Source organism: Rhizobium sp. BK212 (assembly GCF_014197475.1).
Lineage (GTDB): Bacteria > Pseudomonadota > Alphaproteobacteria > Rhizobiales > Rhizobiaceae > Rhizobium > Rhizobium anhuiense.
On record NZ_JACIFS010000012.1, the window covers coordinates 1 to 110,085 of the forward strand.

The window sequence follows — 110,085 nt, forward strand, 5'->3', positions numbered from 1 at the left end:
CTGCGATAAGGCGGCAAGAGCCGTCGCGGCACTTCAGTCAGACCGCTGAACCTACACACCATCAGCGCCAGGTGCGGCAATCACCGGATGCTTACCTTTTAACTGCGGGCCGAAGCCGAGGATGGCGACCGAAGGGTTGGCCGATATTTCCTGCCATTTCGGGCTTCTGACATCGGTATGGATTTCCAGGATGCGCCGCGCCGCATCCGCGCGCCGCAGCACGACCATGCGGGCCTGCGGCCGGCCGCCGGCATCGACCGAACACAGGTTCAGGTAGCGGAAGGCCGACTGCGGATCGGTAGTCGCGCCTTCGAGTTCGGCCCAGGCCGATGCATCTACCTCGGCGAGGGTCACCGTGCCGCCTCCACCTTGGCATTCCTTGTCTCGCCGTCTTTGACGATCCAGCAGCACATCGCTGTTCTCCCCCAGCGTTGAAAGCGATCCCGATCAGACAGACCGGGTCAGGCCGCCGTCAATCTTGAGGCTCTGGCCGGTGATATAACCCGCCCCTTCGGAAACGAGGAAGGAAATCGTCGCGGCCACTTCGGCGCTGGTGCCGTAGCGCTTCATCGGCACGCTGTCGCGGCGCTCCTCCGTCGCCGGCAAGCTGTCGATCCAGCCCGGCAACACGTTGTTGATACGAATGCCGTCGCCCGCAAAGGTATCGGCGTAAATCTTGGTGTAGGCGGCAAGCCCGGCGCGGAAGACGGCCGAGGTCGGGAACATTGCCGACGGTTCGGCCACCCAGGCGGTGGAGATGTTGACGATCGCGCCCGACTTCTGCGCCTGCATGATCGGCGTGACCAGGCGAACCGAACGGATGACATTCATCAGATAGATGTCGAGGCCGGTATGCCACTGTTCGTCGGTGATCTCGGTGATCGGTGCACGGGGCCCGTGACCGGCGCTGTTGACGAGGGCGTCGATCCGGCCCCACTTTTCCATGCAGGCGTCGACCAACCGCTTCAGGTCGTCGTTGGACTGGTTCGAGCCGGTCACGCCGATGCCGCCAAGTTCGTTGGCCAGCGCCTCGCCCTTGCCGGACGAGGACAGGATGGCGACCTTGAAGCCGTCGGCCGCCAGCCGCCTTGCCGCCTCCGCACCCATGCCGCTGCCGCCAGCCGTAATGATCGCTACCTTTTCTACTGCCATCGTCGCCATCCCTGCTCGATTTTACGCCCATTGCCGGGCCTTGATCCTTCGAATACCATGCGCCTTCAATGAGAGCGAACCAGTTTTCCTGAAATATCCCTGTAGAAAAACTATCGAATGTCCATCGGCAATCTCCCATCCCTCAACGCTCTCAGGGCCTTCGATGTGGCGGCGCGGCATCTGAACTTCCGGCTCGCCGCCGAAGAACTCGGCGTGACGCAGGGCGCGGTCGCCCAGCATGTGCGCGGGCTGGAGGCGGAACTCGGGGTGACCTTGTTCGAGCGCCTGCCGAAATCCTTGGCGCTGACGGGCGAGGGGCGCAGCTATGTCGCCGACGTCAGGCGCGCCTTCGAACTGCTTGCCAATGCCACCGCCAACCTGAAGCCGCAGCCGGTGAAACTGACCGTCAGCACGACGCCGACCTTCGCCTCGAAATGGCTGATACCGCGCCTGCCGGACTTTACCGCCAAACATCCCGGCCACGACCTGCACATCCTCGCCACCGATCGAATCTCCAGCTTCCAGACGGATGGCGTCGATCTCGCTGTCCGCTACGGCACGCCGCCCTTCGGTCCCGGCCTTGCCGCCGAGCTGCTGTTCGAGCAGGACATCATTGCGGTCTGCAATCCGGGCCTCGTCCCGGCAGGCCGCGAGCCGCACAATGCCGGTGAACTCACGCGCCACACCCTGCTGCACGACGTGCACAATTTCTGGCCGGAATATATCGACCGCTTCCTCGGCGGCGGCGATCCCACGCTGTTTCGCGGCATCAGCTTCTCGCAGACATCGCACGCGATCGAAGCCGCGATCGCCGGACAAGGCATCGCCATGGCGACCCGGGCTTTCGTCTCGACCGATATCGAGGCAGGCAGGCTGCGGCAGGTCTTCGATGGCGTGCTCAGAGCGCGGGCGGGCTTCTATCTGGTGAAGCCGCGCTACCGGAAGTCGGAAGCGGTGGACAAGCTTCAGGATTGGCTATGGTCGGAGGTGCAGGGCTGACTGTCTGCTCATCTTCCGTCAGTCGCCACATGTTCGGGAAGCGGCCGTATGGGGAAGGCAACACACCAGGCGACAGGCACCAACCCCGTCATTTCTTTTCCTCCCAGTATCTTTGCCAGAGGTCGAGCCTGGGTTTCAGCGTATCGGCTCCGAACGTCGCGCCGCGATTGGTGAAGTCGAAGACCCTGCCGACGGATGGGTCGTGGTGAGGCCATCTTGGCCATGAGCCGCCATTGGGGTCACCGCTCGTTGCAAATTGAACCCAGTAGGCACTCGCCAATGTGGCCATGGCCCAGTCGGCCGGTGTAACCTTGTCTTTCACCAGGGCGTTTGGGATGTTGAGCGTATAGGGAATTTCGAAGCCGTGCAGAGTGCCTTTCCATGTCGGATCGTTGCGGAGAGCCTCGGCGACATAGGAGAAACGATACCACCACGTCAGTTGACCCGCGCGGATCATCTCGTCAGCGAGATGGCGAGACGGTTCGACAAGCGTTTTGTCGGCCAGAACCTGCTGCGTCAACTCATCGAGGGCCTCTTGGCCTGTGGGATCATAGAGCGTCCGGGCTTCGGCCGCATGGTTGCCGAACAGGGCGAAGAGATCGTCTTTCGTCGCGGCCTCACCGATACCGAGATCACGACTATTTGCCCCGACGATGACCGGAACCGGCGCTTGACGGCCTGCCGCAAAAGCCGCTTCCGGCGTTTCGAGCAAAAACCGTCCGTCAAGAATCGAGCCGGAGATGCCGATGACCGGCTTGCCTGTCGACATTCCCGCCATCACCTCTGGTGCCGATGCGCCTTCGGTCAGTTTTTCCGCAGGCAGCGCCCGAAGGGCCTTGAGAGCGTCGGCATCGCGACCATTGATGCCAAGAGAACCCGCATAGTCCAAGGCGGTTTTCTCTGCTTCTTTCAACGGTGACAAGGGAGTGCTCTGCGCACGCGCGGTCGGGAGACCCGGTGACTGGAGAATGGCGCCGCGGAAAAGCCCCCGTGATAACGGCGATATCATGTGCGCCATCACCGAGCCGCCACCGGCCGACTCGCCGAAGATCGTCACTTTCTTCGGATCGCCGCCGAAGGCTTCGATATTTTGCTGGACCCATTTCAAGGCTGCAAGCTGATCCATGTAGCCATAGTTGCCGACGGGCTCGTCGGGGGATTCCTTTATCAGCGCCGGATGGGCAAAATAGCCGAGCCGCCCCATGCGGTAGTTCATGCTGACGAACACGACTCTGCGGGCGGCCAGCTGACCACCGGGATATTGAGGGGTGTTTCCATGAACAAGAGCGCCGCCGTAAATCCAGACCATCACCGGGAGCGGTGTTTTGGAGCGCTTGGCGGGTGTCCAGACATTGAGCGTCAAACAATCCTCCGACTTCGGCAGGTCGTCGGTCTGCATGCAGGACGGACCGAAATCGCGGGCATCCCTGGTCCCGCTCCAGGGCTTCATCGGTCGGGGATTTCGCCATCTCAGATCACCGACCGGTGGCGCCGCATAAGGAATGCCTTTGAAGCTGACGACTGAGCCCGACCTCTCACCCTTCAGAGTTCCGCTGTCGATTGTAACGGTGTCGTCCGCCGCACCCAAGCGTGGCGCGAAAGTCATCTGACAGGATGCGACCGCGAAAAAGAGCAGAAACTTGTGACTGCGTTTCACAAACACTGCACCCTCCAACCGCCAGGTTCAGGGTAAAATACTCCGATAGAGCGGCATCGAACAGCGTCCATCCGACGTCGACCAAAGTCCGGAAGCGGCAGGCATCGTCGGTATCGCCTTCAGCCCTGAAGGCTCGCGCCACGCTTCATTCGCCGATATTCCCGACCAGTTCCCATATATCGACCTTCTCGGCCCGTCCCTTGATCTGCGCGAGGCCGAGCGGACGAAGCTCGAAGCGGTCGGCCACAGTGTCGTGTATGGCCGCACTGACCAGGATCGAGGTGTTGAAGTCCTTGTTCAATCCTTCCAGGCGTGAGGCGACATTGATCGTATCGCCCATGGCCGTGTACTGCTGACGCGAGATCGCGCCGAAGCTGCCGACGACCGCCGGGCCGGTGTGCAAGCCAAAGCGGGTGAAGAGTTCGGGGCGGCCGTTCAAGCGATTGGCTTCGTTCAGGCCGTCCACCGCCGCTTTCATGGCAAGCGCGCATCGGCAGCCGTTTTCGGCATGCATGGTATCCGGAACGGGGGCGTTCCACATGACGAAAATGGAATCGCCGAGATATTGCACGACGGTGCCGCCATGGCGCTCGGCGATGGTGTTCAGGAGTTCGAAATAGGCCGACAGCGTATCGACCACATCCTCGGGTGAGTTGAGCTCGGAGATGGTGGTGAAGTCTCTGATGTCGGTGAACAGCACCGTCACATCCTGCCGCTTCGCCTTGACGAGCGTTCTTGCCTCGGGATCGATGATCCGCCGGACGACTTCACGCGGGACATAGAGGGCAAACTGGCTGATGGCATGACGGCTGGCCGCCAGCGCGCTCGCCAGCGTGTTGATCTCCGATATCCAGGAATGCGACATGGGCTTTTCGCCGATGTCGAGATCGCCGATCCTGCGCGCCTCGTCGGCGAGACGATAGAGGGAGCGGCTGACCATGCGCGACAGCAGCACCGATGCGGCGACACCTGCTATCACGAAGGCGCTGGCGATGAGGAGATTGTGCAGGAGCAGCCGATTGGCCTCGGCCACCAGGTCCTCCAGCGGCACGACGATTGCGGCCACGCTTCCCTGGAACAGGCCGGAGACGCTGACGGGGGCGAGCTGCACCAGATGGCTTTCGCCATCGAAATCGACCCGCGCCAGGCCGCCGGCGGCAAAGGCCGGATCCTGCCGCAACCTCGCCACGGTTTTAAGGCTCGCGTCGAAGCTGTTTGCACTCGCGGCAAAGCCCCCCGATGTCCTCGACCACAATCCGATGATCCTGTTCATGATATCGGGGTCGGAATGGGCGACGAGATCACCGCTGCCATCGATGATGTAAGCACGGGCATGCGGCGAAATCTCGCGCGTGTCCAGCAGGCGGCTGATGGTCTGCAGGTGAATGTTGATGCCGACGACCACCTGACCATCATTCCACATCGGCGCGGCGATCGTCAGCGTCGGAACATTGAGCGTGCCGGTGATATAGGGGCCGACGGAGACAGGCAAACCGTCCTGGACGACGGATTGATACCACGGGCGTTGCCGCGGATCGAAGGATGCGACTTCGACGTCGCGCTCGGCGATCTCTCTTGCCTGGCTGTCGAGAAAGCGAAGCGTCGAGATGACGTCGGCGCTCTGTCGCCCGGCGATCGTGCGGATCGCGAAGGCCGTGCCATCCGGGGTTGCGAGGGTCCGGCGGACATCCTGCCTTTCGGTGTTGATGGCCTGCAGGTATGAGCCGTCGGCATAGCCGGTGTAGATGCTCGTCGCGTTGGGGACGTTTCGCAGGACCTCCAGAAAGAATTGCTGTTTCGCGTCGATATCCCGAGGCGGCGGGGAGGCGAGCTGCGGCAGGGTCGATGCGAGTGCGACCGCCTCGATGCCTCCCTGCAGCGTATTGCGATATCCCTCGATCAGCCGCAGGCTCATCTCGCGCATCTGCTTCGCGCCCGCGCTGACCGCGGCATCGCTTCCGTGGCTGAATGCCATCCAGATGATCGGCGCCGACGTGCACAGCAGCGATGCGACGACCAGGACGCCGAGATGCAGTCTTAAGGGTTTGGACCAGCCCACGGGATTTCCCTCGAATGCTCTCCTGCCTTGCCGGGCAGGAACGAGCACTCCCAACGATTTCAAGCTAACCGCTTTTTGAAAGCTTGCACAAGGCGGCGAAGTCAGTGCCGAAAACGATTGGGATCAGCGGGGTTGCGCGGGCGGTGTCAGCGCTTGTATTCGGGCTCGCTGCGATCGAGCGCGCGCTTCACCGACTCCAGATGCAGCCGGGCCGATTCCGGGTCGCCTTCGCGCATCTGCCGATACGCCGCTTGCGCGATCTCCGGTGCGACGGCAAGGACTTCGCGTCCGGTCGACAAAGCGAGCGTCTGCACTTCGCAGGCGCGCTCGAGATAATAGAGATCGTCCCAGGCCTCGGCGATATTGGGTGCGCAGACCATCACCCCGTGATGCTTCATGAAGACGATGTCGGCATCGCCGATCGCAGCCGCGATCCGGTCGCCCTCGCGCGCGTCGAGCGCCAGGCCGTTATAGTTGCGGTCGACGGCCGTGCGCCCGTAGAATTTCAAGGCGGTCTGCCCGGCAAAGATCAGCGGATCGCCCTCCGTCATCGAAAGGGCGGTGGCATAAGGCATATGGGTGTGGAACGCCGCCCTGGCACGGGGAACGTTCTTGTGAATCCGGGCGTGGATGTAAAAGGCGGTCGCCTCGGGCTGGCCGCTGCCCGACACGACGTTGCCGTGAAAATCGCAGATCAGCAGCATCGAGGCCGTCAGCTCGGCAAACGCGTAGCCGTAAGGGTTGACGATGAACAGGTCGTCGTAACCGGGAACGACGGCCGAGAAGTGGTTGCAGATCCCTTCCTCCATGCCGAGCCGCGCCGCCATCCGGAAACAGGCGGCAAGATCGACGCGAGCCTGCCAGATGTCATCCGTATCGAGTTTCGGCTGGTTGGGGCCGCCGGCGGGCGATGGGGCTGTGTTGAGGGAGTGCGCCATGGGGTCGTCTCGGATTGGTGTCGGAAGGAGAGGGGCTGTGTTCTGGATTACGCCCGGATTGGTCTGGCATCAAGCCGGCTGGGCGCAAAGATGGTTCGCTTCATATCCTGTGCAGGGCGGGCATATTTTCATTCAGCCAATTCGCGCATGACCTTGATCAGCTCCGACTTGCCTTCGAAGCCGATGCCCGGCAGCTCGGGCATCAGGATATGGCCATCGACCACCTTGACGCCATCGGGGAAGCCGCCATAGGGCTGGAACAGATCGGGATAGCTTTCGTTGCCGCCGAGGCCGAGCCCGGCCGCGATGTTGAGCGACATCTGGTGGCCGCCATGCGGGATGCAGCGCGACGGCGACCAGCCGAACTGACGCAGCACGTCGAGTGTGCGCAAATATTCGACCAGGCCGTAGGAAAGGGCGCAGTCGAACTGCAGGTAATCGCGGTCCGGCCGCATGCCGCCGTAACGCAGCAGGTTGCGGGCATCCTGATGGGAGAACAGGTTCTCGCCGGTCGCCATCGGTGCGTCGTAAAATTCGGAGATGGCGGCCTGCAGAGCGTAGTCCAGCGGATCGCCGATCTCCTCGTACCAGAACAGCGGATAGTCGCGCAGCATCTTCGCATAGGCGATGCCGGTCTCCAGATCGAAGCGCCCGTTGGCGTCGACCGCAAGCTGCGCCTGCGAACCGATCTCCTCCAGCACGGCTTCGATGCGGCCCCGGTCCTCGTCGATCGACGCGCCGCCGATCTTCATCTTGACGACGGTATAGCCGCGGTCGAGATAGCTCCGCATCTCCGCCCGCAGAGCGCTGTTGTCCTTGCCGGGGTAGTAGTATCCGCCAGCGGCATAGACGAAGACCTTCGGGTTGGCCTCCCGGTCTTTCATCTCGGCGAGAAGACGAAACAGCGGCTTGCCCTCGATCTTGGCCACCGCGTCCCAGACCGCCATGTCGATGGTGCCGACGGCGACCGAGCGCTCGCCATGGCCGCCGGGCTTCTCGTTGGTCATCATCCTCGCCCAGACCCTGTGCGGATCGAGATTGCTGCCGGCCTCGTTCATCAGGCTTTCGGGTGCTGCTTCGAGGATGCGGTCCCTGAAGCGCTCGCGGATCAAGCCGCCCTGGCCGTAACGGCCATTGGAGTTGAAGCCATAACCGACGACGCGACGCCCATCCCTGACGACATCGGTGACGACGGCAACCAGGCTGGCGGTCATCTTGCTGAAATCGATATAGGCGTTGCGGATCGGTGAAGCGATCGGCTTCGTGACCTCGCAGATGTCGATGATGCGCATGACGGGCTCCATTCCCTTCGCCGAAGGCGGCTGATGACGATGGTTTCATTTTGATGCGCGGCGGTCGGCGCGTCCAATGCCGATGCGGGTTCTATCAGTGCCGTTTCGGCATCATCACTTTGCGCAAACAGGCAGAGAACCGCAAAGAAACATTGATTTGTCAGGCGCTATACCGTCTTTTTAGTGTTGACATGGCACTGCAACCGTCAAAGGAACCTTCCGTGGAGACCGCATGGCTCGCCGACCTCCAGGCTCTTGCCGAAACGCTGAACTTCTCGAGAGCGGCGGAACGGCGCAACATCACCCAGCCCGCCTTCGGACGTCGCATCAAGGCGCTGGAAGAATGGTGCGGGTGGGAATTGGTCGATCGCTCGACACACCGGCTGAAGCTGACGCCGGCGGGAGAGCTGATGCTGGAGGCGGCGAGCGATATTGCCGCAAGGCTTGAACGCGCCGCCCGCGATCTCGCGCAGATCAAGGCGGCGACATCGACCGTCACCTTCGCGGCCACCCACGCGCTCTCCTTCATCTTTTTCCCCTCCTGGATTCAAGGGTTGGGGCACAGCGCCGCCGCCATGCCCATCCGGCTGCTCTCGGACAATATGAACGAATGCGAGAAGATCATGCTGGAAGGGCGGGCCCAGTTCCTGCTGTGTCATTACCAGGAACACAGCGGCATCCGGCTGGACATGCAAAATTATCGCCATGTCGTGCTCGATGCCGACCGGCTCGTCCCGGTCTGCGCCCGAAAGAAGGACGGAGAGCCGCTTTACAGCCTCTCCGGGACGACGGGCGTTCCGCTTCTCGCCTTCGAAGAAAAGTCCGGCATGGGGCGCATCCTGGCTGCAAACCTTTCCCAGCGCATGCAGTCGCTGCGTCTCGACACGGTGTTCACCTCACACCTCGCCATGGCCCTGAAGGCGCTGGCGATCGAGGCAAAGGGCGTTGCCTGGATTCCGCTGAGCCTTGCAAGCGACGAGACTGGCCCCGGCGGCCGGCTCGCCTTCGCCGGGTCTGGGGAGTGGGCCGTCGACGTGCAGATCGTCCTGATGAGGCCGCGGGCGCGCATGACCGAAATCGCCGAGAGCTTCTGGACCCTGGTGTGCAGCAGGGATTGACCTGACGGCGCATGGTGCAATGATCCGTGTGGATCAGCAACGAGAGGTTGGCATGTCGATCGCTAGCTTGCCTGCGCCACCCTATTACGTCGTCTGCTTCTCATCGCAACGAACCGAGGTCGAAGACGGCTATGGCGACGTCGGCGCTGCGATGGTGGAGCTGGCGAAGCAGCAACCCGGCTTCCTGGGTTTCGAAAGCGCCCGCCGTGCCGACGGTTTCGGCATCATCAACTCTTATTGGCGGGACGAGGAAAGCATCCGGGCCTGGAAAGCGGTTATCGATCACGTCGAGGCGCAACGCCGGGGCCGGACTGACTGGTATAGGCGCTATGAAATCCGCGTCGCCCTCGTTCAAAGAGCTTATGGATTCGAAGCGGATATCGCCAAACCGCGATGATCCTTGCCCCGCCATCGGCCGCAGGTATGGATCCCAGGCTCGGGCCTGGGATGACGGAGGGTGGGGGTGCGAAGGGGCTTGTTGACTGTGTTGCCAACACAGGGTTGTATCGAGTGTCGACGCAGGAGGTACGGGCGCGGATGAACTTCGTGAGATTTATTGGTTTATTGGCGTCGCTGGCATGGATTGTTTACGGGCCGTCGGCCAATGCCGGCTCCTTGGATGATGCGGCTTTTAAGAACATCCCAATTGGCCAAGCCGCGAAGTTTTCGACTCTATCGTCTTGATGCCCAGGCGGTTTGCCTGCTCCAGCCCTACCAAGACCGATTACATTCCAACGATGCGTTCGCCGCCAGAGTGAACATGTATCTCGCCGCGAACAACTACGTTGCGGATGAGGGCCATTTTGCATTCGTGCTCGTTGGGAAGGAAACAATCGAGCTCGCCCCGTTCAAACGGTCCCAAAAGCTTGACGTCTTGGCAAAGCACGAGATTTCCTCATCGGCCGAGGAGATGTTGCCGAAGGGTTTTGCCCCACACGATTGCGCCAGCGGTCAATCTGCAGGCTTTGTGAAGATCGGACTGCGCGCAAGAACCTACGTCGTGCTTGGTGAACTGCCCTAGGCACGCAACCGCTGACACGATCCGGTATTTTGATTCGATGGGATGTGACTGAGATAGCCGGCGAGGATCTCCCGCCGGAGGCAGGTTTGGGGATGAAGGTCTCGACCTCACCCTCCGTCTTCCTCGGGCTTGAGCCGAGGATCCAAGCTGGCCTCCACCAGCCACGGGCATTGCACCGGAAGGTAGTTCATAGGAACGAGGCGGCTATGCAGATCGGGGCCATCTGGTTGCCCAGGATCATAGAAGATGCCGTTATCGGCGTCATAGAGGATGAAGTGGTCTCCTTCGACATGGACTACCGCTACCCCGCAAACATCGTCCCAGCTCTCGGCTTTGCGTAATCCGCCAGTCTGCCAGCCCAACGCGCTCAGGACGCCGCGCAGTTCTTTCCAGGTTGTGTAATGATTGGTCTGAACGCCCCAATCGATCATGCTGGCAATTTGGTCGTAGGGTTTGCCCGTCAACATCTGCAAGACGAAAACGCCGCAGCCATCATCCCTTGGACATTGCGTAACAAATTCGAAGCGGACCTTATCGGCTGCGGGTTGTGTCAATGTTCAGTTCCTGCGGTTAGGTGTCGGACGGCGCCTTGAGTATCGACGCCCATGACACCCACGTAGCTGGTTGCTTCGAATTGCCTTCCGTGGACATTCAACTAAACGTTTGACGGGGCGGTCTCGATGCTGTTGGCAAGTGACTTTAGAGCGTGCTGCCAAATTGCGGCTGCACTCTCTGGCGGCGGCGTGGATGTGACGTCCAAGACCAGGGTGTTGGGATGCTTCGGATCAAAAACCTTGTCCCGCCGGCTTCTCTCCCTGGAGGCTTGCGCATCGGTCGCTTTCAGATCGTTGCGGCGCGCGGGCATGGAGATACGGCGTGCCAGCTCATCTTCGTCGCAGAGAAGTCTCACGGGCACCAGGACAGCCCCGCATTGCCGAGCGGCATCGGCGAACTGCTGGTAGGTGCGAAGACTGCGCTGATCACCATCCCGGCCGGCATGCGTGAAGATGAAGTTGGCGGAAGGGGTGGTGTATTCGGCAATTGCATCCAACACGGTTTGCCGAATTCGTCCCGTATAATCCCATATTCCTTCAGGAAGGTGGCCCGTTCCATCATCGTCCAGGAGACGCAGAACCGGGTTGTTGAACCAGTGATTGTCGATGACTTTCGCCGAGGACAGGCTTTGCAACTCCCTTGCGATCGTCAGTTTTCCAACGCCCGGAAAACCGATCAGCAAAATAAAGATACGCATCATCCTATGCCTTCAGGTGCCGAGGGATCATGTGAGGCGCAGAATAGGCGATATACCGAATGCCGCAATGAGTGCTCATCGGATGCCACAGCAGACAGACTTCGGGCTTTAGTTCGACAGGTAGGTTTGAAGGAATGTGCGAACGCTGCGGATGGACTTTCCTGCGGCGTCCGGATTGTATTTTTCGATGTGACCCAGCACCCGCCTTCCCACCTTAAACTCCGGGGCGTCGAAATCGTGATAGGTACCCTTGTAGATATTGAGCTCGATGGGTGGGCTGGCGTCACTCAGCTTGGCAAGCCTCTTCCGGCATCGGTCGGCCGGGCTCCAATTGTCTCGGTCGCCGGTTAAAATCAGGATCGGCACCGTCGCATCGCCCTGCGTTGCCGCGCAGAGGGGATAGTAGGCAACCGCTGCGGTGAACTTGCGGTCCATCAGCTGTTCGTTGCCTTCGATTTTTGTTCCCTCCAGCGTCGCGGTGCCGCCCGTTGAAAAGCCCATCAGGGCAACGCGCCTGATATCGACAAAGCTTTGTTTCGATAAGAAATTCAAAGCGCCATAGGCGTCGAAGACGCGATCGGGGAGATGGCTTTGACACGGGTCCTTGATGTGGCGGGTGGTGAAGCTATCGACGACCAGCACGACATAGCCCCATGCGACCAGCCGTTTCGGCCAAAGGTCCTTGACGCTCAACCGCATGCCCTCGCATCCATGCAGGAAGACGACCGCCGGGAAGGGGCCATCACCCCCGGGGCGGGATAGATATCCCAGCAATGGCGTACCCTGCGGTTGAGAAAGAATTTCTCCCTGTTCCCTCGCCTTGCTTATTCGAAACGGGCTTAGCTTGACGGGCGCGCTTTCGAAGTGAACCAGTTCGTCGGCATCAGCCGGGTTTGCGGCGAACGTGACGCCGAGAAAAGCGGCAAGGCAAAGAAAAAGTCTCGTGGTTTTCACTGAACTTCTCCACCGTTGGATCAACAGCCTGCAGATTATACGCCGGGCCCGAGAGGCGCGCAAAGCGGGAGGCGTTCGGCTGCCGATCGGGTTGGATTGGGTGGATTAAATTACCGCGCGTGGCGGCCAAAAGCGCTTGATCACCCCCTGGCAGGTCGTTTATGACTACCGTAAATCCGGGCTGCGAGATTTGAACCCAGGGGGATGTCCACCAAATCGGCAACGCTCTCCTGTCGTATGCGCCTGGCTAAGGCTTGCGGACCGGTCATTTTTGAAGTCCGGACAGCTTCCTCAGATCATCGTTGATCCTGCTCTGCCATCCTCTTCCGCCTGACCGGTAGTGTGCGATCACATCAGGATCGAGCCGGATGGTGATGGTCTGCTTCGTCTGTTCGAGCGTCGGTCGGCCTCTGCCTCTGCGTATCTCGTCGACATGGTCGAAAAACGCATCCGGAAGGATCTCTACCGCCGGCCGGGTCGATGCAAGCTCCTCATCGGTGAGTTCGGGACCATCGACTGCATCCCAATCCTCTTTCGAGTAGCCATGGCCGGGCTGAAATTCCTTCTTGACGGGATATTTAGCGGTCACGAAAGCACCTTCCTTTCAGTGTTGCTGGCTGGGCGAAAGCTGATGAGCGAAACGGCCTCGCTGCCAAGCAGCGCATAGACGACGACGGCGGTTCCGTCCTCATAATAGCCGATGGCCTTGAAGCGGCCGCCGTGGCTGGCGGTAATCACTGCATCTTCCAGTCGAAGAAATACACGTCTCCGAAATCGAGGCCATGCTTCTGAAGATTGGCGATCCTCTTTGCTTCGTCCCAGGTGATTTTCACCACTTGTATGTACATTAATTCGCGACGTCATGCAAATATGCGTACATACAAAAATAAATTCAGTTGGACGCTGTCCAACCCAAATTTGCCCCCAAGCGACGGAGCGATCCTGCGCGAAAGCGCGGGATGGCACCACTTCACGCCGCCTCAAGATAAAGCTCCCCTCTTCAAGGAGAACAGCAATGTTCGCCTCGATTGCTCCGGCCTCGCGGGCCGCCGTGGTGACGCCGAACGATACCGCCATCGTCGGTGCGCGTGCGCTTGATATCGGCACGGCGGGCGACGTTGCCATTGCGTCGTGGCGCTGACCGGGACCACGGCATCCAATATCGTCGCGCTTTTTTAGAGAATTCGGCGGCAGCGCCTCATGGGAAGACCGATCAAGTTCAGCCAGGCGATCGCCGAGAAGATCTGCGAGCGCATCGCCGACAGGGAAAGCCTGCGGTCGATCTGCCGTGACGAGGACATGCCGGCGAAATCGACCGTGCCGTCCTGGCTGGCGGACGAGGAGAAGGCGGCGTTTCGGGCACGCTACGCCCTGGCGCGCGAGCTCCTGGCCGACGATTTCGTCGACGAGATGGTCGAGATCGCCGACGATCGCAGCAATGACTGGATCGAGAAGAAGAATGCCGCCGGCGAGACCACCGGCTGGCAGGAGAATGGCGAGGCGATACGGCGGTCGCAGCTGCGCATCGCCACCCGCCAATGGGTCGCCGAGACGCTGAAGCCGAAGAAATATGGGGCCAAGGTCGAGCTCGATCATGGCGTGACCGGAACATGTCGAAGGGATATCGATGGCGATGGCTGTCTTGCGCGGCACGGCCGCGCCTTGACGGGCTAGAACGTGGTTTCTTGTACTAGCCACCAGACGGGAAAAAATGCCAGTGAGATAGCAGCCAGCCAGACCGAGGCGAACTTGATCAGATACAGTCGTCTCGCTTTGGCTTCGTTCCACTCGTAGTACATCGCCAACTCCAAACTTTAGGCGTCGCTACTGAAACACCGCTCCAGCGATGAGTCGAGTGCGGAACTGCAACACTTGGCAACGGCTCGCTTCGGCGCGCGTTTTTCTCTTCCATCACGATCTGGAGCTTCCCATGCAACTCGTCTCCGACTGGAAGCGGGTGCTTCGCCATGCCCGCTCCGTCCAGCTATGGGCGGCGGCATTCCGGCGTCAAGATCGTTGCCTTCCGCTGCTCGGCCGCACTGTCTCCACCCGCACAGTCCCGCTGACATCAGTCGGCACCGTTGGCCTCCGCAACGATCGCCTCCGGCATCAATGGGTTGGCGACGGGGCAGACGGTTTCGATCTCCGGCGCCACGCAGACAGAATGTAACGGCAATGTGATCATCACGGTCACCGGGCCGAACAGTTTCACTTACAATTTCGCGGGATCTGCCACCATGCCGGCAACAGGCACGGTCAGCGCCAACGACCTCTATCTCCGGGCGGAGTATCAAAACTTTTCGGCCAACAACACGTGGCCGGCAGATGGCACGGATGCTTCCGGCAAATGGCGCCTTCGTAACGACATTCTTGCGAAAACGAATGCTTGCTGCGACGAGTCGATCGCCGGAGCAGAGATCAACACCTATGCCGGGGCCGGATGGCATTGACCGCCTGTCGACCACGTCGATCGGCAGCATCTCCGGTAACACCATCACAATCCCGATCCCGCGCGCCACGGTGCTGCCAGTCGGCTCCATCGTGCGCCCCAGCGTCACGCCGGATGGCGTTCATCCCTACGGCACTGTGATCGACCGTGTCGCCAATGGCATTCCCCAGTCCGAAAAGCTGAAATTTTATCCCTAGGTGAGCACCGAGAGCGATGACATCCAATGACGATATCCTCCGCGCGCTCGGGCGTGTCGAGGGCAGGCTGACAGGCATCGAGGACAATGTCGCGCTTCTGCGCAGGGAGGTCAGCGACGAAAAGACCAACGCGCACGACAGCCGCGCCGTGATCCACGCGCGGCTCGATGAGCAAGCCAGACAGATCGCCCATCTCGATACCAGCGTGGCGATCAGCGGCGGCGCGGATGCGCAGATCCGCCAGGAGATCAAGAGCCTTAAAGAGACCGTCGAGAAGAACCAGGAGACGGTCGCGCCGGCGCTTGAAGAGTGGAAACGGATGAAATCGATCGGTTACGGCTTATCCGGGCTGATCGCCTTTGCCGGGCTGACGATCGGCGGCATTATTGCCTATGCGAGCGATGGCGCGGTGGCGGCGTTGCGACATTGGTTGAAGATCAGTTGAGTTGAGGGCGCCGATTGTCCGCGGCTTCGCACTCCATCGCACTCGCAGCACGCCTCAAGCAGCCGTTTTTTGGTCGGCGGAGCTACGTTGCCAAATCCAACCAACCAAACCCTAAATTTTAGGCATCGCTAACGAACAAATCGGCGGCCTGTTGGTTTTCCTCTCAGGAGGAAACGGCCATGAAAACCATGAGCAATCGCCAAGTTCGCATTCCCGGCCCGCGAGAGTACGATGTTGCCGAGCATTGCCGCAAGTTTGGGATCGGCCCGGCGGAGGAGAAGAAGCTGAAGAAACTTCTCGGGTCTCGGGCGCCGCTCCATGAAATCCAGGCCAATGCTCCGCCGCGGCAGCCAAGGTGGCGTTAGAGAATTTCGGGAAACTGCGAAGCGGTTTCCGTCGGGACGTGCGTAACAAAGGTTGGAGCGGTTCAGTTTTCATCAAGGCTAAGCCGCTTTAACGCGAGGGGACGGCGCATCTGATTGTTTCACGCGGCATTACAGCAATGATTCAAAGATTGAGCGGAACAGAGCAGTGCCGCAAACGCTCGCGAAAGAGGTATTGTTGCCGGGTTTTGAAATGATCGATCTTGCTTGCACATGAGCCGATTGTTCGGCTCTTTCCGCTTCGCTGCGCTGAAAGCCCCGCTCCGGCGGGGTTTTTGTTGGCGCGGGATGTGGCCGTCGATTTTCGTTTGGCCGGAGCCTGTCTGTATGACGGCTGCCGTCGTGCCCGGACAGGTTGTCTATTATCCCCCTGTCGGTTTTCCCGAGGGGTGTGGTGTGGGATCTCTGCCGGGAACTTCCGCCAATATCGGGGGTTTTGCCCGCGGATCGCGCGGCAGGTTTCGTCTCCTGTACCCACTGCTACCCCTGCAGTTGCTGCGCGGTCCACTGATTTCAAACGGGATGACGGATGCGGCTTTGCATCTCGGCGATCGCCAGCGGGCGAAGCCGTCTGTCGTTCGTCATCGGCGTCTGGAGGTTCAGCCCTTCGAAGACGCAGGTGTGTGTTTATGTGTCGACGTCCGCATGTGAAATGGCTCACGACGGCACAGCTGCGCGCCGGGCAGCCTATCAGTGCCGCAGTTGGCGCGACAGCATCAGGATGTAATCGTCGGCGATGTCGGCAACCACCATGGCGGCTTCCGCGGCCGTGTATCCCCTGCTGACGGCGTCGCTGACGATCTTCATGACGGCGGGTTCAAGTGCTTCCCGGCAGTCCGAAAGGCTGTCGGCATGCGGGCATTTGGCACGAAATTCCAATACGTTGTTCATGGCATACCCTCCATTTGATGTTGCTGCGCCCTATGCGTCAGTTGCTCAATCCCCGGAAGAACCAAGCCTTGGTCTCGGTGGAGCGTCGCTCGCGGGAACCAGAATGACTATCGTAAGAATACGATGGCATAGGCCGCGACGTATTCAAGCGCGCGCTGATATTAAGGTAAGCCAGTAGGGTTAATTCGTCCGCTGATGTTGCATCGTGGCATCGGAGGCTGCCGCAGTCCGGATTGCGATAAGAGGTGGCGCCTCCGAGGCTGTCTTCGGTCAGACGCTGATGCGGCGGCCGGCCTTGTCTGCTTCTTTGCGATTGGCGCCGTGCTTTTCGATGATGGTCCTGGCATCCTCGTTGGAAATGCGGTGTTTTTTCGCGAAGTAGATGACATCGTAGGGGCCGTCAGTCGCAGCCGCTTTGGCGGGCTGGACCTTATTCGCTTTGTCATTGGTCATGATTTTTCCTTCCGTGGAAATGTTGGGCTGGCCATCAGTCCATGTCGGCGCATACCAGCACCTATCGTCTCCGGATCGGGGATCGGAGAACCGGCAATCTCAACTCGGTGTCCGTCGAAGACTTGGCTTCTTCCGCCCTATCGATGCGCCCGGGCCGTCATATGTTTTTCCCAGATCTGCGTGGCCTGCGCTGCCGTGCCGGTCTTGTGGAAGCGCAGCAGGTGCAGTCCTTCCGCCCGTCGTTTCTCGTTGAAGGCGCTGTTTTCGTAGTCGGTGCCTTCGACAATGCTCTCGCTTTGAAGAACGGCCTTCAATTCCTGCACATAGTGCCCGGTGATGTTGAAAAGCGCTTCATTCTCGGGTGCGTCTGTCATCGTTTTCCCTATGGGTGGTCGCGTGGCATTCAACGCGGTGCCGGTTCAGCAGGCCACGTCGGTAAGATGCATCAAGCAATCCGCGCCCCTATGGGAAAGGCTGGTATCGGACAGCGTTTAGCTGGGGTGTCTGTCTGGAGTTCCATATATCATGCAGCAGCGCCGCCTTGCGAATCAAGGATCAAGGCGCGGCAGGTCTGAACGGCCGCATGTTAAACCAATTGCCGCCCCGATACCATCTCAATCGAACTGCCGAAGGATATCGGGGAGAGGGCCGTCTTCAGGCAATAACGGCGTCTCTGTCCGTCATTGGGCGTTCCGATGCCTACCAGAAGACGTCCTTGAAAACGATATAAACGATAAAGGCGAGGCTGATTGCCGGCGTCAATTTCACCAGAAAGTCGATATATCTGAACTTGCCGATATGCCGGGCCAGGCTTTTCCAGGAATGAATGTTTACCGTGGAAGGCATCATGCCCTCCCTTGGTTGGGGCTGGGGAACTCTGACGACCCCTGGTGGCAGCGCCCGTTCACAAACTGCCGCCATAGCAGATATGGGCTCCAATCGTCGGCGCTACAAGTCGTGGCGAAGTGGCGGTCCGGCTGAGATCGCAAAGAGGCGCACGATCGCACAGCGCGGCGCGGGCATGTCCGGGCGGCTGGGTGCCTCCGGACAGGATTGCGCTTTTACCTCAACCATCGCTTCGATCAGTTTCAGCCGATCGAGTTTCCGCCGTTGATCGTCATAGAGCCTGCCCAACAGCGCGTAGGCCAGTCCCGCGGGGCTGCCCTTGAGCGACAGTCTCCTGACCACCGTTTCCTGATCGGCAACGCGGCGCGCGGCCTTCACCACATGGCGACGTGCCAGCTTCAGGTCTTTCGGGCGGTATCGGGTCGAGACCATGAGTTTTGCTCCCCCAGTCGTCCGGCAACACCAGGACGATGGCCGTTTCAGCTTGCCGGCGCGATGCTTTCCAGCGATTAGCGAAAATCTTCGGCCCTAAGGGTGAAGTTGTTGCCACGCCGATGCTGATAGACTCTCGATGCGGCTTCCTGAATCGAGGAGCGCGCGGCATCGAAGGCATTGAGGTAGGCGGCCTCGGAAGAGTCTCGCGTGATCGCGCTGCCGAGGGCCGCGTCTTCGACCAGAAACCTGACCTCGAACATGCCGTCATAGCCGGTGAAGCGGACACCTTTTCTGGCTTCGTCGAAGCTGCGGCTTCTGTTGGGAAAAATAAGTGCCATTGCGGTTGTCCTTGGAAGTGGGCACGAGTCGATGTGAGGACCTCGGGCCTGGCGATGATAATGGATGCACGATGGCGATCAGCCTGCCGGCCTGTCCGGCCGTCTGCAGGTCTTAATGGATGGTTTGCACGATGACCCGGCTTTCAAGCAAGGCTTCCGATGTCTTGATCAAGCGCATCGTGCCCGTGATGACCTCATCCGAATAGAGAGAATCGGCACGGGAGATTTCGTCCGTCATGTCGTGGAGAACTTTGTTGATCTCCAGCAGCGGCGGCACGAATTCGACCAAACCTGCTGCTGCCAGCCCGTGCGTCAGGCGGGCGATCGCTTCTCTCAGGTGGTTGACGAGCGCACGTCTTTCCACCGCCAGTGCTGACGGCTTTGTGAGGGTCGCTTCATCGTTGAACTGCATGATGCGTATCCTCCTCTATCTAAAATGGGTTCCGCCACGGCTTTATCAATGGCTGCTGCCGAATGAGGTTGCGGTCAGGTGGCAAAGAGCGCAAGCTGATCCATCGGCGGGCACGAAGCGGGCACCGCTGCTTGGGGCGCGCCAGTGAATACTAGCGCCAGTAAACCCTAGCCCCAACGAAGGAGGACGCATGTCTTCCACATCTGACCAATTCTTCGATATCGACAATTTGAGGATGCTCGATCGCATCCTGCGAAAGGCCGGCTTTCGTGGCGGCGAAACTTACGCGACCGATGATGGCGAGATCCGCGCGACGAGTTTTCTCATTCATTGTTTCCAGACGGGCATCGTCGATGAGGCTGCGCTGAAATCGGCTCTGAAAATGTATCTGGCAACGCAGCTGAGTTCCGGTCCGCTTCCTCAGGCGATGGAGGATGGCTCTTTTGCAAGATGGCAGGATGACGGCGGCGCCCCGACGAAAGCCTATCGGATCGCGCGCTATACGGCGCCTGGGCCCACGACCGCATCGCTACGGCCGTTGGGCTACCGTTTTCCGAAGACCAGACTGCCTGAACGCGTGTTCGAGATCCCCTGAACGGATCTTGCAGCGACGTCGCCCGGCTAGCCCCGGTCGATCGTCGCGATGACATGACGAACAAGGAAGAAGACATGCCTCGCAATCACGCCGATCAAAGGGACGGGATCGGGAAACGCAAGATCACCGCCGTGCGCAACAGCGCAACGGTCAGCCCGACTGCCGACGATCTGATAAGCCAGGCCCGTCACGCCCGGTCACCGTCGACGGAGCAGGGGATTGATAGCCCTGATGACCAGGCCTATGGCGTGGCCCGCACGCATAAAGGTCCCTTCGACAACGCGACGGCATTCAGCGCTCCCACTTACGAGCATGATCTGCCGACGCGGCAGCAATTGGAGGCCGCGCAACGCAGCCAATCCGATGCGATCAAGCAGCAAGAGGCAAACCGCCAAAAAGGCAAATCCCGCATTCGCGCCAAGGCGACGAAGCTGAAATCTCCCTGAGCGGAAATGGAACGGACTGCCGGTCCGTCGAAAAGCCCGCTCCAGGCAGGCTTCCCATTTCATGGCACAGCTCAGGCGACCTCACGCAGCCCCAACGGCACGGCGACGAAGGTCTTGTTGCCGTCGCGGCCATCTTAGGCCGCGGTAAAGGGCACGGCGACAAAGGTTTTGTTGCCGTCGCGTTCGACGAGCAGCAGCACCGATTTGCGGCCTGATTTGCCGGCCTCCGCAATCGCGGTCTTGACGTCGCGGGCATTGTGGACCGGCCTGTCGTTCACCGAGACGATGACATCGCCGGACTGAATGCCGGCGGCGGCGGCCGATTTGTCCGGGTTGACGTCGGCGACCACCGCGCCGCTGATCGAGCGCGGCAGCTTGAGCTGCTGGCGCACGTCGGGCGTCAGATCGGCAAGACCGATGCCGAGGCTCGGCTGGCCGCTGCTCTGGCCTTGAGTGTCGGGGCTTTCGGCTGCCGCCTGCTTCTGGCCGGCCTCATTGGTGCCGACGGTGACGTTGAGATTGATCGTCTTGCCGTCGCGCCAGACGCTGAGAGCTTCCTTGGCGCCCGGCGACAGGTCGGCCACCAGCCGCGACAGGTCCTTCGGCGTCTTGACGGTCTGGCCGCCGACCGCAGTGACGATATCGCCGGGCTTCACGCCCGCACGCGCGGCCGGCGTATCGGCGGCAACGGCGGCAACCAGCGCGCCGTCTGCCTTATCGAGGCCGACGGCATCGGCGACATCCTTGGTGACCGGCTGGATCTGCACGCCGAGATAGCCGTGATCGATCGAACCGTCCTTCTGCAGCTTGGCGACGATTGCCTTGGCCTCGTCGGAAGGAATGGCGAAGCCGACACCGACGCTGCCGCCGTTCGGCGAATAGATGGCGGTGTTGATGCCGACGACATTGCCGCTGCGGTCGACCAGCGGCCCGCCTGAGTTGCCATGGTTGATCGGCGCGTCGATCTGGATGAAATCGTCATAGGGCCCGCTGTGCAGGTCACGGCCGCGCGCCGAGACGATGCCTGCCGTCACCGTGGTGCCGATGCCGAAGGGGTTGCCGATCGCCAGGATCTGGTCGCCGAGCTTCAGCCTATCGGAATCGCCCCAGGCGATGGTCTGCAACGGTTTGCCCGCCTCTATCTTCAACACGGCGACATCGGATTTCGGGTCGGTGCCGATCAGCTTGGCCGGCAGTTCCGTGCCGTCATCGAGCGTCACCTTGATGTCGACGGCATTATCGATGACATGGTTGTTGGTGACGATCACGCCGTCGGGGCTGATGATGAAGCCTGAGCCGAGCGCCATGGCCTGCTGCGAAGGCCGGTTTTTCGGTGCCTGGTGCGGCAGCGGGATGCCCTGATCCTCGAAGAACTGGCGGAACTGCTCGTCCATCGGCGACTCCTGCTGATCGGCGCTGACATCGGTCGCCTTCATGGTCGTCGTGATGGTGACGACGGCAGGTTTGTCGGCGTCGACGATGGAGGCGAAGGAGCCGCTCGGCGCGAGAACGCCGCCGGCATCCGAAGGCGCGGCAAAGGCGCTGGACGAATTGATCGTAAAGGGCAGGCATGCGGCGCCGGCGATGATGGCGGCCCCGACAAGAGCTGCGGTGCGATGTTTGTGGAGGATAGGTGACATGGCGGTGATCCCTTGGACGGTGGTCCCTGGCGAGAGCGTTGGTTTTGGATGGCGTCGTGGTTCCATGTCCTGGGACCTGGCGTCGGATGGCGTTTGGCGCCAACTGCTTTCATCGCAGCGCAGTCGTCGGGGGGACGGCGACCGGGCGAATGGAAGAATTCGCGCTCGGGATTCATATGATCGCGGCCAGCGGATTTACAAATTAAATATTGATCATGTTTATATTGCCGATTTGTAAGATATGACGGGGATTTAATCTTCGTCCCCAATGCTTTCGGGCTGGCTGACGCTTCCGGAAATTCCGGCCGGTTTTGCCGCGCCCGAGTATCCTCCGCGACATTTTCATTTGAAAATAAATGGACTTATTCCAGGCTGCGGTGATCCGATCGCCGCATGGACCCGTAATTTGCCGACGGACAATCCTGCTGCTGTTTCTGGACGTTGTTTCCCCGGAACCTGTTGCTCATACAAAATGTTAGTAGACTCTAAATTATTTCTTCTTCAGAAAGTGAAAATCGCGAATCGAAGGCAGGTGAGTCTCGCGTGCAGCATATGAGGGATGATGGGCAAGTCAGTGGGGCCGGGGCGGAAGGCCAGGCGCGGCGCGCATGTAAAGTTGAGCGATGTGGCGAAAAAGGTGGGGGTCAGCCCCATCACCATTTCGCGCGCGCTTCGCAATCCTGAAATCGTCTCGGAGGATCTGCGCGAGACCATCCTGCGTACGGTGAGCGAGATGGGTTATATCCCCAATCTCGCCGCTCGCGCGCTCGCCGGCCGCCACAACGGCGTCGTCGGTGTGATCACGCCCGCTTTGCACCAATACGGCTTCGCCGACCTGATGATCGGTATCGAGACTCGCTTCCGCGACGCCGAGTTCACCGTTCAATATTCCAGTACGCTGCACCATGCCAAGGGCGAGGCCGGCCTGCTGAAATCCTTCCTGACACAGAAGCCGGCCGGGGTGATCATTGCCGGCGCCGAATCCTATAGTGATCTTCTGCCGCTGATCGGCAATGCTGCCTGTCCGATCGCCCATATCACCGATCTCAGCCAGGAGCCGGAAAAGCTGGTCGTCGGCCTCGATCATCATGCCGCCGGCGCCGAACCCACCCGCTTCCTGTTGTCGAGGGGCTATGAAAGGATCGGCTTCATCGGCCGCGGCGGGGATGTCCGCTCGCGCCGCCGCATACAGGGTTATGAGGCTGCGATGCGGGAAGCCGGGCGTTTCAACCCGGATCTCGTCATCGGCGGGGATGCGGCAAGCCGCATCGGCCTCGGCAGGGAGTTGTTTTCCCGGCTGTTGCAGCGCGTGCCCGATATTGATGCCGCCTTTGCCCAGAGCGACGAACTGGCGCTTGGCGTCCTCATCGAATGCAAAGCGCGCGGTATCCGCGTGCCGGAGGATGTCGGCATCTGCGGTTTCAACGATTTGGAATTCTCTTCCTTCACCGAGCCGACGCTGACGACGGTGCACTTACCGCGTTACGATATCGGCTATCGCGTCGCCGACATGCTGCTGCGCGCCATCCGCGACGAACCGCCAGGCGAAGACAAGGTCAACTGCGGCTTCTCGATCATCCCGCGCGGCTCGACGCGCTAAGCCGGTCCGATCTGCCGAATGAAATGCGACGAACCTGTCGTAGGCTCGAACTAGGCACAGATCGGATTAGTCCCTATACGGAGGGAATGATGATCACTGTGCTGAAAAATGGATAACACAGGACTGTCTCTCGACAGAATGCGCACATTTGTTCGCGTCGCCGAACGCGGCAACCTGTCGATGGTCGCAAGAGAGCTAGGTATCGGTCAATCCACCGTGACGCGACACCTCAATGAACTTGAGGAGGCTGTTGGCGTCCCGCTTCTCAGCCGAACCACGCGTCGCGTGACCCTTACGGACGAAGGTAGTCGCTATTATGCGAACTGCCTTCAGATACTGCGCCTGGTCGAACAGGCCGCTGAAGAAGCGAGAGATGCCCGTCAGGCGCCTGCCGGTGCTGTTCGACTTTCTTGTACGGCTGCGCTCGGTGTGATGCACGTCACGCGCCTCATCTTTGAATTCCAGGACAAGCATCCGGACATCAGAGTCGACCTCAACCTGACGGACGAGCGCATCGACCTGGTTCGCGAAGGTGTTGACGTGGCACTTCGTCTTGGACCTCTCGCGGACAGCGCGATGAAACTTCATGCGCTCGGAGAAAGCCATCGGCTGCTGGTGGGCGCTCCGACTTATTTGTCCGTTCACGGACGGCCGCAGCACCCTGCCGATCTGTCACGCTACGAAACCGTCGTGATGTCCAATGTGGCGGGGAGCGATCGGGTCGTTCTTTCCTCTCCCGATGGCACGAGCCTGATAATCCCGGTCAGTGGGAAGCTGCGCGTCGATCACGGGCTTGCGGCGCGCGAAGCCCTTGCCGCTGGACGCGGCATCGGTCCTACACATCTCTGGCTGGTCCACGATCTTCTGGATGACGGCAGGCTCGAGGTCGTGCTTGGCGACTATCGTCCTTCGCCGATTCCTCTTAGCTTGCTGATCGTTCCGGAGCGTGCGGCCATTGCCCGTGTCCGGCTTCTCGTCGACTTTCTTGTCGCCGAGGTTTCCAAATTGCCGGGAATCAGGCCATCGTAAGTCTTTGTTTTTAAAGATGTCGTTATCGCAAAACCGCTGCACAGCTTTGCGCGACATGCCTCAAAGTCCGAAGGATCGCTTATCGCCACGCCACCCCGTCGTCCTGAGATATTGTTCCCAGTTGAGCGTTTCGGGGTTCAGGCGACGGTTCCAATCGAGGTCGTGCGCCTTGCCGAAATAGCCATATTCGACAGCATATTCGACCATTCCCAGAAGCTCTCGAACGAGAAGTTCGTTGGCCGCAAACTCTGGAAAATAGTGCAGCAGGCCATCCCGGGTGAAAGCGTTTCGATATTCGGCCTTGAGGCCGGTCACGCGCTGAAAGGTTTCGACCATCTCGCGCGGAGAAATGATGTCGCCAACGATCGGCAGCGTTTTGCAGTTATAGCGCTCGGGGTTTGAGAAAATTTCGAGGACGACCGGCCCGGTCGCCGTCAGCGGATCGACAAAGGGCGCTCGGAAATCTTCAGGCAGATAAACCGGCAGGAGCAGCGTATCACCCTCCAGGCGAGGCACGTAATATTCGAGAAGATTCGTGTAGAAGAATGCCAGCATGACGAAGGAATGAGAGATCTGCAGGCCGCGAATATAATCTGCGACGCGCGCTTTGTCGGTAAAATGCGGCGCATACTTCGTCCCACCGGTAATCTTGTCGACATCCTCAAGCGTGCTGAAAACAATATGCCCGACGCCGGCCTCGACGGCGGCATCCGCCAGTTGCCGGCCGAGAGCGGCCTCGATGGTTGCTGGCGGGGCGATCGGCGGCGTCATCAGAAATGCGCCATCGGCGCCTTCGAAGGCAGCGACGAGGTCCTTTTGACGGCCAAGTTCGAGAGGGACGGCTACGATTTCGGCGCCGCCTTCCTCCAGACGTAACGCTTCGGGCGAATCCTTTTTCCGGGTCAAAGCACGCACCCGGAAACGTTGGCTCTGAAGGAGTGTCGCGGCGACGCTGCGCCCCTGTTTGCTCGTTGCGCCGGCAATCGCGATAAGTGGCTTTTCATGTGCGGACATAGAGCTTCAAACCTTTCCCTGTCATTTGACGCCGACTGCGGTGCAAGGCGTCATTTTGCGGGAGGGCGGTCGGCCTGTGCCGAGAGCCCACCTCAATGGCGGGCACCCTATCTCAACAGGTTCTATGGCTGTAGATATCTGAAATACATAACATAATGCCATTTTATGGATAAATGGTGCCGTCCAAGCGTCGTCGAAACCCGCCCCGAGGACGGAAGCGCCGACAGCGATCCATAGACTCTGCCGGCGCTCTTTCTCTGAGCAATCAAGGTATCAGCAGAATACTGCCCGCCGAGCGTCCCGATTCCATCTCTTCGTGCGCCTTGGCAACATCGGCCAAACGATACTCAGCACCGATCTGCGAAACGATCCCTGTTTCCATCGCCCCGACGGCAGCCAGAGCAGCCTCGCGATATTGTCCGACGTCGGTGCACCAGGCCATGATGCTCGGATGGCAGAGCGCCTTGCCCGGGCGAAGTTCCTCGACAGGCACCGGTGGAATAGCACCGGCGGCCTGACCGATGGTGACGGCCATGCCGAATGGCCGGACAGAGCGTATGCTTTTGAGAAGTGTGTCGCCGCCGATCCCGTCATAGGCGACGTCGACGCCAAGTCCGTTCGTGAGCCGCTTCACCTCGGCGACGATATCGGCGCCTCGTCCAACAATAAGGTGATCGGCCCCATAAGATGCGGCGAGTGCGGCCTTTTCCAAAGAGCTGACCGTCCCGATCACGGTGGCATCGAGCGATCTCGCCCAGCGAACGAGGATGCTCCCAAGCCCACCCGCAGCCGCATGGATCAGAACCTGAGTGCCTGCGCGCACATTGTAGGTCTTTTTCAACAGCATGTAGGCGGTCATGCCTTTGAGCAGCGAACTCGCTGCCGTTTTCGCTGAAACGGCATCAGGAAGTTTTATCGCCCTTTCAGCAGCAATATTCCTGGTAGAGCGATAGGCGCCAACCGGAGGCCCTGCATAGGCAACGCGGTCACCTTTTTGGAAGATGGAGACGCCAGGACCGACATCGTCGACGATGCCTGCCGCCTCGGCACCGATCACCGCGGGGTAGGAGGGCATGGGGTAGATGCCCTTGCGGTGATAGACGTCGAGAAAGTTGGTTCCGATCGCCTGATGACGGATTTTTATCTCGCCATCACCGGGAGGCTGACAACGGTGATGCTCAACGCGGAACTGGGTGACGTCACCGGGGGCGTCCAGCCATATGATTTGGTCAGTCATCTCGTCCTCCTTCATGGGCACAAATTAACCGGTGGCCTGATGTGTGAAAATTCCCTATTGTTTCACAATGATTGGGAGAGAATTCACAAAGATCGATTGGGACGACCTTCGGCATTTCCTGGCGCTCGCGCAGTCGGGAACGTTGCTTGGCGCCGCAAAGCAGCTCGGCGTCGAGCATGCCACGATCAGTCGGCGGGTTTCGTCGCTGGAAGCCAGCCTGGGGCGCAAGCTCGTAGACCGCCGCGGACGGCGCATCATTTTGACCTCGGACGGAGAGCAGGTCGCCAGGCACGCAGCTCTTGTCGCGGTACAGACTGCGACAATCGAGCAGCTTGGTCGCAGCAGCGCCACGGAATTGCATGGCCATGTGAGGATCAGCGCGCCTCCCGCTCTCTCAAGCGTACTCCTGGCAAAGCCGATCGCGGCCGTCAGGCGAGACCATCCGGGTGTTCAGATCACGCTCGTCGGAGAAAAGCGCATGGCGTCCCTGAACAGACGAGAGGCGGATATCGCCGTGCGCATGTCGCGCCCCGAGGACGGCGATTACGCCATCGTCAAGCTCGGCGAGACAAGTTTCCATCTCTACGCATCACAGACCTATCTCGAAACGGTTCCACCGTCGGACTGGACCTTCATCGGTTACGACGAAACCATGAACGCCTCGCCGCAACAATTGCGGCTGATCGAACTGGCCGCCGGCCGGCCGATCGCCGTCAGGTCGTCCGTTCTGGAGTTTCAGGCCGCAACCGCAAGACTGGGCGCCGGTGTCGTCATGCTCCCCGATTTCGCCGTCCCGGAGTTCAGCGGTCTCCAGCGCATTGAGAACGAACAGGCTTTGACACGAGAGGTCTGGCTGGTTGTCCATTCTGACATCAAAGATGTCCCCTCCGTCCGCGTCGTCGTCGATGCGCTGAAAACCGCTCTCGGGAAATAGTCAGGTCAGTTGGCTGGGTCGCAAAGCGCCAGAAGCGATGGCTGCCCTCCTACGGTCTCACGGCACCACGATCAGCCCTCATCCCGAGGTGCGGGGGCCAAGGGGCGAAGCCTCGAAGGACGGGGGCGGGTGCTGAGCAGCTACCGTGATACTGCCGGAGCACATACGCCGTTTTATCAATAGGTTACGGTGTGCCTGGACACCAGATGATAACGCAAAATCATTAGGTTTTCTTGAAAAGTGTCCAGACCTATTTAACTCGCTCGGACAGCCCGGCCTAACCCCTTTTGGCAATATTGACTCCGATCTGCATCCTGCCAATCTGCATCCATACGTTGGAACCAATGGGAGGTTCTTGTCTTGGATGCAGTATACCCTGGGCATGAAGCAAGCGCTCATGATATTCTGGAACTGGCATCGTATTACCGAACGGCCGCGACTTTGCTTGGGGAATGCTCCCCTCGGGGCAAATCGCTGTCGCACGCTCCGCGCCGGTTTCTGGCCCTCCACTCGATCGAGCTCTACCTGAATGCGTTTCTGCTCGCCAAAGGGCGTGACCCTAAGGTGATCCGCGGCCTTCACCACGACATTGGCGAGCGATCGCGATGGGCGAAGGAAGCGGGTTTAATCTTCCGAAAGCGAACGGAGGAACACTTGGCGACGCTGTCCTCCAACAGGGAATATCTGGTCACAAGATACGATCCGGCCGCCGCGCTGTCGCAGGTCAACCGAGTGATGGCGACGCTCGAAGAGTTATCGCAGAAGGTGAGGAAGGTCATCGACGTGGATAAGTCGAACAACGGCAAAACTGCCGGTCCAAACCTGGGAGCATCGGCGATTCGTGCCATGACGCGTTGATGGAACCGGGCGTTTCCAACGCTTGAAGCGAACGGCGCAGGGCACCACCCATTACCCCGGAAGAGATGCCGGCGACCGTGTTGTTGGTCCGGGTCGATCAGGATGAAGGAGCTGGAATTGCGGTTCTGCTCATAGGGGTCGATGATCGCCGCTTCGTCGAAGACGAGCCGGACTTTGCCGATGGCGTTCATGTAGAGCCGCTGGGCGGCGTTCCAGCTGCCGGTCTTCAGCTCCAGATCGTTGTCAATGCACGACTTGGGAAGCTGCCGACATCAATTCCTGGGAATTCAGTGCCTTGAATGTCTGGAGCCCAGCCTCCAGGACTTCAGTGAAGCTCCAGCGTACGATGCCCTCCCGGTCGATGAGGAACTGACCGACAAGCTGCCCGTGGTCGGCAGTCATCATCTGCTGATCGGCTTCCGTAATTTGATATCCTTCCTTCTCGTTGATGAATTCGTCCATTGCCATCACGCTCATAGGTTCGGGCAACTCGCCCGGCAGGTCGATCCGTATTGCCATGACCGTGTCGATCCCGACCTCGCGTAGGCCGAAGGCTTGGTGCGAAGCCCTTATCGGGTCGGAAGCGGCAAGAAGATCGGGTATCGGATGGTAGCGGAAATAGAGCCGCGCGCGTTCGACCGGGGTGTTTACCACCGCCAGGGATTGGACGCCTTTTTCACGCAGCATCGGGTTGAGATATGCCATGGCCGCGACATGGCGCCGGCAGAACGGGCAATGCAGGCCCCGAAACAAACCGATCAGCAATGGGCTGCGGCCACGAAAATCATCAAGTGCGATCTTCCCCTCGCTCGAGATCGCATCAAACACAACGTTCGGGACCCGGTCGCCCGGTTGTAGCGGATGGTCGACATGGCTCGTGGACATTGGACAACCTCCTCGCTCGGGGATCAGTCGAGAAAAGGCGCCGAGTTAGTGCATCGAGGTCGAGATTGAGCGCTGCAAGGCCTGACCTCTCGTCTTACCGCACCGCCTGGATCCGATCTAAGAATGGCCCCACATTGGCCCGCGGGCAAGCGGAAAACAGCGAATCGTGAATTGGAAAAGTCCGTTTTCTGCAAACTCTGATTTTTTTAGCGGCCGTAGAGGCCGACACAGAAAATTGAGCTGGGGAAGCCCCTATCGCAAAGTCTCAGGTTCTGATCGGTTGTTGGCCGTTCGGCAGGGAGTCCGCCAGCCGCAGCCAGAGGATTCGGCCTCGGTAAGGGGCCAGTCTTGCTGGCCCCTATCCCTCATCAGATATCGCTTGCGGCGCTCGACCAGAGATCGGCCGCTTCGGCGGCCGTCATGCGCCGTACCTCGGCCTCATGGCTGCGGCTGGCGAAGAGTTCGCTTGCCATGATCTGCTCGGCAAGATCGGCCGGAAGCGAGAGGATGACGCGGGCTTCGCCATTGTGGAGGCCGCCGAGTTCGGTGCGCTTGCCGGTCACCATGCCGCCGGCGACCGTATTGTTGGTCTCCGGATCGATCAGGATGAAGGAACCGGAAAGCCGGTTCTGCTCATAAGGATCGAAGATCGCCGCTTCGTCGAAGACGAGCCGGACCTTGCCGATGGCGTTCATGTAGAGCCGCTGGGCGGCGTTCCAGCTGCCGGTCTTCAGCTCCAGCTGGCTGAGCGGCTGCACCTGCACACGCTGGCGGCGGCTGCCGCTCTTCAGCCAGTAGCGCTTGCCGGGCTCGATGCCCTCGGGCTGGAGTGCGACGATCTGCGCGTCGAAGGCAAGGCCGACCTGCGGCTGGGCGTCGATCGAGACGATCATGTCGCCGCGCGCCACATCCACCTGGCGGTCGAGCACCAGCGTGATCGCGTCGCCGGCAACGGCGGCATTGCGCACGAGATCGAAGGTGACGATCTTGGAGACGTTGGCGACCATGCCCGACGGCAGGATCATGACGCTGTCGCCTGGTTTGACCGAGCCGCCGGCAACCGTGCCCTGATAGCCGCGGAAGCTTTCGCCGGGACGCGAGACGCGCTGCACGGAAAGACGGAAGCCGACCGTCTGCGACGAGCGCACGGTCGCAAGCTCCAGGGTCTCCACCAGCGTCGGGCCGGTATACCAGGGCATGGCGGCCTGGCCGGGATAGACGACGTTTTCGCCCTTCAGCGCAGACATCGGAATGGCGGTGATCTGCTTGACGCCGAGCGACAGGGCAAATTCCCGGAATTCGTGGCTGATCTTGTCGAAGCCGGCGCGGTCGTAGCCCGTCAGGTCGATCTTGTTGACGGCGAGCACGAACTGCTTGATCCCGAGCAGCGAGGCGATCGTCGCGTGGCGGCGCGTCTGCTCGAGAATGCCGAAACGCGCGTCGACCAGCAGGATGGCGAGATCGGCGGTCGAGGCGCCGGTCGCCATGTTGCGGGTATACTGCTCGTGGCCGGGCGTATCGGCGACGATGAAGGAGCGCTTGTCGGTCGAGAAATAGCGATAGGCGACATCGATGGTAATGCCCTGTTCGCGTTCGGCCTGCAGGCCGTCGAGCAGCAGCGCGAAATCGGGCAGGCCGAGATCGTTCTGCTTGCCGGTGGAATCGCGCTGCAGGGTGGCGGCCTGGTCTTCCTTGACCGCCTTGGTGTCCCAGAGCAGGCGGCCGATCAGGGTCGACTTGCCGTCATCGACGCTGCCGCAGGTGATCAGGCGCAGCGGGCGCGAGTCGCGCAGAGCTTTCTGCTGCTCGGCGGCGGGCAGGTTGACGACGGTGGCGGCCGAGACGGCGGTTTGGGCTGCGGTCATCTCAGAAATATCCTTCACGCTTCTTCTTTTCCATGGAGCCGGACTGGTCGCGATCGATGGCGCGGCCCTGGCGTTCGGACACAGTTGCAATTTCGAGTTCGGCGATCACCTCTTCGAGGGTGGTGGCCTGGGAGCGGATGGCGCCGGTCAGCGGGAAGTCGCCGAGGGTGCGGAAACGAATCATGCCTTCCTGGCGGACCTCGCCGGGCAGCAGCTCCAGGCGCGGGTCTTCGGCGAGGATCATCATGCCGTCGCGCTCCACGAACGGACGCTTCTTGGCGTAGTAGAGCGGCACCAGCGGAATGTCCTCGGCCTGGATGTAGCGCCAGATATCGACTTCGGTCCAGTTCGACAGCGGGAAGGCGCGCACGCTCTCGCCCTTGCGGATCATGCCGTTATAGATGTTCCAGAGTTCCGGCCGCTGGTTGCGCGGATCCCAGCGATGGTCGGGCGTGCGGAAGGAATAGATGCGCTCCTTGGCGCGGCTGGCTTCCTCGTCGCGCCGCGCGCCGCCGAAAGCGGCGTCGAACTGGCCGGCATCGAGCGCCTGGCGCAGGCCTTCGGTCTTCATGATGTCGGTGAAGGCCGCCGATCCATGGGTAAAGGGCGTGATGTTTTCGGCAGCACCGCGCGGATTGATGTGCTCGATCAGATCGAGATCGTATTTCTTCGCGGTCTCGTCGCGGAAGGCGATCATCTCCCTGAACTTCCAGCCGGTGTTCACATGCAGCAGCGGGAAAGGCACGCGGCCGGGATAGAAGGCCTTGCGCGCCAGATGCAGCAGCACCGAGGAATCCTTGCCGATCGAATAGAGCATGACGGGACGCTCGAATTCGGCTGCAACCTCGCGGAAGATATGGATGGATTCGTTTTCCAGCGCCTTCAGATGCGGGTCGAGCGGCGCCTTGGCGCTCTGGGGATTGCTGAGTTCCGTATCGAGACGGCTATCGGGCATGTCTTACTCCAGACTGTCGGTCGGTCGTTTGCGGCTCACCGCAAACAATTCCTTGATGTGGCTTCCCCAAGAATGTTGCTTTCCCTGGGAATGTTGGCTTTCCCAAGGCTGCGGCGGTCGCCGCGCCTTGATTTTTGGGAAAGCCGTGGGGTGATTTACTGTGCGGCGATCGCCGCGGCCTCTTCGGCGACATGCAGGCCGCATTCGCGCGTTTCGTCCTGCTCCCACCACCACCGGCCGGCACGTTCCGGCTCGCCGGGCTTGATCGCCCGCGTGCAGGGCTCGCAGCCGATCGAGGGATAGCCGCGCTGATGCAGCGGATTGACCGGCACGCCGTTTGCGGAAACGAAGGCCTTGATCGCCTCCAGGTCCCAATCGGCGAGCGGATTGACCTTCAACAGGTGGCGTTCGGCATCATACTCGGCAAAGGGCGTTTCCGCGCGGTTGGCCGATTGGCCGCGGCGCAGGCCGGTGATCCAGATCGCAGCACCCTCCAGCGCGCGGGCAAGCGGCTTCAGCTTGCGCACGCCGCAACAGGCATGCCGGGCTTCGACGCTCTCGTAGAAACCGTTGAGGCCGTATTGCGCCGCATAGGCGTCAATATCGGCCTTCTCCGGCTCGAAGCGGTGGATGCGGATGTCGTACTGGTTTTCGGTCTCGTCGATCAGCGCCAGCGTTTCGGGAAACAGCCGGCCGGTCTGCAGCGTCGCGACATCGATCGGCAGGCGGTGCGTGCCGATCTCGGCGGTGATCACCTGGTCCTCGATGCCGAGTGACGTCGTGAACACCACGCGGCCGCCGAGGCCGGAGACCAGCGACAGACGTCCGGCAAGGTCGAGGCCCGCCAGCCTGTCATTCAGCGCCTTGGCTTCCGCAATCGGCCCTTCTTCCAAAATTGGATTGATAGCAGTCATGAGAATCCTGTCCTTCGTTGACGGGAGTATCGCAGTTCATACGGGGATCGGACAGAAAAAGGGATTTCGAAAGCTGCGGCCGGAGGAGCAAATATCTCTCCGAAGCTGCCGCGATGCAGAAAAGCAGCCGCATGCGGATGAAAATCCACATCGGCAGCTTGAATGTCTATAGAAATAGTAGAGTTACACGCAGCCTGTCAATCCGAAATCTGAAGTGATGCCGAAAATGGTGCGGAAGGCGCGGTTTTGGCATAGATTAAGAGAGCTTGGCCGAGAGCAAAAAACAAGGCCAAAACGCTTGTCTCTCAAGGCTTTCTCCAGCGCGTTCAAATTCGGTTCATGCTGGTTGTGCCATAGAGGTGAAAGTACTTCCGTAGCAGTGCGGAAATTCGCGCTGCCTGTGTGTGTCGATGGTCAAAAATGATTACGCAAAAGGCGAAATATGCGCTGCGGGCGCTCACGGTCTTGGCTGACGCCGATGTCGGAGAACCGGTGATGATTTCCGATATCGCGGCGCAGCAGAAGATCCCGAAGAAGTTTCTCGAACAGATCCTGCTCGACCTGAAACATCACGGCGTCGTCGCCAGCCGCCGCGGCAAGCAGGGCGGCTATCTCCTCCTCAAGCCCGCCCACACGATCACTTTCGGTGAGATCCTGCGCATCATCGACGGCCCGATCGCCCCGCTTCCCTGTCTCTCGATCACCGCCTATCGCCAGTGCGACGATTGCGACGGCGAACAGAACTGCCAGATCCGCCACGTCTTCGCCAAGGTCGCCGACGCCACCCGCAAGGTGCTGTTCTCGACGACCATCGCCGATGCCGTCGCTCCAAAACACAGCGCCGAAGTCACTCGGCTGCTGGCCTGAAGATCGCGCATCTTTCTTCAAGATTTGGTGAAATCCCTTTTCTTCCAGCCGGCATGCTCCACCTGCCTCCCATAGGGTAGGGAGGACATCATGTTCAGAATCTCAGCACAGCGCATCATCGCTGCGGCCATGCTGTCGACGGCTTTCGCCACCGGCGCCATTGCCCATCATGGCTGGTCCTGGGCCGAGGCGGATCAGATCGAGCTTGCCGGCACCATCGAGAAGATCTCCATGGGCGGGCCGCATCCGACCCTTGACGTCGCCACCGCCAATGACGGCGTCTGGCTGGTCGAGCTCGGCAATCCGCGCCAGACGGAACGCTCCGGCTTCGTCGAAGGTGTCGCCAAGCCCGGCGATAAGGTCGTGGCGCTTGGAAACCGTTCGCAGGATCCAAAGGAGAAGCGGCTGAAGGCGGTGCGCCTCACCATCGGCGAGAAGCGCTACGATATCTATCCCGACCGCATCAAGACGAACTGACCCGGGCCAACCGAGCTGTGATCGACATTCTCGAATGGCTGTCAGCCACGGCACCTGCGGTCGCGCTCCGGCGCTCCGGAACGCTCTACATGTTCGTCAACGCCGCCCATATCCTGGCGATTGGCCTTCTCGTCGGCGCCATCCTGCCGCTTGATCTCAGGCTCGCCGGCTTCTTCCGCAGGGTGCCGGTCGAGATCGTTGCGCTGTTTCTCTCCCGCTGCGCCGGCATCGGCCTTGCCGCGGCTCTTGTCACCGGCTTCTGCCTGTTCAGCGTCCGGGCGGTCGAATATGCCGGCAATCCCGCCTTCCTCGCCAAGCTCGGGCTGATTGCCTTCGGATTACTCAACGTGCTCGTGGTGCATACTGGGCAGGGTTGGCGAACGGCAATCACGGCCGGCATTCTGCGCCCTGCCATAAAGGTTTCGGCGGCTCTGTCGGCGGTGACATGGATCGCCGCACTTGTGGCGGGACGCTGGATCGGATTTCTCTGATGCGATTCGGCGACAAGGGCGGGGGTCAGCCTCTCAGCACGCGCCGCGCCTCGTAAGCTTCCAGGAACTCCGGAGAAGCGACATCATCGGCCAGCGCGCGAAGCGCAGAAGCGGAACGACCCAGGACCACCTCAACGCGTTGGTTAGCGTCAGCCCACAAGACCAAGGCCTCGTGCAGACGATGCTCACCAGACGTCGTCAGCGTCGCATGCTTCGTGCGGCCATCGTGTTCGTCCGGCATGAGCCCGACCAGTCCGTCCCGGACCAGCGGGCGAAGTGCGTGGGTCAACGCGGAGATGCTGACGGCGAGGCGCTCGGCCAGGGATTGCAGGGTAGGCCATTGATGGCCGCCTTCGCGCAACGCAGCTATCTGGGTCAGAAGCCCGACCTGGGTGGCCTTCAGGCCGGTTGGCGCTACCGCATCGTCATAGAGCTGGCCTAGTCGCCGTGACGCGCGTCGAAGAGCGGTGTTTGTGCACACAAGTTCGGACAGGAGTTCGGGCGGGCTCAGCCTGCCCCCACGCAGTTCCTCTCCAAGATTGCCAATCGAAAGTTTCTTACCCATCTCGCCAAAATAGTTGAGCACTCAGCCATTGACAAGGGTCAGATCTAGCCATACTTAAACTTGAGCACTCAACCAAATAGGAATTTGACATGTCTGTATCGCTTAAGCCTGTTGCCGTCGTCACCGGCGCCTCTGCCGGCATCGGCGCTGTGTACGCCCAACGCCTTGCCGAACGGGGCTATGACCTCATCCTCGTAGCCCGGCGCGCCGATCGTCTGAAGGCGCTCTCGGCCAAACTGGACGCTGCCCACGGCACGACAGTCGAGGTCGTGGAAGCAGACCTCACGAAAGATGCCGACGTGACCCGTGTCGAAAATATGCTGAAGGCGAATTCGGCGATCACGCTCCTCGTCAATAACGCCGGCAACTCAACGCTGGCTCCGGTGGCCCAGACCTCGGAGGAAGACGCGGCAGCGATGATCGCACTCAACGTCACCGCGCTCTCGCGCCTGACGCGTGCCATTCTGCCCGCATTCCTCGACCGCAACGACGGCGCGATCATCAATGTCGCTTCCGTCCTGTCCTTCCACGCCCTGCCCATCAGCGCGATCTACAGCGGCACCAAGGGCTATGTGATGAATTTCAGCCGGGGCCTGCAGCAGGAACTGGCTGAGACCAATGTCCGTCTGCAACTCGTCATGCCGGCAGCCACGGCGACCGAACTCTGGGATTTGTCAGGCGTGCCGCTGGCATCGCTCAACCAGGCGACGGTTATGACATCCGAAAACCTGGTCGATGCGGCCCTGGCCGGTTTCGACAAGGGCGAAGACATTACGCTGCCATCCGTTGCCGACGCCACTCTATGGGATAAGTTCGACGAAGCCCGATCCGCGCTCTTCGCCGCGACGCAGACCGGTGAACCTGCGCCCCGTTACCGCGCCGTCTAAGTATCTGAGGGATCGACCGCACGGAGTAACGCCTGCGCCGGCCGGCGTCGGAGGAGCCGTGCGGGAGATCGATATTCATCTTAAGGAGATCCCCTTGCCCAGCTTATTCGACCAATACACGCTGAAAGGCGTGACGCTCCGAAACCGGATCGCAATTTCCCCCATGTGCCAATATTCCGCGATCGATGGCCTTCCCAACGACTGGCACAGCGTCCATCTCACAAGCTTGGCGCGCGGCGGCGCCGGCCTCGTCAACGTCGAAGCCACCGCCGTCTCCCCGGAGGGCCGGATCACGCCGGGCTGCACCGGTCTTTGGAATGATGACCAGGCAGAGGCATTTGCGCCGATCGTCGCCGGTATCGAAAAGGCCGGCGCGGTCGCGGGGATCCAGATCGGCCATGCCGGCCGCAAGGGCAGTGCAAACCGTCCTTGGGAAGGTGACGATCATATCGCCGACGGCGATCCCCGCGGCTGGGACACCATCGCACCATCCGCCATCGCATTCGGCGGCGGCTTAAAGAAGGTGCCGCGCGCCATGACGAAGGCCGACATCGATCGCGTCCGTGGCGACTTTGTCGCTGCGGCGATCCGCGCGCGTGACATCGGATTCCGCTGGCTCGTGCTGCATTTTGCGCATGGCTACCTCGGCCAAAGCTTCTTCTCGTCGCATTCAAACCAGCGTGACGACGAATATGGCGGCAGCGCCGATAACCGCGGACGCTTCCTCTTGGAGACGCTGGCGGCCGTTCGTGAGGTCTGGCCCGAGGATCGTCCGCTGACGGCTCGCTTCGGCGTCATCGAGTTTGATGGCCGTGACGAGGAAACCCTGCAGGACGCGATAGAACTCGTCGGAAAATTCAAAGTGGCCGGCCTCGACTTCATTGACGTCAGCCTCGGTTTCTCGACCCCCGCCGCCAATATTCCCTGGGGCCCGGGGTTCATCGCGCCTTACGCCGATCGGGTCCGGAAGGCGGCAGCCCTGCCCGGTGCGGCGAGTTGGAACATCACTCAGCCGGAGCAAGCGGACGAGCTCATCCGAAGCGGACAGCTCGACCTGGTGATGGTCGGCAAGGCGATGCTCGCCGATCCGCATTGGCCCTACGCGGCCGCGCGCAAGCTCGGTGTCGAGCGTCCGTCCTGGACATTGCCTGCCCCCTACGCACATTGGCTCGCCGCCTACCGCACTGCCTGAGTGATCGGGGCTCTCGGACTCGTTGAGGGCCCCTCGTTCTCTTCGCTTTGAAAAAACGCGAAGCACGGCCGCTGATTCACGGTTGCGATGTCATAGACACATCGCGCCTCACGTCAGACGGGTGAGCCGTGGCCGGAGCAGGATTTCCTTGATACGACATCTCAGGCACGTTCACCGCGACAGCGACGGTTCGGGCGAACGTGTCGGGACCGACGATCTTGCTTACGAATTCCGTCGTGCCGGCCTGAATGTCCTTCACTGATGTTGGTTTCTCATCGGTCGCTGACGGCCGCGCGCGGATTGATCCACGGTTCCTGGTTCGAGCGTGCCAGCGGCTGTTTGCCGAGGATATGGTCGGCCGCCTTTTCTCCGGTCATGATCGACGGCCCGTTCAGGTTGCCATAGGTGACGTGCGGGAAGATCGAGCTGTCGGCGACACGCAGGCCGTCGACGCCGATCACCCGCGTTTGCGGGTCGACCACCGCCATCGGATCGTCCTTGGCGCCCATGCGGCAGGTGCCGCAAGGGTGATAGGCGCTTTCCAGATGTTCGCGCAGGAAGGCGTCGATTTGTTCATCGCTCTGCACGCCTTCGCCCGGCTGGATCTCCGGGCCGCGATAGTCGTTGAAGGCGCTCTGGCCGAAGATCTCGCGCGTGAGGCGCACGCAGTGGCGGAATTTTTCCCAATCCTCGGCATGGCTCATATAGTTGAAGCGCAGCACCGGATCGGCCTTGGGGTCTGCGGAGCGCAAGCTCACGCTGCCGCGCGATTTCGACAGGTTGTAGCCGACATGGACCTGGAAGCCGTGGCTTTTCGCCGCCGCCTTGCCGTCATAGCTGATCGCCACCGGCAGGAAATGATACTGGATATCGGGCTGCTTCAGCCCCGGTGCCGAGCGCAGGAAGGCGCAGGCTTCGAACTGGTTGGAGGCGCCGAGACCGCCACGCGAGAGCAGCCATTGCGCGCCGGCCACGCCCTGCCAGAACCATGGTAGCCACGAATAGAGCGACACCGGCTTGGTGCTCACCTGCTGGAAGTAGAATTCCATATGGTCCTGCAGGTTGGCGCCGACGCCCGGCCGGTCGGCTTTGACTTCAATGCCCATGTCCTGCAGATGGCCGCCGGGACCGATGCCCGACAGCATCAGGAGCTTCGGCGAATTGAAGGAGGAGGCCGAGACGATCACCTCGCGGTTCGCCTTCACCACCTCGATCTTGCCCTTGCGTTCGATCTCGACGCCGGTGGCGCGTCCGTCCTCGATCACGATCTTCCGCGCCAGGCCGTAGACGATCCCGACATTATCGCGCTTCAGCGCCGGTTTCAGATAGGCATTGGCGGCAGACCAGCGGCGACCGCCGAAGATGGTCTGCTCCATCAGCCCGAAACCTTCCTGCTTGCTGCCGTTGTAATCCTCTGTCGTCTCGAAGCCTGCCTGTTTGCCGGCCTCGATGAAGGCGCGGAACAGCGGATTGGTGAAGCCGCCGCGCTGCACGTGTAGCGGCCCGTCCGTGCCGCGCCAGCCCTCTTCGCCGCCATGCGAATGCTCCATCCGCTTGAAATAGGGAAGCACGTCGGCATAGGCCCAGCCGCTGGCGCCGAGTTCCTCCCAGCGATTGAAGTCTTCGGCATGGCCGCGCACATAGACCATGCCGTTGATCGAGGAGGAGCCGCCGATCACCTTGCCGCGCGGCGCGGTGATGCGCCTATTGTTGAGGTTTGCCTCCGGCTCGGAGAGATAACCCCAGTTATACCGCTTCATGCTCATCGGCCAGGCAAGGGCTGCCGGCATCTGGATGAACGGCCCGAAATCGCTGCCGCCCGCCTCGATGACAAGGACGCTGTTCTTGCCGTCTTCCGACAGGCGATAGGCGAGGGCGGAACCGGCCGAGCCCGAGCCGATGATGACGAAATCTGCTTGTTGCATGACGTTCCCTTAGATTCTTTGCAACGGTTCCGAAGACCCCGGGCATTAAGACCCCGCCCCAAACCCTTCCCCACAAGGGGGAGGGGCTTAACTTGCGGCACTGCCTCACTTCAAAATCAGCGCCGTAGGCGATGCGATGGAAGGAGGGCAGAACCGGTGCCCCGGATTGGCCCCTCCCTCTTGTGGGGAGGGGTCTTCACTCCTTCAATAAGGCGCCGCCACCGGCCCCATGCCGACATAGACCGTCTTCAGCTCGGAATAATGCTCCAGCGCGGCCAGCGAATTCTCGCGGCCGAAGCCGGATTGTTTCGAGCCGCCGAAGGGGATTTCGACCGGGCAGAGATTATAGGTGTTGATCCAGAGCGTGCCGGCTTCCAGCCGGTCTACGACGCGGTGGGCGCGGGTGAGGTCGGCGGTGAAGACGCCGCCGGAAAGGCCGAATTCGCTGGCATTGGCGCGCGCGATCACCTCGTCCTCGGCGTCGAAATCGAGCACTGACATGACCGGTCCGAAGATCTCTTCGCGGGCGATGCTCATGTCGTCGGTGACATCGGCAAAAACCGTCGGCTGCACGTAATAGCCTTCGCCGGAGACATTGTTGGGAATGCCGCCGCCGGCAATCAGCGTTGCGCCCTCGGCCTTGCCCTTCTCGATGTAGGAGATCACCTTCTCGCGCTGTGCCCAGGAGACCATCGGGCCGATCTGCGTCGCCTCGTCCATCGGATCGCCGATCAGCATCGCTTCGGTGCGCGCCTTGAGCCGCTTGAGGAACTCATCCTTGATCGTCTTCTGCACGAAGACGCGCGTGCCGTTCGAGCAGACCTGGCCGGTCGAATAGAAATTGCCGAGCATCGCGCCCCCGACTGCCGAATCGAGATCGGCATCGTCGAAGACGATCAGCGGCGACTTGCCGCCGAGTTCCATCGTCACATGCTTGAGGTTGCCGGCCGCCGCCGCCGCGACCCTGCGGCCCGTCGGCACCGATCCGGTCAGCGATACCTTGGCGACGTCGGGATGGTTGACGAGCAGCGGCCCGGTGTCGCGGTCGCCCTGGATCACATTGAAGAGCCCCTTCGGCAGTCCTGCCTCATAAAGGATCTCGGCGATCTTCAATGCGCCGAGCGGCGTGTTCTCGGAGGGTTTGAACACCATGGCATTGCCGCAGACAAGCGCCGGCGCAGCCTTCCAGCAGGCGATCTGCTGCGGATAGTTCCAGGCGCCGATGCCGACGCAGACGCCGAGCGGCACCCGCTTGGTATAGGCAAAGTCCTGGCCGAGCGGGATCTGCGAACCGTTGAGACCGGCCGGCGCAATACCGCCGAAGAATTCGAAGGCATCGGCACCCGAGGTCGGGTCGGCGACGATTGTCTCCTGGATCGGCTTGCCGGTATCGAGCGTTTCCAGTTCGGAGAGCGCCTGGTTTCTCTCGCGCATGATGTCGGCCGCCCGCTTCAGGATGCGCCCGCGCGCCATCGGGCTCATCGCCGCCCATTCCGGCTGGGCGCGTTTGGCCGCCGCGATCGCCCGCTCGACGATCGCAGGCGTTGCGGCATGCAGCCGGGCGATCACTTCGCCGGTCGCGGGATAGAGGCTCTCGATGACGGTGCCGTCGGCATCCTCGACATATTCGCCGTCGATGAAGTGCGAGGCTTTCGGCTGGGCTTTCATGTCATTTGTCCTTGGGTGGTTCGATGGGGTCGTCCCTTCTCCCCTCGGGAGGAAGGGGAGGCGGTGGCCAGGAGCGCATTCAGGTAATCCTCGGTCAGCGCGATCGAGGCTTCGATGCCGATCGGCGCGGATTTCAGACTTTGCCTGATATAGAGCCCGTCTATCATCGCCGCAGCGCCTTCGGCGATGCGTTCTGCGGCGTCAGCCGGCAGGAGTGCTTTCAGATCGGCCAAGAGATTGGAACGCAGCCGCCGGGCATAGATCACCAGGAAACGGCGGGTCTCTTCCGAGCGCTGCGCTTCGGCGTAGAAGGCGAGCCAGGCGGCAATCGTCTCCGGCGCGAACTGGTCGGCGTGGAAGCTGACGCGGATGACGGCCGAAAGCCGCGCCCGCGGCGTTCTGGCCGCCTTGAGTGCTGCCACCGTATCACTGCGCAGCTGTCGGAGAAGCGAGCGGATCGTCTCGATCAGCAATTGCTCCTTGCTGCCGAAATAATGATGGGCAAGGGCTGGCGACACGCCGGCCTGCCGGGCAATGTCGGACATGGTGACGGCAAGCGAGCCGTGATCGCCGATCACCCGCAGCGCCGCATCGACAAGCGCCTTGCGGCGCACCGGCTCCATTCCGACCTTTGGCAAGCTGCCAGCTCCTGTAAAAATTTGAAGCAGGTTATTTTTGATTGACTGATCAATCAATAAAAATCTTTCTCGATTTGATCTGGCGCAGATCTTTCCGTGAAAAATTGCTGCAACATATTCCAAATCTCAGGAGGTGCATCATGGCCGATGTCTTTGAGGGAACACCGACATCTTCACTGCAGTCGAAATGGATCTGGTTCGTCGGCCTCGGCGTGCTGTTGCTCGTCTGCGGTCTGATCGCGTTCGGCAATCTGATGCTCGCCACCGTCGTCTCGGTCTACTATGTCGGCATGCTCATGCTGTTCGGCGGCGTGATCTATCTCGTCCATGCCTTCCAGGTGCGCGGCTGGGATCACGCGCTGTTCTGGGTGCTGAGCGGCCTGCTCTACCTGCTTGCCGGCATCTGCGCCTTCATCAATCCGATCCTCACCTCGGTGGCGCTGACGCTGTTTCTCTCTTTAACCCTCGTCATCGCCGGCGTCTTCCGCACCTGGGTCGGCATGCGCATGAAGCCCACCAAGGGCTGGCGCTGGATCGTCGCAAGCGGCGTCATCACCGCCCTTGCCGGTTTCGTCATTGCGCTTGGCTGGCCGGTGAACAGTCTCTGGATCCTCGGCCTGTTCCTAGCCGCCGACCTCATTATCCAGGGTTGGACGATGATTGCCTTCGGCATCGGCATCCGCAGTGGGGCTGTGGAAAGTGATGCTCCGGCGTCGCTTTCCGACCGTTCTTTTTGACAAGGGGATGACAGGGGATTAGACTTTAAGGGTTAATGCCGGTCCAAAGACAGAGGATCGGCTACGTGCGAATGCACCAAGGCACCGGCTGGTATCGCCGAGAATGCTGAAAATGGTCATGCGTCCCCCAGAGGCAGGGTTCTGCCTGATCAGAAAAGGGAGGAAGTTCATGCCGATGGTCACCGTATCCATCTCTCCGCAACAGGCAGCGGGTATCCGCGCCGCCGTCGACAATGGCGGCTATGCCTCGAGCAGCGAGGTCGTCCGCGAAGCGCTGCGCCTGTGGGATACCGCCCGCAAGCTCAACGAATTCCGGGACGATGTCCTCGACGATGAGGGCGCTCCATCCGGCGGCAGATGCGTCGCCGACATGTTCGCCGATCACGAGGCGGAGCGCCGTCGTTCCGCCTGAGCAAGCATTTGATTGCATTTGAAAATTGAATAAACGCGGAACGCGCGGCGAGTCTCTGCGCGTTTCATAAAACCTTCACACTGGCGAAAGAGTTCGTTGATCCTTCTGCGGCATGTTCCGGACGAAAAGAACAAGTCACAGTGGAGATGCGCCACAATGAAGACCGGCCACGTGAAGACCGACATGTCTTTGGTTGCTACCGTCGAGCCGGGTGTTCTGCGCCGCTACGCCAGCGATCAAATCATCACGCTTGCCAAGCTCGTGGTCGAGAACGCCTTCCAGCCGATCGTCGAGGCCGGCACCGGCACGGTCTTCGGTTATGAATCCCTGATGCGCGGCCAGGAACGCATCGGCTACGACACGCCGGTCGAACTCCTCGACGAGGCCCATCAGCTCGGCCAGCTGCTGCAGCTCGAACAGATGCTCGCCAGCCGGGCGCTCGCCAAATTCGCCACGCTGTCGAATTTTGCGACCTCCACGCTGTTCCTTAATCTCGACGTCCGGCTGATCCCGCATGGCGAACGCCTGGTCGAGAACCTGCTGCAGCATCTGCGCAAGGCCAATATTCCGCCATCCTCAGTCTGCTTCGAATTCTCCGAGCGTTTCGACAATACCAGCGTGCCGGAATTTTCCGCCCTGGTGTCCAGGCTGCGCAAGGCCGGTTTCAAGCTGGCGATCGACGATTTCGGCGTCGGTCACGGCGAGATGAAGCTGCTCTGCGATTATGCCGTCGATTACCTGAAGATCGATCGACATTTCGTCGCCGAGATCGACCGCAGCCCGCGCAAGCGCCATCTGTTGAAGAGCATCGTCAACATCGCCCATGTGCTCGGCACCCGTGTCATCGCCGAAGGCATCGAGACCGAGGCCGAATTCATCGCCTGCCGCGAATACGGCGTCGACCTCGTCCAGGGCTGGTTCATCTCCCGCCCGACGACGCATATATCGGAGCTGACGCCGTCATTCCCGCATCTGCAGGAGCTCGGCAAGAGCAAGCGGGGCAGCCAATCGCTCGACGAAATCCTCATCCGCAAGCAGATCGAACTGTTGCCGACGGTTTATGAGAATGACAGCATTGACAGCGTCTTTGAACTCTTCCGCCGCAATCCGCGCCAGGCCTTCTTTCCGGTTCTGAATGCCAATGACGAGCCGCGCGGCATCATCCACGAGCATCACCTCAAGGAATATATTTACCAGCCCTTCGGCCGCGATCTCCTGAAGAACAAGATGTATGAGCGCTCCATCTCGCATTTCGTCGAGATGGCGCCGATCGTCGGCCTCGACAGCGATGCCGAGCGGCTGATGGCGATCTTCGCCAATATGGAAGGCAGCAACTGCCTGATCCTGACCGACAATATGCGTTATGCCGGCGTCGTCTCCGCCGCCTCGCTGATCAAGGTCATCAACGAGAAGCAGTTGAAGACCGCCCAGGACCAGAACCCGCTGACCGGCCTGCCGGGCAATCGCGCCATCCGCGATTTCATGCGCCAGTCCGGCCGCGACGGCGATGAGGTCCGCCACTTCTGCTATTGCGACTTCGACAATTTCAAGCCGTTCAACGATGCCTACGGCTTCCATCTCGGCGACCACGCGATCTCGCTGTTTGCCGCGCTGATGCGCCGCTATTTCTTCGCCGAGCGCCATTTCCTCGGCCATGTCGGCGGCGACGATTTCTTCATCGGCGTCGTCGGCTGGACCGAGGAGGAGTTGAAGGAGATCCTCGACCGGCTGATCAGCGATTTCCACGACGATGTGCGCGATCTCTATTCCGACGAGGACCGGGCCGCCGGCCGCATCCTCGGTCACGACCGCACCGGCGCCGAAGCCCTGTTTCCGCTGATGCGCTGCTCGATCGGCGTTATCGAACTGCCGGAAGGCCTCGTCATCGACGATATCAACCGCGTCAGCGCCGAGATCGCCATCATCAAGTCGGCCGCCAAGGAAAGCGAGGAAGGGCTCGTCTTCCACCTCCTACAGCGCCGCGCGTCTTTCTAGACGCGCAAAGGACGCTGTAGCACTGATGCAGTGGCCGAGGCGAATTGACGCCCTTGCCACTTCCAGCCTTCCCAAGCCTCCGGGGCTGATCTATTCCGAACATTCGGGATCAGGAGGGCCGCGACATGTCACTGCCTCAGGAAATGCACTTCGTCGATCTGCCGTCTTTCGGCGGGCCGGAGGTGATGGTGATCGGCAAACGCCCGCTGCCGGTGCCTGGTGAAGGTGAGATTCTCGTGCGCGCCGAGGCGATCGGCGTAAACCGTCCGGATATCGCCCAGCGCCAGGGCAGCTATCCCCCGCCCAAGGGTGCGAGCCCGATCCTCGGCCTGGAACTTGCCGGCGAAATCGTCGCGATCGGCCCAGGCGTCACCGGCTACGCCGTGGGCGACAAGGTCTGCGGCCTTGCCAATGGCGGCGCCTACGCCGAATATTGCCTGCTGCCGGCAGGCCAGATCCTGCCCTTTCCCAAAGGCTATGACGCGGTCAAGGCGGCGGCTCTTCCCGAGACCTTCTTCACCGTCTGGGCCAATCTCTTCCAGATGGCCGGACTGACGGAAGGCGAGAGCGTGCTGATCCATGGCGGCACGAGCGGCATTGGCACCACGGCGATCCAGCTTGCCCGCGCCTTCGGCGCCGAAGTCTACGCGACGGCAGGTTCGAAGGAGAAATGCGAGGCCTGCGAAAGGCTGGGCGCCAAGCGCGCGATCAACTACCGGAGCGAGGATTTCGCCGCGGTCATTAAGGCCGAGACCGGTGAGGGCGTCGACATCATCCTCGACATGATCGGTGCAGCCTATTTCGAGCGCAACCTCGCCTCGCTCGCCAGGGACGGCTGCCTGTCGATCATCGCCTTCCTCGGCGGCGCGATCGCCGAAAAGGTCAATCTCTCGCCGATCATGGTCAAGCGACTGACGGTCACCGGCTCCACCATGCGCCCGCGCACGGCCGAGGAAAAACGCGCCATCCGCGACGACCTGCTGTCGGAGGTCTGGCCGCTGCTCGAAGCCGGCACCGTCGCCCCGGTCATCCACAAGGTCTTCGCCTTCGAAGAGGTCGTCGAGGCGCATCGCCTGATGGAGGACGGCAACCATATCGGCAAGATCGTGCTCACCGTCCGAGGTTAGTGGACAAGGCGCAGCGTTCAATTGTGAAAAGGCGCCCCAAACCCGAGGCGCCTCTCTCAATTCCGGCGGTCTCTCAGCGTCATCGCCGCCGCAATCGCGACGATGCCGGGCAGCGCCATCAGCAGATAGAGCCAGTGGGCCGCCGAGATGCTGCCGGCAATACCGCCCGGATCGACGAGGCCGGCGCCATTGGCAATGACCCCTGAGAAGGCCGCGCCGAAAGCCCCGCCGAGCGAACTCATCGTCGGGATCGCCGAAGAGGCCTTGTCCTGCTCATTGTCGGCAACGAGCCTCAGGACCATGGCGACGAGATGCGCCCAGCCGAGACCGATGCCGAAGCCCATCATGAACATGCCGATTGCCGCCGGCACGATGAGGAGCAGGTGCCCTTCCGGATTGTCGCTGCCGAGGAAGACGGCGAGCAACGCGGTCGCCGCCGCCTCGAGGAGAGCGCCGATGACGATCGCCGCATGGGCTCGGCCGCCGGTTAGCGAGCCGCTGAGGAAGGCCGCGAATGTCCAGCCGAGGGCGACCAGCGCCACCAGATAACCCGATAGGAGTGGCGTCACCCCATGCAGCGTCTGCAGGAAATAGGGAATGAAGACGTCGCTGACCAGCACGACGGTCAGGGCGAACATCGTCAGATAGACCCGTGCAATCGGCCGGGACAGGCTGACAGCGCCGGAGGGCAGCAGCCGGTTCGCGCTTCGCCTCTCGATGAGAAACATGCCGGCGACGGCGACGACTGCGGCGGCAATCAGCGCTCCTCTCGCGCCCGTCGTCTCGATCGCGCCGGCGGCGCTGACCATCAGCACGGCCGCCAGCAGCAGCCCGATCTGCGCAACCGGGGTTTTCGCCTGCTCGCGATCGTCCTCGACTTCGGGCAACAGCCGCGGCGCCAGCGCCGCCATCAGCAGGCCGAGCGGCACGAGGACGATGAAGGCGTAGCGCCAGCTGCTGCCGGACGAAAAGAAACCACCGAGCGTCGGCCCGATGACGGTCGCCACACCCCAGATCGCCGCATAGAGCGTCGAGGCCTTCGGCCAGAGCGGCTCGGGATAGACGAAGCGGATGAAGGCATAGCCGAGCGCGGCCAGTGCCCCGGTTCCCAGACCCTGGACGGCGCGTCCGATCAGCACCACCGGCATCGAGGGGGCGGCTGCGGCAATCAGGCTGCCGACGCCGAATACCAGTGCTGCGATCACATAGACGGTGCGAAGCCCGATCCCTCGCGGCCGCATGGCGACGAAGATCGAGCCAAGCACGGCAGCCGCCACGAACAGGCTGGTGACCCAGGAAAACAGCGCGAGCCCGCCGATATCGCGCACGATCGAAGGCGCGATCGTCGCCATGATGTAACTCTCGACGGCATAAAGCATCACGCCGCCGGCCAGCATCAGCGTTGCCGGCAGGTGCTCGGGCAGGAACAGGCGAAAGACGGAGCCGGGATTCGGGAGGGCTGCGGTCTGGTCGATATTCGACATGGGAGAATCCCCGAGATTTTGACTGGCGAAGGATTATTTTCCAAGTTATAAATTGGAAAATTGCATGCTGTCTCGAATTAAACAAGACTTGACTTGGAAAAATATGCGCCAGTCCCCTGCCAACCGCATTCTGATCCTGATCAAAACCGACGGCCCGCAGCTCGCCGCCGCGATCGGCGATGCGCTCGGCATCTCAGGCGAGGCCGCCCGCCAGCAGCTTTCGAAGATGGCGGAGGAGGGGCTGGTGGAACCGGTCACAACAGCCGCCACCGGCAGGGGCCGGCCGCGCCAGCTCTGGCAGCTCACAGCCGCCGGCAACCGCCAGTTTCCCGATGGCCACGCCGAATTGACGGCAAACCTGCTCGGCACGCTGGTCGAACAGCTCGGACCCGCAGCCCTCGATACCGTCATCTCCGCCCGCGAGGCCGAGACGCTGCAGCGCTATCGGAAAGAGCTGGAGACTGCCGGCGACCTTGCTGCCCGCGTCGAAGGGCTCGCCGGCATCCGCACCCGCGAAGGCTATATGGCCGATCATTGGCAGGAGGCGGACGGCGCCTACATGCTGGTCGAAAACCATTGCCCGATCTGCGCCGCCGCCACCGCCTGCGCCGGCTTCTGCCGCTCCGAACTCGAAACCTTCCGCACCGTCCTTGGCGCCGATGTCGAGCGCAGCGAACACATCCTCCTCGGCGCCCGCCGCTGCGCCTATCGCATCACGCCGCGTTGAGGCGGATTGTTCGGAACGTCGCACTTCATGCCGGCTGCCGCGCCTGACGCTTGCTGCTTTCGAGATAGAGCAGGGCGCCGATCGACGCCAGACCCGCGACCGCACCGACGAAAGCGGTGCCGGAATAATCGGTGATCGCGGTGCCGAAGGCGAAGAGGCCGGCGCTGATGCCAACCCCGATGAAGGTGTTCAGCGAGTTCAGCGAGCTTCCGAGCCCCGGCCGATCGGCGATCAGGTCCTGCAGATAGGTGATCGGCACGCTGAGGATCGCTGCCACCCCGCAGGCATTGACCAGCAGCAGCGCATAGATGTGCCAGCGCGCGGACGCAAAGCCGAGCAGCGAGAGATAGACGCAGTAGATCAGCGCGCCGAAGGCGAGCACGTGCACGGTCCGGAAGCGGCGCTGCGTCAAACCCCACATCACCATGAACGGCATTTCGAGAAAGGCCGTCAGCCCGGCCATGAAGCCGACATCGACCACGGTGCCGCCGGCCGCATGGGTGATGATCAGCGGCGAGAGCATGCCGTTCAGCCGCTGCAGCCCGAACAGCATCGACATGACGATGACCCGCGACAGCACATAAGGCTCAAAGATCCGCTTCAGCGACGCAAGGAAGCCGACATGATCGGGGGCAGGGCCGGCGGCACCATTTCCGGGCGCGAAGAAGAAATACAGGCAGAAGCAGGTGCAGCTTGCCAGCGCCGCGATCCCATAGGCCGGCGTCATCGACGGCGAACTGACGAGAGCAAGGCCGATCATCCCCGGCGCCAGCGCCCATGAGCCGGAATAGAGTGCCCGCACCGTCGCGGTGATCGCCGCACCCTGGCCGCGCTCCATCTGGTTGGTTCTGGCGCGCAGGCTGGCAAACAGCAGCGAATAGGTGGAGTTGCTCATCGGCACCAGCAACAGCGTGGAGAAGATGAAGACTGCGGGACTGTGGATGATCGCGATCGACCCGAAGCCGAGCATGCCGGCGACGGAAAGCCCCAGCACCAGCGGCCGCCGCTCTTTCAGCCTGTCCGACCAGATGCCGAGCGTCAGGCTCGTCGTGACGTTGACGATCGCCGAGAAGAACACCAGCGCCGAATAGGCGCCGTTGCTCAAGCCCAGTTCATTGATCCCGATGATCGACTGGTAGGGCACGGTCGAGGCATAGGTGAAGGCGAGCGCGACGAGCGTTACCGCCGGGATGCGGATCCTGTTGTCACGAAGGATCAAGGAAAAAGTAGAGGGCATGGCGCGGTTCCTGATGCACAGCTCTTAGCTGCACCGGACCTATCAGAGAAACGATAGTTTTAGATCGCTTCGGTCAATTCATGTGATGAATGTTTGGGGGATGTGATCGCCGTCCAAGCCCGCAACAGGGCTGAACGCCTATTTTAGAATTTCGCGAGCAGATTGGAGAGCCAGAAGTCGATTTGCCCGAATGGAAGAACATTTCCCAAAAATCCGACCAGAGTTGATGTGATGATTATCAATGCCAGCCCTAGAAGGACTCCAAGGGTGATTCCAACGCTCGTCTTTGCGGGCCGGCGCGCCAGCCAACACGCCAAGCTCAGAGAGACAATCGTGAAAAGTGCCAGCAATGTGGACTCGGTGATAGATATGCCCGATTGCAAAAACAATTCCTCGGATTGTGAAAGCTGGATTGCAAGGCATATCGTCTCGAGGCGTCTAAACTCAAGGGATAATGGAGGTTGGGGAGCGCGGCCAACGGGAAGGCGCACTTCCGCTGCAGCGGTGACGTCCAGCCACATATAGGGCCGGCACTATCAGCAGGCACCCGCCTAGCCACCTAAACCCGGGCAAAACGTCAACCCCGTTGGCTTTCGCCGCGTGACGCGTTATGGACTGCGCAACCCCGCCAGCATCCGGATGAGAGCCTTTGTCCAATCCCGTCACCGTCGAAGTCACCCGCGGCCTGCTCGTTGAAAGCCGCCATCGCGGCGCGGTGGCGGTCGTTGATGGTGACGGCAAGCTTGTCCTTTCGCTGGGCGACATCGAGGCCGCCATCTTCCCGCGCTCGTCCTGCAAGGCGATGCAGGCGCTGCCGCTGGTCGAGAGTGGTGCTGCCGATGCCTATGGCTTCGGCGACAAGGAATTGGCGCTGGCCTGCGCCTCGCATAATGGCGAGGACGCGCATGTGGCGCTGGCCGCTTCGATGCTGTCGCGGGCCGGTCGCGATGCCGAGGCGCTGGAATGCGGCGCCCATTGGTCGATGAGTCAGAAGGTCCTGATCCATCAGGCCCGCACGCTCGATGCGCCGACCGCGCTGCACAACAATTGCTCGGGAAAACATGCGGGCTTTATCTGCGCCTGCTGCCATCAGGATATCGATCCGAAGGGCTATGTCGGCTACCAGCACCCGCTGCAGGTCGAAATCCGCGCGGCGATGGAAAGCCTGACCGGCGCCGTGCTCGGAGCGGAAAGCTGCGGCACCGATGGCTGCTCCATTCCAACCTATGCCGTGCCGCTGCGCAGTCTCGCCCACGGTTTTGCCAAAATGGTGACCGGCACCGGCCTGGAACCTCTACGCGCCAAGGCGTCCCGCCGGCTGATCGAAGCCTGCATGGCCGAGCCCTTCTATGTCGCCGGTTCCGGCCGCGCCTGCACGGAGTTGATGCAGATCGCCCCCGGCCGCATCTTCGTCAAAACCGGCGCCGAGGGTGTCTTCTGTGCGGCGATCCCGGAAAAGGGCATCGCCGTCGCGCTCAAATGCGAGGACGGCACGACCCGTGCTGCCGAAGCCATGGTGGCGGCGACGCTCGCCCGTTTCTTCGAGACGGAGAGCGAGGTGCATGCGGGCCTGATGGCCCATGCCGCATTGCCGATGCGCAATTGGAACGGCATCCATGTCGGCGATGTCAGGGTCACCTCCGCCTTGGCCGGATGAGCGTGGCTCTGCATATATAAGTTATTAGAAAAATAAGAATTACCTAATATAAAAGGGTACGTCCCGCGATCGCGGATGCACCCCTTCGCGGCGGCGTGAGCACAGTCCTGGAAGCCATGAGGGCAGGGCATGTTTGCAGGCCGCTATCTCTGGTGGATGCTGATGGGGATCGGCATCTTCCTATTCGCCGCGCTGAGCCTCGATTATATCACTTGGCTCACCATCCAGCTGTCCGGCTGCGGAGAAATGGCCGGCGCCTGCCAGCCGACCCTCCGGCTGATATCGGGCTTGCTCAAACCCGCCTGCATCTGGACCGCGATCGGCATTCTCTTTGTCGCCACGCTGCTGCGTCTTCACAGGCTCTCGCTCATCTGGTTCTGGGGGCCTGTTGTCACCGTCTGGTTCGTCGCCTCCACGCCGATCCTTCTCTTCCTGGCCGCGGATGCGGCGGCTCTGACGCAACCCGCCACCCTCGCCGCACTGCCCGTCGCCTTCCTGTTTCTGGCGGCTTTCGTCGCCTATCTCACGCTTGTGCTCGAGGATGGCGACACGCTGCCGCTTGCCGCCTCGGTGCCGTTGCGCCGCACAATCCGCCTGACGGCGGTCTACGGCGCGCTTGCTGGCGCAGCCTTCATGTCGGAGCTGTCGCGGATTGCCGGGACACTGCTCGACATGCCGGCGCTTGCCGTCGTCATCGCGCTGGCACAGCCATATCTGCAGACGGTGCTCACCCTTGGAACCGGCAGCATGGCGCCGGCCTATGCCGTGCTGGCGGCCTTCATCGCGGCTCTTGCCGCCAGCCTGCTGCCGCACACCACGGCGCGGCAACAACCCTCGCGCAGGGCCATCATGCTGCGGCGATCGCGCCGTTGAGATCGCGATAGGGTTTCAGCCGCTCGGCCGTCATCTCCATCGGCACGATCAGCCCCGCCACCTCGGAAATGCCGAGCACCGGGCAGGGCGAGACGAGGTCGAACTTCTCCTCGGTCAGCAGCACATGGGTTTCGGCCGCGCAGTGGGCGATATGCCGCTTGATCGCCGCTTCCTCGAAATCGCCGGTGGAAAGCCCGTGCACGGGGTGAGCGGCGGTGACGCCGAGGAAGAAAAGATCGGGGCGGAGCTGCGAGATTGCCGCCATCGCCGCCGCGCCGGTCGCCACCATCGAATGTTTGTAGAGCCGTCCGCCGGTGAGGATCACCTCGGCTGTGGGGTGGTGCTCCAGTTCGGCGGCGATGGTCGGGCTGTGGGTCGCCACCGTCAGCGGCATGTCGCGCGGCAAGTGCCTGGCGATCTCCGCCGTCGTCGTGCCGCCGTCGAGGAAGATCATCTGTCCCGGCCTGACCATCGCTGCCGCCGCGGCCCCCAGCCGCGCCTTGATCTGCGACGAGACGCTGCGCCGGGCGGTGAAATCAGGCAGGTCGGGCGCCAGCGGCATCGCCCCGCCGTGCACCCGTTTCAACAGCCCCTCCGCCGCCATTTCCCGGAGATCGCGGCGAATCGTGTCCTCCGAAAGCGCGAAATCCTCGGCGACACGCTTGGCGATCACCTGTCCGTCACGGCGCAGGATATCGAGAATGAGGGTCTTGCGTTGCGTCGTCAGCATCGGCTCTCTGCACGAAGTTAAACATAATCACCCGATATTACACGAAGTGACTCGACATTCAAGAAATATCGTGCATTTTCACGACATCCCGTGCATGAGGCCGGGAGTGCTCCTGCATAGGCGGGGCGAATGGAGTGGATCATGTTGATTTTGATTGCCGGGCCTTACCGGTCCGGAACGGGCGACGACCCGGAGAAGATGGCCGCCAACCTGAAGCGGCTGGAAGAACCCTCGCACGCGCTGTTTGCAGCCGGCCACGTGCCGATGATCGGCGAATGGGTGGCCCTGCCGATCTGGCACGCTGCCGGCGGCCGCTCGGTCGGCGACGCGCTCTACGAAGAAATCTTCCACCCGGTCGCCGGCCGGCTGCTGCAGCTCTGCGAGGGCGTGCTGCGCCTGCCGGGCGATTCCAAGGGGGCTGATAACGACGTGCGCATCGCCAGGGAGCGCGGCATCCCCGTCTGGCACCGGCTGGAGGATGTGCCGGGCTGCGGGTGAGGGTGGGCCTGGTTGCGTTAGCTGACAAGGCGATTTGACGTGCAGGATCTGCCCCTCACCCTAACCTTACCGGGGTCGAGCCACTCGTCTCGCCCCATCCTTCGGACCCCCGTAAAAACGGGGCGAGGGGACGTGCCCTGCGAGAGGTGAGCGAGGAACCGAGAGGTTGCGGCTATCCCCCTTCGCCCCGCCCGCGGGGAGAAGGGGGCGGCAGCCGGATGAGGGGCGCGGCACGGCACATCGATCATGCCCTCACACTCGCACCCACCCTTGTCCCGATGGAGGATCAAAACCCAATCCCCCCAGTTCCGGCGCACCCACCGCTACGCTATAACCCTCGCCGAAAGGGAGTCGAACATGCTGACACTGTATTACGCGCCGGGAACCTGTGCGCTCGCAAGCCTTATTGCCCTGGAAGAATCCGGCCTGGCCTTCGGCGTAAAGAAGATCAGCCTGCGCGATGGCGAGCAGCGTTCGCCGGACTATTTGAAGATCAACCCGAAGGGCCGTGTGCCGGCACTTGTCACCGATCGCGGCGTGCTGACGGAAACGCCGGCGATCCTGGCTTATATCGCCCAGAGCGCCCCGGCCGCCAAGCTGGCGCCGCTTGACGATGTCTTCGAATTGGCCAGGCTCCAGTCCTTCAACAGCTATATCTGCTCGACCGTGCATGTGAACCATGCCCATCGCCCGCGCGGCTCCCGCTGGGCCGACGAGCCGGCCGCCATCGAAGCGATGAAGGCGAAAGTGCCGCAAAACATGGCCGATTGCTTCATGCTGATCGACCAGACGATGTTTAAAGGCCCATGGGTGATGGGCGAGGCCTATTCGATCGCCGATCCCTATCTTTTCGTCATGACCGACTGGCTGCCGTCCGACGGCGTCGATCCCACCCGCTTCGAAAAGGCGAGCGACCATCACGCCCGCATGCTGCAGCGCCCCGCCGTCCAGCGGGCGCTGGCCTACGATCGGGCCTGATAGCGGGCAGCAAGCTTCTTCGGCGCCCGGAACAGCCAGGCGCCGATCAGCCGCAACCGCAATTCCGCGTCGCCGATCATGGCGGCGCGCACCGGCAGATGCGGCCAGCCGACATAATGATCGGTTTGGAAATAGACGTCGGGCGCCATCTCCAGCAGGTGGTCCTTGTCGTCGAGCGAAATCGAGATGACGATCGTCTCGGCGTTCTTCACCGCCACAAAACTCTTGCCGCCGACCTTCAGCGCCGGATTGCCATAGGAGGTGCTCTCCTCGACATCGGGCAGCCCGGCTTCCGCCGTCAGCCGCTTCAGCCGTTCGAAGATCGCATCGACATCACCGGCCATGGTTCCGCCCTTTCTGCCGGGGCGAACCTACCACGTTTTCATGCGCATTTCGCCAGCGGCGGCTTGGCCTCTTTGGGAAAGCCCGCCTGTATCCCGAGCGGCAGATCGGCAATTTCGCGCATCGACATGCGTTCGACCTCGGGATGCCGCAACGGATCGTCCTTCCAGGCCGGGACAATGTCTGCACTTGCCGCGGCAAGGGCAGGTCTCAAGAAAAACTTCAGCAATGACATGGCAGGCCTCGCTTTCTTCGGTGGCGTAGAAGGATGATCGCAAAGTGGCTTCCGCCTGCTGAACTATCTTGTCCGCCTCACGCACTGAGTTCGAATGGATTGCCTATGCTTGCAATGTCGGCCTCTCCAGGCAGAATTTCAATTGAGATTAAAGCGGAGCCGTTATAGAAAAACTATATGAAGAACCTGAATACCGTCCATCTCAACGGACTGCGGGCGCTGGAAACCGTCGGCCGTCTCGGCTCGCTCCAGGCTGCCGCCGAGGAACTCGGCGTCTCGGTCGGCGCCGTCAGCCAGCAGGTCATCAAGGCCGAAGCCCAACTCGGCCAGGTGATCTTCGAGCGCACCGCCCGGGGAATGATCGTCACCGAAGCCGGCCGGCCGGTTCTCCTGGCGCTGGACGAGGGTTTCGCCCGGCTTTCGGCGGCGGTGTCGATCGCCAACCGCAAGGACGATACCATCCTGACCATATCGGTGGCGCCGGTTTTCGCCGCCCGCTGGCTGGTCTGCCGGCTCGATCGCTTCGCCGAGCGCCACCCAGACATCAAGCTGCGGCTGGATGCGACCACCAACCTCGTCAGCCCGGCGCTCTGCGACGTCGATATCGGCATCCGCGTCGGCAACGGCAAATGGCCTGACGTGAAGGCCGAACTGCTCCTTGAGCAGCAGGTCTTTCCCGTCTGTTCGCCCGAGATGGCGGCGAAATTGAAAGAGCCCGCCGATATCCTCGAACTGCCCGCCATCATCGATGGCCATGCCATGTTCACCTGGGAGGTCTGGATGCGCGAGGCCGGGCTATCGGGTGCGACGCTTTCGACCCGCCACGTCTTCAACGATGCCTCGCTCTGCCTTGATGCGGCGATCGCCGGCCAGGGCGTCATGCTCGCCTGGCAGACCCTGGCCGCCTTCGCGCTTGCCGAAGGCCGGCTCGCCGCCCCCTTCGGCATTCGCGCGCCGACCGGCTTCGGCCACTATTTCGTCACCGCCGAAGGCGTGCGCGAGCCGAAGAAGGTCAAGGATTTCAAGGCCTGGATCCGCGAGGAAATGGCCGGCACACTGGCTCTCTTCCGGTAGTCCTCACACCTCGATCGGCTCTTTGCCGCGGGTCGCCTGCATCGCCTTGTAGGCCGGGCGGGATTGGCAGCGCTCGATCCAGGCTTTGATATTCGGATGTGCCTGGAACAGCGCCTCCTCGCTCTGGGCGTAGCGCAGCACTTCGGCGAGGTTGAGGTCAGCGACGGTGAAGCGGTCGCCGACGATCCATGGCCGGCCGGCAAGATGGCCTTCGAGAACTTTTAGCGGCCTGCGCAGCGAGCGGCAGGCGACGGCGATCGTCTCTTTGCCGCCTTCGCTGTTTTCAAGCCCATTATCATAGGTGAGCACGATCCGCACCGTATGCGGCTCGACCTCTGCCGCCGCCCAGACCGTCCACATCGTCAACAATCCGTCTTCTTCGACGGTTTGACCGGAAAGCGGCCCGCCGTTTTTGCGGCCGAGGTAGAGATTGATCGCCAGCGACTCGTGCATGACGAGATCGCCGTCCCGAATGCTGGGGATCTGCCCCATCGGATTGACGGCGATGAATTCAGGCGAACGCGTGTTGAGCGGCGCATCCTCCGCCAGCGGATCTGCAAGCCGCCTTGCCTGCAGCACCGGCACCGAGCGGAATTCGAGCCCAAGCTCCTCCGCCATCCAATAGACGCGGGAAGCGCGCGACCGATAGACCCCGTAGATTGTCAGCATGAACGTATCCCCTCGATATTGTTCGCGGGAGCGTAAATGCCGGATCGGCGTGGGAAAAGTCCCTGTGGCTGATGGGATGATGAAAGCTTTTGATGGCCTCGGCAACGCCAGCAAAGTGTATCGCGGTTTTGCCAGGCAAGGCGCGAAGCGCTTTTGCCGGGAATTGTCTAAACGGTCACGAGACCCGGTTGCGCTCGACGGTCAGTTGCGCATAAGGCGAGCCGCCGCCAGCCATCTCGGCGGAGACTTTCTTCTCCCACTGGAAGCCTAAAACTGCGCCTTCTGTGGTCTCCTGGAAGATGTTGTCGGTGATGACGGCGGTGCCGGCGCCGTCGGCCACCGAGACGGCGCATCCCACGGGCGCCTTGCGCACCACATTGCCTGTGACAACGACGTTGCGCAGATACGGACCCCAGCCGATCTGCAGACCCCAGCGCGGCGCGCCCTCGATCACATTGCCGGAAATCAGCGTATCGGCCTCCGCCGCGATGCCGATGCCGAAACCGACCTCGTGGGTGTAGGGGCCTTTCAGCGTGAGGTTGCGCACGACGTTGCCGGTGACGCTCGCCAGCCGGCCGCCTTCGTCGAAATTGGCGATCGAAATGCCGTTTGCCGCACCGTCGATCATATTGGCGGAAACCACGGCGCCCTCGAAGGCGAATTCGACATAGATCGCCGTCTCGCCGGAGCGCCGGCACTGGTTGCTGTTGATCTGGATGTTCGAGGCGGAATTGGCGCGGATCGCCGTGAAGGCACAGTCGGAGATATGGTTATTCGTCACCATCACGCCATCGGCGCGGAAGATATTGATGCCGTTGCCGTTTTCGCCGGTGCCGCCGTCATTGGCGCGGATGTTGGAGATGCGGTTGCCGGAAACGACGGTGCCGTCCTCCGCCTTCTTCCAGCGATGCACCAGGATGCCGCCATTGCCGCAATCCGAGACCGTGTTGCCGGTGACCGAAAGATTTGCCGATTCCACCGCGTAAAGCCCGGATTGGGCCGCACCCGAAATGCGGCTGCGCTCGATCCGTCCGCCGCAGCGCTCCAGTTGCAGGCCGTGTTTGCGGCTGCCGCCGATCTCGCAATTGTCGATCAGCACCTCGTCGACGCCGGTAAATTGCAGCAGCGCGCCGGCGTAATCGCCAAGCCAGCGATTGCCGCCGTCGATGACGAGATTGGAAAGCTCGATGCGGCGCACGTTTTCGGCCGAAAACAGGTGGCCTTCGCCGGTGTAGACGATCCGCGAGGCGCCGGGCACGCCAGTGATGCGGGTATTGTCGGGCAGGGTGAGATTGGAGATCCGGTAGGTGCCGGGCGGCAGGAAGACCGGCACGTTCTCGCGCGCCGCCCGTTCGATCATCTGCTCAAGGTTGCGGGTCTTGCGGTCGCCGCTTTCGGGAACGGCGCGATATTCCACCGCGTCGATCGCACCGCGCAGATCGGGCTGGGCGGCGGCCGTCAGCGGCGAGGCAAGGGCGCGCGATGCCCCTCCCGCCACCGCCGAGGCAGCGAGAAAGAGAAGCATATCGCGGCGTGAAGGCATTCGGCGCACTCCTGTCATAACGCGCCCGTAGCAGGAAACGTGCCAGGTGGGCATGTATTCTTTTGGTACAAGCTTGGCAGAGGCGAGCGAAATTGCAGATGTAGTCGCCGCCGACGGCAGGATATCGCCGCTTATATTGTCGTCTTGTTCACCCTTTCATTTAAGCAAGCCGAAGGAAATGAGGACTACTTTGAAGGGAAATTCTACGATGACAAGGGCGGGATACGGCCTTCGGCCGCGGGGGAGAATGGCGTTATGCACGAACCGAGTGCCAGGCGATGGGAATCGACCGATGCCCTGACAGCCGAAACGCGGCGCATCGTCGCCGCGACGGAGGCGATGATGGCATCGACCGCCCATCATCTTTCCGAGGGCATCGAGAACCTGCGCCTCAAGGAAATCGTCCACGAGCTTCCGGATTTCCTCTACGTCAAGGATCGTGACAGCCGCTTTGTCTTCGCCAATGCCGTCACCGCCAGCAGCCTCGGCGTGCAGAGCGCGGCGCAGATCACCGGCAAGCGCGATTTCGACCTGTTCGATTTCGAAACGGCGCGCCACCATTTCGATATCGAGCAGCAGATCATGGCGACGGGCGAAGCCCGCATCGACATGGAGGAATCCTACATCCTTCCCGGCGGCAAAAGACCGATATGCCGGCTGACCTCGAAGATACCGCTGCGCAACGATCGCGGCGAGGTCGTCGGTCTGATCGGCGTGTCCCGCGATATCACCGAGCGCAAGCTTCAGGAGGATCTCCATCGCGGCCAGGCGAAACTGCTCGAAATGATCGCCCGCAACGAGCCGTTGCCGATGATCCTCGAGGCGCTGGTGCTGATGATCGAATCGCAGCTGACGGGGATCGACGGATCGGTGCTGCTGCTCGACAGCGAGGGCACCAGGCTCTATCACGGCGCCGCTCCCAATCTGCCCGGCGGTTATAGCCGCCTGATCGACGGCGTCACCATCGGTCCCAAGGTCGGCTCCTGCGGCACCGCCGCATGGCGCGGTCAGACCGTCATCGTCGAGGACGTGATGGTCGATCCGCTGTGGGAGGATTTTCGCGCGCTGATTGCGCCGTTCGGCTTCCGCTCCTGCTGGTCGACGCCAATCGCCACCTCGCAGAACAACGTGCTCGGCACCTTTGCGCTCTATTCCAGGGAAGTCCGCCGTCCCACCGAGCATGAGATGACGCTGGTGGCGCTCGCCACCCACATCGCCGGCATCGCCATCGAGCGCAAGCGCGTCGATGACCGCATCCATTTCATGGCCCATCATGACGATCTCACCGGCCTGCCGAACCGCGCCTTCCTGAAAGAACGGCTGGCCAATATCCTCGACCAGGCCCGGCGCAACAACCGCAAGGTGACCGTCGCCTATATCGATCTCGACAATTTCAAGGATATCAATGACGGCCGCGGCCATGCCGCCGGCGACGAGGTGCTGAAGGAGGTTGCCGCCCGCATGGCCAACAGCGTGCGGGCCTCCGATATGGTCGTGCGTCTCGGCGGCGACGAATTCCTCGTGGTGCTCGTCCACCAGTCGAGCCATGATGCCGGCATCACGCGCCGCCTTCGCGAGCTGCAGAAGGCGATCAACCGGCCGATCCGCGGTGAGGATGGCGAGCTCACCGTCACCGCCAGCATCGGCGTTGCTGCCTTCCCGTTCGATGGCGCCACCTCGCAAGAGCTTCTCGCCAATGCCGACCGCGCCATGTACCGCGCCAAGGAACTCGGCCGCAACACATTGCAGCATCATGAGGGCGGCAGCACGCCCGTCGGAATGCCGCTTGGCGAACAGGAGGAACTGCACCAGGCAATCACCGGCGACCAGCTCTTCCTGCAATACCAGCCGCAGGTCGATGTCGCCACCGGCCGCATCACCGGGCTCGAGGCGCTGGTGCGTTGGAACCATCCGGCCAAGGGCAGGGTGCCGCCGGTCAATTTCATTCCGCTCGCCGAAGAGACCGGCCTGATCGTCCCCCTTGGCCTCTGGGTGCTGAACGAGGCCTGCCGCCAGGCGCGCCAGTGGCAGGATATGGGCCTGACGCCGCTGACGATCGCCGTCAACGTCTCGGCCAAGCAGTTCGCCGATCCGGATTTCGCCACCCATGTCGCCGAGGCGCTCGATCGCCACCGGCTGCAGTCGCGCTGGCTGGAGCTTGAGGTCACCGAAAGCGTGGTGATGCAGGATGCCGAGCGCGCGCTTGCCATGATGGAATCGCTGCGGGCGCTGGGTGTGCGCCTGTCGATCGACGATTTCGGCTCCGGCTATTCCAGCCTTGCGGCACTGAAGACCTTCCCCTTCGACCGGTTGAAGATGGACCGTTCGCTGGTCGAGGCCCTGCCGGGCGACAAGACCGCCGTCGCCATCGCCTCGGCCGTCATTTCACTGGCGCAGACGCTGAAGCTTTCGGTGCTGGCCGAAGGCGTCGAAACCGATGCCCAGATGGATTTCCTGCGCCACGCGCATTGCGAGGAGGCGCAAGGCTACCGCTTCTCCAAGCCCGTCTCTCCGGAGGAGATCCCGGCATTGCTGAAGGCGCGCAGCCTCTAATCAGCCGCCTTGATTTCTAAACGCGAATGACATTGAGCCGCAGAGCGCTGACGACGGCCTGCGTTCGCGTGGTGCATCCCAGTTTCTTGATCGCGCTGCCGATGTGATTGTTCACGGCATTTTCGGAGAGATCGAGAAGTTTGGCAATTTCATTGCCCTTCCTGCCGCCGGCGGTCAGCCTCAGGCAGTCCAGTTCGCTCGCCGTAAACTCGATGGGCTTGTGTTTCTCGTTCAATGTCAGCTGCGAGAGCCGGTCGTAGATCAGCGTGGCGATGAACAGCAGCTTCGCCATCTCGATCATGCTGAAATTCCGCGACCCCGAAATCGACATGGCGCCGCGTCCGCCCGCGGCATCGTGGACGGGAAAATAGGCGCCTTTTTCCATGCCGTATCGGTTGAACAGCTCGATGACCGTCGACTTCTTGCCTTCGCCGCGATTGGTATTGATCGCTTCGACGTCATAGTTGAACGGGCTGGTCGATCTCAGCATCCGGCGGATGACCGGGCTGTCGATCATCAGATTATGGGCGTCATAGAAATCCACCATCTCCGCCGGCCAATTGGTGATGATCTTCGTCGCGCCGATTTCGAGGATGTCGACGGTCGGCAGCGTCATGAACAGGAAGGCATTCATTCCAAGGTCTTGCGTGAGACCCTTCATATATTTGAACACTTCGTAATGCGTGTTGAAGCCTGCGGCGACTTCCTCGATTCGACTGAATTCGGCCTCGAGCTTCATGTCTTCTCCATCAGCCGCCGCATCCGGGCGCTTGGCCACGGCCGCCTCATTCCTCAAATCGCAATCGATACAGAGAATGATGCAGCAATTCAAAGTGTTACAGCGTCCTTTGCGCGTCCGAAAGACGTGCAAAGGACGCTGTAATGTGCCGGGCGAATCCGCTCGGATCGGATGTGGATTCTACACGGTTGGAGGACGCTGCAACATGTGGCAGCGGAAGAAAAAGACAAGGCCTTAACTGCCGGGAAAAGTACGCTTACGAGACAACCAGCCCTTAACAAATCGTAAAGGCGCTTTCTGGCTTCCGGGCACAAAAGCGGTGAAAGATCGCCAATGTCGGCATGGAAAATCCACCGCGGCAAATCTTGTATCGAACCGATACGTTCGAAACGAATGCTTATATCAGATTGATTTTATTGACACATTTCTCCTCTGCCTGATTGGCTCGAAGAGCCTGTATGGGTGAATGACCGGGTTAATGGATACTTAAAGAATTTGCCGGATTTTATCTTCAGATTGCTCGTCCAGCGCAAGCTCGCAGTGGGAGCGCTGCTGGCACTCTTTGAGGGGACCGCACACCGACCGCCAATCGACGATGTCTTCCGCCAATTCGTTTTGATCGATGAAATTGTACTAAGTAACTGTAAATATTAGAGGAATATGTCGTGCCCTGGCAAGTCTTGATCGGAAATGTGGCTGCGGTTGCGCTCGTCATTTCGGTGTGGATGCACCTGCATTACAAGTTCTACCGCCTGTCGAAGGTCCAGGCAGAACTTGGTTTCGGCTTGATGATGGGCCTTGGGGCAGTCTTGTCGATGCTGCTGTCCGTCGAGGTCGACAGCGGCTATTATCTCGATCTCCGTTCGACCTTGCTGGCGGTCTCGGCAGTCTACGGCGGTCCGCTGGCGGTTCTGATGACAGCCGCCCTCACATCCGTGCAGAGGATCTCCATGGGTGGCGCCGGTGTCGAGCCGGCACTGATCTCGATCATGCTGGTATCCGTGTTTGGACTGGCGGTTCACTTGCTGTTTGGCAGGGGCTCGGCGGATGTCAAAAAGGCTCTGGCTTGTGCCGTTACGGTGGCCGCGGTCACATTGGTGATGAGCATTTTCCATCGAGGTGGCTGGTCGCATATCACGACTGTCAGCCTTGCCGTCATAGGCGTGAAATTCGCCGCGACCTTGGCCGCGGCATCCGTCATTACCTATTTCCATGCCTTTACCCTCGAGCGGGATATCTTGAAGGCCGCGCTGACCCAGGCGCCGGATTTCCACTATGTCAAAGACCGGAATAGCCGCTTCGTCGTCACCAACCTCAACGTCGCGCGAAACCACGACCGCACCAAATCTTCGGAGATGGTCGGCCTGACGGATTTCGATCTCTATCCCAGCGAAATGGCGCAAGCGTTCTTCGATCACGAACAGGAGATCATGGCCACCGGCGAACCCATCGTCGACTTCGAGGAACCGCTCGTCCAAGAGAATGGCCGGGAACGCTGGTTCATGACGTCGAAGGTCCCGTTGCGGAACCGCCACGGCGATCTGATCGGACTTTCCGGCGTGACCCGCGATATCACCGAGAAAAAGCGCCTCATTCAGGAAGCGCTCGACAGCAAGAACGTGCTGTCCCAGGCGATGACGGAAATGTCCGATGGGCTTGCCATGTTCAATTCCGCGGGCCGGCTGGTGTTTTGCAACGATCAGTATCGCGCCGCCTTTCCCCGTTCAGCCGATGCCAGACGGCCCGGCGCTGCTATAACCGACATTCTGCAGGCCGTTATGCGCAACGGTGAGCGGATCGACGTCGGCCCGGATGCCGGCGAGGATTGGATAGAGACGGAAGCAGCCCAGCTTTTCCTGACCCATGATAGTGACATACCGATGTTCGATGGACGCTGGCTCAGGCAGCGCACCCGTTTGGCGGCCGACGGCTCCGCCCTGGTGGTGGTTTCCGACATCACCTCGATGAAGCACTCCGAGGAACGGCTGACGCAGCTCGCCATGAAGATGAAAGGGCTGGCCGACACCGACGCATTGACCGGTATTGCCAATCGCAGAGTGTTCAACGAGGCGATCTCGGAAGAGTTTGCCCGCGCCCGCCGGGCCGAATCCGCTCTCAGCCTGCTGCTGATCGATGTCGATCACTTCAAGGCCTACAACGATACCTATGGTCATCTCGAAGGAGACAATTGCCTGAGGATGATCGGCGAGGTCCTCAGGTCGATTGCCAAGCGCCCCTGCGACCTCGCGGCGCGATTTGGCGGGGAGGAGTTCGCCATCCTGCTGCCCGGCACGGACAGGGACGGCGCGGTGCGGCTTGCCAAGATGCTGCGCTCGGCATTGCATCGGCGCGCAATCCCGCACAGTGAGAGCAGCAAAATGATCGTGACGGTCAGTATCGGTGTGGCGAACATCTTGGATCGATTTGCGACGCCGGCAGAATTGGTAGCGGCCGCAGACCGGGCGCTTTACGCGGCGAAAAAGCACGGTCGCGACCGTGTTGAAGCCGCTGCAGTTCAAGCAAGAGCGGCGTGAGCTCCGACACTTCGGACACGTCTCGCCCCTATTTCTCAGCGAGCCTCACTTTGCAAGCTTGCCGATCGCCTCGATCTCGTTCGTCCATATGCCCGCCGCATAGTCCTGTGGCAGCCGTGCCAGTTGCGTGGGGTCGTCGATGCCGCTGGAAAAATCGCTGCCGCGATAGGGGCCGAGCACGAAGACCTCTGTCCCGGCATCCTGCATCCGGTTGAGAAAACGGTCCGGCCAGCCCCAGAGCCACGGCGCGATATTGATCGGCACCAGCATCATCCGATGTTTGCAGGCGTCCGGCAGCACGCCGCTCCAGCCATAGCCGATATAGCCGAACAGGCAGCCCTTCAGGCTCTTTCGCGAGGCGGTCCTGATATCGGGCGAAAGCCGGCGCACGGCGTCGATCGGCTCGTCGCCGCCATAGACTGTGATATTGGCCCGTCGCGCGGCGGGAAGCCCGTTGAGCACGGCGGCGAGCTTTTCGCCCTCGGAAGGGTCGCGGCTCTTGACGTTGATGAGGAAGCGCCGATCCGGAAAGGTCGTCAGCACCTCGGCAAGCGTCGGCATCATGCCGATGCCCTGGCCGCGAAAGGGAAAGGTCTTGCCGCCATCGGCCGTATAGCCATAGCCGAGGTCGAGCTTCTTCATGTCGGCCATCGAATGCTCGCGCGTGACGCCGTGCCCGTCGGTGCGGCAGTCGAGCGTCCAGTCGTGAAAGACGGCGAATTGCCCATCCGTCGTCGGATGCACGTCGATCTCGACCATATCGGCGCCGGCTGCAAAGCCTGCCTGCATCGAGCGGATGGTATTTTCGAGATAATCGTGTTTCGGCGGCAGCATGCGGGCGGCCGTGCAGGTATCGTTCTTCAGATCGGTTTCGTCGAACCGCTGGGCGATGCCGCGATGGGCGAGCAGCACCGGTTTTCCCGGCCGATGCTCTGCGAGCAGGTTGGTATTGTTGAGGTAGATGCCGGCGGCTGCAGCGGCGATTGCCGCCGCGCAATAGAGAAGCTTCCTGCCCAAGATTTATCCCCCTCCGGTTGCATCGAACGCACAAGGGCTAGAAAGCGATTCCGGTTGTTCTTGGGCCCTTTTCCGGCTTTTCTATGCCATCGCCTATTTGCCGGACGGGAGCCTGATCGCTATGGAACCACAAGACGACGAGCTCATCCATTTCCAAGCGCATGGCGCCGCCCCGTTGCCGCCGGCAGCAGTCGAAGGCCATGTCGAGCACGACGGCGCCCGCATCTGGTATGCGAGCTACGGCGCCGGCCCTCCCGTCATTCTGTTGCATGGCGGCCTCGGCCATAGCGGCAACTGGGGCTATCAGATCCCGGCACTGTTGCTGAGCCGCCGCCGCGTCGTGCTGATCGACAGCCGCGGCCACGGAAGAAGCAGCCGCGATATCAGGCCCTATGCCTATGAGTTGATGGCTGCCGACGTGCTTGCCGTCATGGACGAACTCCATATCGATAAGGCGGCGATCGTCGGCTGGAGCGACGGCGCTTGCATCGCTCTGATCCTGGCCATGACGGCGCCGTCGCGGGTTGAGGGCGTCTTTTTCTTCGCCTGCAACATGGATCCGAGCGGCACGCTGGAATTTCATCCGACCCCGGTCATCGACCGATGCTTCAGCCGGCACGCCAGCGATTATGCCGCCTTGTCCGCCACGCCGGACGATTTCCATCCTTTTGTCGAGGCGGTCAGCCTGATGATGCGGACGGAGCCGAATTATGACGCGGCCGACCTCGGCCGGATCCGCGTGCCGGTCGCCATCGTGCTCGGCGAACATGATGAATTCATCAAGCCCGACCATGCCGAATATCTGGCCCGCAGCATTCCGGACGCTGCGATGATCTATCTCCCGGGCGTCAGCCATTTCGCGCCGCTGCAGCGGCCGGCCGAGTTCAACGCCGCGGTGGTCACCTTCCTCGATGGGATAGGATCACCGGCGTGAGCGGCGCATTCGATCGTGAGCTTTTCCAGCCCCTCTGGCCTCGCGCCCATTTCCCGCTATCTCTCGCTTCATGAGACCTGATGCGCTGCTCTATCCCGCCCCCGAAGGGCTCTATTGCCCCGAAGGCGGCTTCTATGTCGATCCGGTGCGGCCAGTCGAGCAGGCGCTCGTCACCCACGGTCATTCCGATCACGCCCGGCCGGGCCATGTGAACGTGCTTGCCACCCGCCAGACGCTCGACATCATGCGTCTGCGTTACGGCGAGGGTTTTTGCGCCAGCGAGCAGGCCGCCGCCTTCGGCGAGGCGCTGCTGGTCAACGGAGTCAAGGTGAGCTTTCATCCGGCTGGCCATGTGCTCGGCTCGGCCCAGATCGCCATCGAGAAGAACGGCACCCGCATCGTCGTCTCCGGCGATTACAAGCGCCGCCCCGACCCGACCTGCGAGGCCTATGTGCCGGTTCCCTGCGATGTCTTCATCACCGAGGCGACCTTCGGCCTGCCGGTCTTCCATCATCCCGATCCGATGGACGAGATCGGCAAGCTGCTGGCGTCGCTGCGGCAATTTCCAGAGCGCACCCATCTCGTCGGCGCCTATGCGCTGGGCAAGGCCCAGCGTGTCATCCGGCTGCTGCGCGATGCCGGTTATGCCGAACCGATCTATATCCATGGCGCCATGGAAAGGCTCTGCGACTATTATATCGGAGAGGGCATCGATCTCGGCGAGCTGCTGCCGGCCACCATCGAAAGCCGCGACAAATCAGCCTTCAGGGGCGCCGTCGTCATCGGTCCGTCATCGGCCTTCGCCGACCGCTGGGCTCGCCGTTTCAACGAACCGTTGCCGGCCTTCGCCTCCGGCTGGATGATGGTGCGCCAGCGCGCCAAACAGCTCGGCGTCGAACTGCCGCTCGTCATCTCCGATCATTGCGACTGGCCGGAACTGACGGAAACGATCCGGGAACTGCACCCGGCCGAGGTCTGGGTGACGCATGGCCGCGAGGAGGCCCTGGTGCGCTGGTGCCAATTGCAAGGCATCAAGGCGAAACCGCTGCATCTGGTGGGGTATGAGGACGAGGGGGATTGAGGATGGAGTTCGTTGCTGAAAATCCGTCCCCAAACCCTCCCCACAAGGGGGAGGGGATGCCGCGCCTCACCCGTCGCATTTTACCTCTGACGGCCTTGCATGCAGCGACGTTGCCTTGGGGCGAGGCGTTGCCGCAGGTTAGTTCCTCCCCCTTGTGGGGAGGGCTTGGGGAGGGGGCTTTTCCATGCTCCATTGGGGAGGGGGCTTCCTCGAGAGCCGGGAGGCGCCCATGAAAGCCTTCGCCGACCTCCTCGACCGCCTTGTGCTCACCCCCAGCCGCAACGGCAAGCTGAAGCTGCTCACCGATTATTTCCTCGACACGCCGGACCCCGACCGCGGCTATGGCCTTGCCGCCATCGCCGGCACGCTGGAGGTGCGCAACGTCAAGCCTGCCATGCTGCGCGAGCTGGTGCTGGAGCGCATGGACGAGGTGCTGTTCCGTTATTCTTATGACTATGTCGGCGATCTTGCCGAAACCATCTCGCTCGTCTGGGACAATGAGAGGGATATCGACCGTTCGGCACTCGCTCAGCCGCGTCTCGGCGAAGTCGTCATCGGCATGAACGCGCTCGGCCGCACCGAAGTGCGGAGCTTCGTCCGCGACCTGCTCGACCGGCTGGATTCGTCCGGCCGTTTCGCCTTCATCAAGCTGGCGACCGGCGCCATGCGCATCGGCGTTTCCGCCCGCCTTGCCAAGCAGGCGCTCGCCGATCTCGGCGGCAAGGACGTGACCGAGATCGAAACCCTCTGGCATGGCCTGCAGCCACCTTACGAGACCTTGTTCACATGGCTGGCAGGCGGCGGCGAAAAGCCGGTGCTGGCCACACCGGCGATTTTCCATTCCGTCATGCTCGCCAATGCGGTGGAGGAGGGCGATCTGGCCGGCCTCGATCCGGCCGGCTACGCCGCCGAGTGGAAATGGGACGGCATCCGCGTCCAGCTCTCCCGCTCGGGCGACAGGCGCAAGATCTATTCCCGTTCCGGCGACGACATTTCGGGCGCCTTTCCCGATATTCTCGACGCGATCAATTTTTCCGGCGTCGTCGACGGCGAGCTGCTGGTCGGCGGCACCGCCCGCTCCAACAGCCCGACCCGAACTTTCTCCGACCTGCAGCAGCGCCTGAACCGCAAGACGGTGACGGCGAAGATGCTTGGCGACTATCCCGCCTTCATCCGTACCTATGACCTGCTCTTCGACGGCGAGGAGGATGTCCGCGGCCGCTCCTATATCGATCGCCGCGACCGGCTGACCGAGATTATCGACCGCGCCCCCCATGACCGTTTCGACCTCTCGCCGCTCGTGCCGTTCTCCTCATGGGAGGAACTCGACGCCCTGCGCGCCGCCCCGCCCGATCCCGTCATCGAAGGCGTGATGATCAAGCGCCGCGACAGCATCTACCAGGCCGGCCGCATGAAGGGCCCCTGGTTCAAGTGGAAGCGCAATCCTTACAATGTCGATGCGGTGCTGATGTATGCCCAGCGCGGCCATGGCAAGCGCTCCAGTTATTATTCCGATTTCACCTTCGGCGTCTGGGCCGACGACGAGGACGGCGAGCAACTGGTGCCGGTGGGCAAGGCCTATTTCGGCTTTACCGATGCCGAACTCGAGGTGCTCGACAAATTCGTGCGCAACAATACCACCGAGCGTTTCGGCCCGGTGCGGGCCGTGCGCGCCGACAGGGATTTCGGCTTCGTCGTCGAGGTGGCTTTCGAGGGCATCAACCGCTCGACCCGGCACAAATCCGGTGTCGCCATGCGTTTTCCCCGCATCGCCCGCCTGCGCCCCGACAAACCCTCCTACGAGGCAGACCGGTTGCGCACGCTGATCGCCATGATCGACGCCAAACCGGCGTGACCGGATGGATATTGCCGAAGCGCGTTGCATGAATGACGCAGACTGGGGCAGAAGCCGTCAAGCGATCCGCCTACGGGTCCCAAGCGATGATTTCAAGATCCGGCCACAGCGTGCCCCACCGCGCGATCTTCTTCTCGTAGATTTCCCGGGTAATCTGCTTCTTGTTGGCTCGCACCACCGGGGCCAGGAGGTCCTTCAGGCCGTAGGGTGCAAACAGATCCAGCCCCTTGTCCACGGGGCGAATGCCGACGGCAGCGGCCGTGGTCGGAAAGGTCGTGATCGCCTCATCTGTGGATGTATACGGCGTTATTGAATGCCCGAACTTTTCCTTGTACCAAATATGAACTCTGGCCTGGTTCTTCACGTCTATCCAGACAGGTAGATTGGATAATAGCCCCCGAATACGGGCAGAGTGATCTGCTTCGGCGCTTTCGGACAGATCATTGCCATCGAAATAAACAATATCGATGTCATTGATGCCGTGATCGTGGGCAAAGCCAAAGGCGTGGTTCCATACTGTCTGGGCGATCGCCCCGGCCACCAATCGCGCATCAGGCAACCCGATACGGTCCCAGTGATCGAGCACTGTCGAGAGAAGCGGACTGTCCGAAATGATCGCCTGGAGTTTCATGTGCGGATTCAGCGTCAATTCCCCCTTTTCGCTTATCCAACGCGATTCCCGATATAAGATTGTTGCGATAAGGTTTGCGTGGCAACCTGCGCAACAATGACGCAGGGCAATATTTTCAACACCATGTGTATTGGCGGCAACGATCTTCCGGTGCAGATTTTGCATGCCGGGGAGATGATTTGGGTGCTGCGTTATGAGCTCGCGTGAACAAAATTCCTTTTTCCTCCAACGCCGTGCCGTGCTGGCGGGGCTTGCCGGTGCATTCGTCCTGCCGCGGATGGCGGCCGCCTTCGATGTCCCGGACGAGCCGCGCCTCGCCAAAGGCGACTATGCCAAAGTCCGCCACCATTTCCGCACCAAGCTGTTGCAGAAGGGTCCGGCGCCCGACAAATACGAACCGCTGAATGCGCCTGCCGATGCCGACAAGATCTTCTACCGCTCCGGCTACGGCGAGTTGGAACTGGCGGCCTGGGTTTCGAAATACAAGCGCGAGCGCGCCGCCAAACCGGCCGTGCTCTTCCTGCACGGCGGCAATGCCATGGGCATCGGCCACTGGCAGTTGATGAAGCCCTATATGGATGCCGGTTATGTCGTGATGATGCCGTCGCTGCGCGGCGAAAACGGCCAGATGGGCAATTTCTCCGGTTTCTATGACGAGGTCGACGATGTGCTCGCCGCCGCCGAGCGCCTGGCGCATCTGCCGGGTGTCGATCCCGAACGCCTGTTCATCGCCGGCCACAGCATCGGCGGCACGCTGACCATGCTGGCGGCGATGAGCACCGATAAGTTCCGTGCCGCGGCGCCGATTTCGGGCAATCCCAATGCTTTCCGCTTCTTCAGCCGCTATCCCCAGGATATCCGCTTCGACGACAGCAATGCGCATGAGTTCGAGGTGCGGTCGGCGCTGTGTTACGCCCACAGCTTCAAATGCCCGGTCCGTGTCGTCCACGGCACCGAAGAGGCCCATTTCAACGACCGCGCCGATCTGCTTGCCCGCCGCGCCCGCGCCGCCGGCATCCATATCGAAACCGATACCGTCGCCGGCAACCACACCTCGGCGCTGCCGGCCGAGATCGAACAGAGCATCCGCTTCTTCCACGGGGTGGCGGCCTGAGTTTTGCCGATACCGGCAGCAGCGATGAAGTGTGACGGATGATTGATTGCGATCCCGCCGCCGCCCACGGTGGCGGGCTCATCGTTTGCTGATCTTGCTTTTCCCACCCCAACACCAGCCTCGCGCCAGCCGCAGATGCCATCGTCCCGGCAGATGTCGTTGTCTGCCGATCGTTGATAAGGGTGGTTCCATGAATTTTCTGCGCCGGGTCTTCCCGATTGCCGGGCTTGTGATTGCCGTTGCGTCGCTGAGCGGCTGCAACATTCTCATTCCCGATGTCGCCGCCGATTCGCCCGCCCGCTTCGTCCAGGAAACCTCGCCGGTGTTTTATCAGCCGCCAGGCGTCGATCCGCGCCGGGTGCGGCCCATTCCCGATCAGCCGGTGCCGCAGACGCGCGAACTCTACAAGACCCAGTTCCATCAGACCTACGGCCTGCCGATCACCAATCCCGTGCACATGGCGATGTATGGCCAGCTTCGCGACGAGGATTTCACCCTGCCGGCGATCCCGATCAGCCGCGTGCAGCCGCAGTTCCTGCGCCAGGAGGTCGATTATCAGACGACAGAGCGGCCCGGCACCGTGATCGTCGATACCAAGACGCGCTTTCTTTATTTCGTCGAGGGCAACGGCAAGGCGATGCGCTACGGCGTCGGCCTCGGCCGCGACGGTTACGCCTGGTCGGGCCGCGGCACCATCCAGTGGAAGCAGAAATGGCCGCGCTGGACGCCGTCAGTCGAAATGGTCTCGCGCCAGCCTGAGGTTCGCCCCTTCGGCGCGGAGAATGGCGGCATGAATCCGGGACTGATGAACCCGCTCGGCGCCCGCGCCATGTATATCTTCAAGGGCGGGCAGGACACGCTCTACCGCATCCATGGCACGCCCGACTGGCAGTCGATCGGCAAGGCCACTTCATCTGGCTGCGTGCGCATGCTGAACCAGGACGTCATCGATCTCTACGACCGCGTTCCGGCCAAGGCTGAGATCGTTGTGATGTAGCGCTGCAACAGCGCGACCCATATCGTCTGCCCCAGGCCGGACACGTCTGCGTGAAGCTATGGTTTATTTGGCGCAAGCCGATAGATTCACTGATGTCGTTATCCCAGGATTCCCGCATCAAAGGAAATCAGTCCCGCGTCATGAGCTTCGATAGACATCTTTCCCGCCGCAGCTTTCTTTCCTTTTCGGCATTGACCGCAGCCTCCGCACTCACCGGCTGCGCCTCCAGCGCCAACACGGTGACATCAGGCGATACAACGATCATTTACCGTTCGCCCATGCGCCTGTTCCAGTCCCCGGGGGCGTCGAGCGTGCCGAGCGGAGCCGAGCTTGCCGTCATGTATGGCCCCATCGAGGACGGCGGCTTTCTCATTCCCGCCGTTCCCTACGAACAGATCGATCCGCGCTATTATCGCCAGCGCGTCGTCGATCCCACCGGCCAGCCGCCGGGCACCATCGTCGTCGATACGCCATCGCGTTTCCTCTATCTCGTCCAGAGCGATGGCATGGCGATGCGTTACGGCGTCGGCATCGGCCGCGAGGGTTTTGCCTGGCAGGGCTCGGGCGTCATCCAGTGGCGGCAGAAATGGCCGCGCTGGAAGCCGCCGAACGAGATGGTCGCCCGCCAGCCGGAACTCGTCAAATATTCGATCGACAACGGCGGCATGGAGCCGGGCCTGAAGAACCCGCTCGGCGCCCGCGCGCTCTATATCTTCTCGAATGGCGAGGACACGCTCTACCGCCTGCACGGCAATCCCGACTGGCGCTCGATCGGCAAGGCCGTCTCATCGGGCTGCGTGCGGCTGATGAACCAGGATATCATCGATCTCTACGACCGCGTGCCGACAAAGGCGCCGATCGTCGTCTGGCAGTAATGATCACCAGGGCGGCCCACAATCCGGCCGCCCCGGATCGATCTTTTTCCCCGAGGAAGTCATTGCTTCCGCCCAAAAGCACCTGCTTTCGCTTGAGCAAGAGTTTTCATTTTGCGCCGGCAGGGGATTTTATTTTTCGAAATACCATTGCTTAATTCGATAAATATCCTACATGGTGCGTATCGAATTGCTTGCGACCTTTGTCCACGCGCTGAAGCGCTCCGTCAGATATCCTCTCAACATCGATACGGCTTGTCGGATATCTCTCCGCAGGCGAACACAAACGGTTGAAAAGGAGATCGTTATGAATTCAGGCGTCGTCAAGTGGTTCAATGGCACCAAGGGCTTTGGCTTCATCCAGCCCGATGATGGTTCTACCGACGTTTTCGTTCACATTTCAGCGGTTGAACGCGCCGGCATGCGCGAACTCGTTGAAGGCCAGAAGATCCGCTACGATCTCGTCCGCGACAAGAAGTCCGGCAAGAACTCGGCTGATAATCTTCAGGCCGCATGATTTGTCATTCGCCTGCGCTGACCATGAACATGGCGGCGGGCTGACCAAATGCTGGCAGTGAGCTGACCACGGATGTACTGGCAGCGAACTGACCAAAGATTGGCAGCGGGCTGAGTGACTGGAAGAGGTCGGGTCCGAGCCCGGCCTTTTTGCTTTGATCGCCTGGCTTTGCTGATTTGATCGCCCGGCCTTTGATTGATCGATTGCGCAGCCGAAGAGTCGAAGGGACGCTGAAATGGGCAGACCAAACTATAAAGTCGGCGACATGATCGTGCTGAAATCCGGCCTCACCCGCACGGCGAAAGCCGATAAGCGGTGCCGGATTTCCAGCATACTGCCCAACGACCACGGGCATGTGCAATATCGGGTCCAGTTCGATGCGGAGAATTTCGAGCGCCGCATCACTGAGGCCGATATCGATACGGGGGAAACGCCATCCAGGGTTTCTCCCGAGGCGGCGGCCAAGTCCGATGGCGCCGAGCCATGGCTGAAGTTTTCGAGCATCAAGATCGGGAAGTAGTCCCGCCGTTTTTACTATGACAGCGCGGCCTTGCCGCCGACAGGAAGGATATCGTTTTGCAGGTTCTCGTCAGGGATAACAACGTCGATCAGGCGCTCCGCGTGCTCAAGAAGAAGATGCAGCGGGAAGGTCTGTTCCGGGAAATGAAGGCGCGCAGCGCCTTTGAGAAGCCGTCCGAGAAGCGCGCCCGCGAAAAGGCCGAAGCCATTCGCCGCCAGCGCAAGCTTGCCCGCAAGAAGCTGCAGCGCGAAGGTCTGCTGCCGGCACCGAAGAAGGTTCTTCGCGCCCGCTAAACCTAGCCGTGGAACCACGGCGCCTGCCGTGGAATCACGGCGCCTGCCGTGGAATCGTGGCGCCAAACATGGAGCCGCGGTTCCAGCCGCGGAGCCACGACTCTAGCGCCGCCATCACCTGAGAAAGGGGCACATGACCGCCACCAAGGGAGAATTCTTCAATCCCGCCAAGCTCTCGTCTCGCGACAAGGCGGAAGCGACCGATCATACGGCGCGCGCCATCATCGCCGCTGAGGCATCGGCTCGTGACAAGAAGACGGAGAAGCTGAAAGCACTGCGCCTGCAGCAGGAGGCCGAAGCCGAACCTAAGGCGCCGCCTGCAAAGAAGCGCCGGTCGCCGGCCAAGCCGGCTGCGGGACGGCCCTGATCCTCGGTGGGTGCCCTTATTTAGGCTGACCGGGTGGACGCGTTCAGCCGTCCGTGCCGGCGTGGGCGAGATTGCCGCGCAGCCGATGCAGCATGTCGCGCATCTCGGCCATTTCCTTGAGCGTGCAGCCGGCGGCTTGTCCGATCGCCGTCATGATCGTATCGATCTCCCCCTTCATCGCCTCACCTCTCGGGGTCAGTGACACGATTACCTGCCGTTCGTCGCGCAGGTCGCGGATGCGCTTGATCAGCCCGCCCTGTTCCAGCCGTTTCAACAGCGGCGACAGCGTGCCGGAATCGAGATCGAGCTGCTCGCCGATCGTCTTCACCGGCAACTCGCTGCGTTCCCAGAGCACCAGCATCACCAGATATTGCGGATAAGTCAGCCCGACCCGGTCGAGGATTGGCTTGTAGGCGCGGGTGAATGCATGCGCCGTCGCATAGACCGCGAAGCACAACTGCTTTTCCAGTCGTTTCTCCTCTTGCGGTATCTCCATCGTCTTCGTCGTGTGCGCTTTCATATCCATCATCCTTGAGGCCTTATTGTCCTCTTTTCGAATTCGAAATGCAATTTGCAAAATTCACTTGCGTGCAATTTAATTGTGCGATATTAAAAATCCAACCCGATCGAAGGGCCAATCAAAGGAGATCGTCATGCCTATTCTCTATACGACCAAAGCCTCTGCCACCGGCGGCCGCGCAGGCCGCGCCGTTTCCGAAAACGGCGTTCTGGACGTGACGCTGACCGTTCCCAAGGAACTCGGCGGCGACGGCGCGACCGGCACCAATCCCGAACAGCTCTTCGCTGCCGGTTACTCCGCCTGCTTCCTCGGTGCTCTGAAATTTGTCGCGGGCCAGCAGAAGGTCAAGATTCCGGAAGAGACGACGGTTTCCGCCAAGGTCGGCATCGGCCCGCGTGAAGATGGCGGCGGCTTCGGCATCGAAGTGGCGCTGACGGTCAATATCCCCGGTCTCGACCGCGAAACTGCCGAAAAGCTCGCCGCCGCGGCCCACATCGTCTGCCCCTACAGCCACGCCATGCGCACCTCGACCGAAGTTCCGGTCACGGTTGCCTGATCGGCTTTAAGAAAAGCGGCAGCCACGATGGCTGCCGCAATCTGCCGGCAGGGCAGGGCCATTGACCTGGTGGGAAATCGGTTCGATTTCAGCTCCGCATCGCGATCAGCGCCGCCGAACCCGCCATCAGCCCTGCCGCCGACCGGTTCACCGCCCGCATCTGGCGTGGTGAGCGGATGAAGGCGCGGGCTCTTGCCGCGACCATGAGATAGGCGACTTGCACGCCGAGATCGATCGCAAGGCCGAGAGCGACGATCACGGCTATCTGCGATACCGACAGCGCCGTCAGATCGAAGGCCTGTGGCAGAACCGCCCCGAAAAACACCACCGCTTTCGGATTGCCGAGCGTCAGCAGCATGCCGGCGAGCAAGCCGCGCTTGCCGCCCGCCTGCGCCTGGATGCCATCAGGCGCGCTCGTCCAGAGCTTCCAGGCTATGAACAGCAGATAGGCGACCCCCAGCCATTTGACGATGACGAAGGCGGCCTCGAAGCGCAATGCCAACGCCGAAAGCCCTGAGATCGCTGCCACCAGCCAGAGCGAATTGCCGGCGACCATGCCGAGGATGAAGGTAAGCGTCGAGCGCCCGCCACGGGTAAGCACCTGCGCGATCAGCGCGCCCTGGGCCGGTCCCGGAAGGGCGGCGGCGAGTGTGAAGGGAATGATGAAGAACCAGATGCTCATAGCTCGCCTATTCCGCCGTTGCCCGCCTGTTATGACGGGAAGGCCGCGGTGACGCAACGGCCTTCAGCGTTTCGGCCGGCATGGATGATAGCGCCTGCAGGTCCTGCCGCAGCCGCGCGGAACCGCCATCCGAGAGCCTGCCGTCAAGCAGCGCATGCGTTTTTTCCCAGATCGGCAGCGCCTTTGCCAGCGCCGCCTTGCCATCGGCGGTGAGGCTCAGCAGCCGGCCGCGCCTATCCCGGGGGTTCTCCATCACTGCGACCCAGCCCTTGCGCTGCAGCGGCTTCAGCGCCGCCGTCAGCGTTGTCTGGTCCATGGCGAGCAGGGCGGCGACCGGTCCCATCGGCGGCGGTTCCGGCCGGTTCAGCGACATCATCAGCGAAAACTGCCCATTGGTCAGCCCCGCCGGCCTCAGCGCATCGTCGAACAGTCGGGCAAGTGCGCGCGCCGCCCGCTGCACATGCAGGCAGAGGCAGGTGTCGCGCACCATCAGCGTCGTGGAAAAGGGAATCTCGATCGAATTTGACATGCTCCATTTCTATTGATATCAATGTAATTAGTCAAGGAAAAGGAGCGTGCCGGAGGAGGGCGCATTCCATGCAGAATGAGGTTGTTTCCCGAGAAGAATGGCTCGAAGCCCGCCGCGCCCTGCTGCTAAAGGAGAAGGAGGCGACGCGGCTGCGCGACAGCGTCAACGCCGCCCGTCTGGCGCTGCCCTGGGTGAAGGTCGACAAGGATTATGTCTTCGACACGCCGGAGGGAAAGAAATCGCTCGCCGATCTTTTCGACGGCCGCAGCCAGTTGCTGGTCTATCATTTCATGCTCGGTCCCGATTGGGATGCCGGCTGCACCGGCTGTTCCTTCCTGTCGGATCATGTCGACGGCGCCCTGCCGCATCTGAACCATCACGACGTCACCTGGGTCGCCGTTTCGCGCGCGCCGCTCGACAAGATCGCCGCCTACAAGCGGCGCATGGGCTGGCAATTTCCCTGGGTCTCTTCCTTCGGCAGCGATTTCAATTTCGATTATCACGTTTCTTTCAGCCCGGAGGATCTTGCCAAAGACAAGGTCTTTTACAATTTCACGCCTATGCCGCCGGCTGATGCCAATGACGAGCTGCCGGGCCTCAGTGCTTTCTACCGCAACGACAAGGGCGAGGTCTTTCATACCTATTCGAGTTATGCCCGCGGCCCGGAAGAACTGATCGGCACCCTGATGATCCTCGACCGCGCCCCGAAGGGCCGTAACGAGGACAGCACGATGAATTTCGTGCGCCGCCACGACGAATATGAGGGGGCCCCGAAGGCGCCATCCTGCTGTCACTGAGCCGGGATGCGGAAAGACGACGCCACCATCACTCAAGGGAGAAGAGGACGATGAAGACCGCTGAAGTGCTGAAGGAACATTCCTTCCTGGAAAGACTGATCGGCGAATGGACCGTCACCGCACCCGATATGACCGGCAGCGAGCCCTGGACGGAAACCGTGCGCTCGCTGCACGGCATCTGGTTCGTCGCCGAAGGGACCGGCCGCATGCCGGATGGTAAAGAGGCGACCAGCATCCTGACGCTTGGCTACAACGCCGCAAAAGGCAAATATATCGGCAGCTGGATCGGCAGCATGATGGACTATATGTGGGTCTATGAGGGCGAACTCGACGCATCCGGCAATGTGCTGGACCTTTATACGACAGGTCCCGACTTCAATGGCGAGGGACTTGCCGATTACCGCGAGCAGATCACCTTCACCGACGCCGATCACCGCATCTTCATCTCCAGCGCCAAGCAGCCTGACGGTTCCTGGAAGCAGTTCATGGAAGCACATTACGCCCGCAAGATCTGACAATCACGGCGCTCGACCTTGAAAGAAGGGGTTTCGAAAAAGAGGCCTCGGGAAAGGAGCGTCGAAAATGGGAGAGTAGGATGTCCGAGACGCATGGAAAGTTCATCTGGTGCGAGTTGATGACCCCCGACACAGCGGCTGCTGCGAAATTCTACAGCTCCGTCGTCGGCTGGACGACCTCCGAAATGAAAATGGAGGGCATGCCGACCTATACGATCTTCGAGGCGAACGGCATCGGCGTCGCCGGCCTGATGGAGTTTCCGGCCGAACTCGAGGGCAAGGGCATTCCACCGAACTGGACGGGTTATGTCGATGTCGACGACGTCGATCAGTCGGCCAAGGATTTCGCCGCCAATGGCGGTTCGGTCCGCCGTCCGCCGGAAGACATCCCGACCATCGGCCGCTTCGCCGTCGTCGCCGATCCGGGTGGCGCGGTGATCTGTATCATGACGCCGGCGCCGATGGACAAAACCTGGCCGGAACTGGCCTTCGACGCGCCCGGCAATATCGGCTGGCACGAACTCTACGCCGGCAATGGCGAACAGGCGCTGGCCTTCTATTCCAAGCTGTTCGGCTGGACGAAGCACAGCGATTTCGACATGGGTCCGATGGGCGTCTACCATCTCTTCGCCCATGGCGGCCGGCAGATCGGCGGCATGATGACCAAGCCGGACAATATGCCGATGCCCTTCTGGTGCTACTATTTCATCGTGCCGGCGATCGACGCCGCGATCGAACGCGTCACCTCAGGCGGCGGCAAGGTCGTCAACGGCCCGATGGAGGTCCCCGGCGGCAGCTGGATCATCCAGGCCACCGACCCGCAAGGCGCCTTCTTCTGCCTGGTGGCGCCGAAGCGGTAGGTTTTGCCGCATTTTTGGCGGTGTGGCGTAAAGCCCCCTTATCCGCCCTACGGGCACCTTCTCCCCGAGGGGAGAAGGGGGAATCGAGACGTCGCCACGAGTCCCTTCTCCCCGCGGGGAGAAGGGCGGCAGCCGGATGAGGTGGCTTCACGGCACACGGCCAACACCAATCACACCCATCCATCACCCCGCAACCGAAGCAAAGAACCCTTCCGGGCTCTCCACCTCCACCAGCCGCTTCTTCTCGATCAGCCAGAACCGGTTGCCCACCGCCCGCACGAAACTGCGGTCGTGCGAGACCAGCAGGCAGCTCGCTTCATGCGACATCAGTTCGCCCTCCAGCGCTTCCTGTCCATCGATGTCGAGATGGTTGGTCGGCTCGTCGAGCAGGTAGAAGTTCGGCTCCGCCAGCCTCAGCACCAGCATGCCGAGCCGCGCTTTCTGGCCGCCGGACAGCTGGCCGATCGGTTTTGCCTGCATGTCGATCGTCATGCCGGCGCCGGCCAGCAGGGCGCGTGCCCGCTGGTCGCCGACATCGAAGCGGCGGATGATCGTGCCGATCGGCGTGTCGCTGTCGGCGAGATCGGCAAGCGCCTGGTCGCCATAGCCGAGCACGAGCGAAGGCGTCGCCTTGATGCAGTCGCGCGCCGTCTCCGGCCTTTCGATCGCCTGCTTCAGCATCGACACCAGCCGCGACTTGCCGGCGCCGTTGAGGCCGAGCAGCACGATGCGGTCGCCTTGGCAGATGAATTGCCGGCCGGTCTTGAATAGAGGCGTCCCATCCGGCGTCGTCACGGCCGCATCCTCCAGCGTCACGAGCACCTTGGCATGCGTGCCGCGATTGGCGAGCCGGATGGCGCCGGCCGAGCGCTCGAGATGCGCCGGTTTTGCCGCATCCTCCAGCTTCTCGGCCCGCTGCTTGAGCTGCTTCGTCTTGACGACGAGCAGGTCGCTGCCCGAATTGATGCCGATATTGTTGAGCTTCGCCGCCTGCTTGCGCAACTGCTCCGCCACCTTCATGTCGCGCTCGTAGCGCCGGGCCTCTGACGCATCGGTTTCGTCGAGGGCGGCGCGCGCGCGCGCGTAGGGCAGGGCGAAGACCGGCGATTGCTCCGGCCGCAGGAACAGCGTCCGGTTGGTCGTCGCATCGAGGAAGGCGCGGTCGTGGCTGGACAGGATCACCGGCACGTCGCGCGGCAGCGCATTCAACCAGCCTTCGAGCTGGGCGATCTTTTCAAGGTCGAGATGGTTGGTCGGCTCGTCGAGCAGAAGCACGTCGGGCTCGCTCACCCAGGTGCGGGCAAGCATGGCCAGCCGTTGCCATCCGCCGCTCAACTGCTTCAGCGGCCGCTGGCGCATGGCCTCCGGCACCTCGAGCGATTCCAGCACCACGTCGACGCGCCAGCTCTCGCTTTCGGCCTGATCGGCCGGCAGCGCCTGCAGCACGGCATCATAGAACGGCGTGTCGAAAAGCCCGGGCGGTACATTCTGCGCGACATGGCCGACGGTCAGCCCGCGCGCCTTGGTGATCTCGCCCTCGCTCGGCTCCAGCGCGCCGGTGATGCAGGCAAGCAGCGTCGATTTCCCCCGCCCGTTGGCGGCGACGAGGCCGATGCGATCGCCAGTGTTGACGACGAGATTGAGCTTGGAAAACAACGGATTGCCCAGCGTCACGCCGAGATTGCGGATATTGATGAGTGTCATGATCGTTCTCTGGTCTTGACCGGGTATCACACGCGATCCGGGGCATTCAGCCATCACGGGATTGCGCGTATCGGACCCGGAAATTGAGAAGAATGCGCGCTGTCAGCTACGGCGTCGCATTGGCCACGAAGGGCAGACCAGGAAGAGATGTCGAGAAACGGCCTCTGGTCAGCCCTGCAAACGCGTTTGCAGGGCGTTGACGGGACCACGCTGGCGATTAAACCGAAAATAATACTGCATTGCGTGATCCTCCTTTCTCGACAGAGTTGCAGTGTTGAAATACCATTGCCGGCAAAAAGAGGCAAGGAGGCACGCCTCTCCATCTCGCGATGGCTGCCCCTCACCCTAACCTGACCGGGGTCAAGCCGCTCGTCTCGACCCGTCCTTCGGACCCCCCGTAAACGGGGCGAGGGGACGTGCCCGGAGAAAGGTTGGTGGGGACGGAGAGGTTGCGGCTATCCCCGTTCGCCCGCGAGCGGGGAGAAGGTGCCGGCAAGGGGCCGCTGCTGCTCAATTACTGATTAATTCAGCTCACCCCCCCGCCAATTCCAGCCGCCGCTGCTCTATCGCGATACTCTCGAGAAACGTCTCGTCATGGCTGACCACCATCAACGCCCCATCATGGGCGCGCCGCCCAGCCTCGACCGCTGATATCAAGTCGATGTCGAGATGGTTGGTCGGCTCGTCGATCAGGAGCGTCATCGTAACCAGAAGTGTCGCAATGGCTCACCATATCTGCACCAGCATTGGGCCGTTCAGAAGTCATTGGCGGCAAAGGTTACTTATTGCTCCAACCTTTTGCTGCAGGTCCGTACGGGCTTTGGCAGTCAGTTCAGTGCCCAATTGTTTGTACGTCGTGATGTCGGCCATCTTCTCGGTCAAACAGGTGCAATAGGTTTGGATTTGCTGCTGGGTAATAGCTTGGTTGAGCGAGGCCTGCTTCTGAACGCACGCAAACTGGGTGTCAGCTATGAATGATTTTCGCGCTTCGCCACCGATTGCTTCATCGCGAGAGAACACAAACTCTCCGTAGGTAAAAAGGCCGGCGAAAATTGTGACAAAGAGCGCCGCGAACGTGATTGCCCCCCGAATGGCACTTGCGTTCGACTTAGCTTGCCCCCTTTTGAAAACGTTTCGTATGGCCGCAATCACAACAAATAATAGTGGTGCGGCGAGAACCTGCCCACCTAAAGCGCTAATCGTTTCCGCACTCCGAGTGTGGGCGTAGTTTGCCAGTTCAAAGCCTCGACCGTTCGCGACCTGAAATAACAAGGTGACAGCGCTAACGCTAACGCCAATATTGGCGCTTCTCCAAAGGCTCCACTTTTGGGCCGCACGATGCCCGATCGCCTCTTCCATAGTCATGCCCTTCTCCTCCAAGCCGCGGCGGTGACTATCATAGGTTGAATGCGTTATATCTTGCAAGTAGGGTATTGCTTTCGAACTAGCGACAGGAAGCCCTTTCATGGCGAAACGGGCTAGTGGAGCAATCGAGATTGAGCGAAGACTTGATGGCAGGCCGAAAGGCAAAATACCCCAGGGCAGCCGTCAGAAAGTCGCTGGCGGGAGGCACCGATGCTCCTCCCTGAAATCACCCAACCACATCACCACTAGCCAGCTCCAGCCGCCGCTCTATCCCGATACTCTCGAGAAACGTCTCGTCATGGCTGACGACGAGCAGTGCCCCGTCATAGGCGCGCAGCCCGGCCTCAACCGCAGCAATCGAGTCGATATCGAGATGATTGGTCGGCTCGTCGAGGATCAGCAGTGGCGGCGGTGCTGAGCCCAGGACGCAGGCAAGGCCGGCGCGCAGCAATTGCCCGCCGCTCAGCGTCGAGACGGTCTGCAGCGCCGCATCCGCCCTGAACATGAAGCGGGCAAGGGCCGCCCGGCAAGTGTTTTCATCGGAAAGCGGATTGATCCGGCGGAAATTGTCGCGGATCGAGGCCGAGGGGTCGAGCAGGCTGACCTTCTGATCGAGTATCGTGAAAGCGGTCATGACGGCGACGGTGCCGGCCCAGGGTTCCAGTTCGCCGGTGATGAGCGCCAGCAAGGTGGTCTTGCCCGAGCCGTTGGGGCCGGTGACGGCGATCCGTTCCGGCCCCGTCACGTCGAAGGAGAGATCGCGGATGACGGGATCACCCGGCTGGTAGCCCGATGTCACGTCATCCATCCTGAGCACGATCTTGTTGGCGGGCAGCCCGGTCGGCGGCAAGGTGACCGACAAGGGTTGCAGGATCTCGATCTTTTCGCGCGCCGCCTTTGCCTCTTCCAGCGCCTGGGCGCGCCGCCGTTCGGCAAGCCGCGCATTGTCGCCGCCCGTCGTTTCGCTCCGCTCCTTCATGCCACCGAGTATGATGCGCGGTATGCCGCCCTTGGCGGCCATCTTCCGCCCGGTACTGTCCCTGTGCGCCTGACGCTCCACCGTCGCCTGCGCCTTCCGCGCCACCTCGGCCACGCGTTTATCGGCCTCAGTGAGATCATGTTGTGCCGCCGCAAGCTCGAGCGCCTTGCGCTCGCGATAATGGCTCCAGTTGCCGCCATAGCGCGTGGCGCTGAGCGAGGTCAGTTCGACGATCGCATCGACGCTTTCAAGCAATTCCCGGTCATGGCTGACGATGATGGCGCCGGCCCGCCAGCCTGAAATCAGGCCGATCACCGCCTCGCGGCCATCGCGATCGAGATTGTTTGTGGGTTCGTCGAGCAGCAGGAAATCCGGTTCGGTGAAAACAAGCGCCGCAAGCCCGGCACGTGTGCGCTGCCCGCCCGAGAGTGCCGCAAGCGGGGTCTGCGCGGCCACGTCGAGGCCGGTGCGATTGAGCGCTGCGGCCATGCGTGCCTCCAGCGTCCAGTCGGCCGATGCCAGCTCGTCGGCCGTCGCCTCGCCGGCTTCGGCACGATGCAGAATAGCCAGCGCATCGGTGACGCCGAAGAGATCGCCGACCGTCTCGTCAGACGCCACCTGAACGCTCTGCCGCAGCACGCCGAGGCTGCCGCTGACGGAAACCGTCCCCGAATGCGGTTGGATATCGCCGCAGACGAGCTTCAGCAGCGTCGTCTTGCCGACGCCGTTGCGCCCGACAAGACCGGTGCGCTCCGACCCGAAGCTGAGGTCGAGATTGGAAAAAAGCGGCCGCCCGTCAGGCGCGGACCATGAAATCTGGAAGAGGGTGATGGATGCAGGCATGGATGTGGATTTCCTCGTTGGCAAGGCGAACTGGCGTTGCGATCGAGTTGAAATCCATTGCGGCACACATCCTGTTGAAATGATCGATGGCGGGGAATTTAGGGAAGAAAGGCGGAAGGTTCAAGGCAAAGAGCCAACTGACCGCCCGCTTTCCTTGGCCGGCTTCGTCGGGTGATTACCCCTCACCCCGTAAACGGGGCGAGGGGACGTGCCCTGCGAAAGGTTGGTGGGGACGGAGAGGTTGCGGCCATCCCCCTTCTCCCCGCGAGCGGGGAGAAGGTGCCGGCAGGCGGATGAGGGGCTTACGGCGCGCCGCAAACCTACCGCTTCAAGCTCCCCAATATTCCGCGCACCAGCGCCCGGCCGACCTGCGTCGCCACCGTGCGCGCCACACTCTTCATCGCCGCTTCCACCACCGTTTCGCGCTGGTAGCCGGAAGCCCGGCCGCGCGATTGGCCGCGGCCCTGGTTATCGTCGTCATTGCCGCCGCCGAAACCCGGCAGGCTCCAGCCGGAGGTCGTGCTGCCCTGCTGAGGCGCCTCTTCCTGCGCCCGCTTGGCAGCATCGGCATCCGCCGCCTTCTTTGCCCGCGCCGCCAGCAGCTCGAAGGCGGATTCGCGGTCGATATCCTCGTCATAGACGCCGAGAACCGGGCTTCTGTCCATGATCTGCTGGCGCTCGGCATCCGTCACCGGGCCGACGCGGCCCGACGGCGGGCGGATCAGCGTGCGCTCGACGATCGACGGCGCGCCCTTGGCTTCCAGCGTCGAGACCAGCGCCTCGCCGGTGCCGAGATTGGTGATGACGGTGGCGCAATCGAAGGCCGGATTCGCACGGAAGGTATCGGCCGCCGTCCTCACCGCCTTCTGTTCGCGCGGCGAATAGGCGCGCAATGCATGCTGCGCCCGGTTGCCGAGCTGGGCGAGCACCGTTTCCGGCACGTCGAGCGGATTCTGCGTCACGAAATAGACGCCGACACCCTTGGAGCGGATCAGTCGCACGACCTGTTCGACGCGTTCGGTCAGTACCTTCGGTGCGTCATTGAAGAGCAGATGCGCCTCGTCGAAGAAGAAGACGAGCTTCGGCTTTTCCGGATCGCCCACCTCGGGCAACTCCTCGAAGAGCTCCGAGAGCAGCCAGAGCAGGAAGGTGGCGTAGAGCCGCGGGTTCATCATCAGCTTGTCGGCGGCGAGCACCGAGATCTGGCCGTAGCCATTATTGCTGGTGCGCATGATGTCGGAGATCTTCAGCGCCGGTTCGCCGAAGAAGTGCTCCGCACCCTGCTGTTCGAGAACGAGCAGCGCCCGCTGGATCGAGCCGACCGAGGCCTTGGAGATCAGGCCGTACTGGTTGGAAAGTTCGCTGGCGTTTTCGCCCATATAGTTGAGCAGCGAGCTGAAATCCTTGAGGTCGAGCAGCGGCAGCCCGCCCTGGTCGGCGATCTTGAAGGCGATGTTGATGACGCCTTCCTGCGGTTCGGAGGCATCCATCAGGCGGGCGAGCAGCAGCGGTCCCATCTCGGCGATGGTGGTGCGCACCCGGTGGCCCTTCTCGCCGAACAGATCCCAGAAGATCACCGGAAACTGATCGAATTCATAATCGGTGAAACCGATCTGCTCGGCGCGCTTCGTCAGGAAATCCTTGGGCTCGCCCTTGGCGGCGATGCCGGAAAGATCGCCCTTGATATCGGCCGCAAAGACCGGAACGCCGGCCCGCGAAAAGCCTTCGGCGAGCACCTGCAGCGTCACCGTCTTGCCGGTGCCGGTGGCGCCGGTGACGAGGCCGTGGCGGTTGCCGAACTTCAGGTCGAGATATTCCGGCTTGTTGATGCTGTCATCGGGATTGCGGCTCGCGCCGATGAAAATCTTGCCTTCCTCGATCATTCGGAATGCTCCCTTCGGGCTTTGCCGCCATTTATGTCAGAAGGCTCGGTGTTCTCTCCCGCCGCCTTCATCGAACCATCGTTTCCCTGTTATAAGCAGGGAGATGGATGCGGACAACTGTTTGCATTAAAAGCAAAACCGGACAAAGTGCCCCCCGCGGAGAGGCCGGCTTGAGTTGCTGTGGAATTTCCATTAACGTTGACGTTAACGTCAAAATAACAGGAGGCTGACGATGAATGAAATTGTGACCCAGATCGCCGATCGCGTGGGTATTGCGCCCGACTTGGCCGAAAAGGCGCTCGGCATGATGCTCGGCTTCCTGCAGCGCGAGGCTGCCGATGGTCCGGTCGCCAAGATGATCGAAGCGATCCCCGGCGGCGCCGATCTCGTCGCCCAGTTCAACGGCGCGGGTGCCGGCGGCGGCGGCCTGCTCGGCGGGCTGATGAGCTCTCTCGGCGGCGGCGGCATCATGGGCCTTGGCCAGCAGCTGATGGGCGAAGGCCTCGGCATGGGCGAGATCACCTCGCTTGCCAAGGAAACCATCGCCATCGCCAAGCAATATGCCGGCGAAGAGGTGGTCGACGAGGTCGTCGCTTCCGTCCCCGGCCTCAGCCAGTTCGTCTAAGACGATTGATCGGCAGGAGCCTCGCGTTGTCGCGGGGCTCATATTCTTGCGCCGGAAGCACTGGCTGAAGCAAGCGCTGTCCACTGGCTGCCCAATGAATGGAAGGAGAGCAGATGACCGTCTGGCGCCCGTCGCAACAGATCAAGGTGAAGGTGATCGGCCTCGCCTGGCGGAAAGACCAACTGCTCGCCGCCGAAGTGGAGGATGACCGTGGCCGTATCAAGGGCGTTCGCCCGCTCGGCGGCGCCATCGAATTCGGCGAGAGCCGCGAAGAGGCCCTGCACCGCGAATTCCAGGAGGAGCTCGAAACGGCGATCCGCGTCGTCGGCCCCTGGCATCTGCTTGAAAACATCTACGAGCATCATGGCGCGACCGGCCACGAATATATCTTCGCCGCCGATATCGAACTGGCCGATGAAAGCCTCTATGAGCGCGACGAAATCCGCTATTCCGAACTCGATGAGACGGCGGCGACGGCGCGCTGGTTCGGCCGCGACAGGCTGCGCGAGGCCGGCATCGATCTTTATCCGACAGGTCTCGAAAGACTGCTGTCGCGCTGGCGAGACTGAGCCTGATATCGCCAGTTTAGAGGACTGATATCCCGATCGCCAAACTTTGATCGCCAGTGCCCGCTTCCGGGGGAACAATGAGGTCGTCCTGCTGTTTCTGTCGCATCGATGAAACCAGAAGGAATAGCATCATGCGCAGGTTTATTGCAGCAGCCTCGATCGCTCTCCTCAGCCTCTCCGCCCCGGTTCTTGCCCAGTCGAATATGGGCATGGATGCCAGCGGCCGGATCGACGGCACGCCGCCGCTCGGCACCGCGCCCGGAGCCGAAACGCAAAGCGGGCTGATAATCCCACTCGACTCAATCGAAACCGGCAGCATCGACAACGAGCCAGTCAGCGGCCCCGTCGACTGGGCGCGCTGCCCGCCACGCAAGGCGCGCGGAGCGCTGGCCACCGAAGGCGGCAACAGCGGCGCCTCGGTCAGCGCCGCATGCCGTGACGAGGGAAATCAGTAACATCAGGGGAGGGCGCTATTTGCCGTCCTTCTTGTCGTGATGCAGAATGACGCCGAGTTCATGCCACTCCCGCCTGTCGCGCTGGATCAATTCGTCGGCTGAGGCCGGTCCCATGCTGCCCGGCGCGTAAGCGTCGGGCACGCTCTGATCCCTAGCCCAGATATCGAGGAAGGGCTGCACCGCCGCCCATCCTGCCTCGATGCCGTCGGCACGCTGGAACAGCGTCTGGTCGCCGATGAAGAGATCGTAGAGCAGTGATTCATAGCCGGTCGTCTTGGCGATATCGAATTTGTCCGCATAGCGGAAATCAAGGGAGACCGGCACGGTATCGACGGAAAGCCCCGGCGACTTGATCGAGATTTCCATGCTCATGCCTTCGTCCGGCTGCACCTGGATCACCAGCCGGTTCGGCGGCAGGCGGCGCTTGACGTCGGTCTCGCGAAACTGCGCGAAGGGAACCGGCTGAAAGGTGATGACGATCTCGGTGTCGCGCGCCGTCAGCGCCTTGCCGGTTCTCAGATAGAAGGGCACGCCGGCCCAGCGCCAGGTATCGGCATAGAGCTTCAGTGCCACGAAGGTCTCGGTCCTGCTGTCGGACGAAACGTCCTTGGTGTCGCGATAGGCCGGAAGTTCAGCACCATTGAGCGGACCTGCGGCATAGGCGCCGCGCACGCCATGCGTCTTGGCCTCCTCCGGCGTGTAGATGCGCAGCGCCTTCAGCACCTTGCTCTTCTCGTTGCGGATCGCTTCGGCATCGAAGCTGTTCGGCGGCTCCATGGCGATCATCGCCAGCAGCTGGAAGAGATGGTTCGGCACCATGTCGCGCAGCGCGCCGGTTGCGTCGTAGAATTTGCCGCGGCTGCCGACATCGACGATCTCGGCGGCGGTGATCTGCACATGATCGATATAGCGGCTGTTCCACAAAGACTCGATCATCATATTGGCGAAGCGCGCCGTCATCAGGTTCTGCACCGTCTCCTTGCCGAGGAAGTGGTCGAGCCGGTAGACTTGGCTTTCTTCAATCTGGGCGAGGATCTGTGCATTCAGCGCCTGCGCCGAGGCGAGATCGGTCCCGAACGGCTTCTCGATGGCGACGCGGCGGAAAATGCCGTCGCTTTCATCGGTCAGCCCGTGAGCGGCGAGCTTCTCGACGATCGTGCCGAAAAAGGATGGCGGCACCGCGAGATAGAAGGCGGCATTGGCATTCGGCCCCAGCCGCTTGCCGATCTCGACGAAAATATCGTCCTTGGTGAAATCCCCGGACGTATAGGAAATGCGCCGGCGCAGGCTTTCCCATGCTTCGTCCTTGACCCTCGGCTCTTCGCCGCTGAGATGGTTGAGGAACTGGTCGAGCCGCCCGCGCAGGAATTCGTCGTCACCCGGCTCGATGCCGATGCCGAGAATGTGGAGATCGTCGCCGACGAGGCGGCTGCGCGTCAGATTGATGATCGCCGGCACCAGCAGGCGGCGCGTCAGGTCGCCCGTCGCGCCGAAGATGACCAGGGTGACCGGCGGGGTGGGGGCAGCGTCCATGTGTCATCTCCTTGCAATTTGCGGCCGACTATAATGCGTGCCGGTTTCGCCGCAACATAGGCGGCGAGGGGTAACAGGCATTTGACATCCTCTGGCGTGCGTCCGAGGTCGGTTACGCTTTGACCGCCACCATGAAAATCCTCGGAAACCTGAGCAGCACCCGCCCATCCGAAAGCTTGGGATAGGCCTGTTCCACCCGCTTGAGGTAATCGGCCAGGAAGGCCTCGCGATGCTGCTCGCCGGCATGGGCGAGATAGGGCATCAACCCGGTCCCCTTCACCCATTCGACGATCGCGGCCGCATCGGCCATCGGGTGATTGTAGATGGTGTGCCAGATATCGACGCGCGAGGCTTTGGCGATCAGCCGGTCGTAATAGGCGGAGGGCGGCGGCAGCGCCTTGCGGCGCACGCTCTTCGCCTCGAAGGCGGCCTTCCATGGGCCGGCATGCGCCGTTTCCTCCATCGCCAGATGCGAGGGTTCGCCGAGATTGTCGGGCATCTGCACGGCGAGCACGCCGCCTGCGGAAAGCCCGTCCATCAGCCGGTCGAAAATGTCGAGATGATCGGGTAGCCATTGGAAGACGGCATTGGCAAACAGCAGGTCGGCCGGTTCCGTGGGTTGCCAGCTGCCGAGATCGGCCTCGACGAAATCAGTGCCTGGAAGCCGCTTGCGGGCCGCCTCCAGCATGTTCATGTCGCTGTCGAGGCCGGAGACGCCGGACGCTCCGTAACGCTCGATGATCAGTTCGGTGGAATTGCCGGGTCCGCAGCCGAGATCGACGGCGTGGCGAAGGCTTTGCAGCGGCACCTGCGCCAGAAGGTCACGCGCCGGTCGCGTGCGCTCGTCCTCGAATTTCACATATTGATGGGCGGACCATGCCATGGCGTTCACTCCTGCTGTATCTGTGTAAGGCGCCTGCCGACCTTCATTCAGCCGACACAAGTATCTTGTCCACGCGCCTTCCGTCGAGATCGACGACTTCGAAGCGCCATCCATCTCTCGTGAAGCTCTCGCCCAGTTCCGGCAGATGTTTCAGCTCTTCCAGCACCAGACCGGCCACAGTCTGATATTCCAGATCGTCATCGAGCTTGAGGTTTAGGAATTCAGCGAACTCGTCAATCGGCGTCCAGCCCGACACGAGATAGGAACCGTCGTCTCGACGAGCGATGGCCTGTTCATCGACAGGTCCCTCCTGGAGAGCCCCCATGATCGCTTCCAGAATGTCGCCTGACGAAACAACTCCCTCGAAATGGCCGTATTCGTCGAAAACCAGCACCATGTGAACGGGCGATTTCCGGATTGCCTCAATAACGTTGATGGCCGTTGAAAGGTCTGAAACCACCGGGACATCGTGTGTCAGAGCCTTGATATCGGCGCTGCCGTGTTCGGACATCGAGTCGTAGAAGTCCTTGACCGGAAGAATGCCAATCACCTCGTCCGAACTGCCTTTTCGAACGGGCAACCGCGACCGTTTCGTCCTGTGCAGCTGGGTCCGAATTTCCTCGAGGCTGTCGTCAATATCAATGATTTCGACGTCTCGCCGGGGCGTCATAAGCGCTCGGGCGGTGCGGTCCGCCAGCCGCATGACGCCTGATATCATCGCAGACTCTTCGCTTTCAATCACGCCAGCCGACTGCGCCTCGGCCAGTACGGTTTTGATCTCTGCGTCGGAGACATTGTCGCCGCCTTTTCCCGACTGGCCCAGGAGCTTCAGCACCAGGTTTCCGGAGGCGTTCAGAAGCCACACGAGGGGCAACGCAATTTTTGAAAGCACCGCCATGGCGGGTGCGACCTTGGCCGCAACCGCCTCGGGTTCTCGCAATGCGATCTGCTTTGGAACAAGTTCGCCGATGATCAAGGAAAGATATGTGATTGCCACGACGACCGAACCGACGCCGATGGCATCAGCGGCCGTCGAGGACAACCCTTGTGCTTCCAGCCATCCGCTCAGCCGGCCCCCGAGCGTGGCCCCTGAGAAAGCGCCCGAGAGAACACCGACCAGCGTGATGCCGATCTGCACCGTGGAGAGAAAACGTCCGGGGTTTTCAGCGAGTTTGATCGCTTGAGCGGCACCCTTGCTCCCATTGTCGGAGAGAACCTTTAGGCGGGCCGTTCGCGAAGACACAACGGCCAGCTCCGACATGGCGAGCACACCATTCAGGATGGTGAGAAATGCCACAATTCCAATTTCCAGAAACACAGGGACCCTATTCGTTGAGGTTGTCATACCGCATTCATCAGGCGAAGCGGCGAGGTATTCGAAGGGACGCTACTATAGACGCATCACCTGTCGTCTTTCCATCATCGTGTTACATCGGTGTAGGTTCCATCCGTTTTCAGAATTCGGTGAGTGGCAACCCCGACCCATGGGGAAAGGGCCGAATCCAGTCGAAAGACATCAGCGACCATAAGCGGTCGTCGTCATGAGGGACCGCTCCTTGTGAAGTGGAAGTCATAGGTCGTCGGGAAAAGCGGGCCGGCATGCGGCCGCCCGTCATGCTCGATGACGTGGAAAGCGGCTGCTCGCTGCGGGAGCCTGAGGTGCCCAGGGCAAGGAGGAGGTCATCGCGCCATCTACAGTGGTCGCCAGCGTCCTCGGCCGGGAGATCCCGGTTGGAACGGGCGGAGCTTGTACTGGATGGGTCGCTGTCAGGCATGGCGCAATTTTGGCGGTGAAACGCTTCCGGCGCAAGAGGCGCCGGGTGAAAATCCTTATAGCGTCTTGATGTGACAGTTTTGAAAATAGCGGCAGCGCCGCGTTATGTTTGAAGATTGTAGCGGAATTTTTCGCAATTCTGCGTGACGCCGAAAATCGCTCGAAATTTACGGCATCACGCTCTTGTCCCATCAGGCCGCGAGGATGGTGATCCCGTAAGCATTGGCGGCGGCCGTCATGCGGGCGATGGTCTCAGTCGAAGGGCTGGCCTTCGGGGGTTCGGTCGCGCCTTCCGCTTCGATGAACTCGGCCATCTCGCGATCGACGATCGCGGAAAACACCACCGGGACGGTTCCGCGGTTGGCATAGCCATGCACCATGAAGGGCGGGATGGTGACGATGTCGCCGGCACTGGCCTCGATCTCTTCCGGGCCGCTGTCGCTCATACGCCAGATCGTCAGACGTCCCTCGCGGATGCGGAACACTTCAGGGCTCGCATGCGCATGTTTCGGCGTCCGGCTGCCTGATGGCACGGTGACGTCGAAGATATTCAGCCAGGTTCCGCTGATTCTTAGCCGCCGCTCGACCCGGTCGCCGAGAACGAAAAACCGCTTCGCCTCGTCACTGCCATGCATTTTCACAAATGAGTTGGACATCATGTCTCTTTCTTTTTCTTACAGGGCTTTTTCTTGCGGGCGCAGCCGTTAAACCTCTACGCCGCTTTTGACAACCGCACTGTTGTCGGGGGCAACATTGCCAAGCGCCTTCAACGCGGCGCTTCGGTCGCCGAAGCGATGAACGTACGGCTCCGTTGCCGAGAGTTCAGTGCAGCTCGTGCGCCTGGAGCAATTCCAGGAAAAGTGCGAACCGGTTTTCCGTCCGGAATTGCGCAAAAACAAAAGGATAGAGCGGTTCTGCGCTTCCGTTAAAAGCTGAACCGCTCTAGCCATCACGAGTAGTCGGCGCTGATATCGGTACGGCGGGTCGTTTCCGCAAGGCCCGAAAATGCCGCACCAGCTGTGCGGAAATGACTGAAGCCGGAGGGTTTCGAGTCTGCCTGTCTGTAATACCGCCGACACAGAAGGGGCGCATAGAACGCGGCGGCCGTTCTTGACCGTTCTTCCATTTTCACATTGATCATTCCAATTGATGGAGCGCATCCATGTCTTCTCTTCCCGTCGTCGGCGCCGCCATGACGCTCGATGAAGTCGAGCTTCACCGCGACTGGCTTTTCGAAAAATCCCGCGATCTCGAATTGCAGAGCTTCATCGATGCCGAGGTTCTCAACGGCGACTGGGCGCCGCTTGCCGCCCGCACCAGGCGGCTTCTCGACGGCCACAGCGGCCGCCTCGGCATTCACGGCCCGTTCTGGGGCTTCACCATCGCCTCGGAAGATCCCGATATCCGCGCCATCGTCACAAGGCGCCTGCTGCAGGGTCTCGATGTCTGCGCTGCCATCGGCGCCACCCATATGGTCATCCACAGCCCCTACACCTCCTGGTCTTACAACAATCTCGACGACAATGCCGGCGCCCGCGAAGCCTTGGTCGAGCGCACGCACATGACCCTGCGCGACGCCGTTCGGCGCGCCGAGGATATCGGCTGCACCATGGTCATCGAGAACATCGAGGATAAGGATCCGCATATTCGCGTGGCGCTGGCCGAAAGCTTCCATTCGCCCGCGGTCGCCGTCTCGATCGATACCGGGCACGCCCATTATGCCCATGGCTATACCGGTGCTCCGCCGGTCGATTACTACGTCAAGGCCGCCGGCAATCGCCTGCAGCATGTCCACCTGCAGGATGCCGACGGATACGCCGATCGCCACTGGAGCCTCGGCGAAGGCTCGATCCACTGGCACACCGTCTTTAGGGCACTTGCCAAGCTCGACAGCAATCCGCGCCTCATCATCGAGATCAAGGATAAGTCGAAGATCCCGGCTTCATCAGCTTTTCTCGCCTCGATCGGCGTAGCTCAATAGGGTCTTGTTGCTCGTCCCGCCCTCCCTGAGTCCGGTGCTCGTCACGGGCAGGGAGGGTGGAATTCCCTCATGAAAACCGCGTAATCACGCTGATTCCGGTGGCCTCCGCCTTGTCGAGCGCCATCAGCGCCGGCACGGCCTCTTCGAGGCTGACCCGCCGTCCGATCAGCTTCTGCGGCGCGATCTTGCCGGCCGAAAGCATCGACAGCATGGCGTCGTAACGCCAGGCCTGCATGCCGTGGCTACCGTAGATTTCCAGCTCGTGGCCGATGACCTGCGCCATTGGAATCTGCGGTGTTGCCTGTTCACCGAGCATCAGCCCCACCTGCACATGCCGTCCGCGCCGGCGCAGGTTCTTGATCGAGTTGAAGCAGGTGACAGGATGGCCGAGCGCGTCGATCGAGACATGCGCGCCGCCCTTGGTGATTTCGCGCACCGCCTCCGCCACGTCGGCGACGCCTGCTGCATTGACCGTCGCCACTGCCCCGCAATCCCGCGCAAAGGCGAGCTTCTCCTCGGATATGTCGATGCCGATCGCATTCGCCCCGAGGGCGGTGGCGATCATGATCGCCGACAGGCCGACGCCGCCGCAGCCATGCACGGCGATCCATTCGCCGGGCCCGGTGCGGGCCTGGTCGGCGACGGCGCGAAACGAGGTGGCGAAGCGGCAGCCGAGGCTTGCGGCCGTCGCATCGTCGATCGTATCGGGCAGGTGCACCAGATTGGTGTCGGCATAATCGATCGCCACATATTCGGCGAAGGAGCCCCAATGGGTGAAGCCCGGCTGGAACTGGTTCGGGCAGACCTGCTGGTTGCCGGAATGGCATTCGCTGCAATGGCCGCAGCCGGAAACGAAAGGCACTGTCACCCGGTCGCCGACCTTGAAACGCATCACGCCGCGGCCGGTGGCGACGATGCGCCCGGCAAGCTCGTGTCCCGGCACATGCGGCAGGCGGATATCGGGATCGTGTCCCATCCAGCCGTGCCAGTCGCTGCGGCAGAGCCCGCTTGCGCCGACCGCAATAACAACGCCGTCCTCGGTCGGCGTCGGGTCGGGCAGGGTGCGGATTTCGGGCGCCTGTTCGAAGGCTTCGTAAAACATGGCTTTCATCGGCGTCTTCCCTTGCTGCGTATCCGCTGTTGCACCCCATCATCGCATGCTGCAGCCAGCCATTCCAACATTCCATTCCATCATTTTTGCTGATGCACCCATCGATGAAGCCGCTGTTGCTGCGCACGAATATTGCGGCATGATCGCATCCTTCGGCATTTTCTTGCTTCCGTGTTTCCGAGCGGGATTTGTCCTTGACCCGGCTTGCCGCGGAGGTTTTTGCTTTGCCGGCTTTATAGGGAGGGCAGCATGGCCGTCGATACATCACCCCGTTCAACCACCTGGACCCATGTCGATGGAGAATGGCTCCCCGGCAATCCGCCGCTGATCGGGCCGACCTCGCATGCCATGTGGCTGGGTTCCACGGTCTTCGACGGCGCCCGCTGGTTCGATGGTATCGCGCCGGATCTCGACCTGCACTGCCAGCGCATCAACCGCTCGGCGCTGGCCATGGGCCTGAAGCCGGTGAAGTCGGCCGAGGAGATCGCCGCACTCGCCTGGGAAGGCGTTGCGAAATTCGATGGCGCCACGGCGATTTACATCAAGCCGATGTATTGGGGCGAACATGGTTCGCCCGGCAGCGTCGTTTCCGTCGACGCGGAATCGACCCGCTTCGCGCTCTGCCTGTTCGAGGCGCCGATGGGCGGCCATGGCGGCACCAGCCTCACCGTCTCGCCCTATCGCCGCCCGTCGCCGGAAACGGCGATGACCGAGGCGAAGACCGGCTCGCTCTATCCGAACAGCGGCCGCATGATCGCCGAGGCGCGCAGCCGCGGTTTCGACAATGCGCTGGTGCGCGACCTGAACGGCAACGTCGTCGAAACCGCCTCATCGAACGTCTTCATGGTGCGCGACGGCGTGGTGATGACGCCGGCCGCCAACCGCACCTTCCTCGCCGGCATCACCCGCGCGCGGGTCATCGGCCTGCTGCGCCAGGCCGGTTTCGACGTCGTGGAAGCAGCGCTCTCCGTCGAGGATTTCCTCGCAGCCGACGAGATCTTCACCACCGGCAACTACTCCAAAGTCGTCGGCGTCACCCGCCTCGACGACCGCAATTTTCAGGAAGGCCCGTTCACCCGCAAGGCGCTGGAGCTTTATATGGACTGGGCCTACGGCCGCAGCGAAAGCGAGGAGTGAGCAGCGGTTCGGCGCAGCCGAAGCAATCGATCCAGTGAATCGATTGCAGCAGCGAACGCCCGGAGCGCAAGCGCAGGGCAGGGGGTGCCACCCACACCCGAGCCCGCTCGCAAAAAAAAGAGCAGGCCTACCCCCGGGCGGGCCCCTCACGTCATCCACTTCCGATGCTCGGCAAATCTCTCCACCAAGAGATCGATGAACAGCCGCACCTTCGTCGGCAGGTGGCTGCGGTTGGGGTAGACCGCGTTGATGTTGAACTCTATCGGCCGGTAATCCGGCATGATCTTCACCAGCCGCCCTTCGGCGATGTCGTCGAACACCACGAAGCTCGGCGCCAGGAAGATGCCCCGCCCGCTCAGCGTTAGGAAGCGCAGCATCTCGGCGCTGTTGGAGACGACGTTGCCGCCGATCTTGACGCTCTCCGGGTTGCCCGCGCCATCCTCGAAGCGCCATTCGTCGCCATAGGGATAATAGGCATATTGCAGGCAATTGTGCTCGGCGACTTCGGCCGGCTTCTTCGGCATCGGATGAGTCTCGAAATAGGCCGGCGAGCAGACGAGCATATGGCGCCAGGGCGTCAGCTTGCGGGCAACGAGCGAGGAATCCGGCGGCGGTACGGTGCGCATCACCAGGTCGTAGCCGTCCTCGATCATGTCGACCATCCGCTCGCCGACGCTGAAATCGAGTGAGATCGACGGATAGAGCTCCATATATTCGCTGACGACGGGCAGCAGGAAACGCACGATGGCGCTGCTGGTATAGACCCTCAGCGTGCCGCGCGGCGTCGAGCTCAGCGCGCCGGCCGTCCGGTCCGCCTCCTCAAGTTCGGCCAGGATCTGCGACGAGCGTTCGTAGTAATATTTGCCGGTTTCGGTCAGGCTGACCTTGCGTGTCGTGCGGTTGAGCAGTCGCACGCCGAGCCGATCCTCCAGCGATTGCACGTGATTGCCGACCATGGTGACCGACATGTTGAGCCGGCGCGCCGCGGCGGAAAAACCGCCGCATTCCACCACCCGGCCAAAGACTGTGAGGCTTGTCAGCCGATCCATATTGCCCTCGGATTATCCGCTGAGAGTTGATGATCCTTCCCGATTTAAGCAGATTATCAAAATAAATGTCAGGGTGCATTTTCCCTAGCATCGAACATGGCCTCTCACAGAGGAGGCCAACGGTGAAGGAGAATGACGATGGTCGAGTTACCCCAGAGGCAAGTTTTCGAAACTTCCAGGCAGGCCGAGCAGATCCTGGCCGAGGAAGCTGCCAGGACGCCCACTGCCGAGGCGCCGCCCATGCCGGCCGCCGAAGCACCGGTCGCGGCTGCTTCCGGAAAGACTGGCCGAGGGATCGTCAAGCGCGCCGTGCTTGCCGCCGCGCTGCTTGCCGGCGTCGCTTTCGCCGGCGATTTCGGCTACCGGTACTGGACGGTCGGCCGCTTCATCGAATCCACCGACGATGCCTATGTGAAGGCCGATTACACCACTGTCGCCCCTAAGGTCGCCGGCTATATCAGGGAAGTGCTGGTCAGCGACAATGACCAGGTCAAAGCCGGTCAGGTTCTCGCCCGCATCGACGACCGCGACTTCCAGGCTGCCCTGTCGCAGGCGAGAGCCGATGTGAAGGCGGCCGAAGCCGCCATCACCAATATCGATGCCCAGATCGCCTTGCAGCAGTCGGTGATCGAGCAGGCGAGGGCAACGATCGACGCCTCGCAGGCCTCGCTGGATTTTGCCGTGTCGGACGCCGCCCGCTCGGCCCGCCTCATCACCAACGGCGCCGGCACTCAGTCCCGTGCCGAGCAGACCCAGTCGGCCAGGGAACAGGCCGCTGCCGCCGTCGAGCGCGACCGGGCAGCCCTCGTTGCAGCTCAAAACAAGGTGCCGGTGCTGCAAACCCAGCGCGAACAGTCGGTTGCCCAGCGCGACCGCGCCGCCGCCGCCGCCCAGCAGGCGGAGCTCAACCTCTCCTATACGGACATCGTCGCCGCCGTCGACGGCACGGTTGGCGCCCGCTCGATCCGCGTCGGCCAATATGTCAATTCGGGCACGCAACTGATGGCGGTCGTGCCGCTGCATGCGGTCTATGTCGTCGCCAATTTCAAGGAAACGCAGCTGACCTATATCAGCCCCGGCCAGCCGGTCGAGATCAAGGTCGACAGCTTTCCCGACATCTCGATCAAGGGGCATGTCGACAGCGTTTCGCCGGCAAGCGGCCTGGAATTCTCGCTGCTGCCGCCGGATAATGCTACCGGCAACTTCACCAAGATCGTCCAGCGCATCCCGGTCAAGATCGTCATCGACGATGAGCCTCTGAGCGGCCTGTTGCGTTCGGGCATGTCGGTCGAGCCCGAAATCGATACCAAGGCTGCCCAGACCCAAGCTGCCGAAACCAAGCCTGCCCAAGCCAGGGCTGGCCAGGTCTCAAGGGCAGCCGAAGAAGGATTGTCCAGCCACGAAGGTTGATCCTTCTCTTCTCTGCCGAATGATCCCATCGTTCCTGAATGATCCCGATCATTCCCCGAACGATCACTCGAACCCCGTCATGAGAAAGTTTCCCGCGAGAGCTGGAAGGAGATAAGCCATGGCCACTCTTCAGATCGCCGCAAACGGCAATGCGCTTGCGCGCCCCGCCGCCGCAGCACCCGTGGCGCCTGCCGCCATGAGCCCGCTGCGCATGTGGGCAGCCGTTGTCGGCTCGACACTCGGCGCCTTCATGGCCGTCCTCAACATCCAGATCGTCAATGCCTCGCTCGCCGATATCCAGGGCGCGATCGGCGCCGGCACCGATGACGGCGGCTGGATCTCGACGTCCTATCTGATCGCCGAGATCGTCGTCATCCCCTTGAGCGCCTGGCTGGCGCGCGTCTTCTCGGTCCGCAACTATCTGCTCACCAACGCCATCCTCTTCCTCGTTTTCTCCGTCGCCTGCGCCTTCGCGGCCAATTTGCAGCAGATGATTATCCTGCGCGCCATACAGGGCTTTTCCGGCGGCGTGCTGATCCCGATGGCCTTCACCATCATCATCACGCTGCTGCCCAAGGCCAAGCAGCCGATCGGTCTTGCGCTCTTTGCCCTGTCGGCCACCTTCGCGCCGGCGATCGGCCCGACGATCGGCGGTTACCTCACCGAGAACTGGGGCTGGGAACATATCTTCTACGTCAACCTGGTGCCCGGCGCGCTGATGGTCGGCCTGCTCTGGGCCTCGCTCGACCGCGCGCCGATGAACCTGAAGCTGCTCGCCAAGGGTGACTGGCCTGGTATCGTCACCATGGCGATCGGCCTCGCAGCCCTGCAGACCGTGCTGGAAGAGGGCAACAAGGAAGACTGGTTCGGCTCCGATTTCATAGTCCGCCTGTCGGTTATCGCCGCGGTCTCGCTGACGCTGTTCCTGATCATCGAGCTGAAGACCGCCACTCCGCTGCTGAACCTCCGCCTGCTGGTCCGCCGCAATTTCGGTTTCGGCATCGTCGCCAATTTCCTGCTCGGCATTGCGCTTTACGGCTCGGTCTTCGTGCTGCCGATCTATCTGACCCGCATCCAGGGCTATAATTCCGAGCAGATCGGCATGGTTCTCGCCTGGACGGGCATCCCGCAGCTGCTGCTGATCCCGCTGGTGCCGCGCTTGATGAAACGTTTCGACGTGCGCCTGCTGATCGTCGTCGGCTTTGCTCTCTTCGCCGCCTCGAACTTCATGAACGTGCACATGACCGGCGATTATGCGAGCGACCAGCTCTTCTGGCCGAACATCGTCCGCGCCATCGGCCAGGCGCTGGTCTTCACGCCGCTTTCGGCAATCGCCACAGCAGGCATCGAGCAGGAGAATGCCGGTTCGGCTTCGGCACTCTTCAACATGATGCGCAATCTCGGCGGTGCCGTCGGCATCGCCTCGCTGCAGACCTTCCTGTCGAAGCGCGAACAGTTCCACTCGAACATTCTGACCAATTCGGTCTCGGTCTTCGAGGAGGCCACCCGCGATCGCATCGCGGGGCTGACCGGCTACTTCATGAGCCATGGGGTCAGCGATCAGGCGCTCGCCGGGCACAAGGCCGTCGTCGCCATCGCACTCAAGATACGCAAGCAGGCCAATATCATGGCCTTCAGCGACACCTTCTTCCTGCTCGGCGTCGCGCTCGTCGTCGCCCTGCTGGCAAGCCTGCTTCTCAGAAAACCCGGTCAACTCTCCGGCGGCGGCGCTCACTAGCGCTCCGCCTTCCCTTAAGGAGGAGAAAGCCATGACATCAGCGATCTACGCTCCCGATACCGACAGGCTCCAAACGAAGACCGCCGGCCATGCCGTCAGCGCCGCCGCACTTCTGTCGATCATCGAATGGCTTTCCGGCGATGAATGCCACGCGCTCGACGAAGCGGGCCTCGTCTCCGGCCTCGGCCGCAGGCTCCAGGCGCTCGGCCTGCCTATCGACCGGTTGACCCTGCATCTGATGACGCTGCATCCCGAGTTCATCGGCCGCACCATCGCCTGGGCGCCGGGCGAGCCGGTCGAGATCCACGACCGGGAACACGGCGCCCGCGTCGCCATCGCCAATACGCCGCTGCGCAAGGTCATGGAGACCCGGGAGCCGCTGGTCGTCGATACCGGCGAAAGCGTGCATGGCCGCTGGCAGCATATCGATGTCTTCGCCGATCGCGGCCTGATGCAACTCGTCATCGCGCCGCTCTGCAACGTCGACGGCCCGGTCAGCGCCGCCGTCTTCGGCACCAGGCGGCCTGGCGGCTTCACCGCCCCGGAGCGTCAGGTGATCGAGCGCATCCTGCCGGCGCTGCGCAACACCAGCGAGCTGCGCATTCTGCGCCAGGTCGAACTCAGCCTGCTCGATACCTATATCGGCCCGCTGACGGCAAGCCGCATCCTGGCCGGCCGCATCCGCCGCGACGAGATCGAATCGATGGAGGCGGCACTGCTGCTCTGCGATCTCAGAGGCTTTACCGAACTGTCGAACCGTCTGCCCGGCAGCACCGTGCTCGGCCTGCTCAATGCCTATTTCGACAGGATCGTGCCGGCCATCACCCGAGAAGGCGGCGAGGTGCTGAAGTTCATGGGCGATGGCGTGCTTGCCTTCTTCCCGGGTTACGATGCCGCCCATTCCTGCGGCGCCGCCCTGGCATCGGCCCGCGCCATCCTCGAGGAGATCGACCATTTTCAATATGAGGGCATCGGCGTGAAGGCCGGCATTGCCCTGCATTACGGCGAGGTCAGCTACGGCAATGTCGGCTCCGGCCGTCGCCTTGACTTCACCCTGATCGGCGGCGACGTCAATCTTGTCAGCCGCATCCAGACCGCCTGCAGCGAGTTGGGAGAGGCCTTGCTGATGTCGGCACCGTTCCGTCAGGAGGCCGGGGCAGGGGATGTGGTGTCCGCCGGGGCGCACAGGCTGAAGGGTTTTGCGGATCCGGTGGAGCTGTTCACGATCGTGCGGTAGGTGCGAACCCAGCCCGGAGATACTGCGCCCCAACGCCCACTTGCATAAAATGCATGGCAGCTCTGCCCGAAACGGTTTCGTCTTCCCCCATCTTTTCGCCATAGTGGCGCCGAAATTCCGTAAGTGGGAGGAGAGGCTTATGACGGTGCTGTTCGACGAACAAGGCGAGATCATCCGCGAACTGGGTGTTGCCGCCGACATCGACCCTGAGCACGAGATCGAACGGCGGACCGCGTTCCTCAAGGATTATCTCGTCGCCTCGGGCATGCGCGGCTACGTCCTCGGCATCAGCGGCGGCGTCGATTCGCTGACGGCGGCGCTGCTGGCTCAGAAGGCGGTGCGCGAGCTGCGGGACAGCGGCCACACCGCCGAATTCATCGCCGTGCGCCTGCCCTACGGCGTCCAGGCAGATGAGGCCGATGCGGTGAGGGCGCTGGAAACGATCGGCGCCGACCGCTCGATGGTGGTCAACATCAAGGAGCCGGCCGATGCGATGCTTGCCGCCGCGCTAAATGGCGGCCTCGCCTTCGCCGATGCCGGCCGGCAGGATTTCATCCTCGGCAACATCAAGGCCCGTCAGCGGATGATCGCCCAGTTCGCCCTGGCCGGCGCCCTTGGTGGCCTCGTCATCGGCACCGATCACGCGGCCGAGGCGGTCATGGGCTTCTTCACCAAGTTCGGCGATGGCGCCGCCGATATCCTGCCGCTCGCCGGCCTCAACAAACGCCGCGTCCGTCTGCTGGCAAAGCGCCTCGGCGCCCCGGACGAGCTGGTGTTCAAGGTGCCGACGGCCGATCTCGAGAGCGAGCGCCCATTGCGCCCCGATGAAGAAGCCTATGGCGTCAGCTATGACGAGATCGACGATTTCCTCGAAGGCAGGCCGGTCGGCGAGATCGCCCGCCGCCGCATCCTCGCCGCCTATCGTGCCACCGGCCACAAGCGTGCCCTGCCGGTCGCCGTCAACGCCGTCTGATACCCCTCGGTGTCGCGGTGTGGCCGACCTCGTGTTTACGGCCTGACCGGCGAGCCGGTCCGTCCTGATGAGGCGAGATAGGCGTGTGGCGCAAAATAGACGCCGTCGGCATCGAAGGCCTCGAGATCTTCGGCCTGCAGCGCCTCGCGCACCTTCGGTCGAGCCGCCACGCGGGCCATGAAGCCGTGCAGTGCCGGCCATTGCTTGAGATCGATGTTGGTCCAAGGCGACCAGTTCAGGCAGACGAAGAGATAGGCATCCGCCACCGTAAACGCATCGCCGGTGAGATAGGGTCCGGCAAGACGGCCGTTCAGCCAGGCGAGTCGCTTCGATATCAGCGCGCGGATCTCCTCGTGAACGCTGGAATAAATCGGATTGAAGAGCAACACCATCGGCTTGTGCAGCTCGGCAGTGATGAAGTTGAGATAGGATTGCACCTCGTTGCGGCGGATGTTGCCGACCTCAGGCAGCAGGGCTGCTCCTTCGGGCACGCTGTCGGCGAGGAACTGTACGATCGCCGGCCCCTCGGTCAACACCTTGCCATCGTCGAGCATCAGCGCCGGCACATAGCCGTTGCCGTTGATGGCTAGATAATCCTCGCCGTTGCTCGTCCGATGGGTCTGCCGGTCGACCTGGACGAGTTCGATATCGAGCCCCAGCTCCCGGCAGATGATGTGCGGCGAAAGCGAACAGGCCGCGGCGTGCATATAGAGTTTCATTGCGGTTTCCTCTCCTTGGGGAGGCAGGTGATGCCGCCCGCCGATAGCGTTGAACATTTGTACTGTTTCGCATAAAATAAACTTCGTCAAGAATTTAATGCGAAACGGTACAAAATATGAAGGACGAGAAGAAGCGCGGCCGCCCGAGGGGCTTCGACCCCAAGGCGGCGCTTGGCAAGGCGCGGGATGTGTTCTGGGACAGGGGTTTTGCCGCCGCCTCGCTCGACAATCTGAGCGCTGCGACCAACCTCAACCGCCCGAGCCTCTACGGCGCCTTCGGTGACAAGGAGGATCTCTATCTCGATACGCTGGAGGGGTATCGGCAGGACGGCATGGACGTGCTGATTGAGGCGCTCGACCCGTCACTGCCGCTTCGCGACAATATCGCCCGCGTCTATGCGGGTGCGCTGGCGATCTATCTGCACGGTGAAACCGCCGCCCGCGGCTGCCTGCTGATCGGCACGGCATCGGCCGAAGCGGTCCAGCATGAGCGGGTCCGCGAAGTGCTCGGCCGCAGCCTCAACGATTTCGACGACGAGATCGAAAAGCGCATGCGCCTTGCCGTGGAAAGGGGTGAGCTTCCCCGAAGCGCCGATCCGCAGATGCTTGCAAGGCTCGCCTCCGCCGTCATGCATTCGCTCGCCGTCCGCGCCCGCGCCGGCGACAGCCGCGAGACGCTGGAAGCGATCGCCCGGTCAGGCGTCGAGATGATCTGCGGGAGCGCGCCTTAGCCGGATGTCTGCCGATCCCGCGGCCGCGCTACCCAGGCATAGGCAGCGCCGGCGACAAGCAGCACGGAGGTGCCGAGGAAAACCGCCCGCATGCCGATATGGCCGCCGACGAAGCCGCCAAGGATGGGGCCGGCGACCTGGCCGACATATTGCGAGGAGATGGAAAGCCCGAGAATGCTGCCGGCCGCACTGTCCGGCACGCTGTGGCGGATGACGGCGGCGATGCAGGGCAGAAGCCCGCCAAGTGCTGCGCCCATCAGAAAACGCAGGATGATCAACTGCCAGGAGCTGGTGACGAAGGCCTGCGGGATCAACAGCAGCCCGGCGACGGCGAGGGCGCCTGAAATCACCGGCCAATGGCCGATCCTGTCTGCAAGCTTGCCGAGCCACGAGGCCGAGAGAATGCTGCCGAGGGCGGCGGCCGACATGACGACGCCCGATACGATCGTCACCTGGGCTTCTACGGCCACCAGCTGCGCGACATAGACGGTGATGATCGGCTCGATCGACATATTGGCAAACATCAACAGCATGCCGGTTGCCAGCATGGCGACGACAGGCCGCTTGTCGGCAATGGATTTCCAGCCGCCGCTGGCCTTGGCGGCCTGCTTGCGGGCCGGCGATTTCTCCTCCTTGATCAGCAAGGCCGTGGCGAGAAAGGCGAGGAAGATCATGCCGCCGGCGGCGAGAAACGTGCCGCGGATGCCGATGATCGGCGGGAGCGCCCCGCCGAGCAGCGGCCCGACGAGATTGCCGGCCATGATGCCGGAGGAGAGCACGCCGAGCGCCCAGGCCGAACGGTCCTTCGGCGTCTGCGTCGCCACCAGCACCATAGAGCCGGAGGAGTACCCGCCGGCAAGCCCGACGAAGAGGCGCAGCGCCACCAACTGCCAGACATTGCCGGCCATGCCCATCAGCGCGATCGCCACCGTCATGCCGAGACTGGCGCGCACCAGCATCAGCTTGCGGCCATAGATATCGCCGAGCCGCCCCCAGAGCGGCGCGACGAGGGCGGCGGCAAAGAAGGTGGCGCCATAGGCGATGCCCGACCATTGCACGATCGCCGCATGGTCGCTGACACCGAGTTCCTCGACATAGAGCGGCAGAAAGGGAAGCAGCAGCGTCATCGCCACGATCGTGGTGAAGGAGCCGATCAGCGAGATCACCAGGTTGCGCTTCCAGTAGATCGAGCCCGGCCTGGCGCTGGCAGCTTCCAATTGCGTATCGGTCATTCTTTCGGCCTCGGCATTGATCGCGCGGCGAAGTTCCGCCCGCCCGATGAAACGATGTACCCCTTGCCGCGGCGAGGAGATCGACGCGGGTAAAACTGTCCTGAGATCGAGCTTTTCGAGGTCGAGCGCACGGGCCTGGCGGAGCATGCGCTCGTCGTTCCAGGGCGGGCACGCGCTGATATAACCGCCTTGTCGCCCGTCCTTCAAGACGGCGTTTGCGCATCGGTGGCCTGTCTTTGGGAAATTATCGCCGTAAGCTGGACCCGTTCCGGCAAAAGTGTTAGAACGTGACCGATTGCATAATGCAATCAGTTAAGCCGAGGAGATTGCCATGAGCGACATGCGCACATCCCGAGAGCAGACCGTCCGTCATCTCTACGCCGCCTATCTCGACGACCGCAAGGATATGGTCGGCGCCATCTTGACGGAGGATTTCACCTTCTCCAGTCCGCGCGACGACCACATCGACCGAGCGACGTATTTCGAGCGCTGCTGGCCGAAGGAGCCGGTCTTCCGCGACTTTCACATCGAATTCCTGGCGATTGACGGCGACGAGGCGGTCGTCCGCTACCGCGCCGAAAAATTGGACGGCGGCAGCTTCCGCAACATCGAGAGCTTTCGCTTCCGCGGCGACAAGATCGCCTCCGTGGATGTCTATTTCGGCCGGAATCTGTAACCCCTTTTACAGGATCCGCATCGCCGACGTGCCGATGATGATCATCGAGACCGCCACCATCAACGGTCGCACCGGCAGCCTCTTGACCAGGATCGCGCCGAAGGGGGCAGCGATGACACCGCCGATGATCAGGCCGATCGCCGAATCGAGCTCCGACCAGCCGAGCGTCAGGACGAAGGTCAGGGAAATCGTCAGCGTCACTGCGAATTCGGTGAAGTTGGTCGAGCCGATCACCCGCTTCAGGTCATGGCCGCGGCTGACGAGCGAACTGGTGACGATCGGCCCCCATCCGCCGCCGCCGATCGCATCGAGCAGGCCACCGAAAAGCCCGACCGGCGGCACGATCCAGTCGCGAACATCCCGCTTCGGCGGCGGCCGGAAGGCTTTGTAGAGAATCACCAGCCCGATCACGATCAGATAGGCCGACACGAAGGGCTCGATCGCCTTGCCGTCGACATTGGCAAGCAGATAGGCCCCCATCGCGCCGCCGAGCATGCCGGCCGGGGCGAGCCGCGCCACCAGGCGCCAGTCGACATTGCGGTGATAGGCATGTGAGAGGCCCGAGGCGGCGGTCGTGAACATTTCCGCCACATGCGTCATCGCGCTGGCATTGGCCACCGGTACCCCGAAGGCGAGAAGGCTCGTCGTCGACAGCACGCCGAAGGCCATGCCGAGCGCGCCATCGACGACCTGCGCGCAGAAGCCCACGACGATGAAGAAGAAAAAATCCGATGTCATGCGGTCCCCCCAGGCGAACGGTAGTATCAGAACAAACGACGCGGGGAAAAAAGTTCCGGTCTCAGGCGGCCAATCCTCTCAGGCGATAGGTTCGCGCGGTTTCAGCCGGATGATCTTGAAGAAGCCGTTCGGAAAGACCGGCAGGATTTCAGCAGCGTCAAAATCGCCGCGGCGCTCGGCCCAGGCGATGATGCGGTGGATACGGAAGGCGGAGGACCAGCCGATATGACGCACCAGCGGCGCCACCGCCGTCTCGATCGCGCCCTGCAGGCCGGCGCCGTCGCCAAGCTTGCTGGCAAGGATGATCTCGCCGCCCGGCCGCAGCACCCTTGCGCATTCGTCAAGCGCACGTTCGGGCTCGGGGATGAGCGTGATGACGAAGGGCAGGCAGACCGCATCGAAAGACCGGTCGGCATAGCTCAGCGCATGCGCATCCATCACATCGAGCGCCTGCACATGCTGCAGATTTTCGCGTTTCGCCTTTTCGCGCGCCCGCGCGATCATATGTTCGGAAATGTCGATGCCGGTCACCCGGCAGCGGCGCGGGTAGTGCCCGAGCGTCAGGCCGGTGCCGACGCCGATCTCCAGAATATCGGTGCCGGCCGCGGCGGCCAGCGCCGCCAGCTTGCGGTGGCCATCGCGCAGGATGCCGCGATAGACCCGGTCATAGACCGGCGCCCAGCGCTGATAGATTTTCTGCTGATCGTCCGCCCGGTTGCGAAGCTCTGACATGCCGACACCTCCCCAGCAAGTCCAGCAAAAGTGCACAGCGGTTTTGCGTTCGGAATTGCTTAAAACAAAAGATTTGGAGCGGTTGCGCGCTTCCATGAAAAAGCTGATCCGCTCGAAAGCCCAGCCTTTCAACTCCCAAGGGTAGCCTTCGGTTCCCCAGGAATGTGACGCAGGTCACAAATTGCCATGGTGGATCACCCGCAGCAGACTATTTTGCCGGCATCAGCCCGAGCTGTTTGGCATCTAGCTCGCTGCCGATCTCGACGGTCTTCTTCTGCTTGTCGTAGACGCAGATCTGGACAATCAGCCCCTTGGCACCCTTCGGTTTGCCCGTCACCAGGGCGAGCCCGTAATGCGAGCTGCCGAAGGGATCGACAGTGGCGCTGGGCTTTTCGATCGTGACCGCTGCCTTCTTGCATTTGACTTCGACGTCGGCAGCAAGCTGCTTCCAGGCATCGTCGGAGGAGGCATGCGCCGCAGCTGGGAGCGAAAGTAGCACCGCGGCAGCGAGAAGCTGGATTATATTCCTGTTCATATCGGTCTCCGTTGATCTCCGTCACAGGCGAAGCGGTTTTCGCGGCGCGCAACCCGGGCGATTTGCCCGCGCGACTAAAGCCCCGTAACTGAGGCAAATTTTCCTCCGGCCGGTCGTTTTTTGATATTTCGCCGGTTGCCTCTCCCCCTTTCCCCTCCTATGTTCCGCCACACCTGCCGATGACGCAATCTATTGCCAAGAGGAGATCTGACATGGCTTTCGAATTGCCTGAACTTCCCTATGATTACGAAGCGCTTGCTCCCTTCATGTCGAAGGAAACGCTGGAGTTCCACCACGACAAGCACCACAAGGCCTATGTCGACAACGGCAACAAGCTCGCCGCCGAAGCCGGTCTTTCGGATCTCTCGCTCGAAGACGTCGTCAAGAAGTCTTTCGGCACCAATGCCGGCCTCTTCAACAACGCGGCCCAGCACTACAACCACATCCATTTCTGGAAGTGGATGAAGAAGGGCGGCGGCGGCAACAAGCTGCCGGGCAAGCTCGAAGCGGCCTTCACCTCCGATCTTGGCGGCTACGACAAGTTCAAGGCCGATTTCGCCAATGCCGGCGCCACCCAGTTCGGCTCCGGCTGGGCCTGGGTTTCCGTCAAGAACGGCAAGCTCGAGATCTCCAAGACCCCGAACGGCGAAAATCCGCTGGTTCACGGCGCCACCCCGATCCTCGGCGTCGACGTCTGGGAGCATTCCTACTACATCGACTATCGCAACGCCCGCCCGAAATATCTCGAAGCCTTCGTCGATAGCCTGATCAACTGGGACTACGTCCTGGAACGCTACGAAGAAGCCACGAAGTAAGCGGCACCGGACTCGCCGCCATGGTGGCGATGTCGCCCGCCTCTTAGAATTCAGCACCCGGCGTCTCAGGCGCCGGGTGTTTTGTTTTCACACAAAGCCGTCACATCCCTGTCACCGACCGCTCCTAATCACGCCCCCATGTCGTCTTCCGATTCTCCCCTGTTCCGCTTCGGCATCATCGCCGATCCGCAATATGCGGCGATCGCGCCGCATATGGCCATGGATCGCCACTATGCCAACAGCCTCGCCAAGGTCGCCGAGGCGATCGAGACATTCAACGGTGAGGAACTGAGCTTCGTCATGACGCTCGGCGATGTCATCGACCGCAGCTTTTCAAGCTTCGACGATATCCTGCCGGTCTATCGGAAGCTCCGGCATGAGGCGCTCTTCCTGCTCGGCAATCATGATTTCTCGGTTTCGGCGGGGCATCTCTCCGAAGTTGCCGCGCGTCTCGGCATGCCGTCGCCCTATCACAGCTTCTTGCGCCACGGCTGGCGCTTCATCGTGCTCGACGGCAACGAGGTCAGTATCTTCGCGCCGCCCGAAGGCCATCCTCATCGCGCGTTGGCCGCCGAGATGCTGGCGGAGCTGCAGGCCAAGGGCGCGGCGAATGCCCATCGCTGGAATGCCGCGCTGAGCGACGAGCAGTTTGCCTGGCTCGGCGATGAAATCGCAAAAGCGGCCGCGGCCGGCGAGAAGGTAATCGTCATGAATCACTATCCGGTGCATCCGCCGAGCGAGCATGGCATGTGGGACAGCGAACGCATCGTCGCGCTGCTCGCCTCACGCAGCAATGTCATTGCCTATCTCAACGGCCACGACCATGTCGGCAATTACGGCATGGCCGGCGCCTGCCACTTCGTCAATTTCAAGGGCGTGGTCGACACCGAGACCAAAAACGCTTTCGCGATCGTCGAGGTCCATCCCGACCGCCTCGAAATCCGCGGCTTCGGCCGGGAAGAGAGCCGCACGCTGGCTTATTAGGTTGCTCGCTACTGTTTGATTCACGCGAGCAGCTGCCCCTCACCCTATAACCTTACCGGGGTCGAGCCACTCGTCTCGCCCCGTCCTTCGGACCCCCTTAAAAACGGGGCGAGGGGACGTGCCATGCGAGAGGCTGGCGGGGACGGAGAGGTCGCGGCATATCCCCTTCGCCCCGCCTGCGGGGGGCCGGAGGATGGGTCGAGACACGTGGCTCGATCCAAGCAGAGGTGCCGGCAGGCGGATGAGGGGCTGGTCTCGCCAACCTCATGGCCGGAATGTTAGGTGACACTGACGCCTGCTCGTACCTCAAACGCCGCGCCTCAGGCAGGAACAGCCTTCTCCGTCCAGCCGCTCGTCCACAATTCCCGCAGTCCATCGCCTTCACCCTTGAAGAAGCCATCGGCCTCCTCGCAGTGCTCCACCCGGTCACTGCGGAAATTGCGGATCGCCTGGCGCAGTTCGCACCAGGCGACGATATTGGCGGTCTGCGAATAATAGATCAGTGCGACCGGCCGGATCGTCCTTTCGCTGGCGCGGCCGAGTTCGTCGCGGTAGCCGAGCATCAGCTTGCGTTCGTCGCGGATCGCCCGGCGCACGATCGCCAGGTCCAAGCCGGCCGGCTGCGCGATCGAGCCCCAGGCATAGAGCGCCTTGTTGTCCATCGCCTGGCGCAGCGGGGCGGGCACCGCGCCTGAAATCTTCCGGTTGACCCGGCGCGCCGCCTGTTTCAGTTCCTCGTCCGCCGTCCGGTCGAGCAGCGCCAGCGACAGCACGATCGCCTCCATCTCCTCGATCGAGAACATTAAGGGCGGCAGGTCGAAGCCCGGTCGCATGATGTAGCCGATGCCGCGCCCGCCTTCGATCGGCACCCGCATCGCCTGGAGTGCGGCGATGTCGCGA

General features: G+C 61.8%; 118 protein-coding genes and 5 pseudogenes (1 of these 123 only partly in view). 61 read left to right on the top strand and 62 right to left on the bottom strand.

The features are described 5' to 3' along the window. Nucleotides 1-102: 102 nt before the first annotated feature. Together FHT79_RS28065 and FHT79_RS28070 are read right to left on the bottom strand one after the other, a co-directional pair. Nucleotides 103-354, bottom strand: a pseudogene (locus tag FHT79_RS28065) (pyridoxamine 5'-phosphate oxidase family protein); the annotation flags it as partial. Nucleotides 355-447: 93 nt separating this feature from the next. Beyond that, nucleotides 448-1,152, bottom strand: coding sequence for an SDR family oxidoreductase (locus FHT79_RS28070; RefSeq protein ID WP_063476699.1), 705 nt, complete (start codon nt 1,150-1,152; stop codon nt 448-450). A gap of 117 nt (nt 1,153-1,269) precedes the next feature. On the opposite strand from FHT79_RS28070, the gene FHT79_RS28075 reads away from it, so the two are divergent. After that, nucleotides 1,270-2,151: a LysR substrate-binding domain-containing protein gene (locus tag FHT79_RS28075; RefSeq protein ID WP_183904558.1), complete on the top strand. Its 882-nt coding sequence runs from the start codon at nt 1,270-1,272 to the stop codon at nt 2,149-2,151. A gap of 88 nt (nt 2,152-2,239) precedes the next feature. On the opposite strand, the gene FHT79_RS28080 is transcribed toward FHT79_RS28075, so the two are convergent. From FHT79_RS28080 to FHT79_RS28095, 4 genes are all read right to left on the bottom strand, one after another. After that, nucleotides 2,240-3,814, bottom strand: coding sequence for a carboxylesterase family protein (locus tag FHT79_RS28080; protein WP_183904559.1), 1,575 nt, complete (start codon nt 3,812-3,814; stop codon nt 2,240-2,242). A 139-nt stretch (nt 3,815-3,953) separates the two neighbouring features. After that, on the bottom strand, nt 3,954-5,867 hold the full coding sequence (locus FHT79_RS28085) for an adenylate/guanylate cyclase domain-containing protein (RefSeq protein ID WP_183904560.1): 1,914 nt from the start codon (nt 5,865-5,867) through the stop codon (nt 3,954-3,956). Nucleotides 5,868-6,013: 146 nt separating this feature from the next. Beyond that, nucleotides 6,014-6,805 (bottom strand): aldolase, encoded by a 792-nt coding sequence (locus FHT79_RS28090; protein WP_097595790.1) that lies wholly within the window; start codon nt 6,803-6,805, stop codon nt 6,014-6,016. 128 nt (nt 6,806-6,933) lie between these two features. Next, the gene (locus FHT79_RS28095; RefSeq protein WP_183904561.1) at nt 6,934-8,097 is read right to left on the bottom strand and encodes a mandelate racemase/muconate lactonizing enzyme family protein; all 1,164 of its coding nucleotides are present in this window, start codon (nt 8,095-8,097) and stop codon (nt 6,934-6,936) included. A gap of 221 nt (nt 8,098-8,318) precedes the next feature. On the opposite strand from FHT79_RS28095, the gene FHT79_RS28100 reads away from it, so the two are divergent. From FHT79_RS28100 to FHT79_RS28110, 3 genes are all read left to right on the top strand, one after another. After that, on the top strand, nt 8,319-9,215 hold the full coding sequence (locus FHT79_RS28100) for a LysR family transcriptional regulator (protein WP_183904562.1): 897 nt from the start codon (nt 8,319-8,321) through the stop codon (nt 9,213-9,215). Between the two features lie 52 nt (nt 9,216-9,267). Next, a complete protein-coding gene (locus FHT79_RS28105; protein ID WP_183904563.1) occupies nt 9,268-9,612 on the top strand; it encodes an antibiotic biosynthesis monooxygenase in 345 nt (114 codons plus the stop codon). A 249-nt stretch (nt 9,613-9,861) separates the two neighbouring features. Continuing rightward, the gene (locus tag FHT79_RS28110) at nt 9,862-10,236 is read left to right on the top strand and encodes a hypothetical protein (RefSeq protein WP_246714066.1); all 375 of its coding nucleotides are present in this window, start codon (nt 9,862-9,864) and stop codon (nt 10,234-10,236) included. A 107-nt stretch (nt 10,237-10,343) separates the two neighbouring features. Here FHT79_RS28110 and FHT79_RS28115 read toward each other — a convergent pair whose 3' ends face one another. From FHT79_RS28115 to FHT79_RS28135, 5 genes and pseudogenes are all read right to left on the bottom strand, one after another. Continuing rightward, entirely contained in the window at nt 10,344-10,790 is a 447-nt protein-coding gene (locus FHT79_RS28115; protein ID WP_246714067.1) for a hypothetical protein, read from the bottom strand. Nucleotides 10,791-10,891: 101 nt separating this feature from the next. Next, complete coding sequence (locus tag FHT79_RS28120; RefSeq protein WP_183904597.1) at nt 10,892-11,488, bottom strand: AAA family ATPase; 597 nt, start codon at nt 11,486-11,488, stop codon at nt 10,892-10,894. 108 nt (nt 11,489-11,596) lie between these two features. Then, on the bottom strand, nt 11,597-12,442 hold the full coding sequence (locus FHT79_RS28125) for a dienelactone hydrolase family protein (RefSeq protein ID WP_183904598.1): 846 nt from the start codon (nt 12,440-12,442) through the stop codon (nt 11,597-11,599). 265 nt (nt 12,443-12,707) lie between these two features. Continuing rightward, entirely contained in the window at nt 12,708-13,031 is a 324-nt protein-coding gene (locus FHT79_RS28130; protein WP_028757023.1) for a BrnA antitoxin family protein, read from the bottom strand. Further along, nucleotides 13,028-13,275, bottom strand: a pseudogene (locus tag FHT79_RS28135) (BrnT family toxin). Before FHT79_RS28135 ends, FHT79_RS28130 begins: the two are co-directional and overlap by 4 nt. Before the next feature lie 182 nt (nt 13,276-13,457). Between FHT79_RS28135 and FHT79_RS32440 the strand changes: the two are divergent. After that, entirely contained in the window at nt 13,458-13,583 is a 126-nt protein-coding gene (locus FHT79_RS32440) for a hypothetical protein (protein ID WP_280952222.1), read from the top strand. A gap of 59 nt (nt 13,584-13,642) precedes the next feature. After that, entirely contained in the window at nt 13,643-14,116 is a 474-nt protein-coding gene (locus FHT79_RS28140; RefSeq protein ID WP_245434969.1) for a terminase small subunit protein, read from the top strand. Between the two features lie 394 nt (nt 14,117-14,510). On the opposite strand, the gene FHT79_RS32250 is transcribed toward FHT79_RS28140, so the two are convergent. Next, nucleotides 14,511-14,654 (bottom strand): hypothetical protein, encoded by a 144-nt coding sequence (locus FHT79_RS32250; RefSeq protein ID WP_246714068.1) that lies wholly within the window; start codon nt 14,652-14,654, stop codon nt 14,511-14,513. 25 nt (nt 14,655-14,679) lie between these two features. On the opposite strand from FHT79_RS32250, the gene FHT79_RS32255 reads away from it, so the two are divergent. The 4 genes from FHT79_RS32255 (at nt 14,680) to FHT79_RS28155 (ending at nt 15,898) form a co-directional block, all read left to right on the top strand. Then, nucleotides 14,680-14,892: a hypothetical protein gene (locus FHT79_RS32255; RefSeq protein WP_246714069.1), complete on the top strand. Its 213-nt coding sequence runs from the start codon at nt 14,680-14,682 to the stop codon at nt 14,890-14,892. Further along, complete coding sequence (locus tag FHT79_RS32260) at nt 14,870-15,088, top strand: hypothetical protein (protein ID WP_246714070.1); 219 nt, start codon at nt 14,870-14,872, stop codon at nt 15,086-15,088. Before FHT79_RS32255 ends, FHT79_RS32260 begins: the two co-directional genes overlap by 23 nt. A gap of 16 nt (nt 15,089-15,104) precedes the next feature. Continuing rightward, nucleotides 15,105-15,533: a hypothetical protein gene (locus FHT79_RS28150; protein ID WP_028757021.1), complete on the top strand. Its 429-nt coding sequence runs from the start codon at nt 15,105-15,107 to the stop codon at nt 15,531-15,533. A 179-nt stretch (nt 15,534-15,712) separates the two neighbouring features. Beyond that, nucleotides 15,713-15,898, top strand: a complete 186-nt coding sequence (locus FHT79_RS28155; RefSeq protein WP_183904564.1) for a hypothetical protein — start codon at nt 15,713-15,715, stop codon at nt 15,896-15,898. A gap of 708 nt (nt 15,899-16,606) precedes the next feature. Here the strand turns inward: FHT79_RS28155 and FHT79_RS28160 are convergent. From FHT79_RS28160 to FHT79_RS28190, 7 genes and pseudogenes are all read right to left on the bottom strand, one after another. Continuing rightward, nucleotides 16,607-16,807 carry a hypothetical protein gene (locus tag FHT79_RS28160; RefSeq protein ID WP_097595784.1) on the bottom strand — a complete coding sequence of 67 codons (201 nt, stop codon included), beginning with the start codon at nt 16,805-16,807 and terminating at the stop codon, nt 16,607-16,609. Between the two features lie 270 nt (nt 16,808-17,077). Continuing rightward, entirely contained in the window at nt 17,078-17,260 is a 183-nt protein-coding gene (locus tag FHT79_RS28165; RefSeq protein ID WP_097542770.1) for a DUF3606 domain-containing protein, read from the bottom strand. Nucleotides 17,261-17,397: 137 nt separating this feature from the next. Further along, nucleotides 17,398-17,634, bottom strand: coding sequence for a hypothetical protein (locus FHT79_RS28170; protein ID WP_018241121.1), 237 nt, complete (start codon nt 17,632-17,634; stop codon nt 17,398-17,400). Nucleotides 17,635-17,959: 325 nt separating this feature from the next. Continuing rightward, nucleotides 17,960-18,106 carry a hypothetical protein gene (locus tag FHT79_RS28175; protein ID WP_183904565.1) on the bottom strand — a complete coding sequence of 49 codons (147 nt, stop codon included), beginning with the start codon at nt 18,104-18,106 and terminating at the stop codon, nt 17,960-17,962. 74 nt (nt 18,107-18,180) lie between these two features. Continuing rightward, nucleotides 18,181-18,538: pseudogene (locus FHT79_RS28180) on the bottom strand (hypothetical protein); the annotation flags it as partial. 77 nt (nt 18,539-18,615) lie between these two features. After that, nucleotides 18,616-18,879: a DUF1488 domain-containing protein gene (locus FHT79_RS28185; RefSeq protein WP_047614145.1), complete on the bottom strand. Its 264-nt coding sequence runs from the start codon at nt 18,877-18,879 to the stop codon at nt 18,616-18,618. A gap of 112 nt (nt 18,880-18,991) precedes the next feature. Next, nucleotides 18,992-19,291: a hypothetical protein gene (locus FHT79_RS28190; RefSeq protein WP_047614147.1), complete on the bottom strand. Its 300-nt coding sequence runs from the start codon at nt 19,289-19,291 to the stop codon at nt 18,992-18,994. Nucleotides 19,292-19,481: 190 nt separating this feature from the next. Between FHT79_RS28190 and FHT79_RS28195 the strand changes: the two genes are divergently transcribed. Together FHT79_RS28195 and FHT79_RS28200 are read left to right on the top strand one after the other, a co-directional pair. Next, the gene (locus tag FHT79_RS28195) at nt 19,482-19,886 is read left to right on the top strand and encodes a hypothetical protein (RefSeq protein WP_097595780.1); all 405 of its coding nucleotides are present in this window, start codon (nt 19,482-19,484) and stop codon (nt 19,884-19,886) included. A 53-nt stretch (nt 19,887-19,939) separates the two neighbouring features. After that, entirely contained in the window at nt 19,940-20,332 is a 393-nt protein-coding gene (locus FHT79_RS28200; RefSeq protein ID WP_183904566.1) for a hypothetical protein, read from the top strand. Between the two features lie 134 nt (nt 20,333-20,466). Here the strand turns inward: FHT79_RS28200 and FHT79_RS28205 are convergent, their stop codons facing one another. Beyond that, nucleotides 20,467-21,972, bottom strand: coding sequence for a DegQ family serine endoprotease (locus FHT79_RS28205; RefSeq protein ID WP_183904567.1), 1,506 nt, complete (start codon nt 21,970-21,972; stop codon nt 20,467-20,469). A gap of 562 nt (nt 21,973-22,534) precedes the next feature. Here FHT79_RS28205 and FHT79_RS28210 point away from each other — a divergent pair. Next, complete coding sequence (locus FHT79_RS28210) at nt 22,535-23,572, top strand: LacI family DNA-binding transcriptional regulator (RefSeq protein WP_048338313.1); 1,038 nt, start codon at nt 22,535-22,537, stop codon at nt 23,570-23,572. 108 nt (nt 23,573-23,680) lie between these two features. Beyond that, complete coding sequence (locus tag FHT79_RS28215) at nt 23,681-24,601, top strand: LysR family transcriptional regulator (RefSeq protein ID WP_183904568.1); 921 nt, start codon at nt 23,681-23,683, stop codon at nt 24,599-24,601. A gap of 60 nt (nt 24,602-24,661) precedes the next feature. On the opposite strand, the gene FHT79_RS28220 is transcribed toward FHT79_RS28215, so the two are convergent. Both FHT79_RS28220 and FHT79_RS28225 read right to left on the bottom strand, forming a co-directional pair. Next, entirely contained in the window at nt 24,662-25,615 is a 954-nt protein-coding gene (locus FHT79_RS28220; RefSeq protein ID WP_097595775.1) for an NmrA/HSCARG family protein, read from the bottom strand. 265 nt (nt 25,616-25,880) lie between these two features. Continuing rightward, on the bottom strand, nt 25,881-26,852 hold the full coding sequence (locus FHT79_RS28225; protein ID WP_183904599.1) for a quinone oxidoreductase: 972 nt from the start codon (nt 26,850-26,852) through the stop codon (nt 25,881-25,883). Nucleotides 26,853-26,919: 67 nt separating this feature from the next. On the opposite strand from FHT79_RS28225, the gene FHT79_RS28230 reads away from it, so the two are divergent. Then, nucleotides 26,920-27,786, top strand: a complete 867-nt coding sequence (locus FHT79_RS28230; protein WP_183904569.1) for a LysR family transcriptional regulator — start codon at nt 26,920-26,922, stop codon at nt 27,784-27,786. 360 nt (nt 27,787-28,146) lie between these two features. Next, a complete protein-coding gene (locus tag FHT79_RS28235) occupies nt 28,147-28,644 on the top strand; it encodes a hypothetical protein (RefSeq protein ID WP_183904570.1) in 498 nt (165 codons plus the stop codon). A gap of 86 nt (nt 28,645-28,730) precedes the next feature. Here FHT79_RS28235 and FHT79_RS28240 read toward each other — a convergent pair. From FHT79_RS28240 to FHT79_RS28260, 5 genes and pseudogenes are all read right to left on the bottom strand, one after another. Then, a pseudogene (locus FHT79_RS28240) lies at nt 28,731-28,880 on the bottom strand (sulfate adenylyltransferase subunit CysN); the annotation flags it as partial. Nucleotides 28,881-28,887: 7 nt separating this feature from the next. After that, on the bottom strand, nt 28,888-29,529 hold the full coding sequence (locus FHT79_RS28245; RefSeq protein ID WP_063476602.1) for a peroxiredoxin-like family protein: 642 nt from the start codon (nt 29,527-29,529) through the stop codon (nt 28,888-28,890). Between the two features lie 368 nt (nt 29,530-29,897). Next, nucleotides 29,898-31,394, bottom strand: coding sequence for a sulfate adenylyltransferase subunit CysN (gene cysN / locus FHT79_RS28250; protein ID WP_168333899.1), 1,497 nt, complete (start codon nt 31,392-31,394; stop codon nt 29,898-29,900). 1 nt (nt 31,395) lies between these two features. Then, a complete protein-coding gene (gene cysD, locus FHT79_RS28255; RefSeq protein ID WP_047614166.1) occupies nt 31,396-32,349 on the bottom strand; it encodes a sulfate adenylyltransferase subunit CysD in 954 nt (317 codons plus the stop codon). 155 nt (nt 32,350-32,504) lie between these two features. Continuing rightward, nucleotides 32,505-33,263 (bottom strand): phosphoadenylyl-sulfate reductase, encoded by a 759-nt coding sequence (locus tag FHT79_RS28260; RefSeq protein ID WP_047614167.1) that lies wholly within the window; start codon nt 33,261-33,263, stop codon nt 32,505-32,507. A 420-nt stretch (nt 33,264-33,683) separates the two neighbouring features. Here FHT79_RS28260 and FHT79_RS28265 point away from each other — a divergent pair, with 420 nt between their 5' ends. The 3 genes from FHT79_RS28265 (at nt 33,684) to FHT79_RS28275 (ending at nt 35,098) form a co-directional block, all read left to right on the top strand. After that, nucleotides 33,684-34,130 carry an Rrf2 family transcriptional regulator gene (locus tag FHT79_RS28265; RefSeq protein ID WP_183904571.1) on the top strand — a complete coding sequence of 149 codons (447 nt, stop codon included), beginning with the start codon at nt 33,684-33,686 and terminating at the stop codon, nt 34,128-34,130. A 90-nt stretch (nt 34,131-34,220) separates the two neighbouring features. Next, nucleotides 34,221-34,607 carry a DUF6152 family protein gene (locus FHT79_RS28270; RefSeq protein ID WP_025554871.1) on the top strand — a complete coding sequence of 129 codons (387 nt, stop codon included), beginning with the start codon at nt 34,221-34,223 and terminating at the stop codon, nt 34,605-34,607. Nucleotides 34,608-34,624: 17 nt separating this feature from the next. Next, a complete protein-coding gene (locus tag FHT79_RS28275) occupies nt 34,625-35,098 on the top strand; it encodes a DUF6644 family protein (RefSeq protein ID WP_183904572.1) in 474 nt (157 codons plus the stop codon). Between the two features lie 25 nt (nt 35,099-35,123). On the opposite strand, the gene FHT79_RS28280 is transcribed toward FHT79_RS28275, so the two are convergent. Then, entirely contained in the window at nt 35,124-35,663 is a 540-nt protein-coding gene (locus tag FHT79_RS28280) for a helix-turn-helix domain-containing protein (RefSeq protein ID WP_063476605.1), read from the bottom strand. 89 nt (nt 35,664-35,752) lie between these two features. On the opposite strand from FHT79_RS28280, the gene FHT79_RS28285 reads away from it, so the two are divergent. Together FHT79_RS28285 and FHT79_RS28290 are read left to right on the top strand one after the other, a co-directional pair. Beyond that, nucleotides 35,753-36,550 (top strand): SDR family oxidoreductase, encoded by a 798-nt coding sequence (locus FHT79_RS28285; RefSeq protein ID WP_063476606.1) that lies wholly within the window; start codon nt 35,753-35,755, stop codon nt 36,548-36,550. Between the two features lie 94 nt (nt 36,551-36,644). Further along, the gene (locus FHT79_RS28290; protein ID WP_063476607.1) at nt 36,645-37,742 is read left to right on the top strand and encodes an NADH:flavin oxidoreductase/NADH oxidase; all 1,098 of its coding nucleotides are present in this window, start codon (nt 36,645-36,647) and stop codon (nt 37,740-37,742) included. A gap of 76 nt (nt 37,743-37,818) precedes the next feature. Here the strand turns inward: FHT79_RS28290 and FHT79_RS32520 are convergent. From FHT79_RS32520 to betI, 4 genes and pseudogenes are all read right to left on the bottom strand, one after another. Next, nucleotides 37,819-38,004: pseudogene (locus FHT79_RS32520) on the bottom strand (hypothetical protein); the annotation flags it as partial. Nucleotides 38,005-38,014: 10 nt separating this feature from the next. Continuing rightward, nucleotides 38,015-39,667, bottom strand: coding sequence for a choline dehydrogenase (gene betA, locus FHT79_RS28295; RefSeq protein WP_063476608.1), 1,653 nt, complete (start codon nt 39,665-39,667; stop codon nt 38,015-38,017). A 204-nt stretch (nt 39,668-39,871) separates the two neighbouring features. Continuing rightward, nucleotides 39,872-41,335 carry a betaine-aldehyde dehydrogenase gene (gene betB / locus FHT79_RS28300; RefSeq protein WP_183904573.1) on the bottom strand — a complete coding sequence of 488 codons (1,464 nt, stop codon included), beginning with the start codon at nt 41,333-41,335 and terminating at the stop codon, nt 39,872-39,874. Continuing rightward, a complete protein-coding gene (gene betI, locus FHT79_RS28305; protein WP_127430605.1) occupies nt 41,332-41,958 on the bottom strand; it encodes a transcriptional regulator BetI in 627 nt (208 codons plus the stop codon). The genes betB and betI overlap by 4 nt, the downstream gene beginning before the upstream one ends. Nucleotides 41,959-42,113: 155 nt before the next feature. Between betI and FHT79_RS28310 the strand changes: the two genes are divergently transcribed. The 4 genes from FHT79_RS28310 to FHT79_RS28325 all read left to right on the top strand — a co-directional run bounded on the left by FHT79_RS28310 (nt 42,114) and on the right by FHT79_RS28325 (nt 46,244). Then, entirely contained in the window at nt 42,114-42,710 is a 597-nt protein-coding gene (locus tag FHT79_RS28310; RefSeq protein WP_097595770.1) for an HdeD family acid-resistance protein, read from the top strand. A gap of 169 nt (nt 42,711-42,879) precedes the next feature. Continuing rightward, nucleotides 42,880-43,122, top strand: coding sequence for a type II toxin-antitoxin system ParD family antitoxin (locus FHT79_RS28315; RefSeq protein WP_047614177.1), 243 nt, complete (start codon nt 42,880-42,882; stop codon nt 43,120-43,122). A 156-nt stretch (nt 43,123-43,278) separates the two neighbouring features. Continuing rightward, complete coding sequence (locus FHT79_RS28320; RefSeq protein ID WP_183904574.1) at nt 43,279-45,117, top strand: EAL domain-containing protein; 1,839 nt, start codon at nt 43,279-43,281, stop codon at nt 45,115-45,117. A gap of 125 nt (nt 45,118-45,242) precedes the next feature. Next, nucleotides 45,243-46,244, top strand: coding sequence for an NAD(P)H-quinone oxidoreductase (locus FHT79_RS28325; protein WP_183904575.1), 1,002 nt, complete (start codon nt 45,243-45,245; stop codon nt 46,242-46,244). Between the two features lie 56 nt (nt 46,245-46,300). On the opposite strand, the gene FHT79_RS28330 is transcribed toward FHT79_RS28325, so the two are convergent. Then, the gene (locus FHT79_RS28330; RefSeq protein ID WP_183904576.1) at nt 46,301-47,728 is read right to left on the bottom strand and encodes an MFS transporter; all 1,428 of its coding nucleotides are present in this window, start codon (nt 47,726-47,728) and stop codon (nt 46,301-46,303) included. Between the two features lie 103 nt (nt 47,729-47,831). On the opposite strand from FHT79_RS28330, the gene FHT79_RS28335 reads away from it, so the two are divergent. Further along, nucleotides 47,832-48,455 (top strand): metalloregulator ArsR/SmtB family transcription factor, encoded by a 624-nt coding sequence (locus tag FHT79_RS28335; RefSeq protein WP_047614181.1) that lies wholly within the window; start codon nt 47,832-47,834, stop codon nt 48,453-48,455. 25 nt (nt 48,456-48,480) lie between these two features. On the opposite strand, the gene FHT79_RS28340 is transcribed toward FHT79_RS28335, so the two are convergent. Continuing rightward, the gene (locus tag FHT79_RS28340; protein ID WP_183904577.1) at nt 48,481-49,692 is read right to left on the bottom strand and encodes an MFS transporter; all 1,212 of its coding nucleotides are present in this window, start codon (nt 49,690-49,692) and stop codon (nt 48,481-48,483) included. Nucleotides 49,693-50,341: 649 nt separating this feature from the next. Between FHT79_RS28340 and FHT79_RS28345 the strand changes: the two genes are divergently transcribed. Beyond that, nucleotides 50,342-51,349 carry an asparaginase gene (locus tag FHT79_RS28345; RefSeq protein WP_183904578.1) on the top strand — a complete coding sequence of 336 codons (1,008 nt, stop codon included), beginning with the start codon at nt 50,342-50,344 and terminating at the stop codon, nt 51,347-51,349. Nucleotides 51,350-51,478: 129 nt separating this feature from the next. Continuing rightward, nucleotides 51,479-52,222 (top strand): hypothetical protein, encoded by a 744-nt coding sequence (locus tag FHT79_RS28350; protein ID WP_183904579.1) that lies wholly within the window; start codon nt 51,479-51,481, stop codon nt 52,220-52,222. Here the strand turns inward: FHT79_RS28350 and FHT79_RS28355 are convergent. After that, complete coding sequence (locus FHT79_RS28355) at nt 52,197-52,952, bottom strand: DeoR/GlpR family DNA-binding transcription regulator (RefSeq protein WP_048338321.1); 756 nt, start codon at nt 52,950-52,952, stop codon at nt 52,197-52,199. The genes FHT79_RS28350 and FHT79_RS28355 overlap by 26 nt on opposite strands. A gap of 141 nt (nt 52,953-53,093) precedes the next feature. On the opposite strand from FHT79_RS28355, the gene FHT79_RS28360 reads away from it, so the two are divergent. Both FHT79_RS28360 and FHT79_RS28365 read left to right on the top strand, forming a co-directional pair. Further along, nucleotides 53,094-53,450 carry an NUDIX hydrolase gene (locus FHT79_RS28360; protein ID WP_047614493.1) on the top strand — a complete coding sequence of 119 codons (357 nt, stop codon included), beginning with the start codon at nt 53,094-53,096 and terminating at the stop codon, nt 53,448-53,450. Nucleotides 53,451-53,807: 357 nt separating this feature from the next. After that, nucleotides 53,808-54,428, top strand: coding sequence for a glutathione S-transferase N-terminal domain-containing protein (locus FHT79_RS28365; protein ID WP_183904580.1), 621 nt, complete (start codon nt 53,808-53,810; stop codon nt 54,426-54,428). On the opposite strand, the gene FHT79_RS28370 is transcribed toward FHT79_RS28365, so the two are convergent. Continuing rightward, nucleotides 54,413-54,772: an MmcQ/YjbR family DNA-binding protein gene (locus tag FHT79_RS28370; RefSeq protein ID WP_097542746.1), complete on the bottom strand. Its 360-nt coding sequence runs from the start codon at nt 54,770-54,772 to the stop codon at nt 54,413-54,415. The two genes, FHT79_RS28365 and FHT79_RS28370, sit on opposite strands and share 16 nt — an antisense overlap. Before the next feature lie 38 nt (nt 54,773-54,810). Continuing rightward, complete coding sequence (locus tag FHT79_RS28375; RefSeq protein ID WP_132574044.1) at nt 54,811-55,005, bottom strand: hypothetical protein; 195 nt, start codon at nt 55,003-55,005, stop codon at nt 54,811-54,813. A 177-nt stretch (nt 55,006-55,182) separates the two neighbouring features. Here FHT79_RS28375 and FHT79_RS28380 point away from each other — a divergent pair, with 177 nt between their 5' ends. Beyond that, entirely contained in the window at nt 55,183-56,079 is an 897-nt protein-coding gene (locus FHT79_RS28380; RefSeq protein WP_132574042.1) for a LysR substrate-binding domain-containing protein, read from the top strand. A gap of 3 nt (nt 56,080-56,082) precedes the next feature. On the opposite strand, the gene FHT79_RS28385 is transcribed toward FHT79_RS28380, so the two are convergent. Together FHT79_RS28385 and FHT79_RS28390 are read right to left on the bottom strand one after the other, a co-directional pair. Beyond that, entirely contained in the window at nt 56,083-56,748 is a 666-nt protein-coding gene (locus FHT79_RS28385; protein ID WP_132574040.1) for a glutathione S-transferase family protein, read from the bottom strand. Between the two features lie 175 nt (nt 56,749-56,923). Then, on the bottom strand, nt 56,924-58,291 hold the full coding sequence (locus tag FHT79_RS28390; RefSeq protein ID WP_132574038.1) for a TIGR03808 family TAT-translocated repetitive protein: 1,368 nt from the start codon (nt 58,289-58,291) through the stop codon (nt 56,924-56,926). A gap of 255 nt (nt 58,292-58,546) precedes the next feature. On the opposite strand from FHT79_RS28390, the gene FHT79_RS28395 reads away from it, so the two are divergent. Then, nucleotides 58,547-60,844, top strand: coding sequence for an EAL domain-containing protein (locus tag FHT79_RS28395; protein ID WP_047614196.1), 2,298 nt, complete (start codon nt 58,547-58,549; stop codon nt 60,842-60,844). A gap of 16 nt (nt 60,845-60,860) precedes the next feature. Here the strand turns inward: FHT79_RS28395 and FHT79_RS28400 are convergent, their stop codons facing one another. Further along, on the bottom strand, nt 60,861-61,583 hold the full coding sequence (locus FHT79_RS28400; protein WP_183904600.1) for a LuxR family transcriptional regulator: 723 nt from the start codon (nt 61,581-61,583) through the stop codon (nt 60,861-60,863). 665 nt (nt 61,584-62,248) lie between these two features. Here FHT79_RS28400 and FHT79_RS28405 point away from each other — a divergent pair. After that, nucleotides 62,249-64,117 (top strand): diguanylate cyclase, encoded by a 1,869-nt coding sequence (locus FHT79_RS28405; RefSeq protein WP_183904581.1) that lies wholly within the window; start codon nt 62,249-62,251, stop codon nt 64,115-64,117. A gap of 45 nt (nt 64,118-64,162) precedes the next feature. Here FHT79_RS28405 and FHT79_RS28410 read toward each other — a convergent pair whose 3' ends face one another. Further along, a complete protein-coding gene (locus FHT79_RS28410; protein ID WP_097595756.1) occupies nt 64,163-65,134 on the bottom strand; it encodes a glycerophosphodiester phosphodiesterase family protein in 972 nt (323 codons plus the stop codon). Nucleotides 65,135-65,255: 121 nt separating this feature from the next. On the opposite strand from FHT79_RS28410, the gene FHT79_RS28415 reads away from it, so the two are divergent. The 3 genes from FHT79_RS28415 to FHT79_RS28425 all read left to right on the top strand — a co-directional run bounded on the left by FHT79_RS28415 (nt 65,256) and on the right by FHT79_RS28425 (nt 69,004). Then, nucleotides 65,256-66,068 carry an alpha/beta hydrolase gene (locus tag FHT79_RS28415; RefSeq protein ID WP_183904582.1) on the top strand — a complete coding sequence of 271 codons (813 nt, stop codon included), beginning with the start codon at nt 65,256-65,258 and terminating at the stop codon, nt 66,066-66,068. 70 nt (nt 66,069-66,138) lie between these two features. Continuing rightward, nucleotides 66,139-67,149, top strand: a complete 1,011-nt coding sequence (locus tag FHT79_RS28420; RefSeq protein ID WP_048338326.1) for a ligase-associated DNA damage response exonuclease — start codon at nt 66,139-66,141, stop codon at nt 67,147-67,149. Nucleotides 67,150-67,378: 229 nt separating this feature from the next. Next, complete coding sequence (locus FHT79_RS28425; protein ID WP_183904583.1) at nt 67,379-69,004, top strand: cisplatin damage response ATP-dependent DNA ligase; 1,626 nt, start codon at nt 67,379-67,381, stop codon at nt 69,002-69,004. 70 nt (nt 69,005-69,074) lie between these two features. Here the strand turns inward: FHT79_RS28425 and FHT79_RS28430 are convergent, their stop codons facing one another. Beyond that, the gene (locus FHT79_RS28430; protein ID WP_246714072.1) at nt 69,075-69,653 is read right to left on the bottom strand and encodes a nucleotidyltransferase family protein; all 579 of its coding nucleotides are present in this window, start codon (nt 69,651-69,653) and stop codon (nt 69,075-69,077) included. 175 nt (nt 69,654-69,828) lie between these two features. On the opposite strand from FHT79_RS28430, the gene FHT79_RS28435 reads away from it, so the two are divergent. The 7 genes from FHT79_RS28435 to FHT79_RS28465 all read left to right on the top strand — a co-directional run bounded on the left by FHT79_RS28435 (nt 69,829) and on the right by FHT79_RS28465 (nt 74,315). Continuing rightward, a complete protein-coding gene (locus FHT79_RS28435; RefSeq protein ID WP_029868116.1) occupies nt 69,829-70,749 on the top strand; it encodes an alpha/beta fold hydrolase in 921 nt (306 codons plus the stop codon). A 190-nt stretch (nt 70,750-70,939) separates the two neighbouring features. Further along, nucleotides 70,940-71,746, top strand: coding sequence for a L,D-transpeptidase (locus tag FHT79_RS28440; protein WP_183904584.1), 807 nt, complete (start codon nt 70,940-70,942; stop codon nt 71,744-71,746). Nucleotides 71,747-71,886: 140 nt separating this feature from the next. Beyond that, the gene (locus tag FHT79_RS28445) at nt 71,887-72,621 is read left to right on the top strand and encodes a L,D-transpeptidase (protein WP_029868114.1); all 735 of its coding nucleotides are present in this window, start codon (nt 71,887-71,889) and stop codon (nt 72,619-72,621) included. Nucleotides 72,622-72,925: 304 nt separating this feature from the next. Then, nucleotides 72,926-73,135 (top strand): cold-shock protein, encoded by a 210-nt coding sequence (locus FHT79_RS28450; protein WP_003546468.1) that lies wholly within the window; start codon nt 72,926-72,928, stop codon nt 73,133-73,135. 235 nt (nt 73,136-73,370) lie between these two features. Next, the gene (locus FHT79_RS28455) at nt 73,371-73,655 is read left to right on the top strand and encodes a hypothetical protein (RefSeq protein ID WP_029868111.1); all 285 of its coding nucleotides are present in this window, start codon (nt 73,371-73,373) and stop codon (nt 73,653-73,655) included. Nucleotides 73,656-73,711: 56 nt separating this feature from the next. Next, the gene (rpsU, locus tag FHT79_RS28460) at nt 73,712-73,948 is read left to right on the top strand and encodes a 30S ribosomal protein S21 (protein ID WP_003569533.1); all 237 of its coding nucleotides are present in this window, start codon (nt 73,712-73,714) and stop codon (nt 73,946-73,948) included. A 133-nt stretch (nt 73,949-74,081) separates the two neighbouring features. After that, nucleotides 74,082-74,315 (top strand): hypothetical protein, encoded by a 234-nt coding sequence (locus FHT79_RS28465; protein ID WP_029868110.1) that lies wholly within the window; start codon nt 74,082-74,084, stop codon nt 74,313-74,315. Nucleotides 74,316-74,358: 43 nt separating this feature from the next. On the opposite strand, the gene FHT79_RS28470 is transcribed toward FHT79_RS28465, so the two are convergent. Then, nucleotides 74,359-74,844, bottom strand: a complete 486-nt coding sequence (locus FHT79_RS28470) for a MarR family transcriptional regulator (RefSeq protein WP_047614211.1) — start codon at nt 74,842-74,844, stop codon at nt 74,359-74,361. 124 nt (nt 74,845-74,968) lie between these two features. On the opposite strand from FHT79_RS28470, the gene FHT79_RS28475 reads away from it, so the two are divergent. Continuing rightward, on the top strand, nt 74,969-75,391 hold the full coding sequence (locus FHT79_RS28475) for an organic hydroperoxide resistance protein (protein WP_029868108.1): 423 nt from the start codon (nt 74,969-74,971) through the stop codon (nt 75,389-75,391). Nucleotides 75,392-75,479: 88 nt separating this feature from the next. On the opposite strand, the gene FHT79_RS28480 is transcribed toward FHT79_RS28475, so the two are convergent. Together FHT79_RS28480 and FHT79_RS28485 are read right to left on the bottom strand one after the other, a co-directional pair. Next, on the bottom strand, nt 75,480-76,073 hold the full coding sequence (locus tag FHT79_RS28480) for a LysE family translocator (protein ID WP_097630624.1): 594 nt from the start codon (nt 76,071-76,073) through the stop codon (nt 75,480-75,482). A 7-nt stretch (nt 76,074-76,080) separates the two neighbouring features. Further along, complete coding sequence (locus tag FHT79_RS28485; RefSeq protein ID WP_183904585.1) at nt 76,081-76,602, bottom strand: MarR family winged helix-turn-helix transcriptional regulator; 522 nt, start codon at nt 76,600-76,602, stop codon at nt 76,081-76,083. 68 nt (nt 76,603-76,670) lie between these two features. On the opposite strand from FHT79_RS28485, the gene FHT79_RS28490 reads away from it, so the two are divergent. From FHT79_RS28490 to FHT79_RS28500, 3 genes are all read left to right on the top strand, one after another. Further along, nucleotides 76,671-77,399: a thioredoxin family protein gene (locus tag FHT79_RS28490; RefSeq protein WP_183904586.1), complete on the top strand. Its 729-nt coding sequence runs from the start codon at nt 76,671-76,673 to the stop codon at nt 77,397-77,399. Nucleotides 77,400-77,449: 50 nt separating this feature from the next. Beyond that, a complete protein-coding gene (locus FHT79_RS28495; RefSeq protein WP_132574028.1) occupies nt 77,450-77,914 on the top strand; it encodes a DUF1579 domain-containing protein in 465 nt (154 codons plus the stop codon). A gap of 80 nt (nt 77,915-77,994) precedes the next feature. Beyond that, nucleotides 77,995-78,774, top strand: a complete 780-nt coding sequence (locus FHT79_RS28500; RefSeq protein ID WP_029868103.1) for a VOC family protein — start codon at nt 77,995-77,997, stop codon at nt 78,772-78,774. Between the two features lie 183 nt (nt 78,775-78,957). Here FHT79_RS28500 and FHT79_RS28505 read toward each other — a convergent pair whose 3' ends face one another. From FHT79_RS28505 to FHT79_RS28520, 4 genes are all read right to left on the bottom strand, one after another. Beyond that, a complete protein-coding gene (locus tag FHT79_RS28505; RefSeq protein ID WP_097630628.1) occupies nt 78,958-80,478 on the bottom strand; it encodes an ABC-F family ATP-binding cassette domain-containing protein in 1,521 nt (506 codons plus the stop codon). Between the two features lie 531 nt (nt 80,479-81,009). Then, nucleotides 81,010-81,180, bottom strand: a complete 171-nt coding sequence (locus FHT79_RS28510) for a hypothetical protein (RefSeq protein ID WP_245450183.1) — start codon at nt 81,178-81,180, stop codon at nt 81,010-81,012. A gap of 60 nt (nt 81,181-81,240) precedes the next feature. Next, the gene (locus tag FHT79_RS28515) at nt 81,241-81,843 is read right to left on the bottom strand and encodes a hypothetical protein (RefSeq protein WP_183904587.1); all 603 of its coding nucleotides are present in this window, start codon (nt 81,841-81,843) and stop codon (nt 81,241-81,243) included. A 226-nt stretch (nt 81,844-82,069) separates the two neighbouring features. Then, nucleotides 82,070-83,665 (bottom strand): ABC-F family ATP-binding cassette domain-containing protein, encoded by a 1,596-nt coding sequence (locus FHT79_RS28520; RefSeq protein WP_183904588.1) that lies wholly within the window; start codon nt 83,663-83,665, stop codon nt 82,070-82,072. Here FHT79_RS28520 and FHT79_RS28525 point away from each other — a divergent pair. Beyond that, nucleotides 83,664-83,840, top strand: coding sequence for a hypothetical protein (locus tag FHT79_RS28525; RefSeq protein WP_183904589.1), 177 nt, complete (start codon nt 83,664-83,666; stop codon nt 83,838-83,840). The genes FHT79_RS28520 and FHT79_RS28525 overlap by 2 nt on opposite strands. 145 nt (nt 83,841-83,985) lie before the next feature. On the opposite strand, the gene FHT79_RS28530 is transcribed toward FHT79_RS28525, so the two are convergent. Next, nucleotides 83,986-85,548, bottom strand: coding sequence for a helicase HerA-like C-terminal domain-containing protein (locus FHT79_RS28530; protein ID WP_097542730.1), 1,563 nt, complete (start codon nt 85,546-85,548; stop codon nt 83,986-83,988). Between the two features lie 232 nt (nt 85,549-85,780). On the opposite strand from FHT79_RS28530, the gene FHT79_RS28535 reads away from it, so the two are divergent. The 3 genes from FHT79_RS28535 (at nt 85,781) to FHT79_RS28545 (ending at nt 87,197) form a co-directional block, all read left to right on the top strand. Continuing rightward, complete coding sequence (locus tag FHT79_RS28535) at nt 85,781-86,173, top strand: hypothetical protein (RefSeq protein ID WP_003546502.1); 393 nt, start codon at nt 85,781-85,783, stop codon at nt 86,171-86,173. Between the two features lie 113 nt (nt 86,174-86,286). After that, a complete protein-coding gene (locus FHT79_RS28540) occupies nt 86,287-86,742 on the top strand; it encodes an NUDIX domain-containing protein (protein ID WP_183904590.1) in 456 nt (151 codons plus the stop codon). 131 nt (nt 86,743-86,873) lie between these two features. Next, nucleotides 86,874-87,197, top strand: a complete 324-nt coding sequence (locus FHT79_RS28545) for a hypothetical protein (RefSeq protein ID WP_025554717.1) — start codon at nt 86,874-86,876, stop codon at nt 87,195-87,197. 15 nt (nt 87,198-87,212) lie between these two features. Here the strand turns inward: FHT79_RS28545 and zwf are convergent, their stop codons facing one another. The 4 genes from zwf to FHT79_RS28565 form a co-directional block, all read right to left on the bottom strand. Continuing rightward, on the bottom strand, nt 87,213-88,730 hold the full coding sequence (zwf, locus tag FHT79_RS28550) for a glucose-6-phosphate dehydrogenase (protein WP_127430410.1): 1,518 nt from the start codon (nt 88,728-88,730) through the stop codon (nt 87,213-87,215). Nucleotides 88,731-88,842: 112 nt separating this feature from the next. Continuing rightward, a complete protein-coding gene (gene tam / locus FHT79_RS28555; RefSeq protein WP_097595748.1) occupies nt 88,843-89,613 on the bottom strand; it encodes a trans-aconitate 2-methyltransferase in 771 nt (256 codons plus the stop codon). 43 nt (nt 89,614-89,656) lie between these two features. After that, nucleotides 89,657-90,931, bottom strand: a complete 1,275-nt coding sequence (locus FHT79_RS28560) for a hemolysin family protein (protein ID WP_025554804.1) — start codon at nt 90,929-90,931, stop codon at nt 89,657-89,659. 647 nt (nt 90,932-91,578) lie between these two features. Beyond that, nucleotides 91,579-92,046: a cupin domain-containing protein gene (locus FHT79_RS28565; protein ID WP_025570661.1), complete on the bottom strand. Its 468-nt coding sequence runs from the start codon at nt 92,044-92,046 to the stop codon at nt 91,579-91,581. 503 nt (nt 92,047-92,549) lie between these two features. Between FHT79_RS28565 and FHT79_RS28570 the strand changes: the two genes are divergently transcribed. Continuing rightward, entirely contained in the window at nt 92,550-93,368 is an 819-nt protein-coding gene (locus FHT79_RS28570) for a sugar phosphate isomerase/epimerase family protein (protein WP_025570660.1), read from the top strand. Between the two features lie 67 nt (nt 93,369-93,435). Here the strand turns inward: FHT79_RS28570 and FHT79_RS28575 are convergent, their stop codons facing one another. Continuing rightward, a complete protein-coding gene (locus FHT79_RS28575; RefSeq protein ID WP_025554528.1) occupies nt 93,436-94,479 on the bottom strand; it encodes a zinc-dependent alcohol dehydrogenase family protein in 1,044 nt (347 codons plus the stop codon). Between the two features lie 249 nt (nt 94,480-94,728). On the opposite strand from FHT79_RS28575, the gene FHT79_RS28580 reads away from it, so the two are divergent. Beyond that, complete coding sequence (locus tag FHT79_RS28580) at nt 94,729-95,616, top strand: branched-chain amino acid aminotransferase (protein WP_047614241.1); 888 nt, start codon at nt 94,729-94,731, stop codon at nt 95,614-95,616. Nucleotides 95,617-95,762: 146 nt separating this feature from the next. Here FHT79_RS28580 and FHT79_RS28585 read toward each other — a convergent pair whose 3' ends face one another. After that, a complete protein-coding gene (locus tag FHT79_RS28585) occupies nt 95,763-96,665 on the bottom strand; it encodes a LysR family transcriptional regulator (RefSeq protein ID WP_025570677.1) in 903 nt (300 codons plus the stop codon). 138 nt (nt 96,666-96,803) lie between these two features. Between FHT79_RS28585 and FHT79_RS28590 the strand changes: the two genes are divergently transcribed. From FHT79_RS28590 to nadE, 4 genes are all read left to right on the top strand, one after another. Next, nucleotides 96,804-98,075, top strand: coding sequence for an HlyD family secretion protein (locus FHT79_RS28590; protein ID WP_025570678.1), 1,272 nt, complete (start codon nt 96,804-96,806; stop codon nt 98,073-98,075). A gap of 118 nt (nt 98,076-98,193) precedes the next feature. Beyond that, entirely contained in the window at nt 98,194-99,813 is a 1,620-nt protein-coding gene (locus tag FHT79_RS28595; protein WP_097595743.1) for an MDR family MFS transporter, read from the top strand. Nucleotides 99,814-99,844: 31 nt separating this feature from the next. Continuing rightward, nucleotides 99,845-101,050 carry an adenylate/guanylate cyclase domain-containing protein gene (locus FHT79_RS28600; protein ID WP_097595742.1) on the top strand — a complete coding sequence of 402 codons (1,206 nt, stop codon included), beginning with the start codon at nt 99,845-99,847 and terminating at the stop codon, nt 101,048-101,050. A gap of 139 nt (nt 101,051-101,189) precedes the next feature. After that, complete coding sequence (gene nadE / locus FHT79_RS28605) at nt 101,190-102,023, top strand: ammonia-dependent NAD(+) synthetase (RefSeq protein ID WP_047614250.1); 834 nt, start codon at nt 101,190-101,192, stop codon at nt 102,021-102,023. A 35-nt stretch (nt 102,024-102,058) separates the two neighbouring features. Here nadE and gstA read toward each other — a convergent pair whose 3' ends face one another. Then, a complete protein-coding gene (gene gstA / locus FHT79_RS28610; RefSeq protein WP_097542722.1) occupies nt 102,059-102,742 on the bottom strand; it encodes a glutathione transferase GstA in 684 nt (227 codons plus the stop codon). Nucleotides 102,743-102,858: 116 nt separating this feature from the next. Here gstA and FHT79_RS28615 point away from each other — a divergent pair, with 116 nt between their 5' ends. Further along, entirely contained in the window at nt 102,859-103,473 is a 615-nt protein-coding gene (locus FHT79_RS28615; protein WP_097595741.1) for a TetR/AcrR family transcriptional regulator, read from the top strand. On the opposite strand, the gene FHT79_RS28620 is transcribed toward FHT79_RS28615, so the two are convergent. Then, nucleotides 103,470-104,705, bottom strand: a complete 1,236-nt coding sequence (locus FHT79_RS28620; RefSeq protein ID WP_097595800.1) for a multidrug efflux MFS transporter — start codon at nt 104,703-104,705, stop codon at nt 103,470-103,472. The genes FHT79_RS28615 and FHT79_RS28620 overlap by 4 nt on opposite strands. Nucleotides 104,706-105,036: 331 nt before the next feature. Between FHT79_RS28620 and FHT79_RS28625 the strand changes: the two genes are divergently transcribed. Continuing rightward, nucleotides 105,037-105,381 carry a nuclear transport factor 2 family protein gene (locus FHT79_RS28625; protein WP_025570125.1) on the top strand — a complete coding sequence of 115 codons (345 nt, stop codon included), beginning with the start codon at nt 105,037-105,039 and terminating at the stop codon, nt 105,379-105,381. Nucleotides 105,382-105,387: 6 nt separating this feature from the next. Here the strand turns inward: FHT79_RS28625 and FHT79_RS28630 are convergent, their stop codons facing one another. From FHT79_RS28630 to FHT79_RS28640, 3 genes are all read right to left on the bottom strand, one after another. Further along, entirely contained in the window at nt 105,388-106,119 is a 732-nt protein-coding gene (locus tag FHT79_RS28630; RefSeq protein ID WP_025570126.1) for a sulfite exporter TauE/SafE family protein, read from the bottom strand. Nucleotides 106,120-106,197: 78 nt separating this feature from the next. After that, nucleotides 106,198-106,851, bottom strand: coding sequence for a class I SAM-dependent methyltransferase (locus FHT79_RS28635; RefSeq protein WP_025570128.1), 654 nt, complete (start codon nt 106,849-106,851; stop codon nt 106,198-106,200). 208 nt (nt 106,852-107,059) lie between these two features. Next, nucleotides 107,060-107,386: a hypothetical protein gene (locus tag FHT79_RS28640; RefSeq protein WP_025570130.1), complete on the bottom strand. Its 327-nt coding sequence runs from the start codon at nt 107,384-107,386 to the stop codon at nt 107,060-107,062. Between the two features lie 212 nt (nt 107,387-107,598). Here FHT79_RS28640 and FHT79_RS28645 point away from each other — a divergent pair, with 212 nt between their 5' ends. Both FHT79_RS28645 and FHT79_RS28650 read left to right on the top strand, forming a co-directional pair. Next, nucleotides 107,599-108,201, top strand: a complete 603-nt coding sequence (locus FHT79_RS28645; protein WP_008528928.1) for a superoxide dismutase — start codon at nt 107,599-107,601, stop codon at nt 108,199-108,201. 138 nt (nt 108,202-108,339) lie between these two features. Continuing rightward, entirely contained in the window at nt 108,340-109,185 is an 846-nt protein-coding gene (locus tag FHT79_RS28650) for a metallophosphoesterase (protein ID WP_025570133.1), read from the top strand. 320 nt (nt 109,186-109,505) lie between these two features. Here the strand turns inward: FHT79_RS28650 and FHT79_RS28655 are convergent, their stop codons facing one another. After that, a protein-coding gene (locus FHT79_RS28655) for a YafY family protein (protein WP_025570135.1) crosses the window boundary here: on the bottom strand, nt 109,506-110,085 show its 3' portion. The gene runs 113 nt beyond the window's last position; 580 of the gene's 693 nt are visible here — the last part of the coding sequence; its start codon lies off the right edge, out of view; the stop codon is at nt 109,506-109,508.

Excerpts from the sequence above, each read along its gene's own strand:
- FHT79_RS28070 (WP_063476699.1), bottom strand. The coding sequence starts at position 1,152 with ATGGCAGTAGAAAAGGTAGCGATCATTACGGCTGGCGGCAGCGGCATG.
- FHT79_RS28075 (WP_183904558.1), top strand. The coding sequence starts at position 1,270 with ATGTCCATCGGCAATCTCCCATCCCTCAACGCTCTCAGGGCCTTCGAT.
- FHT79_RS28090 (WP_097595790.1), bottom strand. The coding sequence starts at position 6,805 with ATGGCGCACTCCCTCAACACAGCCCCATCGCCCGCCGGCGGCCCCAAC.
- FHT79_RS28095 (WP_183904561.1), bottom strand. The coding sequence starts at position 8,097 with ATGCGCATCATCGACATCTGCGAGGTCACGAAGCCGATCGCTTCACCG.
- FHT79_RS28105 (WP_183904563.1), top strand. The coding sequence starts at position 9,268 with ATGTCGATCGCTAGCTTGCCTGCGCCACCCTATTACGTCGTCTGCTTC.
- FHT79_RS28120 (WP_183904597.1), bottom strand. The coding sequence starts at position 11,488 with ATGCGTATCTTTATTTTGCTGATCGGTTTTCCGGGCGTTGGAAAACTG.
- FHT79_RS32440 (WP_280952222.1), top strand. The coding sequence starts at position 13,458 with ATGTTCGCCTCGATTGCTCCGGCCTCGCGGGCCGCCGTGGTGACGCCG.
- FHT79_RS28140 (WP_245434969.1), top strand. The coding sequence starts at position 13,643 with ATGGGAAGACCGATCAAGTTCAGCCAGGCGATCGCCGAGAAGATCTGC.
- FHT79_RS32255 (WP_246714069.1), top strand. The coding sequence starts at position 14,680 with ATGCCGGCAACAGGCACGGTCAGCGCCAACGACCTCTATCTCCGGGCG.
- FHT79_RS32260 (WP_246714070.1), top strand. The coding sequence starts at position 14,870 with ATGCCGGGGCCGGATGGCATTGACCGCCTGTCGACCACGTCGATCGGC.
- FHT79_RS28150 (WP_028757021.1), top strand. The coding sequence starts at position 15,105 with ATGACATCCAATGACGATATCCTCCGCGCGCTCGGGCGTGTCGAGGGC.
- FHT79_RS28155 (WP_183904564.1), top strand. The coding sequence starts at position 15,713 with ATGAAAACCATGAGCAATCGCCAAGTTCGCATTCCCGGCCCGCGAGAG.
- FHT79_RS28160 (WP_097595784.1), bottom strand. The coding sequence starts at position 16,807 with ATGAACAACGTATTGGAATTTCGTGCCAAATGCCCGCATGCCGACAGC.
- FHT79_RS28165 (WP_097542770.1), bottom strand. The coding sequence starts at position 17,260 with ATGACCAATGACAAAGCGAATAAGGTCCAGCCCGCCAAAGCGGCTGCG.
- FHT79_RS28170 (WP_018241121.1), bottom strand. The coding sequence starts at position 17,634 with ATGACAGACGCACCCGAGAATGAAGCGCTTTTCAACATCACCGGGCAC.
- FHT79_RS28175 (WP_183904565.1), bottom strand. The coding sequence starts at position 18,106 with ATGCCTTCCACGGTAAACATTCATTCCTGGAAAAGCCTGGCCCGGCAT.
- FHT79_RS28185 (WP_047614145.1), bottom strand. The coding sequence starts at position 18,879 with ATGGCACTTATTTTTCCCAACAGAAGCCGCAGCTTCGACGAAGCCAGA.
- FHT79_RS28190 (WP_047614147.1), bottom strand. The coding sequence starts at position 19,291 with ATGCAGTTCAACGATGAAGCGACCCTCACAAAGCCGTCAGCACTGGCG.
- FHT79_RS28195 (WP_097595780.1), top strand. The coding sequence starts at position 19,482 with ATGTCTTCCACATCTGACCAATTCTTCGATATCGACAATTTGAGGATG.
- FHT79_RS28200 (WP_183904566.1), top strand. The coding sequence starts at position 19,940 with ATGACGAACAAGGAAGAAGACATGCCTCGCAATCACGCCGATCAAAGG.
- FHT79_RS28205 (WP_183904567.1), bottom strand. The coding sequence starts at position 21,972 with ATGTCACCTATCCTCCACAAACATCGCACCGCAGCTCTTGTCGGGGCC.
- FHT79_RS28210 (WP_048338313.1), top strand. The coding sequence starts at position 22,535 with ATGGGCAAGTCAGTGGGGCCGGGGCGGAAGGCCAGGCGCGGCGCGCAT.
- FHT79_RS28215 (WP_183904568.1), top strand. The coding sequence starts at position 23,681 with ATGGATAACACAGGACTGTCTCTCGACAGAATGCGCACATTTGTTCGC.
- FHT79_RS28220 (WP_097595775.1), bottom strand. The coding sequence starts at position 25,615 with ATGTCCGCACATGAAAAGCCACTTATCGCGATTGCCGGCGCAACGAGC.
- FHT79_RS28225 (WP_183904599.1), bottom strand. The coding sequence starts at position 26,852 with ATGACTGACCAAATCATATGGCTGGACGCCCCCGGTGACGTCACCCAG.
- FHT79_RS28230 (WP_183904569.1), top strand. The coding sequence starts at position 26,920 with ATGATTGGGAGAGAATTCACAAAGATCGATTGGGACGACCTTCGGCAT.
- FHT79_RS28245 (WP_063476602.1), bottom strand. The coding sequence starts at position 29,529 with ATGTCCACGAGCCATGTCGACCATCCGCTACAACCGGGCGACCGGGTC.
- cysN (WP_168333899.1), bottom strand. The coding sequence starts at position 31,394 with ATGACCGCAGCCCAAACCGCCGTCTCGGCCGCCACCGTCGTCAACCTG.
- cysD (WP_047614166.1), bottom strand. The coding sequence starts at position 32,349 with ATGCCCGATAGCCGTCTCGATACGGAACTCAGCAATCCCCAGAGCGCC.
- FHT79_RS28260 (WP_047614167.1), bottom strand. The coding sequence starts at position 33,263 with ATGACTGCTATCAATCCAATTTTGGAAGAAGGGCCGATTGCGGAAGCC.
- FHT79_RS28265 (WP_183904571.1), top strand. The coding sequence starts at position 33,684 with ATGATTACGCAAAAGGCGAAATATGCGCTGCGGGCGCTCACGGTCTTG.
- FHT79_RS28270 (WP_025554871.1), top strand. The coding sequence starts at position 34,221 with ATGTTCAGAATCTCAGCACAGCGCATCATCGCTGCGGCCATGCTGTCG.
- FHT79_RS28280 (WP_063476605.1), bottom strand. The coding sequence starts at position 35,663 with ATGGGTAAGAAACTTTCGATTGGCAATCTTGGAGAGGAACTGCGTGGG.
- FHT79_RS28285 (WP_063476606.1), top strand. The coding sequence starts at position 35,753 with ATGTCTGTATCGCTTAAGCCTGTTGCCGTCGTCACCGGCGCCTCTGCC.
- betA (WP_063476608.1), bottom strand. The coding sequence starts at position 39,667 with ATGCAACAAGCAGATTTCGTCATCATCGGCTCGGGCTCGGCCGGTTCC.
- betB (WP_183904573.1), bottom strand. The coding sequence starts at position 41,335 with ATGAAAGCCCAGCCGAAAGCCTCGCACTTCATCGACGGCGAATATGTC.
- betI (WP_127430605.1), bottom strand. The coding sequence starts at position 41,958 with ATGGAGCCGGTGCGCCGCAAGGCGCTTGTCGATGCGGCGCTGCGGGTG.
- FHT79_RS28310 (WP_097595770.1), top strand. The coding sequence starts at position 42,114 with ATGGCCGATGTCTTTGAGGGAACACCGACATCTTCACTGCAGTCGAAA.
- FHT79_RS28315 (WP_047614177.1), top strand. The coding sequence starts at position 42,880 with ATGCCGATGGTCACCGTATCCATCTCTCCGCAACAGGCAGCGGGTATC.
- FHT79_RS28320 (WP_183904574.1), top strand. The coding sequence starts at position 43,279 with ATGAAGACCGGCCACGTGAAGACCGACATGTCTTTGGTTGCTACCGTC.
- FHT79_RS28325 (WP_183904575.1), top strand. The coding sequence starts at position 45,243 with ATGTCACTGCCTCAGGAAATGCACTTCGTCGATCTGCCGTCTTTCGGC.
- FHT79_RS28330 (WP_183904576.1), bottom strand. The coding sequence starts at position 47,728 with ATGTCGAATATCGACCAGACCGCAGCCCTCCCGAATCCCGGCTCCGTC.
- FHT79_RS28335 (WP_047614181.1), top strand. The coding sequence starts at position 47,832 with ATGCGCCAGTCCCCTGCCAACCGCATTCTGATCCTGATCAAAACCGAC.
- FHT79_RS28340 (WP_183904577.1), bottom strand. The coding sequence starts at position 49,692 with ATGCCCTCTACTTTTTCCTTGATCCTTCGTGACAACAGGATCCGCATC.
- FHT79_RS28350 (WP_183904579.1), top strand. The coding sequence starts at position 51,479 with ATGTTTGCAGGCCGCTATCTCTGGTGGATGCTGATGGGGATCGGCATC.
- FHT79_RS28355 (WP_048338321.1), bottom strand. The coding sequence starts at position 52,952 with ATGCTGACGACGCAACGCAAGACCCTCATTCTCGATATCCTGCGCCGT.
- FHT79_RS28360 (WP_047614493.1), top strand. The coding sequence starts at position 53,094 with ATGTTGATTTTGATTGCCGGGCCTTACCGGTCCGGAACGGGCGACGAC.
- FHT79_RS28365 (WP_183904580.1), top strand. The coding sequence starts at position 53,808 with ATGCTGACACTGTATTACGCGCCGGGAACCTGTGCGCTCGCAAGCCTT.
- FHT79_RS28370 (WP_097542746.1), bottom strand. The coding sequence starts at position 54,772 with ATGGCCGGTGATGTCGATGCGATCTTCGAACGGCTGAAGCGGCTGACG.
- FHT79_RS28375 (WP_132574044.1), bottom strand. The coding sequence starts at position 55,005 with ATGTCATTGCTGAAGTTTTTCTTGAGACCTGCCCTTGCCGCGGCAAGT.
- FHT79_RS28380 (WP_132574042.1), top strand. The coding sequence starts at position 55,183 with ATGAAGAACCTGAATACCGTCCATCTCAACGGACTGCGGGCGCTGGAA.
- FHT79_RS28385 (WP_132574040.1), bottom strand. The coding sequence starts at position 56,748 with ATGCTGACAATCTACGGGGTCTATCGGTCGCGCGCTTCCCGCGTCTAT.
- FHT79_RS28390 (WP_132574038.1), bottom strand. The coding sequence starts at position 58,291 with ATGCCTTCACGCCGCGATATGCTTCTCTTTCTCGCTGCCTCGGCGGTG.
- FHT79_RS28395 (WP_047614196.1), top strand. The coding sequence starts at position 58,547 with ATGCACGAACCGAGTGCCAGGCGATGGGAATCGACCGATGCCCTGACA.
- FHT79_RS28400 (WP_183904600.1), bottom strand. The coding sequence starts at position 61,583 with ATGAAGCTCGAGGCCGAATTCAGTCGAATCGAGGAAGTCGCCGCAGGC.
- FHT79_RS28415 (WP_183904582.1), top strand. The coding sequence starts at position 65,256 with ATGGAACCACAAGACGACGAGCTCATCCATTTCCAAGCGCATGGCGCC.
- FHT79_RS28420 (WP_048338326.1), top strand. The coding sequence starts at position 66,139 with ATGAGACCTGATGCGCTGCTCTATCCCGCCCCCGAAGGGCTCTATTGC.
- FHT79_RS28425 (WP_183904583.1), top strand. The coding sequence starts at position 67,379 with ATGAAAGCCTTCGCCGACCTCCTCGACCGCCTTGTGCTCACCCCCAGC.
- FHT79_RS28435 (WP_029868116.1), top strand. The coding sequence starts at position 69,829 with ATGAGCTCGCGTGAACAAAATTCCTTTTTCCTCCAACGCCGTGCCGTG.
- FHT79_RS28440 (WP_183904584.1), top strand. The coding sequence starts at position 70,940 with ATGAATTTTCTGCGCCGGGTCTTCCCGATTGCCGGGCTTGTGATTGCC.
- FHT79_RS28445 (WP_029868114.1), top strand. The coding sequence starts at position 71,887 with ATGAGCTTCGATAGACATCTTTCCCGCCGCAGCTTTCTTTCCTTTTCG.
- FHT79_RS28450 (WP_003546468.1), top strand. The coding sequence starts at position 72,926 with ATGAATTCAGGCGTCGTCAAGTGGTTCAATGGCACCAAGGGCTTTGGC.
- FHT79_RS28455 (WP_029868111.1), top strand. The coding sequence starts at position 73,371 with ATGGGCAGACCAAACTATAAAGTCGGCGACATGATCGTGCTGAAATCC.
- FHT79_RS28465 (WP_029868110.1), top strand. The coding sequence starts at position 74,082 with ATGACCGCCACCAAGGGAGAATTCTTCAATCCCGCCAAGCTCTCGTCT.
- FHT79_RS28470 (WP_047614211.1), bottom strand. The coding sequence starts at position 74,844 with ATGATGGATATGAAAGCGCACACGACGAAGACGATGGAGATACCGCAA.
- FHT79_RS28475 (WP_029868108.1), top strand. The coding sequence starts at position 74,969 with ATGCCTATTCTCTATACGACCAAAGCCTCTGCCACCGGCGGCCGCGCA.
- FHT79_RS28480 (WP_097630624.1), bottom strand. The coding sequence starts at position 76,073 with ATGAGCATCTGGTTCTTCATCATTCCCTTCACACTCGCCGCCGCCCTT.
- FHT79_RS28485 (WP_183904585.1), bottom strand. The coding sequence starts at position 76,602 with ATGTCAAATTCGATCGAGATTCCCTTTTCCACGACGCTGATGGTGCGC.
- FHT79_RS28490 (WP_183904586.1), top strand. The coding sequence starts at position 76,671 with ATGCAGAATGAGGTTGTTTCCCGAGAAGAATGGCTCGAAGCCCGCCGC.
- FHT79_RS28495 (WP_132574028.1), top strand. The coding sequence starts at position 77,450 with ATGAAGACCGCTGAAGTGCTGAAGGAACATTCCTTCCTGGAAAGACTG.
- FHT79_RS28500 (WP_029868103.1), top strand. The coding sequence starts at position 77,995 with ATGTCCGAGACGCATGGAAAGTTCATCTGGTGCGAGTTGATGACCCCC.
- FHT79_RS28505 (WP_097630628.1), bottom strand. The coding sequence starts at position 80,478 with ATGACACTCATCAATATCCGCAATCTCGGCGTGACGCTGGGCAATCCG.
- FHT79_RS28510 (WP_245450183.1), bottom strand. The coding sequence starts at position 81,180 with ATGACGCTCCTGATCGACGAGCCGACCAACCATCTCGACATCGACTTG.
- FHT79_RS28515 (WP_183904587.1), bottom strand. The coding sequence starts at position 81,843 with ATGACTATGGAAGAGGCGATCGGGCATCGTGCGGCCCAAAAGTGGAGC.
- FHT79_RS28525 (WP_183904589.1), top strand. The coding sequence starts at position 83,664 with ATGGATGTGGATTTCCTCGTTGGCAAGGCGAACTGGCGTTGCGATCGA.
- FHT79_RS28520 (WP_183904588.1), bottom strand. The coding sequence starts at position 83,665 with ATGCCTGCATCCATCACCCTCTTCCAGATTTCATGGTCCGCGCCTGAC.
- FHT79_RS28530 (WP_097542730.1), bottom strand. The coding sequence starts at position 85,548 with ATGATCGAGGAAGGCAAGATTTTCATCGGCGCGAGCCGCAATCCCGAT.
- FHT79_RS28535 (WP_003546502.1), top strand. The coding sequence starts at position 85,781 with ATGAATGAAATTGTGACCCAGATCGCCGATCGCGTGGGTATTGCGCCC.
- FHT79_RS28540 (WP_183904590.1), top strand. The coding sequence starts at position 86,287 with ATGACCGTCTGGCGCCCGTCGCAACAGATCAAGGTGAAGGTGATCGGC.
- FHT79_RS28545 (WP_025554717.1), top strand. The coding sequence starts at position 86,874 with ATGCGCAGGTTTATTGCAGCAGCCTCGATCGCTCTCCTCAGCCTCTCC.
- zwf (WP_127430410.1), bottom strand. The coding sequence starts at position 88,730 with ATGGACGCTGCCCCCACCCCGCCGGTCACCCTGGTCATCTTCGGCGCG.
- tam (WP_097595748.1), bottom strand. The coding sequence starts at position 89,613 with ATGGCATGGTCCGCCCATCAATATGTGAAATTCGAGGACGAGCGCACG.
- FHT79_RS28565 (WP_025570661.1), bottom strand. The coding sequence starts at position 92,046 with ATGATGTCCAACTCATTTGTGAAAATGCATGGCAGTGACGAGGCGAAG.
- FHT79_RS28570 (WP_025570660.1), top strand. The coding sequence starts at position 92,550 with ATGTCTTCTCTTCCCGTCGTCGGCGCCGCCATGACGCTCGATGAAGTC.
- FHT79_RS28575 (WP_025554528.1), bottom strand. The coding sequence starts at position 94,479 with ATGAAAGCCATGTTTTACGAAGCCTTCGAACAGGCGCCCGAAATCCGC.
- FHT79_RS28580 (WP_047614241.1), top strand. The coding sequence starts at position 94,729 with ATGGCCGTCGATACATCACCCCGTTCAACCACCTGGACCCATGTCGAT.
- FHT79_RS28585 (WP_025570677.1), bottom strand. The coding sequence starts at position 96,665 with ATGGATCGGCTGACAAGCCTCACAGTCTTTGGCCGGGTGGTGGAATGC.
- FHT79_RS28590 (WP_025570678.1), top strand. The coding sequence starts at position 96,804 with ATGGTCGAGTTACCCCAGAGGCAAGTTTTCGAAACTTCCAGGCAGGCC.
- FHT79_RS28595 (WP_097595743.1), top strand. The coding sequence starts at position 98,194 with ATGGCCACTCTTCAGATCGCCGCAAACGGCAATGCGCTTGCGCGCCCC.
- FHT79_RS28600 (WP_097595742.1), top strand. The coding sequence starts at position 99,845 with ATGACATCAGCGATCTACGCTCCCGATACCGACAGGCTCCAAACGAAG.
- nadE (WP_047614250.1), top strand. The coding sequence starts at position 101,190 with ATGACGGTGCTGTTCGACGAACAAGGCGAGATCATCCGCGAACTGGGT.
- gstA (WP_097542722.1), bottom strand. The coding sequence starts at position 102,742 with ATGAAACTCTATATGCACGCCGCGGCCTGTTCGCTTTCGCCGCACATC.
- FHT79_RS28615 (WP_097595741.1), top strand. The coding sequence starts at position 102,859 with ATGAAGGACGAGAAGAAGCGCGGCCGCCCGAGGGGCTTCGACCCCAAG.
- FHT79_RS28620 (WP_097595800.1), bottom strand. The coding sequence starts at position 104,705 with ATGACCGATACGCAATTGGAAGCTGCCAGCGCCAGGCCGGGCTCGATC.
- FHT79_RS28625 (WP_025570125.1), top strand. The coding sequence starts at position 105,037 with ATGAGCGACATGCGCACATCCCGAGAGCAGACCGTCCGTCATCTCTAC.
- FHT79_RS28630 (WP_025570126.1), bottom strand. The coding sequence starts at position 106,119 with ATGACATCGGATTTTTTCTTCTTCATCGTCGTGGGCTTCTGCGCGCAG.
- FHT79_RS28635 (WP_025570128.1), bottom strand. The coding sequence starts at position 106,851 with ATGTCAGAGCTTCGCAACCGGGCGGACGATCAGCAGAAAATCTATCAG.
- FHT79_RS28640 (WP_025570130.1), bottom strand. The coding sequence starts at position 107,386 with ATGAACAGGAATATAATCCAGCTTCTCGCTGCCGCGGTGCTACTTTCG.
- FHT79_RS28645 (WP_008528928.1), top strand. The coding sequence starts at position 107,599 with ATGGCTTTCGAATTGCCTGAACTTCCCTATGATTACGAAGCGCTTGCT.
- FHT79_RS28650 (WP_025570133.1), top strand. The coding sequence starts at position 108,340 with ATGTCGTCTTCCGATTCTCCCCTGTTCCGCTTCGGCATCATCGCCGAT.